This window comes from Thalassotalea sp. 273M-4, assembly GCF_041410465.1.
Lineage (GTDB): Bacteria > Pseudomonadota > Gammaproteobacteria > Enterobacterales > Alteromonadaceae > Thalassotalea_A > Thalassotalea_A aquiviva.
This window is the reverse complement of sequence record NZ_CP166961.1, coordinates 115,343-230,685: the sequence shown is the minus strand read 5'-3', so window position 1 is coordinate 230,685 and position 115,343 is coordinate 115,343. Positions and strand designations below refer to the sequence as shown.

General features: G+C 40.5%; 107 protein-coding genes (2 of these 107 running past the window's edge). 43 read left to right on the top strand and 64 right to left on the bottom strand.

What is annotated here, in order from left to right; all coding sequences use genetic code 11:
• Positions 1-742, top strand: partial view of a pyruvate kinase PykF gene (gene pykF / locus ACAY00_RS01030; protein ID WP_371376025.1) — the 3' portion only. It extends 668 nt beyond the left edge of the window; the window shows 742 of its 1,410 coding nt (coding positions 669-1,410); its start codon lies beyond the left edge, outside the window; its stop codon occupies positions 740-742.
• A gap of 135 nt (positions 743-877) precedes the next feature.
• On the opposite strand, the gene ACAY00_RS01025 is transcribed toward pykF, so the two are convergent.
• Complete coding sequence (locus ACAY00_RS01025; RefSeq protein WP_371376022.1) at positions 878-1,786, bottom strand: LysR substrate-binding domain-containing protein; 909 nt, start codon at positions 1,784-1,786, stop codon at positions 878-880.
• A 137-nt stretch (positions 1,787-1,923) separates the two neighbouring features.
• On the opposite strand from ACAY00_RS01025, the gene ACAY00_RS01020 reads away from it, so the two are divergent.
• The 3 genes from ACAY00_RS01020 to ACAY00_RS01010 are packed head-to-tail and all read left to right on the top strand — an operon-like array spanning position 1,924 to position 4,070.
• A complete protein-coding gene (locus ACAY00_RS01020; RefSeq protein WP_371376019.1) occupies positions 1,924-2,373 on the top strand; it encodes a DoxX family protein in 450 nt (149 codons plus the stop codon).
• A 24-nt stretch (positions 2,374-2,397) separates the two neighbouring features.
• Complete coding sequence (locus ACAY00_RS01015; protein ID WP_371376016.1) at positions 2,398-3,351, top strand: glutathione S-transferase family protein; 954 nt, start codon at positions 2,398-2,400, stop codon at positions 3,349-3,351.
• Between the two features lie 11 nt (positions 3,352-3,362).
• On the top strand, positions 3,363-4,070 hold the full coding sequence (locus ACAY00_RS01010; protein WP_371376012.1) for a pirin family protein: 708 nt from the start codon (positions 3,363-3,365) through the stop codon (positions 4,068-4,070).
• A 79-nt stretch (positions 4,071-4,149) separates the two neighbouring features.
• On the opposite strand, the gene ACAY00_RS01005 is transcribed toward ACAY00_RS01010, so the two are convergent.
• Positions 4,150-4,686, bottom strand: a complete 537-nt coding sequence (locus ACAY00_RS01005; protein ID WP_371376010.1) for a hypothetical protein — start codon at positions 4,684-4,686, stop codon at positions 4,150-4,152.
• Between the two features lie 126 nt (positions 4,687-4,812).
• Between ACAY00_RS01005 and ACAY00_RS01000 the strand changes: the two genes are divergently transcribed.
• From ACAY00_RS01000 to ACAY00_RS00990, 3 genes are read left to right on the top strand one after another with little or no spacing between them, the layout of a single operon-like run.
• Positions 4,813-5,262, top strand: coding sequence for a DUF3429 domain-containing protein (locus ACAY00_RS01000; protein WP_371376007.1), 450 nt, complete (start codon positions 4,813-4,815; stop codon positions 5,260-5,262).
• Positions 5,263-5,284: 22 nt separating this feature from the next.
• Positions 5,285-5,704 carry a thiol-disulfide oxidoreductase DCC family protein gene (locus ACAY00_RS00995; protein WP_371376004.1) on the top strand — a complete coding sequence of 140 codons (420 nt, stop codon included), beginning with the start codon at positions 5,285-5,287 and terminating at the stop codon, positions 5,702-5,704.
• A complete protein-coding gene (locus ACAY00_RS00990) occupies positions 5,704-6,441 on the top strand; it encodes an SDR family NAD(P)-dependent oxidoreductase (RefSeq protein ID WP_371376001.1) in 738 nt (245 codons plus the stop codon). Before ACAY00_RS00995 ends, ACAY00_RS00990 begins: the two co-directional genes overlap by 1 nt.
• Positions 6,442-6,702: 261 nt before the next feature.
• On the opposite strand, the gene ACAY00_RS00985 is transcribed toward ACAY00_RS00990, so the two are convergent.
• From ACAY00_RS00985 to ACAY00_RS00970, 4 genes are all read right to left on the bottom strand, one after another.
• Positions 6,703-6,882 carry a hypothetical protein gene (locus ACAY00_RS00985; RefSeq protein WP_371375999.1) on the bottom strand — a complete coding sequence of 60 codons (180 nt, stop codon included), beginning with the start codon at positions 6,880-6,882 and terminating at the stop codon, positions 6,703-6,705.
• Positions 6,883-7,005: 123 nt separating this feature from the next.
• Entirely contained in the window at positions 7,006-7,263 is a 258-nt protein-coding gene (locus ACAY00_RS00980) for a DUF6482 family protein (RefSeq protein ID WP_371375996.1), read from the bottom strand.
• 161 nt (positions 7,264-7,424) lie between these two features.
• Complete coding sequence (locus tag ACAY00_RS00975) at positions 7,425-7,859, bottom strand: hypothetical protein (protein ID WP_371375993.1); 435 nt, start codon at positions 7,857-7,859, stop codon at positions 7,425-7,427.
• A 14-nt stretch (positions 7,860-7,873) separates the two neighbouring features.
• The gene (locus ACAY00_RS00970) at positions 7,874-8,254 is read right to left on the bottom strand and encodes a hypothetical protein (protein ID WP_371375990.1); all 381 of its coding nucleotides are present in this window, start codon (positions 8,252-8,254) and stop codon (positions 7,874-7,876) included.
• A 345-nt stretch (positions 8,255-8,599) separates the two neighbouring features.
• Here ACAY00_RS00970 and ACAY00_RS00965 point away from each other — a divergent pair, with 345 nt between their 5' ends.
• The gene (locus ACAY00_RS00965; protein ID WP_371375988.1) at positions 8,600-9,853 is read left to right on the top strand and encodes a S1C family serine protease; all 1,254 of its coding nucleotides are present in this window, start codon (positions 8,600-8,602) and stop codon (positions 9,851-9,853) included.
• The gene (locus ACAY00_RS00960) at positions 9,844-10,815 is read left to right on the top strand and encodes an FHA domain-containing protein (protein ID WP_371375985.1); all 972 of its coding nucleotides are present in this window, start codon (positions 9,844-9,846) and stop codon (positions 10,813-10,815) included. The genes ACAY00_RS00965 and ACAY00_RS00960 overlap by 10 nt, the downstream gene beginning before the upstream one ends.
• Before the next feature lie 75 nt (positions 10,816-10,890).
• Here ACAY00_RS00960 and trpS read toward each other — a convergent pair whose 3' ends face one another.
• Both trpS and rpe read right to left on the bottom strand, forming a co-directional pair.
• The gene (trpS, locus tag ACAY00_RS00955; RefSeq protein WP_371375982.1) at positions 10,891-11,895 is read right to left on the bottom strand and encodes a tryptophan--tRNA ligase; all 1,005 of its coding nucleotides are present in this window, start codon (positions 11,893-11,895) and stop codon (positions 10,891-10,893) included.
• 46 nt (positions 11,896-11,941) lie between these two features.
• Positions 11,942-12,619 (bottom strand): ribulose-phosphate 3-epimerase, encoded by a 678-nt coding sequence (gene rpe, locus ACAY00_RS00950; RefSeq protein ID WP_371375979.1) that lies wholly within the window; start codon positions 12,617-12,619, stop codon positions 11,942-11,944.
• A 355-nt stretch (positions 12,620-12,974) separates the two neighbouring features.
• Between rpe and ACAY00_RS00945 the strand changes: the two genes are divergently transcribed.
• Complete coding sequence (locus tag ACAY00_RS00945) at positions 12,975-13,658, top strand: TorF family putative porin (protein WP_371375976.1); 684 nt, start codon at positions 12,975-12,977, stop codon at positions 13,656-13,658.
• Between the two features lie 473 nt (positions 13,659-14,131).
• The gene (locus ACAY00_RS00940) at positions 14,132-14,359 is read left to right on the top strand and encodes a DUF2970 domain-containing protein (protein WP_371375973.1); all 228 of its coding nucleotides are present in this window, start codon (positions 14,132-14,134) and stop codon (positions 14,357-14,359) included.
• On the opposite strand, the gene ACAY00_RS00935 is transcribed toward ACAY00_RS00940, so the two are convergent.
• The 8 genes from ACAY00_RS00935 to ACAY00_RS00900 form a co-directional block, all read right to left on the bottom strand.
• Entirely contained in the window at positions 14,338-15,177 is an 840-nt protein-coding gene (locus ACAY00_RS00935; protein ID WP_371375970.1) for a Dam family site-specific DNA-(adenine-N6)-methyltransferase, read from the bottom strand. The genes ACAY00_RS00940 and ACAY00_RS00935 overlap by 22 nt on opposite strands.
• Positions 15,178-15,241: 64 nt before the next feature.
• Entirely contained in the window at positions 15,242-16,306 is a 1,065-nt protein-coding gene (aroB, locus tag ACAY00_RS00930; RefSeq protein WP_371375967.1) for a 3-dehydroquinate synthase, read from the bottom strand.
• 5 nt (positions 16,307-16,311) lie between these two features.
• The gene (aroK, locus tag ACAY00_RS00925) at positions 16,312-16,830 is read right to left on the bottom strand and encodes a shikimate kinase AroK (RefSeq protein WP_371375964.1); all 519 of its coding nucleotides are present in this window, start codon (positions 16,828-16,830) and stop codon (positions 16,312-16,314) included.
• 144 nt (positions 16,831-16,974) lie between these two features.
• A complete protein-coding gene (locus tag ACAY00_RS00920) occupies positions 16,975-19,035 on the bottom strand; it encodes a type IV pilus secretin PilQ (protein WP_371375961.1) in 2,061 nt (686 codons plus the stop codon).
• Positions 19,036-19,042: 7 nt separating this feature from the next.
• Positions 19,043-19,567: a pilus assembly protein PilP gene (locus tag ACAY00_RS00915; protein WP_371375959.1), complete on the bottom strand. Its 525-nt coding sequence runs from the start codon at positions 19,565-19,567 to the stop codon at positions 19,043-19,045.
• The gene (locus tag ACAY00_RS00910) at positions 19,568-20,167 is read right to left on the bottom strand and encodes a type 4a pilus biogenesis protein PilO (RefSeq protein WP_371375957.1); all 600 of its coding nucleotides are present in this window, start codon (positions 20,165-20,167) and stop codon (positions 19,568-19,570) included.
• Positions 20,164-20,739, bottom strand: coding sequence for a PilN domain-containing protein (locus tag ACAY00_RS00905; RefSeq protein WP_371375954.1), 576 nt, complete (start codon positions 20,737-20,739; stop codon positions 20,164-20,166). The genes ACAY00_RS00910 and ACAY00_RS00905 overlap by 4 nt, the downstream gene beginning before the upstream one ends.
• Positions 20,727-21,806 carry a pilus assembly protein PilM gene (locus tag ACAY00_RS00900; protein ID WP_371375951.1) on the bottom strand — a complete coding sequence of 360 codons (1,080 nt, stop codon included), beginning with the start codon at positions 21,804-21,806 and terminating at the stop codon, positions 20,727-20,729. The genes ACAY00_RS00905 and ACAY00_RS00900 overlap by 13 nt, the downstream gene beginning before the upstream one ends.
• A 130-nt stretch (positions 21,807-21,936) precedes the next feature.
• Between ACAY00_RS00900 and ACAY00_RS00895 the strand changes: the two genes are divergently transcribed.
• On the top strand, positions 21,937-24,525 hold the full coding sequence (locus tag ACAY00_RS00895; protein ID WP_371375948.1) for a penicillin-binding protein 1A: 2,589 nt from the start codon (positions 21,937-21,939) through the stop codon (positions 24,523-24,525).
• A 47-nt stretch (positions 24,526-24,572) separates the two neighbouring features.
• On the opposite strand, the gene argH is transcribed toward ACAY00_RS00895, so the two are convergent.
• The 5 genes from argH to argC are packed head-to-tail and all read right to left on the bottom strand — an operon-like array spanning position 24,573 to position 30,431.
• On the bottom strand, positions 24,573-26,456 hold the full coding sequence (gene argH, locus ACAY00_RS00890) for an argininosuccinate lyase (RefSeq protein WP_371375945.1): 1,884 nt from the start codon (positions 26,454-26,456) through the stop codon (positions 24,573-24,575).
• 1 nt (position 26,457) lies between these two features.
• Positions 26,458-27,672: an argininosuccinate synthase gene (locus ACAY00_RS00885; RefSeq protein WP_371375942.1), complete on the bottom strand. Its 1,215-nt coding sequence runs from the start codon at positions 27,670-27,672 to the stop codon at positions 26,458-26,460.
• Between the two features lie 11 nt (positions 27,673-27,683).
• Positions 27,684-28,586 (bottom strand): ornithine carbamoyltransferase, encoded by a 903-nt coding sequence (locus tag ACAY00_RS00880; protein WP_371379480.1) that lies wholly within the window; start codon positions 28,584-28,586, stop codon positions 27,684-27,686.
• Positions 28,587-28,626: 40 nt separating this feature from the next.
• On the bottom strand, positions 28,627-29,412 hold the full coding sequence (argB, locus tag ACAY00_RS00875; protein ID WP_371375940.1) for an acetylglutamate kinase: 786 nt from the start codon (positions 29,410-29,412) through the stop codon (positions 28,627-28,629).
• Positions 29,409-30,431 carry an N-acetyl-gamma-glutamyl-phosphate reductase gene (gene argC / locus ACAY00_RS00870; protein ID WP_371375937.1) on the bottom strand — a complete coding sequence of 341 codons (1,023 nt, stop codon included), beginning with the start codon at positions 30,429-30,431 and terminating at the stop codon, positions 29,409-29,411. The genes argB and argC overlap by 4 nt, the downstream gene beginning before the upstream one ends.
• Before the next feature lie 270 nt (positions 30,432-30,701).
• On the opposite strand from argC, the gene argE reads away from it, so the two are divergent.
• The gene (gene argE / locus ACAY00_RS00865; RefSeq protein ID WP_371379478.1) at positions 30,702-31,859 is read left to right on the top strand and encodes an acetylornithine deacetylase; all 1,158 of its coding nucleotides are present in this window, start codon (positions 30,702-30,704) and stop codon (positions 31,857-31,859) included.
• Between the two features lie 45 nt (positions 31,860-31,904).
• On the opposite strand, the gene metF is transcribed toward argE, so the two are convergent.
• Both metF and metB read right to left on the bottom strand, forming a co-directional pair.
• On the bottom strand, positions 31,905-32,786 hold the full coding sequence (gene metF, locus ACAY00_RS00860; protein WP_371375934.1) for a methylenetetrahydrofolate reductase: 882 nt from the start codon (positions 32,784-32,786) through the stop codon (positions 31,905-31,907).
• Positions 32,787-32,932: 146 nt separating this feature from the next.
• On the bottom strand, positions 32,933-34,087 hold the full coding sequence (gene metB, locus ACAY00_RS00855) for a cystathionine gamma-synthase (RefSeq protein ID WP_371375932.1): 1,155 nt from the start codon (positions 34,085-34,087) through the stop codon (positions 32,933-32,935).
• 181 nt (positions 34,088-34,268) lie between these two features.
• On the opposite strand from metB, the gene metJ reads away from it, so the two are divergent.
• Positions 34,269-34,589, top strand: coding sequence for a met regulon transcriptional regulator MetJ (gene metJ / locus ACAY00_RS00850; RefSeq protein ID WP_371375930.1), 321 nt, complete (start codon positions 34,269-34,271; stop codon positions 34,587-34,589).
• 155 nt (positions 34,590-34,744) lie between these two features.
• Here metJ and ACAY00_RS00845 read toward each other — a convergent pair whose 3' ends face one another.
• The 11 genes from ACAY00_RS00845 to ACAY00_RS00795 form a co-directional block, all read right to left on the bottom strand.
• The gene (locus ACAY00_RS00845) at positions 34,745-36,043 is read right to left on the bottom strand and encodes an adenylosuccinate synthase (RefSeq protein WP_371375927.1); all 1,299 of its coding nucleotides are present in this window, start codon (positions 36,041-36,043) and stop codon (positions 34,745-34,747) included.
• Positions 36,044-36,186: 143 nt separating this feature from the next.
• Positions 36,187-36,375, bottom strand: a complete 189-nt coding sequence (locus ACAY00_RS00840) for a DUF2065 domain-containing protein (protein WP_371375924.1) — start codon at positions 36,373-36,375, stop codon at positions 36,187-36,189.
• Between the two features lie 57 nt (positions 36,376-36,432).
• Positions 36,433-37,308 carry a protease modulator HflC gene (gene hflC, locus ACAY00_RS00835; protein ID WP_371375922.1) on the bottom strand — a complete coding sequence of 292 codons (876 nt, stop codon included), beginning with the start codon at positions 37,306-37,308 and terminating at the stop codon, positions 36,433-36,435.
• Between the two features lies 1 nt (position 37,309).
• The gene (gene hflK, locus ACAY00_RS00830; RefSeq protein WP_371375919.1) at positions 37,310-38,464 is read right to left on the bottom strand and encodes an FtsH protease activity modulator HflK; all 1,155 of its coding nucleotides are present in this window, start codon (positions 38,462-38,464) and stop codon (positions 37,310-37,312) included.
• 54 nt (positions 38,465-38,518) lie between these two features.
• Positions 38,519-39,805, bottom strand: a complete 1,287-nt coding sequence (gene hflX / locus ACAY00_RS00825) for a ribosome rescue GTPase HflX (RefSeq protein ID WP_371375916.1) — start codon at positions 39,803-39,805, stop codon at positions 38,519-38,521.
• Between the two features lie 31 nt (positions 39,806-39,836).
• Entirely contained in the window at positions 39,837-40,082 is a 246-nt protein-coding gene (gene hfq, locus ACAY00_RS00820; protein ID WP_371375914.1) for an RNA chaperone Hfq, read from the bottom strand.
• 112 nt (positions 40,083-40,194) lie between these two features.
• Positions 40,195-41,142 carry a tRNA (adenosine(37)-N6)-dimethylallyltransferase MiaA gene (miaA, locus tag ACAY00_RS00815; RefSeq protein WP_371375912.1) on the bottom strand — a complete coding sequence of 316 codons (948 nt, stop codon included), beginning with the start codon at positions 41,140-41,142 and terminating at the stop codon, positions 40,195-40,197.
• On the bottom strand, positions 41,126-43,021 hold the full coding sequence (gene mutL / locus ACAY00_RS00810; protein ID WP_371375910.1) for a DNA mismatch repair endonuclease MutL: 1,896 nt from the start codon (positions 43,019-43,021) through the stop codon (positions 41,126-41,128). Before mutL ends, miaA begins: the two co-directional genes overlap by 17 nt.
• A gap of 4 nt (positions 43,022-43,025) precedes the next feature.
• A complete protein-coding gene (locus ACAY00_RS00805; protein ID WP_371375908.1) occupies positions 43,026-44,336 on the bottom strand; it encodes an N-acetylmuramoyl-L-alanine amidase in 1,311 nt (436 codons plus the stop codon).
• A gap of 19 nt (positions 44,337-44,355) precedes the next feature.
• Positions 44,356-44,829: a tRNA (adenosine(37)-N6)-threonylcarbamoyltransferase complex ATPase subunit type 1 TsaE gene (gene tsaE / locus ACAY00_RS00800; protein WP_371375905.1), complete on the bottom strand. Its 474-nt coding sequence runs from the start codon at positions 44,827-44,829 to the stop codon at positions 44,356-44,358.
• A complete protein-coding gene (locus ACAY00_RS00795; RefSeq protein WP_371375903.1) occupies positions 44,829-46,328 on the bottom strand; it encodes an NAD(P)H-hydrate dehydratase in 1,500 nt (499 codons plus the stop codon). The genes tsaE and ACAY00_RS00795 overlap by 1 nt, the downstream gene beginning before the upstream one ends.
• 105 nt (positions 46,329-46,433) lie before the next feature.
• On the opposite strand from ACAY00_RS00795, the gene queG reads away from it, so the two are divergent.
• Positions 46,434-47,582 (top strand): tRNA epoxyqueuosine(34) reductase QueG, encoded by a 1,149-nt coding sequence (gene queG / locus ACAY00_RS00790; RefSeq protein ID WP_371375901.1) that lies wholly within the window; start codon positions 46,434-46,436, stop codon positions 47,580-47,582.
• Here queG and ACAY00_RS00785 read toward each other — a convergent pair.
• Positions 47,579-49,237 carry a hypothetical protein gene (locus ACAY00_RS00785; protein WP_371375898.1) on the bottom strand — a complete coding sequence of 553 codons (1,659 nt, stop codon included), beginning with the start codon at positions 49,235-49,237 and terminating at the stop codon, positions 47,579-47,581. The genes queG and ACAY00_RS00785 overlap by 4 nt on opposite strands.
• 156 nt (positions 49,238-49,393) lie before the next feature.
• Complete coding sequence (orn, locus tag ACAY00_RS00780; protein WP_371375896.1) at positions 49,394-49,939, bottom strand: oligoribonuclease; 546 nt, start codon at positions 49,937-49,939, stop codon at positions 49,394-49,396.
• Between the two features lie 313 nt (positions 49,940-50,252).
• On the opposite strand from orn, the gene rsgA reads away from it, so the two are divergent.
• From rsgA to ACAY00_RS00765, 3 genes are read left to right on the top strand one after another with little or no spacing between them, the layout of a single operon-like run.
• A complete protein-coding gene (gene rsgA, locus ACAY00_RS00775) occupies positions 50,253-51,284 on the top strand; it encodes a small ribosomal subunit biogenesis GTPase RsgA (protein WP_371375894.1) in 1,032 nt (343 codons plus the stop codon).
• Between the two features lie 41 nt (positions 51,285-51,325).
• Positions 51,326-52,228, top strand: coding sequence for an archaetidylserine decarboxylase (asd, locus tag ACAY00_RS00770; RefSeq protein ID WP_371375891.1), 903 nt, complete (start codon positions 51,326-51,328; stop codon positions 52,226-52,228).
• A gap of 2 nt (positions 52,229-52,230) precedes the next feature.
• A complete protein-coding gene (locus ACAY00_RS00765) occupies positions 52,231-52,929 on the top strand; it encodes a glycerophosphodiester phosphodiesterase (RefSeq protein WP_371375888.1) in 699 nt (232 codons plus the stop codon).
• 113 nt (positions 52,930-53,042) lie between these two features.
• Here the strand turns inward: ACAY00_RS00765 and ACAY00_RS00760 are convergent, their stop codons facing one another.
• Genes ACAY00_RS00760 through gspC form a run of 12 tightly spaced genes read right to left on the bottom strand, consistent with a single transcriptional unit; the run spans position 53,043 to position 64,550 of the window.
• The gene (locus ACAY00_RS00760) at positions 53,043-53,792 is read right to left on the bottom strand and encodes a type II secretion system protein N (protein ID WP_371375886.1); all 750 of its coding nucleotides are present in this window, start codon (positions 53,790-53,792) and stop codon (positions 53,043-53,045) included.
• Positions 53,789-54,259 (bottom strand): type II secretion system protein GspM, encoded by a 471-nt coding sequence (gspM, locus tag ACAY00_RS00755; RefSeq protein WP_371375884.1) that lies wholly within the window; start codon positions 54,257-54,259, stop codon positions 53,789-53,791. Before gspM ends, ACAY00_RS00760 begins: the two co-directional genes overlap by 4 nt.
• Entirely contained in the window at positions 54,259-55,482 is a 1,224-nt protein-coding gene (gene gspL / locus ACAY00_RS00750; protein WP_371375881.1) for a type II secretion system protein GspL, read from the bottom strand. Before gspL ends, gspM begins: the two co-directional genes overlap by 1 nt.
• Positions 55,482-56,573 (bottom strand): type II secretion system minor pseudopilin GspK, encoded by a 1,092-nt coding sequence (gene gspK, locus ACAY00_RS00745; protein ID WP_371375878.1) that lies wholly within the window; start codon positions 56,571-56,573, stop codon positions 55,482-55,484. Before gspK ends, gspL begins: the two co-directional genes overlap by 1 nt.
• On the bottom strand, positions 56,566-57,183 hold the full coding sequence (gene gspJ / locus ACAY00_RS00740) for a type II secretion system minor pseudopilin GspJ (protein ID WP_371375876.1): 618 nt from the start codon (positions 57,181-57,183) through the stop codon (positions 56,566-56,568). Before gspJ ends, gspK begins: the two co-directional genes overlap by 8 nt.
• Positions 57,183-57,563 carry a type II secretion system minor pseudopilin GspI gene (gene gspI, locus ACAY00_RS00735; RefSeq protein ID WP_371375873.1) on the bottom strand — a complete coding sequence of 127 codons (381 nt, stop codon included), beginning with the start codon at positions 57,561-57,563 and terminating at the stop codon, positions 57,183-57,185. The genes gspJ and gspI overlap by 1 nt, the downstream gene beginning before the upstream one ends.
• Positions 57,553-58,128 carry a prepilin-type N-terminal cleavage/methylation domain-containing protein gene (locus ACAY00_RS00730; protein ID WP_371375870.1) on the bottom strand — a complete coding sequence of 192 codons (576 nt, stop codon included), beginning with the start codon at positions 58,126-58,128 and terminating at the stop codon, positions 57,553-57,555. The genes gspI and ACAY00_RS00730 overlap by 11 nt, the downstream gene beginning before the upstream one ends.
• A gap of 51 nt (positions 58,129-58,179) precedes the next feature.
• Positions 58,180-58,644 (bottom strand): type II secretion system major pseudopilin GspG, encoded by a 465-nt coding sequence (gene gspG / locus ACAY00_RS00725; protein ID WP_371375868.1) that lies wholly within the window; start codon positions 58,642-58,644, stop codon positions 58,180-58,182.
• A 9-nt stretch (positions 58,645-58,653) separates the two neighbouring features.
• Positions 58,654-59,868 carry a type II secretion system inner membrane protein GspF gene (gene gspF, locus ACAY00_RS00720; protein ID WP_371375865.1) on the bottom strand — a complete coding sequence of 405 codons (1,215 nt, stop codon included), beginning with the start codon at positions 59,866-59,868 and terminating at the stop codon, positions 58,654-58,656.
• A gap of 3 nt (positions 59,869-59,871) precedes the next feature.
• Positions 59,872-61,452, bottom strand: coding sequence for a type II secretion system ATPase GspE (gspE, locus tag ACAY00_RS00715; protein WP_371375863.1), 1,581 nt, complete (start codon positions 61,450-61,452; stop codon positions 59,872-59,874).
• Between the two features lie 6 nt (positions 61,453-61,458).
• The gene (gspD, locus tag ACAY00_RS00710) at positions 61,459-63,573 is read right to left on the bottom strand and encodes a type II secretion system secretin GspD (RefSeq protein WP_371375861.1); all 2,115 of its coding nucleotides are present in this window, start codon (positions 63,571-63,573) and stop codon (positions 61,459-61,461) included.
• A gap of 20 nt (positions 63,574-63,593) precedes the next feature.
• Positions 63,594-64,550 carry a type II secretion system protein GspC gene (gene gspC / locus ACAY00_RS00705; RefSeq protein ID WP_371375858.1) on the bottom strand — a complete coding sequence of 319 codons (957 nt, stop codon included), beginning with the start codon at positions 64,548-64,550 and terminating at the stop codon, positions 63,594-63,596.
• Positions 64,551-64,722: 172 nt separating this feature from the next.
• On the opposite strand from gspC, the gene hslR reads away from it, so the two are divergent.
• The 4 genes from hslR (at position 64,723) to ACAY00_RS00685 (ending at position 68,983) form a co-directional block, all read left to right on the top strand.
• Positions 64,723-65,136 carry a ribosome-associated heat shock protein Hsp15 gene (hslR, locus tag ACAY00_RS00700; RefSeq protein ID WP_371375854.1) on the top strand — a complete coding sequence of 138 codons (414 nt, stop codon included), beginning with the start codon at positions 64,723-64,725 and terminating at the stop codon, positions 65,134-65,136.
• Position 65,137: 1 nt separating this feature from the next.
• Positions 65,138-66,004 (top strand): Hsp33 family molecular chaperone HslO, encoded by an 867-nt coding sequence (gene hslO, locus ACAY00_RS00695; RefSeq protein ID WP_371375852.1) that lies wholly within the window; start codon positions 65,138-65,140, stop codon positions 66,002-66,004.
• A 741-nt stretch (positions 66,005-66,745) separates the two neighbouring features.
• Complete coding sequence (gene pckA / locus ACAY00_RS00690) at positions 66,746-68,371, top strand: phosphoenolpyruvate carboxykinase (ATP) (RefSeq protein ID WP_371375849.1); 1,626 nt, start codon at positions 66,746-66,748, stop codon at positions 68,369-68,371.
• A gap of 270 nt (positions 68,372-68,641) precedes the next feature.
• The gene (locus ACAY00_RS00685) at positions 68,642-68,983 is read left to right on the top strand and encodes a hypothetical protein (RefSeq protein ID WP_371375847.1); all 342 of its coding nucleotides are present in this window, start codon (positions 68,642-68,644) and stop codon (positions 68,981-68,983) included.
• A 19-nt stretch (positions 68,984-69,002) separates the two neighbouring features.
• Here ACAY00_RS00685 and envZ read toward each other — a convergent pair whose 3' ends face one another.
• Both envZ and ompR read right to left on the bottom strand, forming a co-directional pair.
• The gene (envZ, locus tag ACAY00_RS00680; protein WP_371379475.1) at positions 69,003-70,295 is read right to left on the bottom strand and encodes a two-component system sensor histidine kinase EnvZ; all 1,293 of its coding nucleotides are present in this window, start codon (positions 70,293-70,295) and stop codon (positions 69,003-69,005) included.
• Between the two features lie 8 nt (positions 70,296-70,303).
• Positions 70,304-71,029 (bottom strand): two-component system response regulator OmpR, encoded by a 726-nt coding sequence (gene ompR / locus ACAY00_RS00675; RefSeq protein WP_371375844.1) that lies wholly within the window; start codon positions 71,027-71,029, stop codon positions 70,304-70,306.
• 203 nt (positions 71,030-71,232) lie between these two features.
• Between ompR and greB the strand changes: the two genes are divergently transcribed.
• The 4 genes from greB (at position 71,233) to ACAY00_RS00655 (ending at position 76,113) form a co-directional block, all read left to right on the top strand.
• Positions 71,233-71,715, top strand: coding sequence for a transcription elongation factor GreB (greB, locus tag ACAY00_RS00670; RefSeq protein ID WP_371375841.1), 483 nt, complete (start codon positions 71,233-71,235; stop codon positions 71,713-71,715).
• A gap of 183 nt (positions 71,716-71,898) precedes the next feature.
• Positions 71,899-74,214, top strand: a complete 2,316-nt coding sequence (locus tag ACAY00_RS00665; protein WP_371375838.1) for a Tex family protein — start codon at positions 71,899-71,901, stop codon at positions 74,212-74,214.
• Between the two features lie 106 nt (positions 74,215-74,320).
• Positions 74,321-75,448: a glycerate kinase gene (locus ACAY00_RS00660; RefSeq protein ID WP_371375835.1), complete on the top strand. Its 1,128-nt coding sequence runs from the start codon at positions 74,321-74,323 to the stop codon at positions 75,446-75,448.
• 95 nt (positions 75,449-75,543) lie between these two features.
• On the top strand, positions 75,544-76,113 hold the full coding sequence (locus ACAY00_RS00655) for an NADPH-dependent FMN reductase (RefSeq protein WP_371375833.1): 570 nt from the start codon (positions 75,544-75,546) through the stop codon (positions 76,111-76,113).
• Between the two features lie 37 nt (positions 76,114-76,150).
• On the opposite strand, the gene ACAY00_RS00650 is transcribed toward ACAY00_RS00655, so the two are convergent.
• Complete coding sequence (locus ACAY00_RS00650; protein WP_371375830.1) at positions 76,151-76,636, bottom strand: Spy/CpxP family protein refolding chaperone; 486 nt, start codon at positions 76,634-76,636, stop codon at positions 76,151-76,153.
• 193 nt (positions 76,637-76,829) lie between these two features.
• On the opposite strand from ACAY00_RS00650, the gene ACAY00_RS00645 reads away from it, so the two are divergent.
• The 3 genes from ACAY00_RS00645 to ACAY00_RS00635 all read left to right on the top strand — a co-directional run bounded on the left by ACAY00_RS00645 (position 76,830) and on the right by ACAY00_RS00635 (position 80,129).
• On the top strand, positions 76,830-77,525 hold the full coding sequence (locus ACAY00_RS00645) for a response regulator (RefSeq protein WP_371375827.1): 696 nt from the start codon (positions 76,830-76,832) through the stop codon (positions 77,523-77,525).
• Positions 77,522-78,946 (top strand): ATP-binding protein, encoded by a 1,425-nt coding sequence (locus ACAY00_RS00640; RefSeq protein WP_371375824.1) that lies wholly within the window; start codon positions 77,522-77,524, stop codon positions 78,944-78,946. Before ACAY00_RS00645 ends, ACAY00_RS00640 begins: the two co-directional genes overlap by 4 nt.
• A 181-nt stretch (positions 78,947-79,127) precedes the next feature.
• Positions 79,128-80,129, top strand: a complete 1,002-nt coding sequence (locus tag ACAY00_RS00635) for an alpha/beta fold hydrolase (protein ID WP_371375820.1) — start codon at positions 79,128-79,130, stop codon at positions 80,127-80,129.
• A gap of 15 nt (positions 80,130-80,144) precedes the next feature.
• Here the strand turns inward: ACAY00_RS00635 and ACAY00_RS00630 are convergent, their stop codons facing one another.
• Positions 80,145-81,068, bottom strand: coding sequence for a cation diffusion facilitator family transporter (locus ACAY00_RS00630; protein WP_371375817.1), 924 nt, complete (start codon positions 81,066-81,068; stop codon positions 80,145-80,147).
• Positions 81,069-81,163: 95 nt separating this feature from the next.
• Between ACAY00_RS00630 and trmL the strand changes: the two genes are divergently transcribed.
• The gene (trmL, locus tag ACAY00_RS00625; protein WP_371375814.1) at positions 81,164-81,628 is read left to right on the top strand and encodes a tRNA (uridine(34)/cytosine(34)/5-carboxymethylaminomethyluridine(34)-2'-O)-methyltransferase TrmL; all 465 of its coding nucleotides are present in this window, start codon (positions 81,164-81,166) and stop codon (positions 81,626-81,628) included.
• 80 nt (positions 81,629-81,708) lie between these two features.
• On the opposite strand, the gene gpsA is transcribed toward trmL, so the two are convergent.
• From gpsA to ACAY00_RS00605, 4 genes are read right to left on the bottom strand one after another with little or no spacing between them, the layout of a single operon-like run.
• Positions 81,709-82,707 (bottom strand): NAD(P)H-dependent glycerol-3-phosphate dehydrogenase, encoded by a 999-nt coding sequence (gene gpsA, locus ACAY00_RS00620; RefSeq protein ID WP_371379472.1) that lies wholly within the window; start codon positions 82,705-82,707, stop codon positions 81,709-81,711.
• A 9-nt stretch (positions 82,708-82,716) separates the two neighbouring features.
• Positions 82,717-83,217, bottom strand: coding sequence for a protein-export chaperone SecB (secB, locus tag ACAY00_RS00615; RefSeq protein WP_371375811.1), 501 nt, complete (start codon positions 83,215-83,217; stop codon positions 82,717-82,719).
• A gap of 40 nt (positions 83,218-83,257) precedes the next feature.
• A complete protein-coding gene (grxC, locus tag ACAY00_RS00610; protein WP_371375807.1) occupies positions 83,258-83,518 on the bottom strand; it encodes a glutaredoxin 3 in 261 nt (86 codons plus the stop codon).
• Positions 83,519-83,531: 13 nt separating this feature from the next.
• Complete coding sequence (locus ACAY00_RS00605; RefSeq protein ID WP_371375804.1) at positions 83,532-83,957, bottom strand: rhodanese-like domain-containing protein; 426 nt, start codon at positions 83,955-83,957, stop codon at positions 83,532-83,534.
• A 254-nt stretch (positions 83,958-84,211) separates the two neighbouring features.
• Here ACAY00_RS00605 and gpmM point away from each other — a divergent pair, with 254 nt between their 5' ends.
• Both gpmM and ACAY00_RS00595 read left to right on the top strand, forming a co-directional pair.
• Positions 84,212-85,756, top strand: coding sequence for a 2,3-bisphosphoglycerate-independent phosphoglycerate mutase (gpmM, locus tag ACAY00_RS00600; RefSeq protein ID WP_371375801.1), 1,545 nt, complete (start codon positions 84,212-84,214; stop codon positions 85,754-85,756).
• Positions 85,749-86,924, top strand: coding sequence for a murein hydrolase activator EnvC (locus ACAY00_RS00595; protein ID WP_371375798.1), 1,176 nt, complete (start codon positions 85,749-85,751; stop codon positions 86,922-86,924). Before gpmM ends, ACAY00_RS00595 begins: the two co-directional genes overlap by 8 nt.
• A 30-nt stretch (positions 86,925-86,954) precedes the next feature.
• Here ACAY00_RS00595 and ACAY00_RS00590 read toward each other — a convergent pair whose 3' ends face one another.
• The 4 genes from ACAY00_RS00590 to ACAY00_RS00575 all read right to left on the bottom strand — a co-directional run bounded on the left by ACAY00_RS00590 (position 86,955) and on the right by ACAY00_RS00575 (position 94,461).
• Positions 86,955-87,716 (bottom strand): serine protease, encoded by a 762-nt coding sequence (locus tag ACAY00_RS00590; protein ID WP_371375795.1) that lies wholly within the window; start codon positions 87,714-87,716, stop codon positions 86,955-86,957.
• 2 nt (positions 87,717-87,718) lie between these two features.
• On the bottom strand, positions 87,719-90,475 hold the full coding sequence (prsT, locus tag ACAY00_RS00585; RefSeq protein WP_371375793.1) for an XrtA/PEP-CTERM system TPR-repeat protein PrsT: 2,757 nt from the start codon (positions 90,473-90,475) through the stop codon (positions 87,719-87,721).
• Between the two features lie 124 nt (positions 90,476-90,599).
• Entirely contained in the window at positions 90,600-93,359 is a 2,760-nt protein-coding gene (gene prsT, locus ACAY00_RS00580) for an XrtA/PEP-CTERM system TPR-repeat protein PrsT (RefSeq protein ID WP_371375790.1), read from the bottom strand.
• Between the two features lie 352 nt (positions 93,360-93,711).
• Positions 93,712-94,461, bottom strand: a complete 750-nt coding sequence (locus ACAY00_RS00575; protein ID WP_371375787.1) for a PEP-CTERM sorting domain-containing protein — start codon at positions 94,459-94,461, stop codon at positions 93,712-93,714.
• A gap of 459 nt (positions 94,462-94,920) precedes the next feature.
• Between ACAY00_RS00575 and prsT (ACAY00_RS00570) the strand changes: the two genes are divergently transcribed.
• From prsT (ACAY00_RS00570) to ACAY00_RS00540, 7 genes are all read left to right on the top strand, one after another.
• Entirely contained in the window at positions 94,921-97,692 is a 2,772-nt protein-coding gene (prsT, locus tag ACAY00_RS00570; RefSeq protein WP_371375784.1) for an XrtA/PEP-CTERM system TPR-repeat protein PrsT, read from the top strand.
• A 28-nt stretch (positions 97,693-97,720) separates the two neighbouring features.
• Positions 97,721-99,073: an exosortase gene (gene xrt, locus ACAY00_RS00565; RefSeq protein WP_371375781.1), complete on the top strand. Its 1,353-nt coding sequence runs from the start codon at positions 97,721-97,723 to the stop codon at positions 99,071-99,073.
• Positions 99,060-100,169 (top strand): GNAT family N-acetyltransferase, encoded by a 1,110-nt coding sequence (locus ACAY00_RS00560; protein WP_371375778.1) that lies wholly within the window; start codon positions 99,060-99,062, stop codon positions 100,167-100,169. The genes xrt and ACAY00_RS00560 overlap by 14 nt, the downstream gene beginning before the upstream one ends.
• A complete protein-coding gene (locus tag ACAY00_RS00555; protein ID WP_371375776.1) occupies positions 100,166-101,224 on the top strand; it encodes a glycosyltransferase family 4 protein in 1,059 nt (352 codons plus the stop codon). The genes ACAY00_RS00560 and ACAY00_RS00555 overlap by 4 nt, the downstream gene beginning before the upstream one ends.
• Positions 101,221-102,357, top strand: coding sequence for a glycosyltransferase (locus ACAY00_RS00550; protein ID WP_371375773.1), 1,137 nt, complete (start codon positions 101,221-101,223; stop codon positions 102,355-102,357). The genes ACAY00_RS00555 and ACAY00_RS00550 overlap by 4 nt, the downstream gene beginning before the upstream one ends.
• A gap of 247 nt (positions 102,358-102,604) precedes the next feature.
• Positions 102,605-103,621 carry a hypothetical protein gene (locus ACAY00_RS00545; RefSeq protein WP_371375770.1) on the top strand — a complete coding sequence of 339 codons (1,017 nt, stop codon included), beginning with the start codon at positions 102,605-102,607 and terminating at the stop codon, positions 103,619-103,621.
• 8 nt (positions 103,622-103,629) lie between these two features.
• Positions 103,630-104,625, top strand: coding sequence for a polysaccharide deacetylase family protein (locus ACAY00_RS00540; protein ID WP_371375767.1), 996 nt, complete (start codon positions 103,630-103,632; stop codon positions 104,623-104,625).
• 82 nt (positions 104,626-104,707) lie between these two features.
• Here the strand turns inward: ACAY00_RS00540 and ACAY00_RS00535 are convergent, their stop codons facing one another.
• The gene (locus ACAY00_RS00535) at positions 104,708-105,847 is read right to left on the bottom strand and encodes a glycosyltransferase family 2 protein (RefSeq protein ID WP_371375765.1); all 1,140 of its coding nucleotides are present in this window, start codon (positions 105,845-105,847) and stop codon (positions 104,708-104,710) included.
• A gap of 139 nt (positions 105,848-105,986) precedes the next feature.
• Positions 105,987-108,101: a nitrous oxide reductase family maturation protein NosD gene (locus ACAY00_RS00530; RefSeq protein ID WP_371375762.1), complete on the bottom strand. Its 2,115-nt coding sequence runs from the start codon at positions 108,099-108,101 to the stop codon at positions 105,987-105,989.
• Between the two features lie 508 nt (positions 108,102-108,609).
• Between ACAY00_RS00530 and ACAY00_RS00525 the strand changes: the two genes are divergently transcribed.
• From ACAY00_RS00525 to ACAY00_RS00510, 4 genes are all read left to right on the top strand, one after another.
• Positions 108,610-110,052, top strand: a complete 1,443-nt coding sequence (locus tag ACAY00_RS00525) for an oligosaccharide flippase family protein (protein ID WP_371375759.1) — start codon at positions 108,610-108,612, stop codon at positions 110,050-110,052.
• Between the two features lie 28 nt (positions 110,053-110,080).
• Positions 110,081-111,094, top strand: a complete 1,014-nt coding sequence (locus ACAY00_RS00520; protein WP_371375757.1) for a hypothetical protein — start codon at positions 110,081-110,083, stop codon at positions 111,092-111,094.
• On the top strand, positions 111,078-112,178 hold the full coding sequence (locus ACAY00_RS00515; RefSeq protein ID WP_371375754.1) for an acyltransferase family protein: 1,101 nt from the start codon (positions 111,078-111,080) through the stop codon (positions 112,176-112,178). The genes ACAY00_RS00520 and ACAY00_RS00515 overlap by 17 nt, the downstream gene beginning before the upstream one ends.
• 332 nt (positions 112,179-112,510) lie before the next feature.
• A complete protein-coding gene (locus ACAY00_RS00510; protein WP_371375751.1) occupies positions 112,511-113,734 on the top strand; it encodes a polysaccharide pyruvyl transferase family protein in 1,224 nt (407 codons plus the stop codon).
• A 59-nt stretch (positions 113,735-113,793) separates the two neighbouring features.
• On the opposite strand, the gene ACAY00_RS00505 is transcribed toward ACAY00_RS00510, so the two are convergent.
• Positions 113,794-114,717: a hypothetical protein gene (locus ACAY00_RS00505; RefSeq protein WP_371375748.1), complete on the bottom strand. Its 924-nt coding sequence runs from the start codon at positions 114,715-114,717 to the stop codon at positions 113,794-113,796.
• Between the two features lie 58 nt (positions 114,718-114,775).
• Positions 114,776-115,343, bottom strand: partial view of a sulfotransferase family protein gene (locus tag ACAY00_RS00500; protein ID WP_371375745.1) — the 3' portion only. It continues 380 nt past the right edge of the window; 568 of the gene's 948 nt are visible here — the last part of the coding sequence; the start codon falls outside the window, past its right edge; its stop codon occupies positions 114,776-114,778.

Below are 115,343 nucleotides of genomic sequence, written 5' to 3'. Positions count from 1 at the left end.
AGAAGGTGTTGATAACTTTGATGCTATTCTGGCGGCGTCTGATGGCATCATGGTTGCCCGTGGTGATCTAGGTGTTGAAATTGCGGTTGAAGAAGTTATTTTTGCCCAAAAGACAATGATTCAAAAATCTGTTGCTGCTCGTAAACCAGTTATCACTGCAACACAAATGCTTGATTCAATGATTAAAAACCCTCGCCCAACGCGTGCTGAAGCCGGTGACGTTACAAACGCCATCCTTGATGGTACCGATGCTGTTATGCTTTCGGGTGAATCTGCAAAAGGTAAATACCCTGCAGAAACAGTGGCTATTATGGCGCAAATCTGTGAACGTACAGACGATGCAATGAAGCAATTAGAGCGTCCAGCGTCTCCTGAATACGCCGATATTCGTGTAACGGAATCAGTATGTAAATCTGCGGTACAAGCTGCAAAAGATTTAGACGTTGACCTAATTGTTGTTACCAGCCAAGGCGGTAAAACAGTTAAGTCAGTACGTAAGTACTTCCCGAAAGCACAAATTTTAACGCTAACTCGTGATGAGAAAACAGCACAGCAATTATGTTTAACAAAAGGCGTTACAACGTCAATTGTTGAACCTTTTGAAAGCAGTGACTCTATTTTTGAGAAAGCGAAAGAAAAAGCCGTTGAAAAGGGCTTGGCCAAATCTGGTGATACCATTATCGTGGTAACTGGTGCGTTGTTTAATCAAACAAATACCATGTCAGTTCACAAAATTGACTAAGACCTAAATAAAGGCTTATAAAAACATAAAAGGCTGATTTATCAGCCTTTTTTATTGCCTTTAGCGGCTATCAATAACTTACCTAAAAAAGCCTTCACTTGCTTACTAAGTAGGCAACATTTAATGGCATTGCGATTATTTGTCATATCTAGCTTTAATTAAATCTCGTAATGCTTTTAATCCTTTACCTTGGTTTACCAGTTTCCAAGCCATATACAATGTTTGCTTGCCTTCATTGTGATTCGGCGGTGAGTCTGCCAAATTAAGCATGGTTAATTGCCCGCTATCAACTAGCGGAGCCACTCTATGAGTGGGCAAAAAGCCAACCCCTAATCCTGCCGTAATCGCCTTAATTTTATACTCTAACGTAGGCACATAAATATGCCTGCTTTGCTCTATCACCCCTGATGTTCTGGGAATCGCATTACGCGAACTATCATGTACAATAATGGTGTGATGTTGCTTTAATGTCGGCAACGAAATATTCCCGTTTATTTGCGCTAGAGGGTGCTTTGGTGACGCCATAAAGGCTTGCGATATTTCGCACATAATCTCTGTACGTACGCCCGTTTGTCTGGGAGTGGGTGCAGGGGCGCCTATGAGTAAGTCCACTTTATCTTCTAATAGTGACTCCCAACTTCCCGCCATCACTTGCTCACTAATATCAAGCTCAATGTCGTTATATTGCGCCAAAAAATCAGCTAATATTGGATAAACCTGAGCAACATCGATGATAGAGTCAACGCCAATACGAATCTTTGGCTCCCAACCTTTCGCTAAAGTTTGCGTTTTCTCACCTAATTTTTCTACTGCCAACAGAATATCTCGCCCTTCATTAAGCAGCAGTCGCCCCGCAGGGGTGAGCACAGAACGCCGCCCTTGGCGTTGAAATAAGGTCACTTGTAATTGCTCTTCGAGCTTTTGCACAATATAAGATAAAGCAGAAGGCACTTTATTTAACGCTTCGGCAGCCCCTGCAAAACTCCCGCGTTTATCAATAGCATCAAGAACCAGCAAAGCTTCTAAAGTGATAGGTAAACTCATGATTTTGTATTCCCCAATAATTATTCAATATTTTTGAACAAAATGAGCGAAAAATCCATCTTATTTAACCAAGATTACTGCCCTATACTGAGCTCAATGACTAAATCTAGTTAAAAATCTTATTTAAGGATATAAAAATGAAAAGTTCTTTAATCAAAAAAATTGTGCAATCAAATAACAGTTTAGCCCCTCTGCCATTAAGATTGGTGGCCGGCATTATCTTTATTGCTCATGGTGGACAAAAGCTGTTTGCATGGTTTGGTGGCTATGGCTTAGAGGGGACCGGACAATGGATGGCCTCTATAGGTTTAACACCGGGATATCTGATGGCGCTTTTAGCCGGTAGTGCTGAGTTTTTTGGCGGCATTTTGTTACTGGTCGGTTTGTTGACTCGCTTAAATGGCCTAGTTTTGGCGTTAACCATGGTGGTCGCTATCGTTACTGTGCACTTAGAAAATGGCCTGTTTTTAAGCAATAACGGCTATGAGTTTGGTTTAGCATTGTTGGCAATGACATTAACATTAATGATCACAGGTGGAGGAAAGTTCTCTGTCGATCAACAATTAACCAAGACATTAAATAAATAATTTTAGTTTTTAAGGAATAATACAATGGGATTAATTGTCGACGGTAAATGGGTAGATCAATGGTACGACACCGAAAAAAGTAAAGGTGAATTTGTTCGTCAAGAGAGTCGTTTTCGCCACCAAATCAGTCAAGATAAAGATAACCCGTATCAACCCGAAAAAGATCGCTATCACTTATATGTCTCTTTAGCGTGTCCTTGGGCACATCGCACTTTAATTTTTCGCACGTTAAAGAAGCTTGAGCCTTATATTTCAGTCAGTGTCGTAGAGCCTATAATGTTAGAAAATGGCTGGGAACTTGGCGAAAAGGGTGATCCGTTATATCAACTAGATTACATGTATCAACTGTACTTAAAAGCCGCTTCCGATTATCAAGGTAGGGTCACCGTACCAGTGCTATGGGATAAGAAAACGCAAACAATCGTTAATAATGAGTCAGTTGATATCATTAGAATGTTTAATAGCGCCTTTAATCACTTAACCGGAGATCAGCAAGATTTCTACCCCGATGCCCTACGTTCAAATATAGATACGGTTAATGAGCGAATTTATCATGGAGTCAATAATGGCGTATATCGTGCTGGCTTTGCGACTACACAAGATGCTTATGAACAGGCTTATAACGAGTTGTTTGATTGCCTAGAGTGGCTAGAGCACGAGTTGGCGCACAAGCGTTACTTGCTTGGCGATGTCATCACTGAAGCCGACTGGCGCTTATTTACCACTTTAGTACGTTTTGACCCGGTTTATCATGGCCATTTTAAATGTAATAAGAAAAAGATCAGTGAATACCCCAATATCAGTGGTTATTTGAGGGAGTTATACCAAGTGGATGGGATTAAGGACACAGTGGATTATGATCATATTAAAATTCATTACTATATGAGTCATATTACCATCAACCCGACTCAAATTGTGCCTCTAGGCGGGATCGAAAATTTGTCATTGCCGCATCAGCGGGACAAAAATCACCAATAATGGAGTAAAGCATGTTAACACCATATCGCTATCAAGATTTGGGCTCCGCTAATTATGGCTGGCTTAAGGCTCGGCATCATTTTAGTTTTGCCCATTATTACAACCCAGCCAGAATGGGCTTTGGCAAACTTAGAGTGGTAAACGACGATTGGGTTGAGCCAGGTAGGGGCTTTGACCCACACCCACATCAAAACATGGAAATTATTACCTACGTACGCTCTGGTGAAATTGTGCATCAAGATAATACCGGTAATAAAGGAGTGACCAAAGCAGGTGAAGTCCAGGTAATGAGTGCTGGTCATGGAATTATTCATTCTGAGTACAATTTAAGTAAAGATCCTCTAACCTTGTACCAAATTTGGATCGAAACTAAGCAAAATAATGTTAGCCCTCGATGGGAGAGTAAAACCTTTCCCAAACATGACGCAACATCAGATTTAGCTTTATTAGTCAGTGGGGATAAGCGTGATAAAGATGCTCTATTTATTTACCAAGATGCAAAGATATATGGTGGCAACATTCAACAGCAACATACCTTGAACCATAACTTAATACATCAGGGCTATTTTTTGGTATCTAAAGGTGAGGTGATTGTAAGAGATGGCAACGACTCTGTTCGTCTTACTCAAGGGGACGCCTGTGAAATTATCAACTGTCAACAGATACAAATAGAGGCCATAGCGCCTAGTGAAGTATTGATCATTGATGTGCCTGCCTAAGGTGGTATTTGCCTAAAAGTAACCCATAAAAGAAAACGGATTAAATTCACCTTTAATCCGTTTTATGGTCAGGGTCCGGTTATTTCTGTTTTTCAATCGTCTCTAAAAGCGCCATTAGAGCGGGAGCAGAAAACCCTCGGTCATAAAAGTGTAGAATTTTAGCATTGCTATCAAGCAACATAACGCGCGCGTTGTTTGGTCTTTCATTACCAGTAAACTGTTGTATGTTATCGCCCCCTTGATAAATAGTGATCACGCCTTTCCACATTTCTTTTGGGATCCCCGCTCGCATACCATTGTCAATAAACGTACTGAACATTCTCGGAAACATACCTTGCATTGTTGGGAGTTCATATACGGGCAGGCGAGTTTCGGTCATTTCAAGACCAATTAACCAACGGTCAATATCAAATTGACTGTCTTGTACATAACCAAGTAGTAACAGGGTTAGCGGATGGTCAAAGTCTTTTGGTAAGGTGTACTCTTGCTTTTCTAAACTCTCGCCCTGAACAGTTGGAAACGTTTTACCAACAAGCTGTTGGTTGGGATATTGAGTGCTACAAGCGGCCGTCAAGAAAAGACAAAAGGTTAGTGATAACAAGCGTAAATATTTCATTTTATTCTCCTTTTTGTTTAATGTACGTTGATTTAATCGATTCAGTTCAAAGATTAATTGTTGGCAACATAATCTGAAAACCATTCTTATCCGTACTGCTTTGAAACCGTTTAAAGGGGCATCACCATGCGACTCACAAGATCGGACCAAGCCCAATCCACTTTGCAGATGCAATTACTTGGATACGCCGGATTGTTGCCATTTTTACTTTGCCTTGGCCAACAAATGCATTGGTTGCCATCGTTTATTGAGCAACCAGAACACGTTTTTCGCTACTACAGCAGTACCATTTTAGCATTTCTTGCTGGCTCCCTATGGCTAAGAGCCCCTAATTCTCTCACCCCAACCATTTCCAACGTTTTCGCCCTGATTGCTTTTTCGGCTTTATTGTCGCCACTACCACTAGCCATCGTCTTTTTGGCTTTAGCATTTGTTGCTCTTTATGGATATGAGTTTTATGTTCTGGCTCAGCAAGATAAGTCAAAGCCTTGCCTAAGTTATAAGTGTATGCGCCTCGCTTTGACCCTAATCGTGGTGAGCTCTCACATGTTGCTATTTTTTAATTTAGGAGGTTAATGCGATGAATAGGGAATCTTCAATGACCATTTTTTATGATGGCAATTGCCCAATGTGTGTGTCGGAAATGACGCATTTAAAACGCTATGACAAAGACAATCAGATTAATTTAGTCGATTTAAATCAACCAAACTTTAACCGTCATCACCCAGACATAGATTATGATCAGGCCATGGCGACATTACACGCGAAATATAACGATACCATGCTGTACGGGCTTGATGTGACGTACAGGGCATGGACTTTAGTTGGTAAAAAGCACTGGGTTGCGCCATTAGGGTGCACGTTATTAAGACCATTTACCCAGCTAGGTTACAAAATTTTTGCCCGCAACCGAAAACGGATCAGCCGATTTTTTTGGCCACAGGCTGAGTGCAAAACCTGTCAAAGTCCGATCGATAAAGATGATTTAAAACGTACCGACTTCAAGAGTAACAAGTGATGGCCCATAATATTATAGTCGGTGCATCCAGCGCGATTGCACAAGCGTTGGCAGCTATCCTAATTGAAAAAACAGATGAAGACTTGGTGTTGATCAGTCGAAGTCCTAAATTACCAAAGCAATGTAAAAACGACGGTAACAGAGTAAGTTTACTCGATAGTGATTACAGTGAAAAAAGTATTGAGAAGACAGTCAATGCTCTTCCTAAAAACAGTGACTGTCGACGAGTATTTATTTTTAATGGTCAATTGCATCATAACAACATGCAGCCAGAAAAAAAATTGGAAGACTTTAACTTAGACAACTTTAATCAGGTCATTGCCTCTAACACTTTAACGCCAATGCTTTGGATAAGGTTTTTGGTAGATCACCTTAAACACCCAACACCGTGTTTACTAACCGTTCTGAGCGCCCGGGTTGGCAGTATTTCAGACAATAAGCTTGGCGGTTGGTACAGTTATCGCGCCTCAAAAGCAGCGCTGAATATGCTGTTAAAGACGGCCAGTATTGAGTATGCAAGACGCGCTAAAAACGTGCGATTTAATGTTTTTCATCCCGGCACTACCGACACGCCTTTATCAAAACCTTTCCAAAAAAACGTCCCTCACAGCAAACTATTCACCCCAGAATTTGTCGCTAAATGCTTGTTCTCCTTAACCCAAAAGCGATTAGATAATATGACACAGGATAACAAAATAGAGTTCTATGATTGGCAAAACAAGCCAATAGACTGGTAAGAACCTTAAGTTAGTGCATTTTGATTGGCTATTTGGCGAGTAAGTAGAAAAGAATTTATTGGTAATAAATTTGATCATAAGTTATGACCAAGTATGCCCACTAAGGGTGGTGGGCAATATTTAGACGATAACCCAGTGACAGCTCCCTTATGAATACCGAAATTTATATCAATAGTTAAAACGGCTGCAGCTGTTTTGCCCTTTCTTAGCTAGATCTTGGTAGCTAAGCCTTTGTAGCTATGCTTTCTTAGCTATGCTTTCTTAGCTATGCCCTTGTTCGGATTCTCTTTGTACGATTTTAGACCATAGTGCTTCAGCCTTTTCACTTAACCGCACGCTCTCATCAATATTACCTAAGAGTTCTTCATCTCGCGCTCGTTTTAAAATTTGACGATGCTGATTGTAGAGCATTTGACTGCGTTCTTGTTGTGTATTTGCCATAAAAATCACCTGTGAGTTTGAATCTAACTTGTTTAAATATAAAAGCCTTATAAGAGTATAGACCCTAGGGGCAAAATTAGAATCAAACAGCGACCAAACCCATGGAAGCCGGGGAGAAAAAGCTTAAAAATGAATTTTTTCGCTGGAGCTGCCAGTTACACCTAAACCACACATTTCATCGTAGGCTGTTTGTAGCTCTAGGGTGGCACTATAAATGTTGTGTTCGCGCAGATATTGCTTCGCTTGTGCTAAAGATTTTACCACCTTGACATCGCCGGCATCTAAACCGATAAAATTGTCCGATAAATCTTTCTCACCAACCAGATAGTGAGTAGAATCCGCAACGCCTAAAATGACTGGGGCTAAGGGGGTGGTGCTCATAACAATCTCCAACGTGTTGTGGTGAGAGACATTACGAGCAAAATCTGGCCTCAGATCAACCTGCCATAAATCATCGCTAAATATCCCCTTAAACCAGATCGGGGGATGCGCAGGTTAAAGTGTATCGTGTTGTGAAGGTCAAAACAGCGAATAAAACGCTGTTAACTATAGTTTCGTTGCTCTTCTTGAAGACCAGCTTGAGTGACATTAGAGAATAATGGCAGTTCTTGCATCAGCCAATTTATTGCTTTTTTGCGACCTAAATCCATCCCATCAAAAAATTTGGCATTTAAGTTATCATGTGAGCGTAACTGCAAAATATCATTAATGGCTTTTTTACCTTCAACATGATACGTAATGATGGCACCAGCTTTTAAGTTTTCAAGCGAGCTTATGTGTAATTTGGTTTCAAAAGTATAGGTATAATGATTGATCCGATTAATGATTAACCCAAATGGTTGGGTGAAATGTTGCTGTAAAAAGTTATCGTACTCTTGGACGATTTCCAAGGTCATAACGACGCCCTCATTGACGATGACTTCGGCAATATTGTGAGTAATGATTTCTATCGTGCCAAAGCTTAATGGATAACGCATGCTAAGCTCCTAAATTAATAAGGTGTTTTACTGAGTTCTAAAGCTAACCAATTTAGCCCGTGTTGGCGCCCTAATTCAAAGCCACTAAACCATCTCATATTAAACTTGTCTTGATTTTCAAGATGAGGTGTTGCCTCTGTTAAGGTAAAAAAATGTACCGCCGCAATGGCCACTAACGGCTCATGCTCTGCAAGTTGCATAAGGCTGCGGGTAGAGACAGATACAGGCTTTATCAGATTAATAAGTAATGCAAAAGGCGTATGAATAAACAATTCAAGTGACTCTATGAGTTCAAGCACTTGTGCTGAGCCGAAGTCATTGCCATGATCGATAACAAGCTCAACAACATCCTCTGAGATTACATTTAGTTGACCAAAAGTCAAAGTTTGTAGCATTTGCCCTCCACAGAAAAAGACATACAAATTGTCGCCAAACAGCAGAACGATAACGGGTACGTTAGGTCTGATTTCTTATTAGATAAATATGAATTTGTGACTAATGAGACATGACAGGAAAATCATCATCTACCACCTGTTGAGGTGTACCACAGATTTAACAAATAATATTTTCTTTTTAATTATATATTTATAAATTAGTAGAGTTTTAACTTTAAATCCACCAATAAATAAATGTTATTGTGAATAAAGATGCTTATACAATCACATTTAGGCTAAAGTTATCTGCTTTATCGCGCTTATTATCCATGGCACAATAGTGAAAATTATTTTATCGGAACACTAATGAAGCCGTTTCTTTTTTGTTTATTCTACTTATTCAGCTTTTTTAGCTACAGCCAACAACAAGCACAGCTTATTTTCCAACATAAGGCTCCTTCTGTTTTTCAAATTCGTCTAATCGATAAGGCGACCGCACAAAAATCGGCTATTGGCTCTGGCTTTCAAATTAGTGCCCAAGGTCATATAGCAACCAATTATCATGTTATCTCTGGCTATGCCCAACACCCTGACAAATACTTAATAGAATATGAAGATCACCAAGGTCATATTGGCGAACTAACCTTGCTATCTGTTGATGTGATTAACGATCTTGCGGTGGTGATGCTGACCAAAAATCCACAGCCAAAATTTTTTCGTCTAGCCAAAACCACACCAGAAATGGGAGAACAGGTTTTTTCTTTAGGTAACCCCCATGATTTAGGGATGATTGTGGTGCCAGGTACCTACAACGGGCTAAAAAAAGATGGCTTTAATGATCGCATTCACTTCACCGGTTCGGTCAATCCAGGCATGAGTGGTGGACCTGTGGTCAATGCTAATGGTGAAATCGTCGGTATCAATGTTGCCACCTCGGGTAATCAAATTGGTTTTTTAATTCCACATGATAAACTCGCCAGTCTTATAAGCCGGTTAGAGCAACAGGTGGATAAACCAATACAACAACAAATCACAGAACAACTTAAAGCTAATCAATCCAGGCTCTTAGGGCAACTATTGGCAAGTGAATGGCCTCAAAAAACATTTGTACAGGCTTTAATACCAGCTTCCATCGCAGACTTTATTCCTTGTTGGGGAAATTCAAATGCGGATGCTAAAGATGCTTTATTGTTTAAAGCTGTGACGACTTGTCAAATGGATGAGTACGTTTACTTATCGGATACCTTCAATACTGGTATGGTCAATATGGAGTTTTATTACTTTGAAGCAGATGAGCTTAGCAGCACCCGATTTTATCAACTTTATCAAACCCAGTTTGCTCAAGCCTCGGCTAACAACAGAGCGAGTAAAGACGACGTAACCGAGTTCGAATGTCAGCATGATATTACTCAAATTGAACAGCAGGGCATTAAAAATAAATCGATACTGTGTGTAAGAGCCTACAAAAAGTACCATGGATTATTTGACGTTATGTACATTGCCGCTTCTATTGATAAAACCAATAAGGCCATTGTAAGTCACTATACACTTGCTGGAGTTGCAGAAGACTTAGCCCAACAATTTAACCTGAAATTTATGGAGTCTTTGGCATGGAATTAATTATTGAAGAAATTAATCGTGGCAAAAAGCTCATTGGACGACATAAATTTTCTGGCCAACAAATACAGGTTGGCAGAGGTTATGACAATGACATTATATTAACCGACCCCCATGTTTGCGCTCAGCACTTAAAATTAAAGTTCTTTGACGACTGTTGGCATGTTATCGATCTTAATTCATTAAACGGGAGCTTATTTAAAGGCAATAAAAACCTGAGTGATTGGCAAAAAATAGAATCTGGTGACATCATCACTTTAGGGAAAACTCAACTAAGGTTTATTAGCCCTAAGCATCCTGTTGCCGCCAGCGTCGAATTTAGCATTGTCGAAGACATTGTTGAGTATCTGGGCCGTTGGCCTGTGGTCTTTTTTATGCTTTTGCTTTTCGCAGGCATTAGTGGGTGGCAAATCTATTTGAATGTTCCCACCAAAGAGGTTAACTATACTCAAATTTCGGTCATCGCGATTGGTATTACCCTTGGATATGCAATCTGGCCGTTATTCTGCTCACTAATGTCTCATTTAAACAAACAAGAAATACGCATTAGTCAACAACTAGGATTTTCCTTTTTGATCTTTAACCTATTTTGGTTCTTAGACTTTTTTGAACTATTTTTTGAGTTTAATCTGTCGTCGCAATGGTCTATATACTGGCTCAGCTTTTTTGCCGCCATATTTCTGACTGCTTTATTGTTTTGGTTTAACTTTTACATTGGTTTTACGCAAACGGCTAGCCGACGCCTTAAAATGTCTATTGGTTTGAGCGTATTCATCTACGCGGGGATGTACTTATATGACTTAAGTGAGCAACCTCAATATCAATTTCGCCCGTCATACAACAGCACAATCATGACACCTGGGTTTCATCTTTCTGAGCCAAGCTCAGCAGAGCAGTTTATTCAACAAAGTAATACTTTGTTTAAGCGTGTTGAAGATAAAGCGAAAGATGCTAAAGCAAATTAATCCGTTATAAAAAATAAGGCCCAAATCAATGAACATTGATTGAGGCCTTATTTTTTAAGCGTTAAGCGGTTTTAATTATGGCTTAGCCACAAAGCCAATAGCATCATAAACACGTTTAAGCACTTGGCTAGCCTGTGCAGAGGCTTTTTCGGCACCGTCACGCATGATTTTATCTAAAAATGCCTGATCGTCACGATACTGATGATATCTTTGCTGCATCGGCTCCAACATAGCAACCACAGCATCGGCAACATCACCTTTTAAATGGCCATACATTTTATCTTCGTATTCCGGTACTAAATCCTCAATCTTACGATTGGTCGCACAAGATAATAAGGTTAATAGATTAGAAACACCGGGTTTTTCAGCGGTGTCAAAGTAAATACGGGCTTGCTCATCGGAGTCAGTCATTGCACGCTTAATTTTTTTGGTGATTTTTTTCGGGTCTTCCAACAAACCAATAAAGTTACCAGGGTTGGTATCCGACTTTGACATTTTCTTAGTCGGCTCTTGTAAGCTCATTACGCGCGCGCCAAATTGTGGAATATGTGGCTCAGGCACTTTAAAGGTTTCACCATATAAATTATTAAAACGGGTCGCGATATCACGGGCCAGTTCAAGATGTTGCTTTTGATCATCGCCCACAGGCACTTTGTTGGCATGGTATAACAAGATATCTGCTGCCATAAGCACAGGATAGGTGAATAATCCTGAGTTCATGTTGGCTTCTGACTTTTGTGACTTATCTTTATATTGGGTCATACGATTAAGCTCACCCATTTGAGTATAACAATTTAATACCCAACTTAATTGTGCATGTTCAGGCACTTGAGACTGAATAAAGATAGTACTTTGTTCTGGGTCGACACCACAGGCAAGATATAAAGCAAGACCATCTAGGGTTGCTTTGCGAAGAGCAGCGGCATCAGGTCGTACAGTAATGGCGTGCAAATCGGCCAACATGTAAAAACACTGATGATCATCTTGCATATTAACCCATTGCTGAACCGCACCTAAATAGTTTCCAATAGTTAAATCACCCGAAGGTTGGCACCCACTTAATACAATAGGTTTACTCATTTTTTTTCCTTAGATATAAGCTCTTTGAGCTTGATAAAATATATGATTAGCCGACGGACACTTTACGAAGTTCTGTCCGCATTTGCTCTATAACTTGTTGATAGTCTGGTTGTGCAAAAATAGCAGAACCTGCGACAAACATATCGGCACCCGCGGCTGCTATTTCGGCGATATTATCTACTTTGACACCACCGTCGACTTCTAAGCGAATATTCCGCCCACTGGCCATTATTTTTTCTTTCACCAAACGCAGTTTGTCTAACGTTGAAGGTATAAATGACTGACCACCGAAGCCTGGGTTAACCGACATTAATAAAATCACATCAAGTTTATCCATCACAAAGTCTAGAACGTGCAATGGCGTAGCAGGATTCAATACCAGTCCGGCTTGACAACCATGATCTTTAATCAACTGTAATGTGCGATCGATATGATCACTGGCTTCGGGATGAAAAGTGATGATGTTTGCACCCGCTTTAGCGAACGCGGGGATCAAATTATCAACCGGTTTCACCATTAAATGCACATCGATTGGTGCCGTTATTCCGTAATTTCTTAGTGACTGACAAACCATAGGGCCAAAGGTCAAATTAGGCACAAAGTGATTATCCATTACATCAAAATGAATGACATCTGCACCGGAGTCTAGGACTTTGGCAACATCCTCCCCTAAACGGGCAAAATCGGCTGACAAAATTGACGGAGCAATAAGAAATGACGACATAAAATCCACCTTTCAAAAGTTTAGCGATACTTTACCTAATGATAGGGGTAAGTTGAAGTAACAAACGGTAAATTTTTTGCTTTTTAACATTTCCTCGCCAAGTAGAGCAACATTCGATACCCATGTTTTGTTGCACAAAAAAAGAACATCCCGCACCTTTTTTGCGCAAATGTAAAAAAAAAGAAAACAACCACGCCAATCAGAAAAAATAAATAATCAATAATAACAACAACTTATACAAATAAACGAGTAAAATTCAAACTTGGGCACTGTCCTTGCTAACGTTAAAGAAACAGTGGAAATTCACTTTTTCCGAATAAATATTAATTTCGACAACAGCAATACAGGGAATATTATGAAAAAGACAGTCTCAACCTCAATCTTGCTTTCAAGCCTTTCTTTAGCCGCGATGGTACCTTCTACCGCCATGGCAGTAGAAGGTTTAAGTGCTAACGTAGGCGCGACCAGTAATTACTTATGGCGTGGTGTTTCTCAAACGGATGATGGTGCTGCAATCTCAGGTGGCATTGATTATGAGGATGCTTCTGGCTTTTATGCGGGTACCTGGGCATCAAACATCGATTTTGGTGACGATGCAAGCTATGAGCTGGATTTATACCTTGGCTATGCATGGGAAGTAGGTGATTTTACTTATGATGTCGGTTATATCTACTACGCCTACCCTGACTCAGCCGAAGTTGATAGCAGTAATGAATACGATTTTGGCGAAATCTACGGTAGCATTGGCTACGGTGCCTTCTCGTTATCGGCTTTTTATGGGGTTAACAATGATGATGGTGCAGGCTTTGCCGATAAGAGTTTGTATCTTTCAGGGGATGCAGAATTTGAAATTGCTCCAGATTTAACCTTGGGCTTACACTTAGGGAGTTACAACTTTGATGATGACAGCTCTGAAGATTATATCGATTTCGCTGCCAGCCTATCAAAAGATGGCTTTACCTTTACAGTTGCCGATACCGACTTAAGTCATGATGATCTAAAAGTAGTCGTTTCTTACTCGGTCGACTTTGATCTTTAATTTACATAACGGGTTTATCATTAAAGATTTTAACTATCTCGTTTAGGTTTGAGACTTTTGCCAAGACAGGGCGGTTTTGGCAAACTCTCGTAAACAGCTCATGCGCATAAGGCAGATGGATTTCCCTTAACGGTAAAGGATTATGGTCGCGCATAAGCCTCCTCTATAGAGCTTTCACGTTGGTGGTGAGCACAGATATTCACGTACTTGGCAAATCGCCCATTTCTTATCCTGATTCTTATTATTATTCTAAAAGCTCAAGCAAACCCTGTTTATCAGCGCCCTAAATCCATGTTACTGATGTTATAAAGATACGCCTTGGCTTATGGCTTCAAACCGATAGGACATAACTGATGATTAAGGCTGATTATTTGCTATTAGTTTATTTTGCTCTGATTTGCTTGGCATTTCTTGGATTTGCTAACCTGTCGATCCTTGTTATTATCAACATACTGTATTAATGGATTTTATTTATGACAGACACACAGAAAAAAGGGGATCAAGAGGAGGTTAAAAACTTGCCTCTGACCAACGTGATCAAAAGCGTTGCGGCGGCCTTTATTGGTGTTCAAAGTGATGCCAATCGCAAAGCCGACTTTGCGCAAGGAAAGTTTTCACACTTTGTTATTGTGGCGTTGCTTGGGCTGGCCTTATTTATTACCAGCCTCGTGTTGATAGTCTATGCGGTGTTACCTGATTGAGGGCGGTAAAGCGCCAGTAGTTCCGCCACTTTATTTCGCCCAGAACCTTTTTGGCTAATGGTTCGAGCGACTTTAATAGATTTTAGAGTATCTGCGTGTTCGTAGATTTTGCGAGTCCAAATCGTGTCATGATTAGAAATAAGTACGGTGACATCTTTCTCTTGCGTAACCTCTTCCGCCGCATTGGCTAAATCGGCCTGCTCATCTAGACCAAATCCGTTACCAGCATAGCTAACAAAGCTTGCGGTTTTGCTTAATGGCACATAAGGTGGGTCGCAATAAATGACATCACCATCTTGCGCTCTGGCAAAGGTGTCTCGGTAGTTTTCACAAACAAACTCTGTTTTCTTTGCCTTTTGGGCAAAAAAGTTAAGCTCTTTTTCTGGAAAATAAGGTCGCTTGTATTTACCAAACGGGACATTGTAGCCACCTTTAGAATTGTACCTACACAAGCCATTATAGCCATGGCGATTCATATACAAAAACAGCAGAGAACGTTGATAAGTGTCTTGCGTTTGATTAAACACCGCTCGAAACTCATAGTAAGCGTCAGCCTGGTTATATTCTGGGGTAAATAACGCCTTAGCGTCTTCAATGAACTGGTCTGGCGTAGTTTGCAACACCTTGTATAGATTAATTAAATCCTGATTTATATCATTGAGCAAATAATGGGGGTAATCGCTATTAAGGAAAATTGAACCGGCACCAGCAAAAGGCTCAATTAGGCGCCCACCTTTAGGTAACATGTTGCCAATAACTTCGCTAAGGGTGTACTTGCCGCCGGCCCATTTTAAAAAAGCACGTTGCTTATTGATCATTTACTTATTCTTATACAACTGAGGAAAATATAGCCACTGCGACAGACGCAGGCAGATGATTAGCTTAAATGACTTGCTGTAATTGCTCAATGGTTATGTTATCAAAAATTTGGCTTGTACCTATTTTTGTTGGCACAATGAGGCGGATCTTACCATTAATATTCTTTTTATCTCGACTCATATGTTTAATAAAGTCGTCAACGGTCATCGATTCAGGCGGTAGCGTCGGCAAATCAAAAAACTGCAGTAAATCGATTACCCGGTTAAGCTCTTGCGCTGATAAATAACCTAATACTTTTGCCAATTTTGTCGCTTGAACCATCCCTGTAGCTACAGCTTCACCATGTAGCCAAACCCCATAGCCCATTTCCGCTTCAATAGCGTGTCCAAAGGTATGTCCTAGGTTAAGTAAGGCGCGCTCGCCCGATTCACGCTCGTCCGCTGCCACGATGTCGGCTTTTTGCTGGCAACAATGCTGGATCATCTGATTTAATGTATCGCTGTCTTTGGCTTTAATCAGCGCTTTATGTTGCTCCAGCCAACAAAAGAATTCTTCATCACCCAAAATACCATACTTAATTACTTCACTAATGCCGGCATTGAACTCTCTACTTGGTAGGGTCGACAAGCTGTTGGTGTCAATAAATACCGCTTTGGGCTGATAGAAAGCGCCTATCATATTCTTACCTAAAGGGTGATTTACCGCTGTTTTTCCACCAACCGAAGAGTCAACTTGGGACAGTAAGGTCGTAGGGATTTGAATAAAGTCAATGCCGCGTTGATAACAGGCGGCAACAAAACCGGTGATATCACCAATCACACCACCACCAAGGGCAATAAGGGTCGAATCCCGGCCATGTTTGTTAGCCAGCATATGGGCGATGATGCGTTCAAAGTTGGCGAGATTCTTTTCGCTTTCGCCATCTTCTAAGATGAATACATCAAGGTGAAAATCCGTCAGTACAGATTTAATCGATTCTAAATAAAGGGGCGCAACCACGGTATTGGTTACGATACATACTCGTTTGGATTTTATATGTTGGCAAAGCTGACTTGTTTGAGAAAATAAGCCAGCTTCGATATAGATTGGATAGCTTCGTTCGGCTAGGGAGACAACGAGTGAATGCATGCCAGTTAAAAATCTAGACGATCGACAATTTTGCTCGCGACAACTTTTGCGCTCTGATCGTCGGTTTGAACAATCACATCGGCAATTTCTTCGTATAATGGATTACGCTCTACCGCCAGATTTTCAAGAACAACACGTGGGTCTTCTTTAGTTTGTAATAATGGACGACGACGGTCACGTTGAGTTCTAGCTACTTGCTTATCGATGGTCGTTTCAAGATAGACAACGATACCACGAGCAGATAGACGATTACGAATATGTTCACTGATCACTGAACCACCACCGGTCGCTAATACAATACCTTGCATTTGAGTCAGATCTTCAATGACAGTTTCTTCTCTCTTACGGAAACCTTCTTCGCCTTCTAAATCAAAAACCCATGCAATGTCGGCACCTGTACGACGTTCGATTTCCTGATCTGAATCGAAAAACTCAAGATGCAATTTCTCAGCTAATTCTCGACCAATTGTGCTTTTACCCGCGCCCATTGGGCCCACAAGGAAAATATTACGTTTTTCTGCCATGAGATTTCTTTTTTACTCGTAAAAATTGATAAGTTAACGAAATGAGGAGACTCCTCGAAAAAATTAAGGGCGCAATTATCGCAATTCTTTGAGTCAAATTGCAAGCATCACGCCCTAAAATAACAAAAATTGGACGAATTTTGTTTAAAAATTCTCGATTACAATTCTAGGAGTAACAAAAATCAATAATTCTTTCTTCTCGTTAAATTCATTACTGGTGCTAAATAACCAGCCAAGATAAGGAATATCGCCCAAAATAGGCACCTTAGATACGGCATTAATCACTTGTTGCTGATAAATACCTCCTAGTACGATGGTTTCACCATTATTAACCAACACTTGGGTGCCAATTTCTTGAGTATCAATGGCGGTGGCCAGACCGGTCCCTGTTGAAACGGTATCACCACGGGTATCTTGAGTTATTACAAGATCTAAAATGATTCGATTATCTGGGGTGATTTGAGGTGTTACCCGCAATCCCAGTACCGCCTTTTTAAAGGTTACCGATGTTGCCCCACTAGATGCAGCTTGGACAAATGGAATTTCAGTACCTTGCTCGATATAGGCTTCTTTTTGATTAGACGTGGTAATACGAGGGCTTGCGATAATTTCCCCCTTATTTTCCTGCTCCATCGCAGAAAGCTCTAAATCAAGGATAGTCCCATCTGCTAACCTAGCAACCTGAAAAGCTATCATACCAGCGGCATCCGCAACCGGTAAATTGACATTTAGGCGATCATTAATTGGTGGCAAAATACCATTATTGGTTAGCTCAGCCCCTTCAATACTGCCGGAAACGGCTGAATCACCTCCGTTGCGAGATGCGCCCCAACGGATGCCCAAATCTTGGCTGATATTATCTTTTACCGTAACCATGCGAGATTCAATGACCACTTGACGAATTGGCACATCAAGCACCGAAATCATTCGCTTAATGTCTTCAATTGATTTTGCCGTATCACGAATTAATAATGTATTGGTGCGTTCATCAACGGTAACACTACCACGCTCTGATAATAAACTGGTGCCTTCATTTTTCAGTAAATTTGAAAATTCTGAGGCTTTGGCATAGTTGATCTGAACGTACTCTGCATACAGCGGCGCTAATTCTGAAACTTGTTGCTTAGCTTGTAACTCTTTCGCTTCTCGAGCGACCAATTCGTCGTTCGGCGCAATCATAAGGATATTACCATCCATGCGTTTACCTAAGCCCTTAACCTTCAAGATAATATCAAGTGCTTGATCCCATGGAACGCCATCTAGGCGTAAGGTAATATTACCGCTTACGGTATCGCTGGTTACTAAGTTGAAACCGTTATAATCCGCAATAATCTGCAGTACCGTACGAATTTCAATATCTTGGAAGTTCAGTGAAATCGGTTTTCCACTGAAGTTTTCACCATCTTCTAAATACGTACGCTCTTCTTCTTTCTCTTTAATCGAAAGCGAGAAAATATTATCGATTTGATCATGTTCATAACTAAACTGTTTACTGGTGGTAATCTCAATGCGGGCATTATTGCCTTCTTTAAAGGTTTCAATGCTCGATACTATGGTACCAAAATCGGTTACATCCAATTTATATAATAAGTCGTCAAAAATCTCAGTGTTATGAAATTCAACTTGGATTTTGCCAAGTTTGTCTCTGACATCCACAGCCGATTTACTGTCATCAAGAAACACCAAAACTTGTCCAGCTTCGGCTTCCCCTTTACGAAAATCAATGGCTTGAATATTGTTGATAAAATCGGTCTCTAAATCGGCATTAGGATCGACTTTCTCAAATACCGATAGACTACTTAAAAGCACCACAAACTTACCTTCAACAATATCGGCTTGATAAATTTTTAGCTGATCTAAGTAAATGGTGGCTTTAACCTTGCCTTCAACTTGCTGAACGCTAATGTTTTGCACGCCGGCATGATTAATCTCGGTATTGGCCAAGGCTGAATCAAATTCCGTTGAATTAAACTCTATTTCAACTCTTGCAGGCTCAGTAAAGGTCTTAATCTTTGGTTTTTGCAACAACGGTTGTTCAAAGCCAAAGGTAAATTCAATTTCATCTGCCAATAAGGTGTTGTAGTAAATATCGTTGAGTTTGCCCTGAGCATAACTGCTAAAAGAAAACACCGTTAAGGTAACCGCAGTTACCAACGTTAGAAGTGTTCTTTTGATTATTCTATTTATTATATTTCTCAAAAACATAACTCCTTTACCCCTCCAAACCAGACTCAACCATTGAGATAGTCGTTTCTCTCTCAACCCAACAGCCAGATCCGTCAGGGATAAGTTCAACAATAATAATTTCTTCTTGGCCTACATTGGTAATTCGACCATTGTACAGACCTAAAAAGCTACCTATTGAGACTCTATGTAATGTCGAGTCTGATGCTTCAATCAGCGCCCAAGTAATGCCTTCTTCACCTATCGTCCCATTCATGCTCAACCCCTCTAGGGCGAACTTTTCTAGTGGTTGTTTACGTCGACGAGGATCTGGGTGCAAGCAATCAGACATCTGTTGCATTTTTTCTTGAATTGCTTCTGGTTTGGGCGGCACAAATGGGCTACGTAAAGCAAAAGCAGAATACTCAAAATGATTAAACACCGTTAACGGTGGGATCTCTTTGATACGATTGGGCGTAGACGCCTTCACTTTATCAATATGTGCTTGCAAGTCCGAAACATTGTCAAAGCAGCCTGTAAGAAGCAAGGTCAAGATCCATACTAAATAACGCATCTATTTGCCCTCCTTATACTTATAGGTTTTGGCCTGTAACTTTAAGGTCATGTCATTATCTTTGGCCTTACCGCTACTGGTTATGGTAAAGTCATGTAAGGTTACAATGCGGGGTAAGCCCGATATTTTTGACGAAAATTCACCAAAATCATGATAAGAACCAGTAACTTGCATTTCAATAGGTAATTCGACATAAATTTCAAGCTCGACTTCCGGTTGCCAGTCTAATTCTTGAAATTCTAAACGTGAGGTGGTGCCAACATAAGTAATATCATCTAACAAACCCGGTGTTTCATTACTCTCTGGTAAGCGTTTAACTTGTTTGGCAAAAAGCTCCTCGGCTTCTTCCATTTGCTCAATAAACAACTCTAGGTTGGCTGACTTAAAATACTTCTTTTGATATTCCGATTTTAATTTAGACTCTTTAGCGATCTCTCGTTCAAGTTCGCTAATTTTATCACTGACCAAAATGTAATAAACCGCGTAAGAAACAAAGCAGACCATAACAACCGCCAACAACACTTTAGCGGCTTTTGGCCACTGGGCGATGTTGTTGAGTTCTAAATCATCAAATTGGGAAAGATCGATGTTCATATTCATCGGCGTCTACCTTTCATTTCTTCATCGCCTAACAGACCTTGAATTCTAAGCTTCATATTGAAATCACTTAATAGCTTCGAATTTGTCCCTTTATTTGAAATAGACTGCAATTCCGCATCTGCAAGTAGGTTAGAGCTTTGTATTTCACGGATCATATTGGCCAAGTGGTTATTAGACTCACTTTTACCAATAAGTAACAGGGTATTCCCCCGTTTTTCCATTTTCGTAAGATAGACACCCGCGGGCACGATTCGAACAATTTCATCTAAAATTTGAGTGACCACGTTACGACTTTTTTGTAATTGATCGATCAAGGTCATCCGCTGAATAAGATCTTCTTTTTTCTGTTCCAGCGTTTTTATTTCTTCAATGCGCGAATCCAATACTTTAATTTCATTCATTAAAAACTGGTTTCTTGCTTTTTGACCATCAATTTGTCGTTGATACACTTGGCTAATTAAAAACACCACTAAAAAACTTACCAACGCTAAGAATGTCAAAATTGACATAAACTGTTGGTGTCTTTGTCGTTGTGCTTCTTCTCGCCAAGGCAATAAATTTATATGTGGCATGGGGTAAAACTCCTCAACGCCAAACCTGAAGCAACCATTAACTGTGGCGCAAAACGCTGCAACAGTTGTTCATTTACTTTTTCACCTAAGCTCATTGCGTTAAATGGATTGGCCACTATGGTATGCACGCCAAGCTCGGCTGATAACAGTTCTTGAATATTATCTAAGGCCGCAGTACCACCAGAAAGCACAATATAATCGAGCTTTTCTTTACCTGAATAGGTTAGATACATTTGAATGGCGCGACGAATTTGCTGAATTAATGTGGTCTGAAACGGTGCTAAAACTTCAAAGGTATAACTGGAAGGTAATCCACCAGTAATTTTTTGCGACTCGGCTTCTTCATAACTTTTGTTGTAATAAGATACGATAGAGCGGGTGTATTGCTCGCTACCAAATAATTGATCTCGAGTGTAAATGTTATTAACCCCATCTTTAACCGTAAACAAGGTCATATTGGCACCAATATCGATGAAGGCGACCACTTTATCTTTTGCATCATCGGGTAACATTGGCATGCAAAGCTCTGATGCGCGTGATAATGCGTAGGCTTCAACATCAACGACTTTGGTGTCAAAGCCACCCGCTTCCAAAGCGGCGACGCGGGCTTCAACGGTTTCCGTTCGCACTGCACTTAATAAAACGTTCACTTTACTTGGATCAGACTCGTTTACGTCGAGCTTTTCAAAGTCTAGGCTAACTTCATCTAGGGGATATGGGATCAGGCTGTCGGCTTCGATTTCTATCTGACTGGCTAACTCATCATCGTTTAGAGTCACATCCATATAGATTATTTTGGTGATAACGGTCGAGCCAGAAACGGCCACAGAAGCGTTTTGCACATTCGAAAGAATTTTCTTACGGAGCTTACGGATAACGGCACCAATGGCTTCGATATCTTGTACTTTGCGATCAACAACAGCACCTTTAGGCATAGGCTCTATAGCGAATGCATCGAGTTGGTAACCTTCATTATTTTCACTAATGAGAACCGCTTTGACAGAGTAAGACCCTATATCGATTCCGACCATCAAAGAGGTATTCTTTTTCCAGAATCTTGTTAGCATAACTTCCTGTGGATATTTTTGTTTATTTTTGTTCTTAAATCATAATATAGCGAAAAAAAAATTTATTACACTAATTATATCGATATACTAGAGATAATAGTTCATTTTTTACTAATGTGGTACCAAATTAGTGCATATTTTCAAGCGTTTAGTTCAGTTGGTCATTTTTGGTTGCGTAATTGTAACTCTGGTTTTAGCCGGTTTTTATTTTTATATGCGCCCAGATTTACCCAGTGTTGCGGTATTAAAAGATGTGAAATACGCAACGCCAATGCAAATTTTTAGTCGTGACGGCAAATTAATTTCTCAATTTGGCGAGAAGCGTCGTATTCCGATAAAACTTGAAGATATGCCCAAACAATTAATCGAAGCTTTTTTAGCCACTGAAGACAATCGGTTTTATGATCATTTTGGGGTTGATCCTATCGGGATGTCGCGAGCCGTCATCGGACAGCTTATGGGCACGCCTAAAGGTGGTGCAAGTACTATTACCATGCAAACCGCCCGCAACTTCTTTTTGACCCGAGAGCAAACATACACTCGCAAGCTACGTGAAATTTTTATTTCCTTGCATATGGAGAGCTTATTAACAAAAGATGAAATTCTTGAGCTCTATTTAAATAAAATCGAACTAAGCCACCGTGCTTTTGGGGTGGGCGCTGCCGCTCAAGTTTATTACGGTAAGGAGCTTAATGAACTTACCCTAGCTGAAATTGCCGTTATCGCAGGCTTACCCAAAGCGCCAACAACCTATAATCCGATCAGCTCACCTGAGCGCGCCAAGTTTAGGCGCACAACCGTATTACAACGTATGTTAGTGAGTGGTTACATCAGTGAAGAAGAGTATGAACAAGCCAATAACGAGCCCATAAAAACCAAGCGACATGGCGTAGAAATCGAACTTAACGCTCCTTATGTTGCTGAAATGGCGCATCAAGACGTGGTCAAAATGTTTGGTAAAGAACGGGCTTATAATGAAGGCTTACGCATTTACACTACCGTGCAAACCGATTTACAAAACGCGGCAAAAGATGCCGTAATTAAGAATCTTTATGCCTATGATGAACGCCATGGCTATCGAGGTCCGATCTATAGAGCCTGGTTAAGCGACGAAGATAAAACGTTTTTATTAGACCTTAAACAACGACTATTATCAGCGCAAGATTATCAACAACTTGAGGCGACACTCTCTAGTCTACCTACCGAGGCTTTATGGCCACAAGATTATCCTAGCGCACTAGCAGAGGTTAACGTTTATAACGATTTGGTCCCAGCTTTAGTGATTGCTATTGATGAACAGTCAGCCATTTTATATACCAAAGACAATCCACAGCTCACCTTAAACTGGGATGGAATGAAGTGGGCGAGAGCGTATATTGACGACTCTCGCCAAGCAAATCCGCCCAAACAAGCCAAAGAAATTATTTTACCTGGTGATGTTATTTATATTCGTAAAAATGACATCAATGAGTGGCAGTTAAGTCAATTACCTGAAGTATCAGGTGCTTTAATCGCCATTTCTCCAGATACTGGCGAGATCTTAGCAACGGTAGGTGGTTATAGCTTTAAGCAAAGTCAATTTAACCGCGTGACCCAAGCAAATCGTCAAGTGGGTTCAAATATTAAACCATTTGTCTATTCTGCGGCTCTAGATAATGGTTATACCTTAGCCTCTATGGTCAATGATGCGCCAATCAATAAATGGGATCGACGCTCTGGAGTGACTTGGCGTCCTAAAAATTCACCCGAAATTTATGAAGGTCCATTGAGTGTCAGAAAGGGGCTGGCGAAATCTAAGAACGTTATTTCGGTGCGCTTACTGCGTGGCGTTGGCATCCATAAACTGGTTGATCACTTAAGCAAATTCGGTTTTGAACGCAGCGCATTAACTAAAACCGAATCGTTAGCATTAGGCTCGGCTTCTATTACTCCTGAAAAAATCGTTGCTGGATTTTCTGTTTTTGCCAATGGGGGCTACCTTGTTGAACCCTATATTATCGAGCGTGTGGAAAATACGGATGGTGAAATCTTATACCAAGCGAATCCTGACATCGCTTGTTACTCATGTGAAGTTGAACAAGAGCAATATGAAAAAAGCTTACTGACCTTAGATGATATTGACGTCGAAAGAGTAACTCAACCGGTTGCTCCTAGAGTAATTTCTCGACAAAATGCATTTTTGGTCACAGAGGCAATGCGCAGCGCCATTTTTGATGGCGGTGGCAACTGGTCTCGAGGCACCGGATGGAATGGTACCGGTTGGCGTGCACGCTCATTAAAACGTCAAGATATCGCCGGTAAAACGGGCACCACAAACGAGTCAAAAGACGCTTGGTTTTCAGGCTTCAGTCGTCGGGTAGCCGCAACGTCTTGGATTGGCTTTGACAACCCGAGCCGGAATCTGGGCCGGACTCGAGTAAACTCTAATTTAGGTCCTAGTCAAACCGCTGGCGGTGAAGCTGGAGCAAACGCGGCACAACCCGCATGGATAACCTTTATGGAAACCGCGCTACAGCAATACCCCTTTGAGCCTTTTGAACAACCTGAAAATATTATTAGCATTCGTGTCGATAAAAAGACAGGTAAACGAACCAATAGAACCGACTCGAGCTCGATGTTTGAATATTTTATTCAAGGAACCGAACCGAGAAAATGGGTTGACCAGCAAAATGTCGAAGAAATCTTAGAACAACAGCAAGTAGATGAAGAGTTATTTTAAGCTCAATCGTAGCCAGACCTGCAGTTATTCAGGTCTGGTTATTTGCCCTATAAGTACAGCACCTCTATTTTTTTAGCTTCGGCGACTTCGTGGTAATCATGTAATTGAAATTCCAATGCCTCTTCATCACAACACGTTTGTTTGGGGCATAGGTCGCAATCTTTCATTACTTTTTCTGGCAGTGCTTGCTTGTCACTCTTAGCAAAATCCAATTTTAAGAAAAAATCTGGTTTTCTGGTGAGTACAAAGACTTTCAATAAAGATAACTCTTTCGCTCTCGCTAACAAAAATTCACAGAGTTTTTTTCCATAGCCCTTGCCTTGATGATTGGTTGAAACCCCTAAGGAGCGAATTTCAGCCAAGCCGGTGCTGTAAATATAGAGCGCGGCACACGCACAGACCTGCCCATTCACTTCAATAACCGCAAAATCGCGAATACTTTTGATCAAGTCTTCTTCACTGCGAGGCAGGTTCTCTTCTTTCGCTGACCAGTAATTGACTAATTTAACAATGCCTCGTAAATCGGTTAAACGCGCATCGCGAACAACAAAATCTGCCGAGCCAAAATGCTGCCGACTTTGCGCAATGACCTTTTCTATGGGCTCAATGCCGGTACCTCCTAACATATTGCGCTTATCGACGAGGTATTCTAAATCCAGCACTTTAAAAACATCGTCTTCAATTAATTCTGAAAATTGCTTTAATTCATTTAGCTGCAAGTTTTCTAATGGCTCCCCTTGATTAATGGCATACAAAACAGCGGTGCCGGTAATTTCATGCGCGGTACGAAATGGTACGCCTTTACCAACCAAATAATCGGCCAGTTCGGTGGCATTAGCATAGCCCTCTCGAGCGGCTTTTTGACATTCCGCGCTGTTAAGTTCAATCGAACTTATCACCTCCACCGACATCACCAAACAATTTGTCCACTGCTCAAGCGCATCAAACAATCCTTGTTTATCTTCTTGCATGTCTTTGTTGTAGGCTAAAGGCAAACCTTTTAAAGTCACCAACAAACTTTGTAGGGCGCCATACACTCGCCCGCATTTACCTCGTATAAGCTCTAAGGCATCAGGATTTTTTTTCTGTGGCATCAAAGAGCTTCCACTGGTGACATGATCACCTAAGGTAATAAAGTGTGCTTCTCCTGAATTGAAGAAAATTAAATCTTCACTAAAGCGAGATAAATGCATCATGCCTGTGCTCGCGGCAAATAATAAATCGAGCACAAAATCCCGATCTGACACCGCATCAAGGCTGTTTAAGCATGGCCCTTGAAAGCCCAGCGACGTTGCTAACTCAATGCGGTCTATATCGAAGGTTGTTCCTGCTAGAGCCCCCGAGCCTAAAGGGCATTGATCCATACGATGATAGGCATCTTGTAGGCGCGAAATATCACGTTTAAACATTTCGACATAGGCCAAACACCAGTGCGCAAAACGGATCGGTTGCGCTCGTTGTAAGTGAGTATAACCAGGTAAAATATGCTGCTTGTTGTTATCTGCAAGGTTAATCAACTGGCTAATACATAATTTTAATTGCTGTTGTAACTGCTCTACTTGATCTTTAGCCCACAAGCGCAGATCGGTGGCCACTTGATCGTTTCGACTACGACCTGTATGCAGCTTTCTCGCCACATCACCCAGCACTTCGGTCAATTCCAATTCTACCCAGCTGTGAATATCCTCGGCGCTACTTTGGCTAATTTCGAGCTCTCCGTTGCTGACTTTATTGCGTAAATCACGAAGCCCTTGCTCAAGTTGTTGTTGCTCTTCTAAGGTTACTACCCCAGCTTTTTGAATGGCTTTTGACCAGCCAATGGAACCTAAAATATCGTGCTCAACTAAGACATGATCAAAGGATAAGGAATCATTAAATGACTTGAATATATCACTACTGCTTGCCGTAAATCGGCCTCCCCATAACGCCATCTTATTCCTCCTGCTGTTTTAGTGCTTTAATTCGACTCGATAAGCTAAACAAGCGTATAAAACCCTCTGCATGTTTTTGGTCATACACCTCATCGGCGCCAAAAGTGGCAAATTCTTCTGAATAAAGACTGTTTGGAGAGCGTCGTTGAGTCACCACCGCTTGCCCTTTATACAACTTAACAACAACGTCACCGGTAACCGCCTTGGCCAAGCTATTGGTCGCCGCCATTTGCGCTTCAGCTAACGGCGTAAACCAACGCCCATCATAAATGACATGCGAAAAGTCAATGGCCAGAGTTTCTCTAAATTTCAAAGCCTCTTTATCTAAAATAAGCGACTCCAGGCCCTTATACGCGGCCATTAATACGGTGCCACCAGGGGTTTCGTAACAGCCTCTGGACTTCATTCCAACAAGTCGGTTTTCAACTATATCTATGCGGCCAACCCCATGCTTGGCTGCCTGTTGATTCAGATACACTAAGGCGTGATAAGGGCTGAGTCTGTTGCCATCAACAGCTACCAATTCGCCTTGTTCAAAAGACAGTAGCAAAGACTCGGGCAAGTCGGGTGCATCAAGCGGATCGACCGTCATGGTCCAAACCTCTTTCGACGGTTCACACCATGGATCTTCAAGCTCTCCTCCCTCATGAGAGATATGCCATGCATTGGCGTCACGCGAATAAATTTTGGTTAAGGACGCCGAGCAGGGAATGTCGCGTTGTTTAAGGTAAGCCAGTAAATCTTCTCGTGACACCATATCCCATTCACGCCAAGGGGCAATGACCTGCAATTGTGGTGCTAAAGCAGCAAAGCAAGCTTCAAATCGTACTTGATCATTGCCTTTACCGGTGCAACCATGACAAAGCGCGTCGGCACCAACTTTGAGTGCTACTTCAACATGTGCTTTGGCGATAACGGGCCGCGCCATTGAGGTACCCAATAGGTATTGTCCTTCATAAACGGCCCCTGTTTTTAAGATCGGAAAAATGTAGTCTTTGACAAATTCTTCTTTTAAGTCGACGACATGGCATTCACTTGCGCCCGACTTTAATGCTTTTTCTTCAATTCCTTGCAGTTCTTCTTCGCCTTGACCGACATCTGCACAAAAAGCTATGACTTCACAACCATCATAATTTTCTTTTAACCATGGAATTATCGCCGATGTATCTAGACCACCAGAATAGGCGAGTACCACTTTATTAATTGTTTTTTTCATCTTGTTATCCACTATTTTAATAAGGTTAGTAACACGGCATTTTGCGCCCACATTCTGTTTTCAGCCTGAATCATAGCCAGCGACTGTGGTGAGTCAAAAACCGCTTGGCTGATTTCTTGCTCCATATGCGCTGGCTGACAATGCATCACCTTTGCGGCTTTGGTTTTAGCCATAAGATTTTCATTTACTTGAAAAGGCAAAAACTTCGCTAAGGTTTGATCCGACTTACTATCTCCCATCGACACCCAAGTATCGGTATAAATCACATCTTGCTCACCAATTTCATCAATGTTGCTAGAAATCGTTAAACGACACTGGTGTTGCTCAGCAAGCTGTTTAGCTTGAACAATCGAACGAGTATCGGGTTGATGCCCTTCAGGACAGATAACACTGACATTAACTCCAAGTATCGCCCCCATAAACATCAAGGAATTAGACACATTATTGGCGTCACCAACATAGGCAAAATTAAGCCCTGATAACGAGCCAAACTGCTCGGTCAAGGTCATATAATCCGCTAGCGCCTGACAAGGGTGATAAAGGTCGCTTAACGCATTAATCACTGGTATTGACCCATGTTCGGCCATTTCATCAAGAACACTTTGTTTGTATACCCGAGCAACTATCGCATCACACCAACAGGCTAGATTTTGAGCCAAATCTTTTATTCTTTCACGTTCACCTAAGTGACCATTTTGTTGTCCCAAATACAGACTGTGACCGCCAAGCTTTTGAATACCTACATCAAAACTGATGTGAGTTCTTAGCGAAGGCTTCTCAAACAGCATCACCACGGATTTACCACTGAGTGCATGGTTAAATTGCTCTGGGCTTTGTTTAATTTTGATCCCAAGTTCAATCAAATCCAACAAGGTCTTTTGTGAACAATGGTGATCGGCTAAAAAATGTTTTATCGACATAAAGTGCGTTTCCATAACTTAAATAACAGGCTGATTACAATGTAATTTGTTCTGGAACAATGCGGGTACCAGGTAACCTGCCTTGCTGTAATAACAGCAGATCTTCAGGCGTTTTCCAGCTGGCCACCGCGATACTTCGTCGCAGTAAGTTGGCAGCGTGAAAGGCTGCCCGAACTTTTGCCACCATACCGCCATTTATCACACCTTGAGCAATAAGCTCCTGAGCTTGGGGATGAGAAAGAGAAGAAAGAACCTTGCTATCGCCGTCTTTCACCCCGGCCACATCGGTTAATAAAATCAGCTGCGCTTGCAATAAATCGGCAATAGCAACAGCGGCATCATCGGCATTAACATTAACCAAAGTACCATCAGCCAGTTGGCCGATGGAGGCGATGAAAATCAAGTCCACAACCCCAAGTAGTTGATTAAGAACATTGACTTGATTAGGCTGAGGGATACCAACTTGCCCAAATTGGGGCTTGTCAGGTAGGCAAGAAACCATATTTCCGTCATGCAAAGACAAACCAAGGCTAGTAATACCCAAGGCATTAGCACTAGCCACCATGTTTTTGTTCACTGCACCGGCCAACGCTCCAGCAATAATTGGCATATGCTCAGGTTTAGTGACTCTAATGCCATCTATTTTTTCACTGGTAAGGTTAGCGGCATCGAGGTGTTTATCCACCACCCAACCGCCTCCATGAATGATCACCAAAGGCTGTTTTTTTACGATCTGTTTTATGGTCTGTAAAAAAAACCTTAAATCGTCAGGCTGGTTTAAAATGCTCCCGCCAACTTTTATGACAATGGGTTGGCTCATCCTTGCACCTCAATTAAAGTTTGGTTATCTGAAAAACCACAGGCCGAGTTAAAGCATTGCAATGCTTGTGAAGCTGCGCCTTTTAACAGATTATCGATGGCACAACTGACCACAATGACGCCAATATCTGCTTGGTAATGAAAATAAAGATGGGCATAGGGTGTTCCAACAACATCATCAACTTTGGGCCAGTGCTTGACTAATCGCACACAAGGTGTATTTGCATATGCTTGACTGAATGCCTGCTGAACTTGCTCTTGGCTTACACCTTGTTTTAATTGCATGGTCAAGGTGCAGAGCAAACCACGCTTAAACGGCGCTAAATGAGGATTGAACACCACATCATAACCACACTCTTGACTGATTTCTGGCTGATGACGATGCTGTAAAATATTGTACGCCGTTAAACTGACTTCATTAAAGCTGGTACTAAGACTGGCTTTTCTTCCTGCACCGCTGACCCCGCTAATACCGTTCACCACTATCATACTGTTTGCTTTAAGCAAATGAGCAGAACTGAGTGGTTTAATCGACAGTAAGCTGGCTGTTGGGTAACAGCCCGGCACAGCAATTAAGTCGGTTGTTGTTAAGTCTTGTTCTAGCCACTCAACCAAACCATAAACCGCTTTTGGTAAAAGGTTGGGTGATTGATGTTCAAACTGATAGTGCTGCGGATATTGAGCAGCGTGTTTAAGCCGAAAAGCACCTGAAAGGTCAAACACTTTCACCCCGAACTGTAAAAATTTATCTGCCCATAGGTGGGAAAACTCGTGTGGAGTAGCAAAGAATACGGCATCGAGTTCTGTCACGATTTGACTAAAGCAAGGTTTCGAAAAAGCGTGTAAACGATGGTTTTCCAATGCATGCAATTTAGGGTAAAGCTCTGACAATTCTTTACCGATATCTTGGCTTTGCTCTGAGACAAATAACGTAAGTTCACTGACATGTTGATGTGAATGCAGTAAAGATGCTAACTCAGCCCCGGCATAACCACTTGCTCCAATAATTGCAACTTTCAAGATTTCCCCTATCGCCCTTGCTTTTCAGTTAATTATTCACTTTATTTAAACTAGTATTGACCATTTAATGCATAAGTCCAATTTGCAATTTTATTCACTTTAAAGCTTATCACCATGACTAAAATTCTTTCAAAAATAGACAATTAATAAATAAAAACTAAAAGCATCATCGAAGTAAATGGTTTAACAACGTTCTAAATTCCGATAAACTTAAAATAACAATTAACAACTATTCATGCAATAAAAAAGAATAATTATACAAAAGGCTTAATTTTGACTTTACCAAATTTTTCTACCGCCTTACGCGAATTAATTAAACGCCCCTCTATCAGCGCCAGCTGTTCAAGTTGGGATCAGAGCAATAAAGAAGTTATTTATTTATTGGCTTCTTGGTTCGAGCAACTTGGCTTTTCTATCACCATCTCGCCAGTACCTTGCAGCCAGAACAAATATAATATGTTGGCCAAATTAGGTGATGGCGATGGGGGCTTATTATTCGCAGGTCACAGTGATACCGTGCCTTTTGATCAGGAACAATGGCAACAAGATCCTTTTAAAGTGGTGAGTCAAGACAATAAATTCTATGGCTTAGGTACCTGTGATATGAAGGGATTCTTTGCCTTTCTGTTGCAAGTTTGTCAACAATTGACGACAGCATCATTGCAAAAGCCCTTATATATTTTGGCTACCGCAGACGAAGAGACCACCATGGCCGGTGCTCGTTTTTTTATTGAACAAAAATTAGCCAAACCCGATGTGGCGATTATTGGCGAGCCTACGAACTTACGTCCTGTGATCATGCATAAAGGGCATATGTCACACCGGATCAAGGTAACGGGAAAATCAGGTCACTCAAGTCGCCCTGACAGTGGCATCAACGCCATTGAAGTGATGGTCGAAATCATCAATAAATTGCAAAAGTTTAAACAACACCTTAAACAGAATTTTAGTAATCAAGCCTTTACGGTGCCTGAACCCACGGTTAACTTAGGGGCCATTAAAGGCGGCGATAGTGCCAATCGGATTTGTGGTCATTGCTATCTTGATATTGATTTACGGGCAATACCTGGAATAAAAGATGAAGAATTACTGGCTTGGTTAAGCGATTGCTTTAAACCTATTGCTGATAAATACCCTGGTCGGATAACGTTAACGGAGCTACATGCAAGTTCACCAGCTTTTGCCGAGTCTGAGCATAGCGAACTTGTACACACGGCGCAGCAGTTAAGTGGTCATTGCTGTCAGGCGGTAAATTATGCCACGGAAGCGCCTTATATTCAGCAATTGGGCTGTCAGACCATAGTACTTGGCCCAGGTTCTATTGAGCAAGCACATCAACCGGATGAATTTTTAAGTTTCGAGCAAATAAAACCGACCGAAACGTTACTGCTTAAATTTATTCAGCATTATTGTTTGAATCGCAAATAACATAGGGACGAATGTATAAGGTACGCTAAATGGCTTGCAATACTCTTAAGGTCGAATACCCAAAGTGTGGCATATAGCATAGGTTAATTCACTGCGGTTTAAGGTATAAAAGTGAAAGTTTTTGATCCCCTCACTCTTTAAAATCTTTACCTGCTCCATTGCAATATTTGCCCCAACTAAATTTCGAGTTGCAGGATCGTTATCTAAACCTTCGTACATTTTGCCCATCCATCCAGGCACATGAACATTGGTGAGTTTGGCAAATCGTTGTAAGGTGGCAAAATTTGATACGGGTAAAATACCAGGTACAATTTCAACTTCAATGCCAACCGCAACACAACGATCACGAAACCTTAGATACGCATCCATGTCAAAGAAAAATTGGCTGATCGCTCGGTTAGCACCGGCTTCGACTTTGCGTTTTAAATTGACCAAATCAAATTGTGCATTCGGCGCTTCAGGATGGGTTTCGGGGTATGCGGCAACCGAAATATCAAAGTCGTTAACCTCTTTTAGCAAACTGACCAAATCATTCGCGTACATTTCTGGTTTTTTAGTGGATTGCGGTAAATCACCTCGTAATGCCACAATATGACGAACCCCACTATTCCAATAGTCTTTAGCAATTGCAATTAACTCTTCACGACTTGCATCAATACAAGTAAGGTGCGGGGCCGCCAATAAACTGGTTTCTTTTTGAATGCGCTTGATCACGCCATGGGTTCTATCTCGGGTACCACTACCAGCACCATAGGTGACAGAAACAAAACTTGGTTTTAATGGGGCCAAGCGTTCAATCGAGCGCCATAATGTGGTTTCCATTTCAGCGGAATTTGGCGGAAAAAACTCAAACGATACCTGCAAATCTTTATCGATATCACTTAAAGTACGGTTAAGATTGTCAAGACTTCGGGCATTTGCATTCATTTTTATTCCTACCTACTGCTTCATGTTTACTAACAACTGATATTATTTGGTGGTTTTTGCCATTCGCATACCCGACTCACATTGCTAAGCCCGGATGTTGTTAAAAAATAAAGGATTCTTATCAATCAAAGTCTAAGCCTATAAAATTACAAGGTTAAATTTAAGGCATAATCTAAGTCGTTGATAATATCTTGAATATCTTCAAGCCCCACAGACACTCGGATCAGGGATTGTGAAATACCCGCGGCTTCTTGCGCGGTTAATTCCATTCCCGCATGCGTCATCGTTGCTGGGTGACAAATCAGACTTTCAACCCCACCTAAAGACTGTGCTAAAGTAAACAGGCTGGTATTTTCCAATACGGTTTTAGCGCCATTAACACCGCCATCCACCTCAAAACTCAACATCGAGCCATAACCCATTTGTTGCTGTTTAGCTAATGAATGACCTGGATGGGTGCTTAAGCCAGGGTAATACACTCTTTTTATAGCTGGATGTGCAATTAAAAATTTAACTAAGGCGTCGGCATTGGCCTGGTGCTCTCTCATGCGAATCGGCAGAGTTTTAATGCCTCTTAAGGTCAGGTAACTGTCAAATGCACTACCTGTGATGCCTATGCAGTTTGCCCACCAAGCAAGCTCTTCGCCTAAAGAGTGATCGTTAGTGACAACGGCACCACCAACAATATCACTGTGGCCATTGATAAATTTCGTTGTGGAGTGGATCACAATATCTGCGCCGAGCGCGAGTGGTTGCTGCAATAACGGGGTAAGAAAGGTATTATCAACGGCGATCAACGTACCTGCTTGTTTGGCTTGGTTAGCCAAGGTTTTAATATCCACAATACGCAGAAGTGGGTTACTCGGTGTTTCTATGAGCAACAACTTGGGTTTACATGCAAGAGCATGTTCGACGGCTTTGGGGTCATTTTGGTCAATAACGAGAAGCTTGAATAAGCCCCTTTTCTCAAGATGAGTGAATAATCGATAACTACCACCATAACAATCATGAGGGATAACGAGGGTATCTTGACTACTGAGTAATTGGGTGATCAGGTGAATGGCCGACAGGCCTGTGCTAGTAATAATGCCAAAACAACCGCCTTCGAGCTCGGCTATTACATCAGCAAGGATTGAACGGGTTGGGTTAGCGGTTCGAGAATAATCGTATTCGCCTTTTTGCTTGAAGCCTTTTAGGGCATAGGTAGATGATAAATGCAACGCCGGCACAACAGCACCATGATGCTTGTCGGTATTAATACCAGCTTGAACCGCTTTTGTTGCATTATGCTTGGTTACCATATTGCCCATTCCATAACGAATTAATTAAATAGATGTTTAGACGTCTATAAATCTATCTGGTTAATTTATATCCGTCAAGAAATTTTAGCCATCTATACATCTTTGCTTTTAGATGTTGACTCAAAGTGAAGAACCAGTACAATTTAAACCAAGATTTAATTCAGATGTTGAAGGAATGTCCATGGCAGAATGGAATGGTGACTACATTAACCCTTATGCAGTCCACGGTAAAAAAAGTGAGCAAGTGAAAAAGATCACAGTTTCAATTCCACTGCGAGTATTAAAAGTTCTTACTGATGAAAGAACTCGACGTCAAATCAATAACTTACGACACGCAACCAATAGTGAACTCCTTTGCGAAGCTTTCTTGCATGCGTTTACGGGTCAACCGTTACCAAGTGATGAAGATCTGATGAAAGATAACGAACATACGTTACCCAAAAGTGTTCGAGATATTCTAGAGGAAAAAGGGATCACCGACTTTTCCGATTTTGAGGATTAGACGCAAAGTTAACATTGTCGCAGAAAGTTCGTCAGAACTTCATGCAGATTAAAATGTTCGCGATAAAAAATTTACTAAGACGATAAAAAAAGCCGGGATAACCCGGCTTTTTATTTCGCTAAATTGACATTGGCAATCTAGCACTGACCAATCCATTACTCGTCAAATGGATTCACCAAAATCATCGTTTCATTACGATCTGGACCGGTTGAAATAATGTCAATCGGTACACCTGTAATTTCTTCTAGGCGCTTAATGTACGCAATCGCATTTGCTGGCAATTGATCAATGCTGGTCGCGCCAACAGTCGACTCATCCCAACCTGGTACGGTTTCATATACCGGAGTAATGTTTTCGTAACCTTCTGCAGCCATCGGTGGTACCGTAATGATGTCACCAGACTCAGTTTTATAACCTGTACAGATTTTAAGTTCTTTAAGACCATCTAACACGTCAAGCTTGGTTAAACAAAAGCCTGAAACCGAGTTCACTTGAACGGCTCTGTGCATTGCAACGGCATCAAACCAGCCACAACGACGTTCACGACCGGTTGTCGCACCAAATTCATGACCTACAGTACCTAAATGTTGACCAATCTCATCATTTAGTTCAGTAGGGAATGGGCCTGAACCTACACGTGTGGTGTACGCTTTAGTGATACCTAAAACATAATCAAGGTTTAGAGGACCAAATCCACAGCCTGTTGCAACACCGCCAACAGTGGTGTTTGATGACGTTACATATGGGTAGGTACCGTGATCAATATCAAGTAATGTACCTTGAGCACCTTCAAACATGATAGATTCGCCGGCTTTACGGGCTTGATCAAGCATTTCACTTACGTCCGCCGTCATTGCGCGGATAATATCGGCGATTTCTAATACTTCTTTTAATACCGTATCAAAGTCTAGCGCTTCGGCTTTGTAGTAATGGGTTAAAACAAAGTTATGGTATTCCATAATTTCTTTTAACTTATCGGCAAACGTTTCCGTGTTTAATAAATCGCTTACACGTAAACCACGACGAGCAACTTTATCTTCGTAGGCCGGACCGATACCACGACCCGTAGTACCGATTGCTTTTTTACCGCGCGCAGCTTCACGTGCGTTATCTAAAGCTACATGGTAAGGCATGATAAGAGGACATGCATCACTAATTAGTAAGCGCTCACGTACTGGAACATTACGCTCTTCCAACATGGTGATTTCTTTCATTAATGCTTTTGGACACAGCACAACACCGTTACCAATTAAACATTTAACATTTTCACGAAGAACACCTGAAGGGATAAGATGTAATACGGTTTTCTCACCGTCAATTACCAAAGTGTGACCTGCATTGTGACCACCTTGATAACGCACAACATACTTGGCCTTATCAGTTAATAAGTCAACAACCTTACCTTTACCTTCGTCACCCCATTGGGTGCCAAGAACTACAACGTTTTTGCCCATAATAATTTTGTATATTTCGAAAGAAAATTAGGCGGGGATTCTAGCAAATACCACGTTATAGATCACTAGTTTTATGCGTTTTTTGTTCACAAAATGCAACGTTTTGGTTGCATTTATCGATGAACAAATACGGGCCGAACCATTTATTGGATGAAAATCAGTAAGATAATGCCCAAACCTAACAATAAGGCGCCCATTTGCCTAATGGTCGTCGACTGTTCTTGAGCGATTTTTAGCATAAACTTGCGCCAACGATTGGGAAAGAAAAACGGGCCTATTCCTTCAAAAATAAGCATTAAGGCAAGTGCGCTGATAAGTACTGAAAAGGTCATATTGATATATTTTTAGTTGCATAAAAAAACCCCGGTTAAACCGGGGTTTTAAAACCATTACTTGGTTGCTTTAAGGTATTCAAAAAACTCGCTATCGGGTTTAATCACCATAACGTCGTTTTTACTAGAAAAACTCTTTTCGTATGCTTCTAAACTACGAACAAAGCTGAAGAACTCTTGGTTCTTGTTGAAAGCCGCGGCATATACATTAGCAGCTAACGCATCACCTTGACCACGAATGTCAAACGCTTGCTTTTCAGCATCGGCTAACATTACCGTGACTTTAGCATCCACCGTTGCTTGGATTACATCGGCTTTTTCGCGACCTTTAGAGCGATGTTCAGCGGCTACAGCCTTACGATCTGCTCTCATACGCTCGTAAATTGAGTTACTCACCTCTTCCGGTAAGTTGATGCGCTTAACACGTACATCCAAGACCTCAATACCTAAGTCCGCTTTACTTGATGCCGTACTTAATAATGACTCTTCCATTAGAGAGTCACGATCGCCAGAGACAATCTCTTTGATTGTACGACGACCGAATTCTGTACGCAGACCATTGTTTACTTTTTGCTTTAACAAGGCCTTAGCATTGTCGATGTTACCGCCAGCGGTACGAACATAGAATGTTGAGAAATCAACGATTCGCCACTTCACATACGAATCGACTAAAAGGTCTTTTTTCTCAGCCGTTACAAATCGGTCTGCGGCATCATCGAGGGTCTGAATACGCGCGTCAATCTTGTGCACTCGTTGAATAACAGGGATCTTAAAGTGCAAGCCTGGTTCGTGGACCACCATTTCTCCATCGCTGTCTCGAACAATTTTAGAGAATTGGAAAACAATACCACGTTCACCTTCGTTAATAACAAAGACACTTGAAACGGTCAGTACCGATAATAGCACTAGGATAATGATTGAAAAATTTCTCATCTTAGTTATCTCCTCGGCTAAAACGGTCATTACGGCTCGATGATGAATTTACCGTTGAGTTCTTATTTTGAATCTGTGGTTTTTGCTGCATATCATTATACGTGCGGTTAAGCTGCTGCGGTAATGATGGTTGTTGTTGCATGATTTTATCCAGTGGCAAATAAATCATGTTATTACCACCGTCAACATCTACCAGTACTTTTGACGTGTTGCTGTATACCTTTTCCATTGTTGTCAGGTACAAACGCTTACGTGTTACTTCTGGCGCTGCCGTGTACTCAGGTAATAGCTTTTCAAACTTAGCGACTTGACCTTCTGCAGCAAGTACCACTTGCTGTTTGTACGCCAATGCTTCTTGTTCAATAGCTTTGGCTTTACCACGTGCGCGCGGTTCAACCGACAGAGCATAAGCCTCGGCCTCTAGAACGAAACGCTCTTCATCTTCTCGCGCTGCGATAGCATCATCGAAGGCATCTTTTACCTGTTCTGGTGGACGCGCGTCTTTAAAGTTTAAATCGGAAATTAAAATACCTAAGTTGTACGGTTCCAGGATTTTTTCTAATTCGGCCCACACCGCTTGACGAACTTGCTCACGACCTGAGGTTAGAACTTCATCCATTTTTGAGTTACCAACAACATAGCGAATGGCACTGTCAAAGGCATGTTCAAGACTGGCGTCAGCGTCTGTCACGCTAAATAAATAATTTCGCGCATTGATGATACGATATTGCACCTGCATCTCAACACTGACAACATTCTCATCGGCTGTCAGCATAAAGCCTCGAGAAGGTAGATTACGCGTTGTTTGCACATCAACTGGGATAACTTTTTCAATAAAAGTTGGTTGCCAATGAATGCCAGGTTCTACTTCACCGTTAAATTCACCGAACTGTAGCACCACACCACGCTCAGCTTCTTTAATGGTGTAAAAACCACTCACACCCCATGCCAAAAGTGCTATTACCACAATCAAGCCTATACCGAAACCACTAAAGCCACCTGAGCCTTTGCGATTACTTGGTTTGTTACCAAAAATACCGCCAAACTTATTACCTAAGTCTTTTAGTAACTCGTCAAGATCTGGTGGTCCTTGATCTCGGCCACCTTTATTTTTCCAGGGATCATTATCATTATTCCCCGGTTCATTCCAAGCCATTGCGCTCTCCGTTTGATTACAATTTAATTGTTATAAAATAATATTATCAGTGAGTTAGTTCAGGATAAAGTTTTCGATTGCGGTTTTATCGCTTTTTAGCAACTTATTCCAATCCCGCAAGGGTAATTGTAAGTCAATTATACAATTTCCCTGTTCATCGAAACGCTCATTATGAATACAGTTTAACTCATATAAAGCACCGCGTAACTTTCCAGCTGTCGGTGGTAGCTTTAAACTATGTTTAACCACATCAGTAGACAACAATTCACTTAAAGCTTGATTCAGTAAATCCAAGCCAGTATTGGCTCGAGCCGATAACCACACCCGTATCGGTTTGCCTGTTTCATCTCGGTCAATTCTCGGGGCAACATCATCAAGGGCATCGATTTTATTGCAGACCAATAATTGTGGTACCTCATGCGCCCCTATTTCTTCCAACACCACATCAACTTGCGCAATATTGTCTGCCCGTCGTTCATCGGCAATGTCGACAACATGCAATTGTAAATCGGCTTCACGGGTCTCGGTGAGCGTAGCCTTGAAAGCCGCCACCAAATCGTGAGGTAGATGTCGGATAAAACCTACTGTATCGGCTAAGATGATGCGCCCGACGTCTTGAATGTGCAATTTGCGTAAAGTCGGATCCAAGGTCGCAAACAACTGATCGGCTGCGTACACATCAGCATCGGTAATTTGATTAAACAATGTAGACTTTCCGGCATTGGTATATCCAACCAAAGAAACCGTCGGGATCTCCGCTCGCTCTCGGGCACGGCGTCCTTGGTGACGCTGTTTTTCCACCTTTTCTAAGCGCATTCTTATGTTGTGCATACGTTCGCGCAACAATCGGCGATCAGTTTCAAGTTGGGTTTCACCAGGTCCACGCAAGCCGATACCACCTTTTTGCCTTTCAAGGTGAGTCCAGCCACGGATCAACCGGGTACTAATGTGCTTCAGTTGTGCGAGTTCAACCTGCAGTTTACCTTCGTGAGTTCTTGCCCGTTGAGCAAAAATATCCAGGATCAAGGTTGTTCTGTCGATAACGCGACATTCACACAATGCTTCTAAATTTTTTTCTTGCGAGGGTGAGAGGATGTGATTTACCAAGATCACATTCGCCTGATGCAAATTTACTGCGTCACGAATTTCTTCAGCTTTACCGCTGCCAACAAAATATTTGGGGTGAGGGGTATCACGTTTACCTGTGACAACGGTTAAAGAATTAACGCCAGCAGAAGACACTAACATCTCAAATTCATTAAGGTCTTCACGGGCGTTTTCTTGTGGAAAATCTATGTGAACGAGTACTGCTTGCTCACCTGCTTGACGCCTATCAAACAAGTGAACAACTCCAATTCATTTTCATTAAAACTTATTCCATCGGTTGATTAAATTCAGCCGGAGTAGAGGTATTTACGGCACGAGACGGTACGACGGTTGAAATCGCATGCTTGTACACCATTTGGCTTACTGTATTTTTAAGTAAGATCACAAATTGATCGAAAGATTCAACTTGCCCCTGTAACTTGATCCCATTAACCAGATAAATTGCAACTGGAATACGATCACGACGCAAAGCGTTTAAGAATGGGTCTTGTAAAGATTGCCCTTTTGCCATGGTTAGGCCCCTTATTGTTATTTTAATCAAATTTAGACAGTAGCTTCGTAGGTATCAAGCAAAAACTTCTTTAAAAAATATATAGTTACACAACGAGCATAGTAAGTATACACTATGATTTTAAGTTTGCTATAGAAGTTAACACCTGTTCTAAATTTGATTGATTATTGGTGGTTAGCCAAGTTAAATTGTCCCAACTTCTTAACCAAGTAAGTTGTCTTTTTGCGAGCTGTCTAGTGGCACAAATACCCCGAAATACCATTTCATCATAGTCAATATCGCCTTCAAGATACTGCCACATTTGACGATAGCCAACGCATCTAATAGAAGGTAAATCGATATTTAAATCAGGACGTTTTTTTAAATTTTCGACTTCAGCCTGGAACCCCTGCTCTAGCATCATATGAAAACGCTGTTCAATGCGTTTATGTAATTCTGCTCTCTCAGAAGTCATTATAGCAAATTGTAAAATATCGCCAGCAAGGTTATCACCTTTTATTTTGGTCAGCTCTGTTAAAGTCTTATTTGTTATGCGATAAACTTCTAAAGCACGCGATAATCTTTGTGGATCATTCACGTTTATTCTGGCCGCTGACACCGGATCGATTTCGCTTAATTGCTGATGCAAGTGGTCCCAACCATAGTCCTGCGCTTCTTTTGCAATCTGTTCGCGAATAAATGTATCCGCTGGTGGTAATGGCGATATCCCTTCAATTAAGCTTTTAAAGTACATCATCGTACCGCCAACCAAAACAGGTATACGTCCATTGGCTCGAATGCTTGCTATCTCTTTTTTCGCATCGCGACAAAAGTCTGACACCGAATAGCTTTGCGCGGGATCGATAATATCTATTAACCGATGAGGATACTTAGCTAACTCAGCTTTCGTTGGTTTGGCACTGCCAATATCAAAGCCCTTGTAGATAAGGGCCGAATCAACACTAATAATATCGCATGGCAAAGAGTCAACCAATTGCATTGCCAAGTCAGTTTTACCAGAGGCTGTTGGCCCCATGATACAAATAACGGGTGGTAGCGATGTTTTATTGGCTGAGTTCATGTAAGTGCTTTTTTAACTGATTAATATGCTTAGTAAGGTCAACCTCGACCGAATTCAAGGGTATGAGTTGATAAAGATCGACATTTTGTAAGGCCTGAGCATTAACCAACATTTGCTTTGCAAAAATAAAGTCAATATTTTCAGGCAATAACATACAAGCAAAGGCGTTACTTAAGTCAACTTTGTTTTGCTCTATTTGTTGCTGCAATATATCTAACAAAGCGATAAAGCTTTGCTGAATGTCTTGCTCTCTAAGTTTAGCTGGGTATTGCCTAATTATGCAGGCGGCGGATTTTAACTCTAGGATAACCCCAGCATCAACAAAGATGTGCTGATGATTACCAATAAATTGCTGCTGTTCCAACGTTAATGCAACCCTTACTGGCAACAATAGTGGTTGCGAGACAATGCCTTGGGTTAACGCTAACTGCATTTGATTAACCAGGATTTGTTTGCAAATGGGGGTTAAATCTAGGCAAATTAGCTTTTGCTCAAAAGAGGCTAACGCACAATTTTGCTCCAGCATAGTGAATAATTGCAACTGATCTAAGCGAAAGCTATCTGAAGCTAGGGCGCCGGTTTTGTTAGCTTCTTCTTTCATCAAAGCAGGCGTTTGAGGTTCTATTAAAGGCTCATGGTTGCCAACTGGGGTGATCAATTGCTGATAATTTTCAACCGATGCTTTACTTGGTGTCGAAGAAGCATAATGCGCTCTAGCACTATTGACTCTGGCTCCTGAGCGACTTGAAGGGTGTGGCGCGGGCGACGTTTTTAGGGGCTGTACATAATCTCTATTCGAATCCGCATGTGCTAAAGCGCTCGTTTGTTGATAAGCATTATAGCTTTCGCTTGATTGATGAGCACCCGATAAATGCGTTTCAGGTGATTGCTCTAGAGTTTGCTCAATGGCGGCACAAATAAAGTCATGCACCAAACGCGACTGATGAAATCTCACTTCATGTTTCGCCGGGTGCACATTAACATCAACATCTTTGTGATCAAGATTAAAAAATAACACAAACGCTGGATAACCATCGCTGCCTAACCTATCGCCATAAGCTTGGCGAATCGCATGGTTAATTAATTTATCCCGCATCATTCGGCCGTTGACATAGCTGTAACTTAAATCATTTTGACTGCGAATAAATTCAGGCTGAGCTATCCAGCCCCAAAGATGAAAATTATCGTGGTCAAACTCCAACGCGATGGCGTTGTCCATAAATGCTTGGCCACAAATAGCGGCAATACGTTTTTCAATCTGTTTTTGATTGTTGGCCGCGCGATATTGACGAATGACTTTGCCGTTATGGGTTAAGGTAAGAGATAAATCGAGCTTAGATAACGCGATTCGGCGCACCACTTCATCAATATGACTGAACTCCGTTTTTTCGGTGCGTAAGAACTTTCTGCGCGCAGGAGTATTAAAGAATAAATCTTCAACATTAATGCTAGTACCTTTAGGGTGAGCGGCCGGCTTAACTTCAACTTGCATTTCTCGACCTAAGGCAATGGCTTGCCAAGCACTTTCTTGTTCTTCGGTTTTCGAGGTGAGAGTTAATCGGGCAACCGAACTAATCGAGGCGAGCGCCTCACCGCGAAAGCCAAGACTTTGGATCGCCTCTAGGTCATCTAAGCTTTTAATTTTACTCGTAGCGTGCCGACTTAAAGCCAATGTCAGTTGATCTTTGGCAATACCACAACCGTCATCCGTCACTTTAATCCGCTTAGCACCACCTTTATCAATTTCAATGGTAATACTTGTTGCGCCAGCATCGATGCTGTTTTCAACCAACTCCTTAACAACAGATGCGGGCCGTTCTACCACTTCGCCAGCGGCAATTTGGTTTGCCAACCGAGCTGGTAATATTTGTATTGACATAAGGTTAATTAACTCGAGGAATGGTCAGGGTTTGACCGATATGCACGGTATCTGATTTGAGATTGTTCGCCAGTTTCAATTGCTTAATCGATACTTTATAACGTTGTGCGAGTACAGATAAAGACTCACCGCTTTTAATTCGATGCTGCCTTGGTTTCAGCTTGGCCAAATATGAGCCTTCAGGAGGATAATTCATAAAGTATTGTTTCATACCTGAAAACATAGCTTTGGCTAATTTTTGTTGATGATTTGATGACATCAAATTTTTAAAGTCATAAGGGTTTGAAATAAAGCCTGTTTCCACCAAGATTGATGGTATATCAGATGATTTTAGCACCGCAAGCGAACGATTAACTGGGGTAGTTTTATGCATTCGTGTCACTTTTTTCATTTCATTAATGACAATTCGGGCCATTTTGTCACTGATTTCCAACGACTTATCTTTGGTTAAATCGGCTAATGTTACCGCTAGGTTGTCATCGTTAGTTTTTTTAATCCAATCGCCACCACCGCCGAGTAATTCGGAGTTTTTCTCTCGGTTAGCCAACCAGCGAGATAGTTCTGAGTCGGCACGAGCATTGGTCACCACCCAAACAGAGCCGCCTCTTGGCTTTGACGAAGTAAAAGCATCGGCATGGATAGACACTAAAAAGTCTACTTGTTTTTGACGAGCTATTTCAGTGCGGCGATTTAAGTTCACGTAATAATCGCCATCACGGATCATCTCGGCGCGAAACCCAGGTTCTTTATCGATGAGCTTTTTCAGTTTTCGGGCAATCGATAAAGTGATTTTTTTCTCATAAACACCGGATTTTGAAATAGAACCTGGATCTTCACCACCATGACCGGCATCAATACCTATAATGACATCTCGACTGGTGTCTTTAGGTTGATGCTCTGCGACCGTTGTTTTGCGATTATTATCAAACAAATCAACCACCAAACGACTGCCATAAGGCCCAGTTGGAGACAGCGGAAAGACATTCTCTTTGTAATTGGCGTTTAATTCCAACACGATTCGAGTGGTTGATTTATTTTTATGTCTACTGGTGCGAATGAGTTTAATTCGGGGATCATCCTTTGCTAGCCCTTTTAAAGACACCAATTTTTTGGTGTGCTGAAAATCAATGACTAAGCGGCGGGGGTTGCTCAATTCAAAGTAACTGTATTGTGGCTTTTCACTAAGATCAAACACTACCCGAGTGTTATCTGGAGCGGGCCAAATACGAACACCTTCAATGGCATTACCTGCGAGAGCCCAAAAACTTAGGGCATATAATAATCCAAAAATACTAATTCGCGTCATAACTGACATAATAAGCGTACTACTTCTTTTAATGCTCTATTAAGTTGAGGATAGCTTCACCTGTATCGGTTTTAGCGCTAAACGTCACAATACGTTGTTCGTTATCATACTGTAAATTAATAATAAGATCTTCTTTGGGTAAAATACCAGCACCTTTTTCAGGCCATTCGATAAAACAACATGATTTTTGTAAGAAATAATCTCTGATGCCCATGAATTCCAATTCTTCAGGATCTGCTAATCGATATAAATCAAAGTGATAAACTTGATATGGTGGCAAATCATAAGGCTCTACTAAGGTATAGGTTGGGCTTTTTACCTTGCCTTGATGTCCCATGCCTTGGACAAAGCCGCGTGTTAAGGTCGTTTTCCCAGCGCCTAAATCACCATATAAAAAGACCACCAGAGACGATAAATTTAAACCTTTAGCGATGCTCGCTAATTGTTGCCCAGCACTGACGGTTGCCGCTTCATCGGCTAATACTATTGATACTGTTTTCATTAAAATTGATTCACCAAAGTTCTAATATAAGGCATGATATCACTGGCTAACAGGCCTTTTTCGCCCTGTTTAACCGCTCGATCGGCAGCTTGCCCATGCAAATTAACCGCCAAACATGCGGCATCGTACAAAGATGTAGATTGTAAACTGATACTGGCTAGGATGCCAGAAAGGACATCCCCCATGCCGGCCACAGCCATACCTGGATTGCCGCTGATATTCGCTCGAACGTGTTGACCATTACTAATGAGCGTACCGGCGCCTTTTAATACGCATACCCCGCCATATTTTTGCACAATGTTTGCTATGGCTTGATAGCGATCCGCTTCAATGTCTTCAATCGAACATTTTAGCAAATACGCAGCTTCACCAGGGTGTGGCGTCAATACCCAGTTGTTTCGATACAGCTGTGTTTTAGATAAGTAATATAAGCCATCGGCATCAATGACCATGGTTTTATTAAGCGCGATGGCCTGTTCAAAAGCTTTTTCTGACCACTGGCTGCGACCAAGTCCAGGGCCTAGCAGCACCACATCGGATTTAGCACGGTTAATACTCGTCCCTAAATTTTGCTCATCTGTGCTAGTTATAAGATCCACATAGACAATTTCGGGTAATGCAGGGGCTATCATCGCGCGACAACTAGGATGACAACAAAGAGCCACCAAACCAGCGCCAGAGCGCAAGGCTGCAAAAGAAGACAGCATGGCCGCGCCAGGATATGCTGGCGCACCTGAGACCACCAACACACACCCATTTCGGCCTTTGTGTCCACACACATCGCGCGATGTTAATGCCGAAAAATCTGCTTTCGCGTTGAGCCTAAATGGGCTCTTAAGTTGCGAAGATAAGCCCTTACCAAGCCCCAAATCATCAAAATAAAGCGCTCCGGTGTATGCTTTTGCTCTCCCCGTCACCAACCCTTTTTTTATGCCGACAAACGTCACGGTCGCATGTGCCAAAACAACCTCCCCTAACGCTTGTCCGGTATCGCCATTTAAACCAGAAGGCAAATCAATACTCAGTACTTTGGCATCCGCACGATTTATAGCTGCAATATAGGGGATATATTCATCTCGCACGGGACCGGTTATACCAGTACCTAGTAAGCCATCAACAATGACATCGTAATCGTTCCAATTTGGCGTGGTCGTATTTACCTTACCGCCACTTTGTAAATAATCCTGATAAGCTCTTTGGGCATCGCCCGCAAGAAGCTTAGGGTCACACACACTGTGCACAGCAACGCTATAATTTCGCGCAAGGCGAGCTAGGACATAGCCATCGCCACCATTATTTCCCTTACCGGTTACAATTAATAATGATGTGTTTTGAGGCCAATAGGTTTGCAAAAATTGCCATAATGCATTCGCTGCGCGCTCCATCAATTGATAAGAGTTTAAGCCGAAAGATGCCGCGATATGCAACTCATTGTCGGCAATATCTTTACAACTGTACAACGCTTGTTGTGTGTCAGCGGTTAACTTTTTTGCTATCATATTGCACCCGTGCCGGTTTAAAACTTATGTTTCGAGCTGTGACATAATTAAGCATAGAATCGACTGCGCAAAATTGAAAAGTTTAAGATTATCAGGAACAAACTTATGGCCTCGACCGAAAAAGTCGATTTAAAAGCATTGAAAGCCTCGATTGTGCAATGGGCGCAAGAATTAGGCTTTAGTGATATTGGTGTCAGTGATGTTGACTTAAGTCAGCATCAACAAGCCTTAGAGCGCTGGTTGAAAAATCAATATCATGGCAACATGGACTATATGAACCGTAATATAGAGATGCGGGTACAACCAGATGCGTTACTACCGGGTACCTTAAGAGTTATCTCGGTGCGAATGGATTATTTGCCAACCAATGCCAAGTTTGCCCAGCTCCTAAAGCAACCTGATCATGCTTACATTTCACGTTATGCGCTTGGTCGCGATTACCATAAACTAATGCGTAATCGTTTAAAGCAACTGGGCGAAAAAATAAAACAGCATTGTCACCAACTCAACTTCCGACCTTTTGTTGATTCTGCGCCAATTTTGGAACGGCCATTAGCCGAAAAAGCCGGTTTAGGTTGGGTCGGAAAACACAGTCTATTACTCAATAAGCAAGCTGGGTCATGGTTTTTTCTCGGCGAACTCCTTGTTGACATCGAACTGCCTATAGACCAGCAAACCCCAAATCACTGTGGTGATTGTGTTGCTTGCATGAAAATTTGCCCAACCAATGCCATTGTTGAACCCTATGTTGTCGATGCTAGACGTTGTATTTCTTATTTAACCATTGAACTGCGAGAATCGATTCCACTAGAGCTGAGAAATTTAATCGGCAATCGCATTTATGGCTGTGATGATTGCCAGTTAATTTGCCCATGGAATCGGTTTGCCAAATTAAGTGTTGAAGCAGATTTTCAGGCCCGTAATGCATTTGACGAGCCCCCTTTGCTTGCCTTGTTTGCATGGACCGAAGACGAATTTTTAAAGCGTACGCAAGGTTCGCCTATAAGGCGTATTGGCTATGCTTGCTGGCAACGTAACATTGCGACAGCAATGGGTAATGCGCCATTTAATGCTGATATTGTCAAAGCGCTGATGCAACAACATGGCAAGGTGAATGATATGGTTGATGAACATATTGATTGGGCTCTAGAGCAACAACGACTAAAGCAACAGCAAAGTATGAACAATCAAAACGAGCGCTTGACGGCAAGATTAATAAGATCAATCGAGAAAGGGTTGAGCCGTGACGCTTAAATTTCTTCGACAAATAAATTTAACTGTTCAATAATGCTGCCCATTTCACCGACCCTGCTTTCTACCTCGTCATAGTGCTCTTGTTCGAGTTGTTCAGCAAGCTTTTCACAACAATGAGAGAGCTTATTTGAAGACAGAATTTTCGCGGTTTTTAATATCGAACGGTTCAATTCCTGGGCTTTGGCGTAATTTTTACTCGCAAGCGCTTCTTTTAGCTTTTTGTGATTGGTTTGGTTGCGATTGATGTAATCATCAAGCATGAATACCGCCATCTCAGCCGAGCCATGGTATTCATTAAACTTTTCTAAATCGATTAGAGAACCAACATCTGTGGTCATTTCTGTGGTGCCAAACTCTTGTTTTTTCTTCGCCACAGCTTCGTCGATGGACTGATTAAAGTCATTAACATCGGGCACTTCCAAGTTAATGATGTCTTCAAGTTGTTCTTTGTTTGTTCTGGTTCTTGCTAACAAGGCCATCGCTTCTTGATCTTGCTCGTGTTGTAGCTTAATTTCTTCAACCCCTATGCTGTAACTTGCATTCACTAAAACCAATAACCGCCAAGCTAAGAATAAGCTCGAACTCATTAGTAACACTATAAACACATAACCAACGGGTACCATGGTGGACTCTTTCACTTTAATATTTATTAGAGGCAGTTCTAACTGAAACTCTGGTAAGTGAAAGAAGTTGGGCTGTTCAATTAACGATGCGGTTCGTTTTAAGAATAATTGATAGTTTTTAAGCTCTTGAACCACCTTTTCCATGGTTTCAATTTCAATATTCCACTTCGAGAATAACTGACCTGAGCCCATAAACTGATTAGAGATATTTAAAATGTCTTTATTAATATCGGCCAACACTGGATTGTTAATGTCCCTTGCTAACTGGCCATTAATGTTTTTCGTTAATGACGCAATCTGACTGGAAATAGCATTAAGCTGAGTTGGGGTTGTTCTGTGCGATAAGGCGGTTAGTTGCTTCTGTATTTTCAATAATTCTTGATAAATGTATTGATACAACTGCAAAGTATTAATATCACTGACCACGGTATTAATTTCAGAGGTGGCTAGTCGAGTTGGTTTGGCCATAATTTCTAATGACGAAGAATTCAAGCTAATTTGCGCTTGGTTTCTATATTTTTCAACGTCTGAAATGATGTCCGCTAAAGTGGCGTAATTGGCGTTATATTGGCCAATCCTTGACTGACGTGTAAGCAATAAGTCATCGACTAAGACGACAAAGTTTTTATAACCTTGAGCATACTCTTGCGCGGTTTTTGCAATTTGATCCGCGGTGTTGTCGCGAATATTGTCATTGACCATAAGGACATGGTTGCGACTTAAATCAACAATTTCGAGCCAAGCTTGTTTTACGTTTGCTAATGGCTGTGCCACTTCTTGTTGGGTAATGTATATGTGTTGAGTGACAATCTGATTTTCAAGCTCTGCCACGCTTTTCATCAGTTGGGCATTATTTTTAATAAAAGGGATCTGTTGGAGATGCAAAAATTCGGCTTTTTTCGCTTGTTGGCTGTATAACCACATCGAGGTACCGAGTAATAGAACCATAGTGCCTAAGAGCAAGCCAACATATAAGGATGCTCTTAAGATGATTCTTTTTGGCGCCACTGTATTAAAAAGTGAATTTAGCATTACCATGGTTCCTGTTATTTTTATTTTGTATCGGTATGATTTTTAACCATATAGTTATACATTAATACACTTTTTCGAATAAGATAAAGTTTTTTGTAAAATAAAAGTAAAAAAGCCGGCAATTGCCGGCTTTTTTTCTGAAAACTTATCTACCTATTAAATTTTGAACACATGCTGACGATAGACTTTTAGCTCATTAATTGATTCTTTAATATCATCAAGGGCAAGGTGAGCACCGGTTTTTTCAACTTTCGTCAGAACCTCAGGTTGCCAACGTCTTACCAATTCTTTAATCGTGCTAACATCAAGGTTACGATAATGAAAGTGTTGTTCTAACTCGGGCATGTAGCGGTTGATAAAACGACGATCTTGACCAATGGTATTACCACACATCGGTGATACGCCTTTAGGTACCCATTGCGTTAGAAATGCCAGCGTTTGCTGTTCTGCTTGTTCGATGGTTACTGTAGATTGTTGACAACGTTGTGTTAAGCCACTTTTTCCATGTTGTTTAATGCACCATTCATTCATATTCTCAAGCACAGTATCAGATTGATGTATCGCCAATACAGGGCCTTGAGCCAAAATATTTAGTTGGCTATCGGTCACTATGGATGCGATTTCCAAAATAACATCCTGTTCAGGTTCGAGGCCGGTCATTTCGAGATCGAGCCAAATCAGATTTTGTGGATCTTGTAACATTTACTTCAACCTTATATTCGATTAAGTCTTAATATTTCTCAGTTACGGCCTTGATAGCATGCGGATAAAAAAGCCTATGCTCAATGCTAATGTAAATTTTTGCCATTAAAAACAGCAGTAACGCTTTAAACACTTCTATGAACGCGCCAAAACCGAGCTTTTTTCACGCTTAGGAGCCGATATAAACCGTGCTGAAATTCGCATCTTAATAAGAAATGAGTATATAATACGGTATTCTTCAAAGCTTTAATATCAATAGATATAAATACAAGCCCTTGCTTGTATTAGCATAGTCAACAACTGAACTTGAGCCGTGGCCAAAACAAAGAAACTGACCAAAGGTCAAAATAGGCGGATTAAAAAAAATCTCGCGAATAAGCTGAAATCGAATGACCAGGTCAATTGGCAAGATGATCAATTAGGGCCTCAGCAACAAGGGGTCATTATCAGTCGATTTGGCCAACATGCCGATGTGCAAACCGATGACGGTGAGATTTTTCGCTGTAATATTCGCCGAACCATCAAAAGTTTGGTCTGTGGAGATCTGGTTGTTTGGCGTCAAGGCAAAGAAACTCAACACAGTGTTAGTGGTGTTATTGAAGCCGTACACGAGCGCCATTCGGTTTTAAGTCGACCCGATGTATACGATGGGGTTAAACCTATTGCGGCCAATATCGATCAAATTTTTATTGTCTCTTCGGTCGTGCCTGCGTTTAATCCCGACATTATAGATCGCTATCTTGTTGCCACTGAACTCACCGGTATTAAACCGATTATTATCCTTAATAAAACCGATTTGCTTGACCCACAAAACCGTGATCTCATTGAACAGCGCTTAGCGATCATCAAGGACATTGGTTACGAAGTCATTCATGCCAGTAGCAAACTCGAGTCGGGGATTGAGCCCATTCGCCAACGATTAAAAGATAAAACCTCAATTTTTGTGGGTCAATCAGGGGTCGGCAAGTCCACTTTGGTCAATACTCTGATGCCCGAATTGAACCTTCTAACACAAGAAGTATCTGAAAACTCAGGTTTAGGTCAACACACCACCACCGTTGCCCGCCTATATCATTTTCCCACTGGTGGTCGCTTAATTGACTCGCCAGGGATACGAGAATTTGGTTTATGGCACTTAAGTCCTGAGCAAGTTGATCGAGGCTTTATCGAATTTCAACCTTATTTTGGTGGCTGTAAGTTTCGCGACTGCAAGCACCTTAACGATCCCGGCTGTGCACTTAAACAAGCGGTTTTAGATGGTCATATCAACCCATTGCGTTTTGAAAGCTATCAACGCATTATTGCCAGCTTGGGAGATAACAAGTTAACCTCTCGTTTTAATTAAATGTTTTTTACGTTTAACATATACATATAAAGGAAGTTCTAGTGTCACTAGATAATATGAAAATAGCTCTACAATACGCCATGCCTAAACATGGTTTGTCTCGCCTTGTTGGCTTATTTGCAAAATCAAAAGCCGGCTGGTTGACTCACTTTGCTATTAAACGATTTATCAAAGCATACGGCATTGATATGAGTGAAGCGAAATGGCAAAACCCAGAAGATTTTGCCACTTTTAATGACTTTTTCACCCGCGAACTGAAAGACGGCGCCCGTGAAATCAATCCAGATCCAATGGAAATTTGTTTCCCTGTTGATGGTACCATCAGTCAACAAGGTGATATCGAAGACGACCGCGTTATTCAAGCCAAAGGCTTTAACTATTCTTTGACCACGTTACTTGGTGGCAATGAAGAAACCGCAGCGCCCTTTCAACAAGGTAAGTTTTCAACCATCTATTTAGCCCCTAAAGACTATCATCGTATTCATATGCCAATGGATGGTACGTTAAGAGAAATGATTTTTGTACCAGGCGATTTATTTTCTGTTAACCCGTTAACAGCCAACAATGTGCCTAACTTGTTTTCTCGCAATGAGCGTGTTGTGGCTATCTTTGATACCGAAATAGGCCCTATGGCCATGGTTCTTGTTGGGGCGACCATTGTTGCCAGTATTGAGACCGTTTGGGCTGGCACTATTGCCCCGTCTAAAGGCAAACAGATCCAACGTTGGCAGTACCCAAGCGACGGTGAGCATGCGATTCATTTGAAAAAAGGCGAAGAGATGGGGCGCTTTAAGTTAGGTTCAACGACCGTGTGTTGTTTCCCTAAAGATACCATTGAGTTTACTGAAGGCGATGACAACGGCACTGTGACACGCCTTGGCAAACCGTATGCGCAACGTATCGATAAAGCACAAGCCAAAGCAGAAACACCTGCAGAGAACTAATTGTGCGCATTTTTGCCCATCGCGGAGCCAGTGGTTACGAGCCAGAGAATACGCTCTTAGCCATTAAAAAAGCTTTGCACATGAAGGTGGACGCCATTGAAATTGATGTTCACCTTTGTGATGGGCAACTCGTGCTTATTCATGACCATTGGGTTGATAAAACCACCAACGGTCATGGCCGAGTAAGTCAAATGAGTTTTACTCAGTTACGTTTACTCGACGCCGGTAAAAACTGCCAAATTCCGACCCTAAATGAAGCGCTCGAACTGATTGCTGGTCAATGCTCTGTCAATATCGAATTAAAGTCCGCAGGAACCGTTGAATTAACCCTGCAAGCGATGCAGCATGCGATCAACCATTACGGCTTTAGCCAACAACAATTTATCGTTTCCTCATTTGATCATCACCTAATAAAACACCTAAAGCAACTTGCCCCTAGTTACCAAATTGGTGCCTTAACCGCCAGCTGTCCGATTGATTATGCCGCTTTTGCCAGCGCACTTAATGCCTACAGTGTGCATGTCGATTTTGATGTGATAAGCCAAGCATTTGTCGAAGATGCTCACCAGCGTGGACTAAAAGTGTATGTCTATACCTGCGATCGGCAGGAAGATCTTATCCATTTAGCCAAGCTTAAGGTAGATGGTGTATTTGCAAATTATCCTGATCAAGCCAAAGCCATTTTACTCGCCGCCAAATAACCTCGAGCCAACACGATAGCCAATAGCCCCTTGCTCTTATCAATCGCAATTCAACCATCATAAAGTAAAAATGAAAAGGGATTGCTGTTGCAATCCCTATGAGTGAAACGTGATTAAATTTTCAAACGATAACGACCACGATTATCGGGTCGCCCAATAAAGCTGAGTAATGGTCGTACTTCGGCCGGAAACTTAGCCCCCGGAGTTAAATACCCTTGGCCGCTAATTTTATCCATTGCCACCCGTGCGTTAAATTCTAGGCCAAGGTTATTATTGATATCTATGGTAACCAGCAATTCGCCTTGTTCGCAGGTTAAATCAGCCTTTAATGGGCCCAATTCAACGCTTTCATCCATTGCACTAACGCGTGCTTGCGGCCAACTTAATTGCCCTGCAAGGTGTGAACAAATCGGTTGACCAACAACAAACTTATCGATGTTTAACTGTAAGTCGCCATCAGCTTGCAACTCAAATGGCACCGGATAATAAGACAAGGCGGTGTTTGCCGCTACCGATACGTTCGCATCGCTAACGGTTAAATCAGAGCTTAACCCTCTTAATGTTAGGCTGCCGTTTGGTTGGCTCTTACTGCGATTACCAAAGTCAATGTCAACACTTGGGTTAAAGGTTAATAAAGACAATAAATTCACCGTCCAGCGTACATTCTTCAGTTCTACCTGTTCAACCCAAATACTTTCTGCCCGGCCATGCCAAAGGCTGCCTTTGGGGTTCACCACGGCCACCTGTTTTGGTAGTTCTACAAATCCTAATATATTTTTAATCGGTGCCAGAGCAATAACAAACCCCAAATAGGCAACGACAAATATAACCACTATTAGAGTGAGTTTCTTACCTGAAATCATCCTTTAGATACCTGTAATCGTCTTACTTTAACCGTACCAGCAACCGATGCTGGTGCAATATCGATGGCCTCAACGTGCAAACCTTCACGGGTTGTTAAGCTATCAAGCCACGTGATCAAGTTATCAAAAGGCACCTCATCTATCCACACTTGCAAATCATCCCCTTGTGGTTGCATTCTGGCTAAGGTGATATTTTGACTTCGAGCTGTACGGTTTACAATGCTCGATAAACTTCCCGTTGAAGTTACCCCGCCTTGTTGTTTTAAGGCCTGGTAGCGTTGTAGGTTTGTTGCCATCCATGCGGCCAGTTTTTGTTGCCTCTCAACCCGCTCTTTACTTCTTTCGACACTATCATTTAATGGTTGCCAAATAACGGTGACGAATAAAAAAATCGTAACCACTAGCGCCATGATGGCCACCAAAGATTTCTCTCGTTGATTTAATGCCTGCCATTTTTCTTTTAGCATTATGATTTTCCTTTGATGTTAAATGAACCCACAACTTGATCGCCTTGATTACTTTGGGCTCCCGCATCAACGTCTAAGTCAGCTTTGATAAGTTCCGCTTTAAACGCTTCAAAACTTTGATAGTTTTTTCCTCGAACATTGAGTCTAAGCTCATTGCGTTTAGCATCAAAACGTAATGAGTCCGGTTTCAAACTGGGGACGGCAATAAAAGCTGGCCTTATCCGGTCAATCATCACCAGCAAATCGGTATCACTACTACCACCACCAAGCTCGGAAATTTTATTCGATAACTGGCGTTTTACGGTATTTAATCGAACCCGTTTGGTGTCGGGAAAAACCTCTTTGTAATTTTGCTCAATTTGCGCTGAGAGTGCATCATATTCGGCTTCTAGTTGCCAAATTTCAACACCTTTAAGAAGTAAATTAAGCACCAGCGCAAGCATCGCTATCGAGGCGACTGCCAACCAATTCTTACGCAGTGGTGATGTCTTTTCTTTTATTTGAAACGCCCCCTGCAATAAATTAAATGATTGCTTAGCAGCCCCCCTTGCCAATAACAACATGGGTAACTCAGGCTCTTCTAACGTAAACTCGATGTTGTCAATATCGCCTGAAAACTCACTGTATAGGTGAATTTGGCATGGTGTTTTATTCTCCTGACAGGCTTTTTGTAAGACCACCGGCGCAAAATTGCTATCTATTACCGCACCATCCCAAACCGATTTTGCCAGTAGCCATTGGCCATCAATTTCAATCGCCGTCCAAGCACCATCAATCACCGGCATAGCTAAAACATCGGGTAGCATTTGTTTAATTGCAATATTGGCCTTGGCGAACCAGCCCAACCACGTGTGCATTTGGTGCTCTTGAACATAAGCTAAAAAGCAATTGGCATCCCCCTGATAGCCTTTTGGCTTGTTGCTAAAAGCAAAATACAACTCTTCAACATCTTGGGCGATATTGTCTTCAATCATAAAAGGTGCGGCGCTTTTAATCGCCCGGTCTGATTTGCCAGGAACAGGTAGTGCGGTTACATGTACATCAGCGCCATTGACCAGTACAACAACGTCTCGATTGTAGGCTTTTTCGGTTAATTCACCAAGCTCAAAGCAAGAGCTTAAGCGACCGCTAGCAATTTCATCCTCATTGCCAGGTTGTTCAATAAGCCATTGAATAGGCCCTTGTTCCTGACTTGAAATACGGATATAGAGGGTTTCTTTCATTAATCTGCTCCAATACTGCGATTGATGACGCTGATGCTTTGATCGGTATTAATTTTCATCACTGAACTCATACTGAAAAAACTGTTGTTAAATGATGTTGTTGTTTTCAGCTTAAAGTACTCACTGTCGACCACAAACTGCTGACGAAATTGATTAAAATCTTTAATCTCTTTAACTTGCGTAAGACTATAAAAATCCTCGATTTTTTCAAATCCGCTGTCGCCGCGTTCAGACAGTATATCTTGCGCCTGTGATTTGTCTATACCACCTAATAAAGCCTGCAATAAGATGGGCTTTTCTGGGTCGATGGTATTGATGTTTATTTTGTGTATATCCGAATTAGGGAGCACACAAACATAGTCTTTTAATGCGTTTATCACAGCTGGGGTAAAATGCTCAATGACGCGTAATTCGCCCACACTGGCCAATTTACTGTTGGCTGCCAGATAGGGGTGTAATTTGGCGGCATAGTCGTTATCTTCAGCCCCACCCGAACCAGAAATAATACTGTCACCGTCAAGCCAGTCATATAATGAATCCGCCATGGACTCGGCTTCAAAACTGGTGATGCCTTCGACCTCAAGTAAAATGATAAGCTCTTTTAAGGCCATTTTAGGGAGGTTTTTTTCACCACTTTGTTCGTTATTAGTTTGGCTGCTTTCATCGCCCGTATCGCTAGCCTTGTCGTCTGCATTGGTCTGGCTGTTACCACTGCCCGTTGAATACGATTCGGCTTTGGTTTGTTCTGATTGCACCAAAGCGTTTAAGTTAAGACAAGATTGTAAGTCGGATATTTCGCCACTGATCTCACCAAGGTCAACTGGAAAGCTACTTTGCCCTGACGCCCAAATTTGCCCTAAGTGCGTCACATTCTTGTCGCTGCTATCTTGAAAAGAAAGGGTTAATACTGTTTTCGCAAACGCTTCAGCCCCCATCGCATACCAATAGGCTTGCTGGTTTGAGTTTATGTTTTCGACCCGTTGCAATTGCAACAATAAGGCAGAATTCATTTTGGTCGCAAAAACAACCGCCAGTGCAACCACAAGCAACACAGTAATTAACGCTACCCCTTTTTGCGCGGCTCTAATCATTGTTTTCGGTACTCGACATTGTGCTAGGCAACAAAAATTGGCGACGAATCAAGCCGTACTCTTCCAACTCTATTTCCACTGCGATTGCTTCGGGTAAATCACTGGTAGGCAAATTTTCTTGCCACTTGTTGGCATAATAATATTCAAAAGCCAAGCTTTTGACCCCATTGAGCAAGGGCCGAACTTTTGGCTCTTCGCCAACAACCGGATCGGCAAAGACATAATGGATTCTGTTAAGCGTCTGTTCTTCTAGTTGATATCCAAGCGCTTGTACATCACTACGGGGTAATAATAAGGCAGGATTGCGCCAACCCGTTCGAACGAAACCAATGCCCTGTTCAACACTGGCAAAACTGGTTTCTGAACTGTAAATAAAGTTCTTAAGTGGTGCTTCACCTTCTAGGCGTATGGTGCGACGAGTCATTTGCAAAAAGTCTCTTTCCATCACCAAAAACGCTCGTTGTAGCTGATTTATTTGACTGGTTTTTATTTTATTGGCGTCGCTGCTTTCTATAATGTTGGTCAGCATAGCCGTGCTTGCCAGTGAGATAATGGCAAATAGGGCAACCGCTATTAATACTTCCAGTAAGGTAAAGCCTTTATTTCTCATTAGCTTTTAGCCTTTGGATTACTGACATAAGTGACTAACGAGGTTATCTCGTGTTTATCTTTTTCATCAAATCGCACTTCAATGGTGATTGCCCGTAGGTTTTTATCCTCGGTTTCTTTGACAATTTTATGGAAAAACCATTCTCGATTTGCCATTTCAACCCGCCCAGAAGCTTTCTTTGGTGGCCAAGTTTGATCTAAAGTAGCATCGACCAACTTATTCGCCGCTATCCACTGAGCAATACTCACATCTTCGATATGATTGGTTCCCATAAGAGTTGAATTGACCGACTTAGTTAACGCCATGCCTGCTAGGGCAAAAATAGCCAAAGCCAGCATGACTTCCAATAAAGTGAAGCCTTTCATTTGTCTAGCGTTCATGGTCAAACCAAGGTCCTTTTATTACCAAGGGTATAGAATACTCCCCCGTAACATCAAAATTCATCGGTAAATCGGTGCCATCATCATAGGTGAAGGTTAAGGTAAACGGGGTTATTTCCCCCGCGGACAAAATATAGACTTGTGGATAAATGAATTCTTCTTCGTCTTTAAACGATTCTTCGGTTTCGATTTCTTCAAACAATGATTGATCAAGCGAGAGCTCGTCTTCCAGCGCGAGTTCATCCAAACTCAGCTTAATGCTAAAGGGCGGTTCAAATTGAACTTGTTGAAAGAATTTATGTTCAGAAATGGGTACCCAGCGTACTCCATCAAAGCCTAAGAACTGGTAGCTATTGTCTTTGACATAAAGCCCTAACTCTAGGTTATTTAGCAGAGCATATTCGCTGGCAAGAACAAATACGGAGGAAAATTTCTGGCTATGTTGCTCAAGTTCATCTTCGATATCGACTCCTCGGATCCCAGGGATCAGGGCAGTCACCATAAAGCCGATGATCACCAATACCAACAATACCTCAAGCAGGGTAAACCCCTTAATACTTCGCACCGAATTATTCCTTTAAAGGCGACAACTGCTTCAATAGCATCTAGTGAAACATTAAGAATCGCTTTGTTTTTTACCAGAGCGCCACTCTTCTAGGTTCCAGTTACCAATATCATCATCGGTACCTGGTTCACCATCGGCGCCAGCACTAAAAATATCAAATTTACCCATTTCACCAGGACTGAGAAGAATGTATTCATTACCCCATGGGTCTTCGGGTAGTCGGTTAATATAACCACCATCAAGAAAGCGCCTTGGTAGGGGTTCAATATCGGTTTCTTCTACCAGGGCTTCTAGACCTTGATCGGTCGTTGGGAATTGATAATTGTCGGTTTTATAACGAATCATCGCCCCTTCTAAGGCCGAGACATCAGAGATGGCTTTTTGAATATTGGCTTTGTCTAGGTTACCAATTAAATTAGGAACGACCATACTGCCCAAAATACCTAAGATAACAATAACGACCATGACTTCTAACAAGGTAAAACCCTTGGATGCCTTAAATTGTTTACGATTCATATTTAATTCCTATATTAATGTATTTAACTGCAGTATTGGCTGAATAATTGCCATTACTATAAATAGTACCACACCCGCCATCGATACCATGAGAGCCGGTTCAAAGACTTTTAATGAGATACTAACGATGGCTTCAAATTCACGATCCTGATTATCCGCCGCTCGTTCTAACATTTGTTCTAACTCGCCACTTTTTTCACCACTGGCAATCATGTGTAACATCATTGGGGGAAATAACTTGGTTTGTTTCAATGACGACTGCAAACTGGTACCTTCGCGCACTTTGTCGGCGGCTTCTTTTACCCGAGCTTTTATATGCTCGTTGGTGAGTACCTCTCCGGCAATCTTCATGCTCTCTAATAATGGCACGGCACTGGCTGTACAAATGCTTAACGTTCGCGCAAACCGAGCGGTATTGATGCCACGAGCGACTTTGCCAATGATCGGTAAAAATAAAGTTTTGGCATGAACTTGCAAACGAAAGCCTGGTTTTTTCATCATTTGCTTAAACGCCACAATGGCCAAAACAATTAATAATACAATCCACAAAGCGTAAGATTGTAAAAATTCACTGACCGCGATTAAAAACGTTGTGGTCGCCGGAAGTTGCTGGTTCATGTGTTCAAACTGACCAACAATTTCAGGCACAACGGCCACCAACAAAACAATAATAACGCTAACCGCAATCACGGTCATAATAATGGGGTAAACTAATGCTTGAATAAGCTGGGAACGCATATGTTGACGTTGCTCGGTATAGTCTGCCAAGCGATTTAACACATTATCTAAGTGACCTGACTTTTCACCCGCAGCCACCATCGCTCGATATAAGTTTTCAAAAATGGCCGGAAATTCTGCCATCGACTCGGCTAAAGTGAAACCTTCCGTTACTTTAGAGCGCACCGACATGATGATACTTTTTAGTTTATCTTTTTCACACTGCTCGGCCACAGCCAGTAGCGCCTCTTCTAACGGTAAGCCCGACTCCACCAACGTAGCTAATTGACGGGTAATTAACGCCAGCTCCGTTGTCGATATGCGTTTACCACCAAAGCGAGATCCTGTGGACTGTTCTTTGGCTTTGTTTAAACTGGCAGTCACTTCAATGGGGATCAAGCCCTGTTCACGGAGCAAACTACGAACTTGACGAGCGGTATCCCCTTCAATAACACCTTTTTTGGTTTTGCCTTTGGCGTCAACGGCCTGATAATCAAATGCTGCCATCGATTAACCTTCCCGGGTTACGCGTAATACTTCTTCTAAAGTTGTTAGACCGGCCAACACTTTATTAAAACCATCGGTACGAATACTTGAAGTTTTACTGCGCACGTACTTTTCAATCGCTTGCTCACCTTTGCCGGTATGGATCATCTCACGAATATCGTCATTGACAACCAATAACTCATGGATCCCCGTGCGGCCACGATAACCGGTAAAGTTACATTCGGAACAACCAATGGAGCGATAAATTAATGCATTACCATCGCTTATACCAAGCAACTGCATTTCTTCTTCACTGGGGTGATGCGCCTCTTTACAAACTGGACATAAGGTACGAACCAAGCGCTGTGCTAATACGCCAAGCAAACTCGATGACAATAAGAAAGGTTCAATCCCCATCTCTTCTAAACGGGTGATCGCACCAGCAGCGGTATTGGTATGCAGAGTTGATAATACCAAGTGACCGGTCAAACTTGCTTGTACCGCAATTTGCGCGGTTTCAATATCACGGATCTCACCGACCATCACCACGTCGGGATCTTGACGTAATATGGCTCTTAAACCTCGGGCAAAAGTCATATCGACTTTGGTGTTCACCTGCGTTTGGCCGATGCCTTCAATGGCAAATTCAATCGGGTCTTCAACCGTTAAAATATTGCGCTTATTCGAATCAATTTGCGTTAAGCCTGCATATAAGGTGGTACTCTTACCCGAGCCCGTTGGTCCGGTCACCAAAATAATCCCATGTGGTTTGCTGATCACATCGGTAAATGATTCTCTTGCTGCGTCAGTCATCCCTAAGTCTTGTAAATTCAAACGAGCAGCATTTTTATCTAATAAACGTAAAACCACACGCTCGCCATGACTTGATGGCATGGTTGAGACTCGAACATCTACCGCTCGACCACCAATTCGAAGTGAAATACGACCATCTTGTGGGATCCGTTTTTCGGCGATATCAAGTTTTGCCATAACCTTGATTCGCGATACCAACATTGAAGCCAATTTACGATTAGGCTTTAACACTTCACGCAAGACACCATCGACTCGAAATCGAATTTTAAGCACTTTTTCAAAGGTTTCAATGTGAATATCGGAAGCATTTTCTTTAATGGCTTCACTTAACATCGCATTGATCAATTTAATGATTGGTGCATCATCTTCATTTTCAAGTAAATCTTCTGCTTCGGTGATTTCATCGGCTAAGGAATACAAATTGGCCTCATTGCCAATATCTTCCATCATTTGTTTGGCTTCCGATGAATCCCGTTGATAGGCTTCGGTCAGCAAGCGCTCAAAGGTTTCTTGAGAATGCGTAACAATGTCAAAACCTCGGCCGGTAAAGCGTCGAACTTCTAAAATGGCATCGACGCTCGCGGCATCCGTACAATGCAACACAATGTTTTGATTTTCATCTTGAATCAGCAAGACATTATGCCGATTAGCAAAACCAAACGGCAAAGAGCGAAAACCCTCAACATTGATTGCTTGTTCAGGCAATGGCGACTGCATATCAGAAGTAGATAATTCGATCTCGCTGTTGTTATCAACAGCGTCTGTAGGTAACGAAGCCGAGTTATTCATCATCCTACCCTACTGTTGACCTGTCGGTGGCAGCTCAGATGTGCCTGTTGCACCGTCTTGGTCTTTATTTTCCATGTAACTTTCAAATGTTGGCGGTAGCTCTAAGTTACCCCCCCACTCTGGCAGTAACGGCAATTTAGCATCGTCCATTAACGATAGACCTTCTTCTTGCTTACGTAACTCATCGGCTCGAATGTAATTGTATTTTTCACGTGAAATTGAATTGAGTAATTCACCATCACGAATAATAGACGGTTTAATAAACACCATTAAGTTACGTTTACGGGTGTTACTCCCGGTGGAACGAAACAGAGCACCAAGTACAGGAATATCGCCTAATAAAGGTATTTTCTGCGTACTTTCTTGCACATCTTCGTCAATCAATCCGCCTAAAATAATGGTAGAGCCATGATCGGCCATCACCACGGTTTTGATTTCACGCTTATTGATCGCCACATCAACGCCGGTTGCACCACTGACACTCGATACTTCTTGCTCAATGGTTAATTGCACTCCACTGCCTTCGTTTACCTGCGGGGTAACTTTTAGTTTAATCCCCACTTCTTTACGATCAACGGTTTGAAAAGGGTTCGAGTTATTACTGCCGGTGGCCGAGCCTGTAATAATCGGTATTTCTTGGCCCACAATAAAGTAAGCTTCTTCATTATCTAAGGTGGTGATACTTGGCGTCGCCAAGATATTTGAATTGGTGTCAGAGCTAACGGCTTGCACAATGGCGCCCCAGTTGTCATTGACGACACCAAACATCATTCCATTAACACTACCTAGCAATTGCGCCAAGATGGAAAAATCACCGTCGGTATCTGGGTTTTTGGTGGTCACTGGATTACCGTTACCATCAAGGGTTGTTACCGTGGTACCGGTCTCCCCTTCGGCGGCTTCAAGTCCTGCGGCCACCCCACTAATTGGCACAACACCATTGGTATATTGGGTAAAGCCACCTTCTTCGTGGTACCACTGCACTCCTAGCTGAGCGCCGTCACTTTCAAATACTTCAACAATAATGGCTTCAACATGAACCTGGGCACGACGAACATCCAATTGGCGAATAACGGACTCTAAAGAACGTAACATGTCGGGTTCTGCGGTAATAACCAAAGCATTGGTATCTTCATGGGCTTCAATGCTGACGTTACGCTTTGATGAACTGTTCCTTGCTTGCGCTACAGAAGTAGAACTAGAAGGGTTAGAATTTTGCTGCATGCTATCGCTTACCTTTTGCATAACCGTGACCAAATCACTGGCTTTTGCATATTTAAGGTAATAAACACGGGTATTGCCTGAGCTCTCTAATTCACTGTCTAAGCGATTAATCAAGCGCACAATGCGATCACGAGCTTGGCCTTCACCACTGATGATCACAGAGTTGGTGCGATCGTCGGCGACAATTTTAGGGATAAGAAAAGCAGGGGTATCGGATTTACCGCTGGCTGGCTTATTGATGTTTTCAATAATACGTACCATTTCACTTGCTGATGCGTGTTCTAGCTTAACAATTTGTACATCTTGATCGCCAGCGCGATCAACGCGAGTAATAATGTTAACCAAACGATTAACAACCGATGCGGTGCCGGTTAACATGATCACATTCGACGGCTCATAATGCACCACATTACCGCCCCCCGCTTGGTCACTCAATTGTCGTAACAACGGGGATAATTCTCGTACGGAAACATTCTTAACTTCAACAACTCGCGTTACCATTTCATCTCCAATGGCGGAGTCATCATCAGCAACAACCGGTATTGATGAGCTTTTCGCGTCCTTGTCTGGAATAACCTTAATGATATTATTTTCCATCTTAACGACAGCGTAACCATAAACTTCAAGTACATTGAGGAAGAATTGATAATACTGTCGTTCGGTCAATAAGTCGTAACTGCGAACGTTAATCTTGCCTCGAACTTTAGGATCGATAATGATGGTCTTTTGCAGGTTTTTACCGACGATATTAATGAATTCGGTAATATCTGTGCCTTTGAAATTAGGTGAGTATTGCGCATCAGATTGGGCTACAACTGAAACACTAAAACACATCCCTAAAATAACAGTGATGTTAACTAACCATCTTTTTATTGCTGTTGCGCGAAAGTGAAGGCGCATGAAACTCTCCAAAATATTCATTATTTTAATCTTAGTGATACACTGTGTTGTTCGCCGTTACGGTCGACAAGTAAATCGACCTGTTCAGCTTTTCTTAATTCCATTAATGCCTGCTGGGCTTGGCGCATATCACTGAGATCGCGACCATTAATTTGCAATGCAACATCGCCTGATTTAAGTCCAACTTCATTAAAAAATTCAGGATCTCGATTTGGCATTAATCGATAACCCACGACTTTCCCTTCTTTTCTCTGGGGTGAAATTCTTATGTAATCTGTTAATTTAGCAGGATTTTGCAAAATATCTGCTCGTATATTAGCGACCTTTTCTCTTAAGTTTTGTAGCTTAGGACCGGTATTTTCGAGTTCCTGCTGACGGCTAAAACGAGATTTAAGCTGAGATCCCTTAACACCATTAGAGGGCTTATTATCAGTAACCTCAGGTACGTCTTGGGTGTATTCAAATCCATCTAACATCAAGGTTTCCATGCGACCAGAACTGCTGATGATAACCCGATCTGAATACACTTTTTTTAATACCGCTCGGGTACCCGCGATTTTATCATCAATACCATAGGTTTCTTGTTTACCTTGCGATTCGATAATCGCAGCAGCGACCTTATCATCATTTGATGCAACTAAACCGGTTAAGGTTAAGCGTAATTTAGTTTGCGGCGCAGATGTCACTTTTGGGGTAACTTTAGGCGCAATAACTTTTGCGTTGAATTCACCGAATAAGTGTAATTTTTTTACTTCCTCGAGTTGAATACTATCTCGTTTACTAACCAAAGATTGATTAGATGATACCTCGATCATAGGAGGGGTGGCAGAATGAGAAGAAAACATCGACCAAGTCAGGGTCGCTAGCATGTAAGCGATGTACACAAGAATTCCAACGAATAGGGTTTGGGTTAAGCGCTGTTGAAAAGCCCCCCCTGCTAAAAACTGAAATCTCGCTGAAACTGAAGTAAAATCCATACTGTTTTTTTAACTAGTTATAATAAGTATATCCCTCTGATGATACTTGAGCGAAAGGATAGCAACAAGACCTAGTGCATATTTTTAATTCAATTTTGTCGATTCTGTAACCCAAACTGGTAAAAAACAAGCGGTTATGTTAATTTCGCGCTCAAAGAGGCTCTTAAAAATTATGACAAAACGAAACCATAAAAGTTCTGAGTCCAACGATGCTGTTCGTATTGATAAATGGCTTTGGGCAGCACGTTTTTATAAGACCCGCGCTATCGCAAAACAAATGATAGAAGGCGGTAAAGTGTTTTATAATGGACAAAGAACGAAATCTAGCAAGATTGTTGCATTGGGCGATAAAATTCGAGTTCGCCAAGGCTTTGATGACAAAGAAGTTATCATTATCGCTTTAGCCGATAGACGCAAAGATGCAACATTCGCACAAACGTTATATCAGGAAACTGAAAGCAGTATTAAGACCCGGGAAGATAATACTCAGGCCAGACGACAAGGCATATTATTGAGTCCGGCCAGTGATACCAAACCCGATAAAAAACAACGCCGTCAAATCCGACAGTTTAAAGAAAGGACATAATGTGGCTACTCCATCAGATATATTGAATCGCTACCTTTTTGAAGATTTACACGTACGAGGTGAGCTTGTACAACTGGATGAAAGTTTTAAAGAAATCATTGAAAATCATCAATACCCAGACCCCATAAAAGCATTATTGGGAGAGTTGATGGCAGCAACGTGTTTATTGACCGCGATGCTAAAGTTTGAAGGTGAAATCTCAGTACAATTGCAAGGCGACAAAGCGGTAAAATACGCGGTGATTAATGGTAATCATAAGCAACAAATGCGCGGTATTGCAAGCTTACAGCAGCATATCACGGGTAGCTCTATTTCAGATCTTTTTGGCAAAGGCACCATGGTGATCACCATCACCCCTGAACAAGGTGAAAGATACCAAGGCGTTGTTGCACTAGAGGGCGAGACCTTAAGTGAATGCCTAGAACATTACTTCGCAACATCAGAGCAATTAGAAACTAAAATTTGGCTATTCGCCGATGCTGAAAAACGCGTCGCGGGTGGCAGTTTATTACAAATTATTCCCGATTCTGACGACAAGCAAAAACAACTTGATGATTTTCAACATATCAGCCAACTCACCGCGACGATAAAAGCAAAAGAGCTATATGAACTCGACGCGCAAGAATTGCTTTATCGATTATACCATCAGGAAAAGGTGCGACTGTTTGATCCACAATCCGTGTCCTTTGTCTGTGGTTGTTCTGAAGATAAATGCTTGTCGGCTATTGCAAATATGGGCAGTGATGCGATTGTTGAGCATTTACAACAACATCAGCATATCAATATTACCTGTGAATTTTGCCATACCAATTACCAATTTGATAAAGAAAAATTAGCGCCTTTGATTGAGCCCAAAGCTCAACATTAATGACCTTCTTGCTCACCACTAAATTCACCCTAGTAGTCTAGCTTATCTCAGGTGAATTTAGTGGCTAGAGGGCATTAGTGTAATGTCGGCTCAGACTTTGACTCATCTTTCTTAGTTACCATTGCGTCCACCTAAAACCAAACGCATTCAAGTTTTGCCCAACATCCAGCATAGAGTGTTACCCCAGATTCACTAAACCTGATCTCTTTCTTTTGCCAAGCGTCTTTATGCTCATAAAACTTAGCGCAGATAACGTCCTTCTAATAAATCCATAAAGCGCTAATTTTAAGGGCTTTTATGTTGCTTTATTGAATTGATAAAGGGGTTAACTATACTCTGCAGTCAATGCATTTACTCAGCTCTATATTATCGCTAAGTAAATCTACCCTTAGGTGATTGGCATTAGATGAATATCTCCTTGATGATTAAATAGAATGAGCACAAGTAGAATGACAAACATTGACGCGATAGATCATTAGGTAGAACAAAACAATGAAAGTTAGGCTGAAAATTTAGATCAAAATCAACCGTTAACAGACACATTATTTTTCCCAACATCTCGCTATGTCCTTAAATAGCTAGTTCGCTCTCACAACACTCATTTAGTAACCGCAAATGAAAGTTTCCAAAAAAACTTTCATAAAATCGTGCAAATCACTTTCAATTGAAATTTATATTAGCTACCATTCGACTCACAACAAGAGATTCTAGAATTATTACTCTAATACCTAGGAGCAGGTCATGACGACAACGCCAAAAAACATTGATTTAACACGTTACGGGATCAAAACATCGCAAGAAATCATTCACAACCCACCTTATGATGTTCTTTTTAAAGAAGAAACTAAAGAAAACCTAACAGACTATGAACGTGGAAAAATAACCAATACCGGAGCTGTCGCTGTCGATACGGGTATATTTACTGGGCGTTCACCAAAAGACAAATACATTGTCAAAGACTCGTTAACCAAAGACACCGTGTGGTGGTCTGATCAAGGTAAGAATGATAACAAACCGATGTCGAGTGAAACTTGGCAACAATTAAAAGATCTGGTTACAGGCCAGCTTTCAGAAAAGCGTTTGTTTGTGGTGGATACTTTTTGTGGCGCGAATGACGACACACGACTAAAAGTTCGCTTTATTACCGAAGTCGCATGGCAAGCCCATTTTGTGAAAAATATGTTTATTCGCCCAACCGACGAAGAATTAGTCGATTACGAACCCGATTTTGTGGTGATGAATGGCGCCAAGGTCACTAATCCAAATTGGCAGGAACAAGGGTTAAACTCGGAAAACTTTGTCGCCTTTAATTTAACCGAACGAATTCAACTCATTGGCGGTACTTGGTACGGTGGTGAAATGAAAAAAGGCATGTTCTCGGTGATGAATTATCTATTACCACTTAAAGGAATTGCCTCAATGCATTGCAGTGCGAATGTCGGTGAAGACGGGCATACGGCAATATTTTTTGGTTTATCTGGAACGGGTAAAACAACCCTTTCTACCGATCCCAAACGGCAATTAATTGGTGACGATGAACATGGCTGGGATGATAATGGTGTCTTCAATTTTGAAGGCGGTTGCTATGCTAAAACAATCAACCTGAGCCAAGAGAGTGAACCAGACATATATAATGCGATTCGCCAGGATGCTTTGCTAGAGAATGTGGTGGTTGATGATGAGGGCAACATTGATTTTGCCGACAGTAAAAAAACTGAGAATACCCGGGTTTCTTATCCGATTTACCACATTGATAACATCGTTAAACCAATATCAAGGGCAGGCCATGCCAATAAAGTTATCTTTTTGACCGCCGATGCATTTGGTGTGTTACCCCCTGTTGCAACATTAACTCCTGAGCAAACTGAGTATTATTTCTTGTCTGGATATACCTCAAAGCTCGCAGGTACAGAGCGTGGTATAACGGAGCCGACGCCAACGTTTTCCAGCTGTTTTGGCGCCGCATTTTTAACCTTGCATCCTACCCAATACGCCAAAGTACTGTTGGCAAGAATGCAAGCCAGTAACGCCAAAGCATATTTGGTGAATACAGGTTGGAACGGTAGCAATAAACGCATATCAATAAGTGATACCCGTGCCATCATCGATGCTATTTTAGATGATTCAATTGACCGTGCGGATACGACCACCTTACCGATATTCAATTTACAAATTCCACATTCATTGGCGCATGTAAATCCAGCAATATTGGACCCTCGAAGCACTTATCCAAACGCTGATATTTGGGAGCAAAAGGCCGAAAGTTTAGCCGGCAAATTTATTGATAATTTCAATAAATTTACCGACACTGAGGCAGGTAAAAAGTTGTCTTACTTTGGGCCAAAGCTTGATGTGGTAACGGCATAATCACCAGATTAACCTGCGCCATGCACAGAGGTTAACCCCTGTTATTACGATAAACCCACTTTATTGTGGGTTTTTGTTTTTTAACACCACGGTTTTTAAGCAAAAAATTTGACGATATAAGGTTTTTTGACTAATTTTGATTTAGTTGTTTCTTTTTCATACTCATGAATTTAAGACAGTTTCTCTTGCTGTGTACTCTAAATTCAAAGTTAACTTTGATTTTTAATTTTTCCTTGCACCAAGGATTGGTGATAGTAACGATAAGCCCCTATGACCATATTAGACCAAGATATTCCACTGCGAGAAAATCTATTTTATACCTTGCAAAAGCACACAATCTTTTGGCTGTTATTAATCTTAACGGCAATTTTTGATTACCTTTCTACCATTCATTTTATGACCGAAGGGAGCATTCACACCGAAGGCAATGGCGTGGTACGCTTTTTAGCGCTAGAAGTTGGTATGTATGTTGGTGTGTTTATAGGTAAATTGTTGCAATTAGGTTCGGCCTTGTTGTTTTGTGCTTTATCTCGAAACCTATCTAAAAAAGTAATTCTGGCGCTGGTTTTAGCCAATAATATTGCTGTTTATTTAAATACTCAGGTATTTTAGGTACTCGTCGGGATTTATATTAGGCTAAGGGTAATTCGACCTTCGCCACTAATCCCCCTGACGGCCTATTTTCAAGACTTACTTTTCCACCATGACCATCGACAATGCGTTTGACGATGGCCAGCCCTAAGCCACTGCCTTGAGTACCTCTGGCAATATCTCCTTGAGTAAAAGGTTGAAATAGCCTGTCAATATGTTGCGCCTCAATACCTGGCCCCTTATCACTGATCATAAAGTACGCTTTTTTGTCGGCTTTATTGATGCCTGATACAACCTCAATATCTTGTTCAGAGTATTTTAGGGCATTTTGAATCAAATTTGCGATAACTCGCTTCATGGCGGCATAGACCATAGGTATCTTAATTTCCCCGGTTAACTCGGCGTTGATATGAATGTTAGGTATCGACTCTTGTTTCACGACCTCAGATAAAAGCGCATTTAAATCCGCGACTTCAGATTTATCCATCATTTCATGACGAATATAATCAATAAACTGATCGATGATCGCATTCATATCATCGATGTCCTTCTCAATACCCTCTTTTAAGTAGCCTTCATCTTCGCTCATCATTTCACTGGCCAACCGAATGCGCGTAAGGGGGGTTCTTAAATCATGAGAAATACCCGCCATTAATAAACTTCGGTCCGCTTCTAGTTGTTTAATACCCGAGGACATTCGATTAAATGCACGAGTCACAGCTTTCACTTCTGTTGAACCATGCTCGGCTAAAGGGTCTGGAAATTGACCACGCCCAACATCATGAGCGGCTCTTTCAAGCGCCTTTAACGGACGATTAAGTTGTCGGACAAATAGCCAACCACCCGCGACGCTCAGGCCGCCAATAAGGACTAAATAAAAGATGAGAGGCGAAAAGTTTGATTCTTCGAAACCGGTTAGAGGAATTTTCACCCACAGATTTGGTGCCTGTGGAGGTCTGATCCAGAACAAATACTCTTCACCCTGAAATATTCTCACTTCGGCTTCACCGTCAAGCAGTTCAGACATTTGTTTCGATAAATAAGGAAAATGACTGGCGTCAGCTAAGCCAAGCCTTAAAGCATCGCGCTCACGGTAGACACCAATACCGGTTTCTTGATGAAAGGCTTTCGCCAATTTGGGGCTAAAAGAGTCATTACCGGCATCAATAAACACCACTTTGACCTGCTTTGCCAACAGCTGATTTATTTGCTGCAGGCTGGGCTGGATCACATATACTGCCACCGATAAATAGGAAACAACCTGATTGATTAACAGTAAAAAGCCAATAAGCAATACCGTTTGGCCAAATGCACTCTTAGGTAATAACTTCATCACACAAGTTAGCTAGCAGCACTACCATCGGGTACAAATACATACCCCAAACCCCAAACCGTTTGAATATAGCGCGGGTTAGCTGGGTCTTGTTCAAGCATCCGTCTTAGGCGCGACACTTGCACATCAATACTGCGCTCTAGTGCAGAATAATCACGACCACGAGCCAAATTCATCAGCTTATCACGTGATAGAGGCTCTCGAGGGTGGGTTATTAAGGCTTTTAATACCGCGAATTCACCCGAGGTAAGCGGAATAGATTGTTCACCGTTGCGCATTTCTCGCGTTGCTAAGTTTAAGCTAAACTTGCCAAACTCATAAACTTCTTCTTCTAAAGAAGGTGCTCCTGGCGCTTCTTGTGTTTTACGTCTAAGCACCGCTTTTACTCGCGCCAATAATTCTCTAGGGTTGAATGGTTTGGGCATGTAGTCATCGGCCCCAAGTTCAAGCCCAATAATGCGGTCGACTTCATCGCCTTTGGCCGTCAACATAATGATGGGAATTTCATTTTCTGCGTGTCGTAAACGTCGACAAATAGACAAGCCATCTTCACCTGGTAACATTAAGTCTAAAACCAATAAGTGAAAATTCTCTCGCTCAAGTAAGCGATCCATTTGCTCCGAGTTTGCGGCGCTTCGCACCACAAAGCCTTGCTCAACCAAATAGCGTTCCAATAAGGCACGCAAACGCATGTCATCATCGACAACCAGAATTTTTGGTGTTTCCTGTCCCATAATCCCATCTTCTTTCTTTTTTAATAGTTAGCACTATAAGCTAATACGGTTAGTTTTCAAAAATTTATATGTAAATTTTTTAGCACCACTTTGTTACAAGTTGTTGCAAGGACGCTTTGATGGTTTATTTGTCTGATTTCGAATTCAGTTTCTGCGAGCGATAGACTAATATACTTAGCTTGCATAACAGGAAAGAGAAAGATATGCGTACACAAATCATTACCCGTGAGGGATATAATAAATTAAAGCAAGAACTTGATGAGTTGTGGCGTGTAGAACGCCCTGAAATCACGAAAAAAGTTGCTTGGGCAGCCAGCCTTGGTGATCGTTCCGAAAATGCCGATTATCAATACAACAAAAAAAAGCTCAGAGAAATTGACAGAAGAGTTCGGTACTTAACAAAGTCTTTAGAAAACTTACGAATTGTCGATTATTCACCAGTACAAGAAGGTAAAGTGTTCTTTGGTGCATGGGTTGAAGTAGAAAGTGAAGCAGGCCAGGTTTTGCGCTTTCGAATTGTTGGTTACGATGAAATTTTTGGCCGTAAAGATTACATCTCCATCGACTCGCCGATGGCCAGAGCTTTACTTAAAAAGCAAGTTGATGATGAAGCCGTTGTACTTAGCCCTGAAGGCGAAAAAGTTTGGTACATAAACAGCATCAGTTATCAGCAAGAAAATCAATAAACCTTTGTTTATGCATCTCGGTATGCGTTAAAATAGCCCGTAAAGTTCAGGCTTACATAGTAACAACAAACAACACCTTACAGTTTGTTAGGACATGGCCAGAATACCATATATTTCATCGTGCAGCCTGAGTTGTTGCACGCAAACGAAGGGCATCGGAAGTTCTTTCAGGATCCAATATACATGTTTAATATTTCACAACAGATCGCTCAAGAATTAAACGTAAAATCTGTTCAAATTGATGCTGCTATCTCTCTTTTAGATGAAGGGGCAACCGTTCCTTTTATTGCTCGTTATCGAAAAGAAGCAACTCAAGGACTGGACGATAATCATCTACGTCATCTTGAACAACGATTACAGTACTTACGAGAATTGCATGCTCGCAAAGCGTTGGTATTAAAAAATATCAGCGCCCAAGATGCGTTAACCCCGGCGTTAAAAAGCCAAATAGAGCAAATAGATAATAAAACCGAACTAGAGGATTTGTATTTACCCTATCGCCCTAAGCGTCGCACCAAAGGACAAATAGCAATTGAAGCGGGACTTGAACCGCTAGCCAACAGTTTATACGACAACTGGCATTTAGATCCTGAGCAAGAAGCAAGTAAATACTTAAACGACAGTATCACCGATACGAAAGCGGCACTCGATGGCGCTGCCTTTATTTTGATGGAACGTTTTGCCCAAAACGCACCTCTATTGCAAAAACTGCGCAAGTATATGCAGCAAAATGCTCATTTAACCAGCCAAGTCATTGCCACAAAAGCAGCTCAAGGTAACAAATTCAAAGATTATTTTGATTACTCTGAAGCTTACAAGCAGGTGCCTTCGCATCGTGCTTTAGCACTGTTTCGTGGTCGTAATGAAGGCATTTTACAGCTCAGTTTAAATCCTGATCCAAGCCAAGATAAACAAAGTGAATCAAGCTGTGAGCAAATGATCCGCGATCACTTTGGCTTGCGCTTAACTCAGCAACCTGTGGCAACATGGCTTAATCGCGTCGTTAAATTAACATGGCGAGTCAAGTTGGCGTTAAGCCTAGAAACCGAATTACTCGGCAGTTTACGTGAGCAAGCCGAAACAGAAGCTATTAACGTCTTTGCCAATAATCTTAAAGATTTACTGATGGCGGCTCCGGCAGGACCGAAAGTCACCCTGGGCATTGATCCTGGGATTCGAACCGGTTGTAAAATTGCCATTGTGGATGCAACGTCAAAGCTCTTATACACCACCACTATTTACCCCCATGAACCGCAAAATCATTGGGAAAAGTCGAAGCGCACCCTTAGCAATTTAATCAACCAATATAAAGTTGAATTAATTGCCATTGGCAATGGGACCGGCTCTCGCGAAACGGATAAAATGGTGGGAGAAGCATTCGCGACCTTATCGAATACTAAACCGCGTAAGATCATTGTTTCAGAAGCTGGTGCGAGTATTTATTCTGCATCCGAATTTGCCGCCAAAGAGTTCCCAGAGTTGGATGTGTCTTTGCGTGGTGCGGTTTCGATAGCCCGTCGCTTACAAGATCCATTGGCAGAATTAGTAAAAATTGAAGCCAAAGCCATTGGGGTTGGTCAATATCAGCACGATGTTAGCCAAAGCAAACTAAGCTTAGCGCTTGATGCGGTGATTGAAGATTGTGTGAATGCGGTCGGCGTTGACTTAAACAGTGCTTCGGTGCCATTGTTGCAACGCGTCTCTGGTTTAACAAAAACGATGGCGCAAAATATCGTGCAATATCGCGATCAAAACGGCGCATTCAATGCGCGTAGCCAGTTAATGGATATTCCTCGTTTGGGCGCGAAAGCTTTTGAACAAGCAGCGGGTTTTTTACGAATCAGAGACGGTCAAAATCCACTAGACTATACCGGTGTACACCCAGAAAGTTACCCTGTTGTTAAAGATATCCTTGCCCAAAACCATCTTTCTCTGGCGGACTTAATAGGCCAAGCCGATGTGATTAAAACCTTAGATCCATCCGCTTATATTCGTGATCAATTTGGTTTACCAACCATTAAAGATATTTTGGCCGAATTAGAAAAACCTGGTCGTGATCCTCGCCCAGAATTTAAAACCGCAACCTATCGAGAAGGGGTCAATAGCGTGGCCGACTTAGAGCAAAATATGATCCTTGAGGGGGTTGTATCTAACGTCACTAATTTTGGCGCCTTTGTTGATATTGGTGTGCATCAAGACGGATTGGTTCATATCTCATCATTGACAGACAAGTTTGTCAGCAATCCACACGACATTGTTAAAGCGGGTGACATTGTAAAGGTGAAAGTATTGGACGTTGAGCAAAATAGAAATCGCATTACTTTAACCATGCGTCTTGATGAAAAACCCTCATCGGGTTCCAAACCTGCAGGTAAACAGCCAAGCAAACCGCACTCTTCAAATAAGAGCTCAAAAAACCAGAGCAAGGGTAAATCAAAACCGGCCAATAGCTTAATGGGTAATGCCTTTGCTGAAGCTTTTGCCAAAGCAAAGAAATAGCAGACCATAGTTCACATTGGTCAAACGGCTCACAGAGCCGTTTTTTTTGGCCTAAAATTTGTATACATTAGTGGTTCGTCCACAACCTTTTACTTGGATAGTTGCCATGAAAATCGTAATTGCGCCCGATTCTTTTAAAGAAAGCTTAACCGCAATGCAAGTTGCAGAAGCCATAGAGCGAGGGTTTAAACAGGTGTTTAGTGATGCCTCGTTTTATAAAGTACCGATGGCTGATGGTGGCGAAGGCACTGTCCAAGCAATGATTGATGCAACCGATGGCGAAAAAGTATTTGTTGAAGTGCATGACCCATTGCACCAAAAAGTGACAGCCTTTTATGGTTTATTAGGCGATAAACAAACCGCGGTTATCGAAATAGCAGAAGCGTCTGGTTTACATTTAGTCCCTAATGAGCAACGAAATCCATTAATCACCTGCAGCTTTGGTAGCGGGGAATTAATTAACCACGCCCTTGCACAAGGGGTTAAACACATCATTATTGGTCTTGGTGGAAGTGCGACCAATGATGGTGGCGCAGGCATGCTAAAAGCTCTTGGGATCAAGCTATACGATAACAAGGGCCAAATATTACCTCCAGGTGGTGAGGCCCTTAAAAACCTCGCGAGCATTGACACCACAGCAATCAATCCAAAACTAAAGCAGGTAAAGATTTCTGTCGCCTGCGATGTCAACAATCCCCTTTGTGGTCACCTTGGTGCAAGTTATATTTTTGCACCACAAAAAGGCGCCAGCAGCAAAGATGTGGAATTACTTGATCAAGCGTTATTGCATTATGGTAATAAGCTCAAACAACATTGCCAACAAGATATCTTAAATATCCCTGGCGCAGGTGCCGCTGGAGGTATGGGAGCTGGATTAATTGCGCTGTTAGATGCCAAATTGATGTCAGGGATAAAGCTTGTCAGCCAAACTTTAAAGCTTGCCCAAACCATCAAAGAAGCGGATTTAGTGATCACCGGTGAAGGTCGAATTGATCAGCAAACCGTGTATGGTAAAACACCCATAGGCGTTGCTCAGATAGCGCAACAACATCAATGTCCGGTTATTGCTTTTTGTGGCAGTTTAGGCAAAGGGCACAGCGTGGTTCATCAACACGGCATTGATGCCGTGTTTCCGATTATTCCTGCCCCGATGAGTTTATCAGAGGCGTTAAACCAAGGTGTTGAAAACATCACAACGACCGCCAGAAACGTGGCAGCCGTGTTAGCACTATAAAGCTGTCAGACTTTTGAGTTTTAGAAAATTTATCTAGAAAATTTATAAAATTACGCCTATGGTAAGTTCTAGTGTGTGATTTTTGACAACCTAATATGACTAAAATTCTTGCGTTTTCAGGTAGCAGCCGCAAAGGCTCGCTGAATCAACAAATGGTGAGTATTGCGGCGCGCGGGGCGCAAGCCAAAGGCGCTGATGTTACGGTGATTAACTTAGCAGACTTTGATATGCCTATTTTTTGCCAAGATTTCGAATTGGAATATGGGATGCCAGAAAAAGCTCAAGACTTTAAAGAATTGTTGCTAAACCACAATGGTATGTTGATCGCCTCACCAGAATATAATGGTTCATACAGTGCGTTATTAAAAAATGCATTAGATTGGGCTTCTCGTGCCAACAGTGCCGATGAAGTCCCCTTAAGCGCCTTTAAAGGTAAGTTCGCGATGATTATGTCAACCACGCCAAACCCTCTTGGTGGTATCCAAGGATTGGCTAATTTACGTATCTTACTCACTCATCTTGGGGTCACAGTATGCCCAGATCAAGTTGCCATTGGCCAAGAATACTCAGCTTTTGTTCAAGGCAAATTGGTTGATGAATTTAAGCATAAACAAGTACTCGCCCTAGGCGAAAGTCTACACCAGTTATTAACCAAGCTGGTGTAGCTCCTTTAAAGCAATGATTTACCATCTAAAAATTGCTTTACTCGTCACCATTTCGTTCGCTTCTCGCTTTATGCTGACCTCTATGCTTGTGCATTTTGCGCGAGCGCTTGGCCATCGTTTGTTTTAGTTGTTGTTTTTGTTCGTCATTTAAGACATTAAATATTTGATTCATTGATTGTGCTTTCAACAAACCAATCTTATCTTTCTGTTCACTTGCGAGTTGCTGTAAACGCACAAATTCTTGACTATCAAAACTTTCACTCATCATTAAAGCCGAAAATTGTTCACGCTTAACCGGCATGCTTTTTTTGAGTGCCATAAGTTGTGATTGTGTTTGTACTTTAATCTCTTTTATCTGTACTTTTTGCGCATCACTTAAGTTCATTTTTTTGATGATGGCATGAAAACCGCCATCTTGGGAATAACCACGATGGGGCTTAGGATCTTTGGCCATAGCATTCATCGATAAACCTAAGCTCACAATACTAAACAATAAAATAATTCGTTTGCTTATACCTGTCATATCAAGTCACCTTTAATATAATTAAGTTAATTTTTACTTGGAGCAATTTCGCCTCAAGCGCTTAATCACCATCTTAGCCTTTGTTTTGTAAAGATGTGCAAGCTCAACGTAAAGATTAAGTAAAGATAATGACGTACATTTATTTCCTGTTTATTATCTAGTTATTGAATGATTTAAACGAGTTTCACACACTATGAAACCACACATCCTCGTTATTGATGATGACCAAGAATTGACAGAGTTACTCAATGAATTTCTCTGCTCTGAGGGCTTTTTGGTGAGCCTTTGTCACGATGGTGTTAGTGGCCTTAATCATGCTCGTAAAGCAAAGTATGATTTGATTTTACTTGATGTCATGATGCCCGGGCTGACAGGATTTGAATTATTAACCGCGTTAGGAGGGCATCATCATACCCCGATATTAATGTTAACCGCCAAAGGTGACGATTATGATAGAGTGCTAGGACTTGAGCTTGGTGCTGACGATTATTTAGCCAAACCATACAACCCCAAAGAATTATTAGCACGTATCCATGCGATTTTAAGAAGAATAGATATTCTTAAGCGGCAACAGAAACAACACACGTTAAAGCTTAATCACATTCAGTTAGATCCCGCTACTAGAGAAGTATTACATCAGCAAAAAAGTATTGCTTTAACCGGCACTGAGTTTGAGATTTTACAATTGCTAATGGAACACAGTGATAGCATTGTTAGTAAGCAAACCATCTCTAAAAAAATCTTAAATCGCAACCTTATGGCGTACGATCGCAGCATTGATATGCACATGTCTAATATTCGCAAAAAATTGCATATACACGAAGGTGACGAAAAAATTAAAACCATACGTGGCGTTGGCTATGTATTTGTCTCAGGGCATGCTCAATGATAAACATTAAACACATTATCAACTCGATTACCGTTAAGATGTTCTTAGGCTTTTGGTTAATTGCAATTGCAGCCATTTTGATCACAAGATGGGTGTCGTTTCAATACATGGAATTTAACCATATAGCGCCTATTTCAACCTTTGAGCAGAAAAAAATTGCGCCTATTATCGCAAAGGTGCAAACGACCTTACATCGGCATCGTTTTAAGCCCATTAAAAGTCTGCTAAAAAATAAAAAGGTATTCCCCAAACAAATATGGCTACAATCAATTCAAGATAATACCTTGTATACCAATAGCCAAAATACCCGTAAATCACGGGTAAAGTACATTGAAGGACTTAAGCTTGAAGAGCCGGTAAGTATTCACTTACCGGATTATCATGTTTTAGGGCCTTATCAAGTATCTCATAACGGTATGGACTATCGTCTATACCTTGGCAGACCGATTAGCCGGCATGATTTTGGCGCGCTACTCAATCAAATTCCAGCGTGGTTAAAAATCGTAACCACCTTACTCGTTACAGGTACCTTGTGTTGGGCATTATCGTTGGCGCTACTAAGACCCATTAAACGATTGACACAAGCCAGTCAGGCCTTTGGCGCAGGCGATTTTTCAATCCGTGTGCCTGAATTTAAAACCCGTCATGATGAAGTGGGTCAACTTGGACAAGCATTTAACGATATGGCTGAACATATTCAACAATCAATGAATGCCCAGCAACGTTTACTCGGCGACATTTCTCATGAGTTACGCGCACCGTTAACTCGTTTGCAATTAGCCTTAAGTTTGGCCGAAAAAATCGAACATAATAGTCCTGAGCTCGACAAATACTTGACCCGTTTTGATATTGAAATCAACCGCCTAAATGTCATGATAGAGCAAGCATTACAACTGTCCAAATTAGAGAATCAATTAACAGCTCTAAATTTTAGTCATATCGATGTGATTGCCATATTGGTTGATATCATCAACGACGCTCGCTTTAGTGCTCAAAGTAAAGAAATCGATATTGATCTGCAATTGCCTGATCAACAAGCTGATGGACTTTTTATGATGGCTGATCAAACACTACTTTGCAGTGCGATTGAAAACATTATTTCCAATGCTATACGTTACAGCCCAAAGCAGGGGATGATCACAGTAAAACTAGCGATTAAACATAAGCACCTGATATTAAGCATTAGTGATCAGGGACCAGGGGTTGATAAGAGCCAGCTTAGCCAAATTTTTAAACCTTTTTATCGTACCCAACAAGCGAGGGATAGGCTCAGTGGCGGAACCGGTCTTGGGCTTGCCATTGCCAAACACGCAATAGAAAGTCATGGTGGACAGGTTCGCGCTAAATTAGTGAACCCTATGCAAGAAGATGCACCTGGCTTAAACATTATCATCACCTTACCTTTAGAGCCAAAAACTTAGTTATTTCACCTATTTATCGGCTATCCATTCAATTTGTTCTAAGGTTATAATACATTCAAGCCAATGCCAAAAGCCCTTAGTCATGGTACATACTTTGACTTGTGCGCTTTTGCTATAACAACATGTTGATATTATGCGACAAATTTTAATTTTTCTAATTCTGATAGGCTGTAGCTGTTTTATGACCAAAGCACATGAATTTTCTCTTGAGGAGACCTTGTTAGAACGCTATCAAAGCGAAATTGCCAACGTTTGGAAACAAGGTGAGTTTCGTTACTTTAACAGCTTTGATGGGCTGCATATCCATTATGCCTTGTTTGATTTAAAACCGGCTGCCCCTTGGATAGTGATGTCACCGGGACGGGTAGAAAGTTATATTAAGTACAAAGAGCTCACCTATGACCTCATTAATCAGGGCTATAATGTCGCCATTATTGATCATCGTGGTCAGGGCCTATCTGATCGAATGCTCGATGACCCTCACAAAGGCTATGTCCAACATTTTGATGATTACGCCAAAGACTTACAACAGTTTATAACCACCATTGTGCAGCCAAAAGCCAAAAACAACCTGTTTTTGTTAGCCCACTCTATGGGCAGTGCAATTGCTTTGCGCCACGAACAATTATTTGGCCAACAGTTTCAGGCCATCGCCTTAACATCGCCAATGATCGCCATTAAACCTGGGAGTATTCCACCCTGGTTAGCCAAGCCCTATATTTACCTATATAACTTTTTCGATGGTTGGTTTAACGAGCAGTCCTCATACCTTAAAGGCTATGGTCCATATAAAGCTAAGCCATTTAAAGATAATGACTTAATGCAGTCGAGTATGCGTTATCAACTGTTTCGACAAGAGTACCAAGACAATCCCAAGGTGCAACTCGGTGGAACGACCTACCGCTGGCTACAACAGGCGTTTAAAACCGAGTCGAAAATATTTCAACAACTTGGTAAGTTAGCGACTCCAGTACTTATTTTGCAAGCTCAAAATGATACGGTGGTGAGAAACGATAAACAAAACGAATTCTGTCAAAAGCTGGCAAAGCTAAACAAAGACGGTTGTTATAACAAGCAACCTATGGTCATTGAAAACGGTTTGCATGAGTTGTTATTTGAAACAGACAAAATCCGCAATACCACATTAAATGCGATCATAAATTGGTTTAAAACCAAGTCTTAAGTCGTCATCACACCGTCATCGTTGGCGGTGTTCAGTCACTAATGATATTGGGTCTTGATGAATAAACACTTCAGTATCTGAAAATGTTGCCAACAACATTTGTTCTACTTGATCTGAAATTTGATGGGCTTCAAATAATGACAAGTCATCATCTAACTCAAGGTGAAATTGAATAAACCGGGTTGGGCCAGCCTGTCTGGTGCGTAATTGATGAAAACCATGCACTTGTGGGTGTTTGGCAATTATATCCTCAATGACTTTTCGGTCTTGCTCACTCAACTCTCGATCCATTAAATCTTGCAGGCTTTTGATCACTATTTTTATTGCCCCAACAAACAAGAACACCCCAACAATGACGGTATAAAGTCCATCAGCTTGGGGCCACTGATATTGATTTAACAGCAGGGCGATAATGACCCCTAAATTGAGCAATAAGTCGGACTGATAATGCAAACTGTCGGCGGTTATGGCAACCGAGTCGGTTTTAGCGATTACCTTTTTCTGCAAAAGAACCAGCGCCAAGGTAAGCACAATCGCCAAGAGGCTAACGCCAATAGCGACATTAGTATGCGTCACTTCAACCGGGTCGTAAATACGATTAGCACCATGAAATAACAATAAAATAGCCGAGCCTAAGACAAACGAAGACTGCATTAAGGCGGCTAAATTTTCGGCTTTACCATGTCCAAATTTATGCTTTTCATCGGCAGGTGCTAATGAAAATCTTATCATAATAAAGCTTAATAAAGAGGCAAATACATCCAGTAGCGAGTCGGTAGTAGAAGCTAGCATGGCACCAGATCCCGATACCCACCAGGCATAAAGCTTGGACAATAACAACACCAAAGCAACGGCCACAGCGCTTTTACTTGCCAAAGTGACTAAGTCTGCGTAGGTATATTGGCCTGCTAATTTTGTCTCGTTTGTCTTATTTTTCATTAAACATATCCATATCGAAGCAAGATGTTTGCTAACTGCCAGTTTATGAGTAGACTATAGCCATTGTATAGCAAATTCATTGATTTTTAACCCAAATGCTAGATATCGTACTTTTTGAACCAGAAATTCCGCCAAATACGGGCAATATCATTAGATTATGTGCCAATAGTGGTTATCGCTTGCACCTCATTGAACCTTTAGGTTTTGATATTGAAGATAAACGCTTGCGCCGGGCTGGCCTGGATTACCATGAATTTGCCAATATTAAGCGCCATAAAAATTTTGACGAGTTTATTAAAGCAGAACAGCCTGCCCGTATTTTTGCTTCCACCACCAAAGCAACACGTTTTCATGCCGATGTGACCTTTGAGATTGGCGACTATATTATTTTTGGTTCAGAAACCCGTGGCTTGCCCGACTCCGTAAGAGATCAAATCCCTGATCAGCATAAAATCAGGATCCCGATGCTAGGAGGTTCAAGAAGTATGAACCTAAGCAACTCGGTCGCGGTTATCGTTTATGAAACTTGGCGCCAATTAGGGTTTAATGGCGCAATTTAAACAAATTTCAGCAGCCATCTAAAACAAAAAATCCTTACCACTGGGTAAGGATTTTTTAGTTTTACGGATGTATTTTTAAGCTATTCAGATTTTTGAGTTCGGCTCAATAAATTAACCGCCGCTTCTTGCGCGGGCATACCCTTGTATAAAACCTGATAAATTTGTTCAACGATAGGCATCTCTACACCTTCCCGTTGCGCCAACATATGCACTTCTTTGGTATTACGATAACCTTCAACCACTTGACCGATGCTATCGATCGCATCCTCAACAGATTTACCATGACCTAATGCCAAGCCAAATCGGCGGTTACGAGATTGGTTATCGGTACAGGTAAGTACCAGATCACCCAAACCGGCCATGCCCATAAAGGTAGCAGGTTCTGCCCCTAAAGCAGCACCCAAACGCGTCATTTCAGCCAAACCTCGGGTAATAAGTGCAGTACGGGCATTCGCACCAAAGCCAATACCATCGGCAATACCAGCACCAATGGCGATCACATTTTTTACTGCGCCACCAAGTTGAACACCAATGAAATCATTATTGGTATAAACCCGAAAAGACTTTTCACAATGCAACATTGACGACAGGAGTTTGGCAAAATCATTGTCCGTCGATGACAAAGAAATAGCGGTCGGCAACCCTGCAGCCATTTCTTTTGCAAAGGTCGGTCCAGACAATACCGCCAGACTTACACCTTCACCCAATACGTCGATGGCAACTTCATGCAATAAATGCCCTTCTTTTGGATCAAGGCCTTTGGTTGCCCATGCAATTTTATGCTCAGGTGTTAACAATGGCTTGATTTTTTCAAGTAAGTCCACAAAAGCATGGCTTGGCACCACAATTAAAATGTTATGGCTGGCGTGAATGGCTTTGGTTAAATCTGCGGTTAACTCTAATGCTGGCGGGAAGGTGAAACCAGGTAAGTACTTTTCGTTACTGCGCGACTCTTGCATGGTTGCCACATCGGATTCGCTGCGTCCCCACAATAGAGTCTTGTGGCCATTTCTGGCTAAACAAAAAGCCAGAGCAGTGCCATAAGACCCTGCCCCAATTACACTGATATCAGCTTGCATAGCCATCAATTATGCGTCTGTTGTTTCTTGTGCCGCTTTTGCTTCAGCGGCACGCTTTTGCACGTAAGAAGCAAATAACGCGTCAAAGTTTACTGGCGCTAGGTTTAGTTGTGGGAAAGTACCACGAGAAACTAAGCTGCTCACAACTTCACGTGCGTATGGAAATAATGTATTCGGACAGAACGAACCTAAAGTATGTGCTAATTGTGCTTCTGGCATATTACCAATAGTGAAAATACCTGCTTGTTGTACTTCACATAAAAATGCAATTTCTTCACCAAGCTTTGCTGTCACGGTTAACGCCAAAACAACCTCAAATGTGTCATCAGCTAATTTGTTAGAACGTGTATCTAAGTCTAATTTAACTTCTGGTTGCCACTCTTTTTGAAATACCGCAGGGCTTGCTGGGGTTTCAAATGATACGTCTTTGGTGTAGATACGTTGGATAGCAAATGCTGGTTGTTGTGCGTTATCAGCGCCATTTGCTGCTGGGTTGTTTTGTTCTGTCATAATATACTTCCTAATATGTTTTTACAGGCAAGCGCCCGGTTTAATTATTGGTTAACAGCTTGTCGAGTTCGCCTTTATATTCCAACGCCATTAAATCGTCACAACCACCAATACTTTGGTTATTAATAAAGATTTGTGGCACTGTCATTCCACCGTTACTACGTTCAATCATTTCAGCCCGTTTTTCAGGGTACTGATCTATGCTTATTTCGTTATATGCAACGCCTTTTTGTTGCAGTAAAGACAATGCTCTAAAACAAAATCCGCAGGTACTGCGAGTGTATATGGTAACTTCTGCCATTATTGTGCCTTGTTTATTTTGCAACAGGTAAATTTGCTGATTGCCATGCGCTAAAACCACCTTTAAGGTAAGTCACGCGGTCAAATCCAGCTTTGCTGATTTTTTGTGCTGCAGAAACGGCGCTCATACCGGCAGCACATACAACAATAATGGGTTTGGTTTTATATTTTTCAAGAGTCGTCAAATCATTGTTATTAACTTTTTCTGTCGCTAAATGAACAGACCCCAAAATATGACCGGCTTTAAATTCAGCATCTTTACGGATATCAACCACAACACCATCTTCGCGGTTCATCAATAAAGTAAGTTCCTGAGTGTTAATTTCTTTGACCGGAGATAATTTACTCTTGATGGTAATAACAATCAACATTGTGACGATTGCCAACCAAGCCATACTAAGTACAGGATTATTGCTTAAAAAGGTGATGAATTGATCCATATATCCAGTTTCTCTTGTTACAAATTACAATTGCATTAAAAAATAAAGACCACAAGTATACAGTCTGAATGCACTAAATCCACTACTAATAGGCGAAAATGCTAAGGTATATCAAATAAAAAGTCTCAGCTAGCGGTTATAATAATTATTTATCTGGGAAAACGGGTATATTTAACGTTAAAATAACTGGCTAAATTATACCAGTTGTACCCTTTTTAAATTCATAAACATTACTTTTAAAGCAAGGCATTACCATGAGCAACAAAAAACCAATGGTTTTAATTATCCTAGATGGATGGGGATATCGAGAAAACAGCGAGTCCAACGCTATCTTTCATGCCAACACCCCTGTGTTGGATAAACTTATGAATGAATACCCTAACATGCTAATTGAAACGTCTGGCATGGCTGTTGGTCTACCTGATGGACAAATGGGCAATTCCGAAGTTGGCCACGTAAACCTTGGTGCTGGTCGTATTGTTTATCAAGACTTTACTCGCATCACCAAATCGATAGCTGACGGCGAATTTTGTAACAATGAAGTACTAGCTTCTGCAGTAGACAAAGCTGTTAGTAAAGATAAAGCAGTGCATATCTTTGGTTTGATGTCACCAGGTGGTGTTCACAGCCACGAAGACCACATTTTTGCGGCTTTGAAAATGGCAAAAGAGCGTGGCGCCAGCAAAGTTTATTTGCACGCTTTCCTAGATGGTCGTGACACTCCACCTCGCAGTGCCGAAAACTCATTACAAAAAGCCGAAGACTTATTTGCCGAGCTTGGCAATGGTCGTGTCGCATCAATCATTGGTCGTTACTATGCGATGGACCGTGATCAACGTTGGGAACGTGTTGAACAAGCATACAATCTAATCGTATCTGGTGAAGGTCAATTCACCGCCACCAACTCTGTTGACGCTTTAAAAGCAGCTTACGAGCGCGATGAAAACGACGAGTTTGTTAAAGCGACGGCCATCTTAGATGCCAACGGCGATAGCGTACAAGTAGAAGACGGCGATGCGTTAATTTTTATGAATTTCCGTGCCGATCGCGCGCGTCAATTTAGCCGTTGCTTCACAGAAGCTGACTTTGCCGATTTTGACCGCAAGCGTGTACCTGCCATTGCTGACTTTGTGATGCTTACGGAATACGCTGCAGACATAAAAGCTCCTGTCGCCTTCCCAACGGTTGAGCTAAACAATGTGTTAGGTGAATGGTTAGAGAAACACAATAAAACTCAGCTGCGTATTTCTGAAACCGAAAAATACGCCCACGTGACCTTCTTCTTTAGTGGTGGTCGAGAGAACGAATTTAACGGCGAAACACGCGTATTGGTTCCTTCACCACAAGTTGCAACCTACGATATGCAACCAGAAATGAATTCTGAACTACTGACCGATAAGTTGGTTGCGGCCATAGAAAGCGGTGAGCACGACTTAATTGTTTGTAACTACCCCAATGGTGATATGGTTGGCCACACGGGCGTATTTGACGCGGCAGTGAAAGCTTGTGAAGCCGTTGATAAGTCTATGGGCCGTGTTGTTGAAGCATTGCAAAAAGTAGGCGGTGAATGTCTTATCACAGCCGACCACGGTAATGCTGAAATGATGGTAAATACTGAAACAGGTCAAGCACATACCGCTCACACATGTGAACCAGTACCATTGATTTATGTTGGCCGAAATGCGAAAGTAAGTGAAACAGGTGCACTTTCTGATATCGCACCAACGCTTTTACATTTAATGGCGATGGACCAGCCGGAAGAAATGACCGGGACTCCATTGATGAAGGTTAGTGACTAAGTCCAATATTCAACACATAACGTTGTCTGCCAAATTGATGAAAGCCGGATGGCTTTCATCAATTTTTTTGTCGTTTTTTGTCCTCAACGGTGGTTTCAATTTAGCGTGGGCAAGCCAACAGACCAAACAGGAGTTGGATCAAGTAAAACGGCAGATCAAAAACCAACAGCAACAAATTCAATTAACCGAAAAACAACGTCAAGAAATTAATGCCCAATTAAGAATTGATGAGCTTGCTATTGCAGACTCTGCAGCAAAGCTAAACCAAGCTCAACAACAGCGAAAGCATACTCAGCAACGCTTAACCGAGTTAAACTTACAACAAAAAAAACTGCAAAAAGAAAAAGCAAAACAAGAAGAGGTATTAGCGGATCAGCTTCGAAGTGCCTACTCTACCGGTCAACATGACTATTTAAAAATGTTGCTAAATCAACAACAACCAAGTGAAGTTCAACGCACGCTCACCTACTATAAATATCTCAATGAAGCTCGTGTAAATAGTATTGAAGCGTTTGAGAAAATACTCACCGAACTTGCCGAAGTAGAAGCACAACAAAGAGAGCAAGCGCAAAAGCTTGTAGCGATTGAAGAAACTTTAATCCAAGAGCAAAAAGCATTAGAGCAAAATAAACAAGCTCGAAAAGCGACCCTTGCCAAACTCAATTCTAAGCTATTATCTGATCAACAAAAGCTCACCCTGCTAGAACAAGAAGAGCAATCTTTAGTCGCTACCTTAGCGCGTATTCAGGCGCAAATAAAAAAAGATCTTCAATTTAAAGGCCTGAGTAAGCTTAAAAATAAACTAAAATGGCCCGTAAAAGGCAAAATATTAAACAAATATAACAGTAAAAAACAGGGGTATCTGCGCTGGAAAGGGGTTTTACTGGATGCCAAATTAGGAACCAATGTCAACGCCATTCATAACGGTACCGTCCTTTTTTCTGATTGGCTTAAAGGCTATGGTTTGGTTACCGTACTTGATCATGGTGATGGCTATATGAGTCTGTACGGACACAATCAAACTTTACTGAAAAAAGTTGGTGATAGAGTCGAAATTGGGGAACCGATTGCTTTAGCAGGACAATCGGGCGGTCAATCAAAAGTCGGGGTGTATTTTGAAATACGTCATAAAGGCAAGCCGGTTAACCCTCAAACTTGGTGTCGTTAAAAGTAACATTTACCGGTTCGTCAAGCCGGCTTATTGAGCATATATATCGATATTATTGGTCTTGATTAATTGGTGCAAAAACTTCACTGGTATGGCGTAAGTAATGCCACTTGGATCTGTTATAGCCGATTCTTTTGTCCGCTTTATAAACACTTTATTAATTATCGCCACGACCTTTCCCGTTTTTATCGGATACACAGGGCTACCGCTATTCCCAGGATAAGCGGTACCATCAAGTTGATAAACCATATAAGGGTTTTTCAATAATTTGATCGCCGCGGGCGTTAGTTGCGCGGAGGTGCTTGACGGGATCACTACCGGCGAAATGCTGGCAATGTAGCCTTGATGAGTTGCAGGATAAAGCCCTAAAACCGCACCGATGGGAAAGCCTGTAAAGGCAATGGAAGTACCCTCGTCAATCAAGCTATCGCCGGCCAGTTTTAATGCCGGTAAAGGCGGGCCATTATGCTTTAAAATAGCCAAGTCATGGACATTCGATACCGCAATCAGTTCGACTTCATAAATCTTTGCTTGTTTACCTGTACCGGTAAAAACCACCCTTTTTTGAGTACCTTCAATATTTTGTAACTTTGGCACTACATGTTGATTAGTAACAATATATTGTCCATTACCAATAATAAACCCGGTCCCATTTAACACATTTTGAGGTCGCCCATCGGGCGTGTAAACTCCGATACCAACAATAGAGGGTTTAACCTTTTTTATGGTTTTAGGAAAATCGGCGTAAGCAGAAAAGCCAATGACAAAACATAATATTAAAAAAAATCGCATGATTAGGACCCTGATAAAATGATTTTAATTTTCTCGATTAACTTCTGTTTTTTATCACTATCATCTTGATTACTGAGTATTTCTCTTGATAGATCGAGTTTGTCCGTCAACATGAGCGCTTCAGCGTAATGCAGTGATACATCAGGATTGTTAGGGTTTTGTTGATATGCTCTTGCCAGTAAGGACTCGGCTTTAGGGTATTTACCTAGCCGCATATTCGCCACCCCCAAAGTATCAAGGATCATCGGGTTATCGTCGGCCAATTGGTACGCTCGTTCCGCATTTCTTAGACCTTGTTCAAAGTTTTCTAGGTTAATCTGCGACCAAGCCAAATTATTTAAATAAACATAGTTACTTGGTTCCTTATCCACCAGTTTTTGAAATGCTCGGACAGAATGTTCTGGCTCTTTGTCTATGGTGACTTCCCCTAATAAATTAAGCAATTCAGGTATATCACCATATTCGTCTAACGCACTAAGTAGTACCGCTTTACTCTTTTGCCATTGGTCTGTTATTCGAAGCATTTGGGCGTATTTATATGCATTCGAAGGATTCGGTTTAAGCTCAAATAAACGTTGTGCGTATTGGGTCGCCATTAACGGGTCATTTTGCAACTTACTGCGCAAAAACTTAACCGCAATCAATAAAGATTCGGTCACGTTATCAGGATTTATCCTATCGAGTTTTAAGCTGGCTTCAGCCATCTTATTTAAATGCAAAAGATAGGTGATTTCATAGAGTTTAAGATCATGTTCTGTCTTAAATGTCTTTATCACCTGTAAAATATGCTGATGAGCGACTTTAAACTTACGTTGCGCTTCAAAAATCAGTAATAATAATAAATGTGATTCTAACTTCCCAGGATTAAGCGCAAGTAAACGTTGGGCATATTGCTCCGCTTCGGTAAAATGGCTTTGTCCAAATAGCATTTTTGTCGTTAATAACAAATATTCTTCATTATTTTTATGTTGATATAGATTGTCTACTAAGGTTTTAATTGCTTCTTGGTGTTGCTCATTTTGCGCTAATACCGACACATAAGTTAATAACACATTAATATCACTAGGGTGATTTTGCATACTTTGTTTTAGCACATGAAGCACTTCAGATTTTTCTGGATGATGGGCGAAAATCTGGAGCAAGTTATTCAGTGCCCCTTGATGGGTAGGGTATGATGCCAAAATTTGCTGACTAAGCCGATAAGACTTTTCAATATCTTGCTCAGCAAGATGAACCAAAGCCAAATTGTAGCGAGCACTGGTACTGTCTTGATTAAGCTTTAAGGCTTGCTCAAACCAACGTTTTGCTTGCTGCCAGTTTTCAAGTTGCAAGTACGCTAGACCTACGGCCAGATAACCTCCTTCTTGCTCTGGTTTTTCCGTTACCCAAGCATTAGCAAACTCTAAAGCTTGGGTAAGTTTATTTTGTTCAAAATAACGAAACAAAATGGATACTCTGGCTTGGTCAAAATCCGGATCTATTTTTATCGCTTTGTGCAAATCATCTAGCCCAGAATCGTCGTTTAGCGATAGCTTAATAACCCCTCGTTGCCCCAATCCTTGCGGTGATTCGAGATCAAATTGATCCAATTTTTCGGCATATCTTTTGGCCGTAAACTGATCGCCAGATTCTAGTAGGTGCGCACTGGCACTGGTGAGTAGATTAAAATCAAAGGTATTTGATAAATTAATATTATCTATTTGTTGTGCTGCTTGGTAGCCAAAACCCAGTTGAAATTTTAAAAATAACAATATCTTAAAAACAAAATGATCTTTACCTATACGATTTTCTATTTTCGATAAATACATGTAAGCAGGTTCAATATTACCGAGTTGGTACTGACTTAAACCTGCTACCAAATTAGCTTTATACGACTCGGGAGCCGAGGTCAGAGAGGCGACAGCGTACTCAATTGCCGGTTTGTAATTACCACGTCGAAATTCCAGCTCGGCTTTTAATTCGTTAACCAAATAAGAGTGAGGCGATTTACGCAACAGAGTATCTAAATGCTCTGTTGCTAGGTCAAAGCTTTGCGATTGGATTAGTTGCGAAATACGCTGTGCTTGTACAATAAAATGATAGGGTTGAAATTCAATGTAATGAGTGTAATGTGATAAAGCGATGTCGTGTTGCTTTGCGACCACGTACAAATTTGCCAATAGTAAGGCAGCTTCATGAAACTCTGAATCTTGTTGCAATAAATTTGATGCCAATTCAATCGCTTGATCGGTTTGACCACTAAAGCCAGCGACATAAGCTTTTGCTAATGAATAATAAAATTCCCCTTCCTGTGACGAAAAGTCTAAGGCCTTGTATAAGCTATCAAAGCCGGCTCTAAAATATCCGTATAGCATCAACTCTATTCCACGCATGGTATACAGTTGAACTAATAAGCCGGTGTCTGCCGGACTGCTACCATCAATGTATTCAAATACAGGCAGAAAACGTCCAGAGCGTAAATCGGAGCGAAGTATATAGGCGGTCACCTCATTTTTAGCGTAGTCAAACTCCAACAAGCGCTTAAATTCTTTTAAAGCGCCATCAAAATCCCCAACATTAAAGTGTGACACCCCAAGAAGATAGCGGGCTTCTAACTGCATAGGGCTCTTGTTGATAAGATTTTTTAATAAAACTCGAGCCTCGGTGTAATCGCCCTGCACCATAATGTCTTTTGCTTGTTGTAAAGCATCGTCGTCACTGGGCTTTGGTGAACAAGAAAGTAAAGCCATTAGAGCGATAAAAACAATCTGGCGCTGCATATTATTTCCTTTGTTATTATGTTTTCTGTAGATCAAAAAGGCATAAACAAAAGTATAGAACACATTTGTCAATGCCTCTTCTGTGACTTAGAGAACGGGAAAAAGAGCCGTTTTGAAAAATTATTTAGACACCTTCAGCGGCTTCTATTAATCCTAACAACTTTTTCTTCTCTTCGCTTTCTTTCTGCTTTTCAAGCACTTGTTGTGACTTAGACAGTTTTTTTTGATAAATAAGGATTTCCGCATAATGTAGTGATATATCGGAATTTTCTGGCACTAATTGATAGGCACTTTCTAGCAGCTCCTCAGCTTCGCGATAATCACCCATTTTCATTTTAGCCACGCCTAACGTGTCCATTACAAAAGGATTATTTTGCGCTAATTGATATGCTTTCTCAGCTGCCTTAATGCCAAGAGAATAGTCTTTTGCGATAATGGCAGACCAGGCTAAATTGTTATGATAAATGTAATTATTGGGCTCTCTATCTACGAGCGCTTGATAAATTTTTACCGATGAGTCCGGTTCTGATTTAACATTGACTTCTGCTAATAAGTTTAATAAACCCACCGATTCACCATACTGCTCGATGGCGTCATCTATGACTGACCGACATAGCGCTAACTCTTTTGTTTCCCTGAGCATTTGGGCATATTGAAAAGCATTTGCCGCGTTAGGTTGTCGCTCATAAAGTTGCTCCGCTAAGTTTCTTGCTTTTTGGTAATCCCCCAAACTTTTGCTCTGCAATAACAACACCCCCAAGAGCAGTGGCTCACTCACTTGACTGCGATCTATTTTGTTAAGGTGTAACTCCGCTTGTCTAAACTCTTCCATTAATAATAAGTAACTTACTTGATAAAGCTTAAAATCATTTAAATGTGGAAATTGCTCTATTGTTTTGCTTACTTGTTGGTACGCTTTATCGTATTTTTCTTGGCTTTCAAGGGCTATTAGCAAAGTTAAGTGTGTATTGAGGTTTTCAGGAGCAAGTTCATATAGTCTCGTCGCGTACAGTTCTGCTTTGCTATATTGTTTATCGCGAAAATACATTTGGGCGAGCAACAGCAAAAAGCGGTCATTGTTTTGATACTTTTCCACTTGCCTTTCCAGCTCACTTAGAGCCTTTCGCCTTTGCTGATCTTGCTCCAATACAAAAGCATGGAGCATCAATAAGTTAACGTCTTCTAAGTTCTGGCTATAAAGCTTCTCGGTAAGATCTATAACAGGCTGTTTATCGGCTAAAGCAGGATAAATATCCAGCAATGCTCTTTGAGCACCTTGATGAGTTGGCGAGTCCATTAATATTTGTTGGTTTAAAGTTAATGCCTGTTCAAAACGCTGATTGGCGATATCTATCATCATTAAGTTGTATCGAGCGCCATTACTTCTAGGATTTAAACTTAATGCTTTGTTAAAAGAGTCTTGTGCCTGTGCCATTTGCTCAAGCCGTAATTGTACTAACCCCAGCGCGAGATACCCACCTTCATGGTAAGGCTTTTCTGCAATCCAATCATTTGCATAAGCTAAAGCTTGATTTAATTCTTGTTGCTCTATATGACGAAAAAGAATCGCAACTCTGGCCTGCTCAAAATCGGGATCTAAGGTGATCGCATTCTTTAAGTCTTCCAATCCCGATTCATCTTCAAGAGATAGCTTTATGACCCCTCGTTGACTTAATTCTCGAGCAGAGTTCACATCTAATTGCTCAAGTTTCTCAACGTACTCTAATGCCTTTTGCAAGTTACCCGATTGGATTAAATGGACGCTGGCATTGGTCAATAAGTTAAAATCTTCAGGTGTTTCGGGCCGAATATTATCAACTCCCTTAATAGCTTCATCACCATACCCCAGCTTAAACTTTAATGATAACAGCACTTTATAAGCAAAGTGCTCAGAGTTTAGGCGAGACTCAATATTGGTTAAATGATAATAGGCCATCTCAGCATTGCCCATTTTGAATTGACTTAAACCTGCCAGTAAGTTGGCTTTAAACGATTGGGGGACAACACTTATCGCAACATTAGCGTACTCGTTAGCCAATTTATAGTTTTGTTGCCTAAACTCTAGTTCACTTTTTAATTCGTTAATCAGAAACGACTTCGGCGTTTTTATTAATAACCGAGCCAATAGATCTTCAGCTTGTTGATAGTCGGTTAATTTAATTAAGTGAGAAATATAGTGCGCTTGAACGATAAAATGAGAGGGATGTTTGCTGATATAAGATTGGTAGCTATTTTTGGCCGCATCATCTTGCTGTGCCAACACCTGCATATTTGCATTAAGTAATAATGCTTCATCAAACAATGAATCTTGCGCTAACAGTTCCTCACTTTTAGTAAGGGCCTGTGTTATTTGGCCACTCATCCCTGCCATAAATGTTTTAGCTAATGAGTGATAAAAAGTGCCTTGTTGAGAGCTTAGCTTAATTGCTTGATTTAATGAGTCAACGCCGGTTGGGAAGTCGCCAAATAACATGAGCTCGATACCTTTAATAGCGTGCAATTCAACCATCAAGCTGTCGGCAGGAGTGTCATTAGAACTATCAATATAGCTAGAAATAGAGTTGAATTGGCCAAGCTTCAAATCGGTTCTAAGTAAATACGGAGCAACATCATTTTTCCAATAGCCTAACTCGATGGCGCGTAGAAATTCTTTTTTGGCGCCTTGAAAATCACCGGTGTGGTAGTTGGCCTGTCCTAACAAATATCTCCCCGTCAATTGCTCAGGTTCGTTGCGTAAAGAGTTTTTTAAAATAATTTGCACATTTTTATAGTCTTTAGCGGCCAATGCTTCTCTAGCCATTGATAAAGACTCATCTGTTGTTGGCTCCGGCGTACAGGCAACAAGCAGGCACAGTATAGGCAACAGTACACAGTACTTCATCATCAATCCTTTTTATTTCAAATGGTTAAATACTCAGTATAGGCTAAAAAAAACGAAATCAATTTATATAGCTAAATGAGTTACTTGCTGAGATTTTAAAGGACAAAAAGAAATCAATATGCCGTTAAAAATTAACTCTGATGGACGACTCGTACTTCAATGGTATTACTTATCATAAAGCACGGATGATTATTGGCTCATTACGGCAAACAAAATAAAAAACCTTAATTACTTGAATGCAATTAAGGTTTTAACAAAAGACTACGCTGAGGGTTAATTCGTAGCACTTAAATTTGGAACACTTTCCTTGAGATCGTAAATGTCACAAACTATTTCGTTTGAATTAAAGCGTTAATTAAATAAGTTTCTTTCTACGTAATGCTAAACCTAAGATAGACAACCCGAATAACGCAATAGTTTCAGGCTCTGGTACGGTTCGTGCAAACGCTACTCGAAGGTCAACATCTTGTTCACTAGTAACCTCAATCACTAAAGATGTAATCGCTGAAAAATCAATCGTAGTGAAACTCGCAAACGGTACATAAGTTGTGCCAGGAACCGTTGCTGCTGGCGGAATAGTTTTTGTTTCTGTGTTATTACTAGAATCGGTTAAGGTAAATTCACCCGTAAAGTTCCCATCTCGTGATAAAACGTCAACAGCAAATGCGCCACCTAAATCTGGAGTTAAATCAACTAGGAGTGGTGTAGCAACTGTACCATCCCAAGTAAGAACAACTTTAGACTCAATCCCTGAATCATTGCTCAGCGAAAGAGAAGATGACGTTTTGGTGAAATTTGGACCGCTTGTGACGGATACTGATTCAGGTCCTTGAACATCACCGGTAATGCTTAAAATTGTGATATCAACTTCTCTTTCGCCACCTAAAATAGAATACGGATTATTAGGAGAAGTGTAACCATTGTCTACGTAGTCACAAGAGACAGTATTAAAACCACCCATACCATCAGAGCTTCCGCTAACAGTTGCCGTACAACTATCTGCCGGGTCTGGCAAAGCGAAATCATCAATTAAGGTTCCTGAAATTGCACTAAAACTTAACCCTAATGGGAGTAGCGCATAAATTAAAGATTTTTTGTTAAACATATTCGACCTCGTTAAGTTTTTAATTAGAACTTGGATGAACGTCACCCTGTGTTCATTTCCTTGCATCGAATATAAGCAACCCTAATGCCAACAATAAAAAAATCAATAAATACATATGGATAAGGCAAAATAAAGGCTACTAAAATTTGCTTTACAAACTAGGTGTAAAAATTACTGACAGCTTAAAAGTTTGCTTTACTAACGCTTATATGTTGTTAAAAAGCTTATTGGGGCGTTAATGCTAACTATTTTTCTTAGTTGCTTAATCGCAACACCTATCCATCAATGTTTCAACTGCTACGACTTAAATTTCACTATACATGGTGCGTCAATTTAAAATCTTAGTAACTGAAAAGATTATAAAAATCATTAGTAACACAACATCAACGGTTATTTTTTGTTCTATACTTGCGAAAAGGTGCCCATTCGTGGTCAAACAATAATAAAGGATCTCGTAACATGTCTTATCAATCCCTTTGCCATGCTATAAAAAAAGCAATGCTTATTGTCGTCATTTTCTTTATCACAGCGTGTAACCAAAAAACAACTGATGAATTACTGGCGGAAGCACAAGAGCTAATGCAACAACAAAACCATAAGCAAGCGGTTGTGGTGCTTAAAAATGTTGTGAGACAGAAAACCACCGATGGCCATGCACGATTCTTATTAGCTCAAAGTTACCTGTTTATCGCCGATTATGAGTCAGCAGAAAAAGAGTTAAAAAGGGCCATTGAACTTGAGTACGATATTAATGAGATTATCCCGTTGTTAATTCGAGTAAGGTGGCTACTAGCTAACCCTATGAGTCTTAATGATATCAGCCAATACACTTTATCGCATGAGTCCTTATTAAAAGCGAGAACCCTAATTGCCATCTATAACGTCACATTAGGGGAGCTCGTTGAGTCATTAAGCATCATGCAACAAAACATTACTCAGTCACAAAGTGTTGGCTTTTATTCTAATGTATCGAAAGCTTGGGTTGCAGGCATCGATGGTCAAAGTGCTGCAGCCATTGAACTGTTATCCGAACTCATCGAGCGTGATAGTCCCTACATGGATGCCTTGCTCGTAAGAGCCATGCTCTACACCCTAGAAAAAAACTATACGGCGGCGATAGATGACTATCAAAAATACCTAAATCATTTTGGTTTGAGTTATTTTGTTCAACTTAACTATATTGCAGTATTGATTGCATCGGGTGATTTAAATCAAGCTGACGAATATGTAGATAAACTTCTTGCTATTGCCCCCAAAGATCCTTTCATAAATGAATATAAAGCCGAATTAAAATTTAGAGCGAAAGATTATAAAGGCGCGATTGAATATATAGCGATTACCTTATCGCAAGCTCAACAATCTTATAAAGCCAATTACATATCTGGTGTGAGTAATTTTCAATTGGCAAATTGGGAATTAGCCTACAATAACTTAAATAAAGTTGAACAGTACTTACCCCCCCAATCGGCTGCCAAGTCGATGCTAGTAAACCTTAAAATTAAACTCGGTTACGTCAATGAGAACATCGAAGCCTTAAATTTAGGGACAGATTTTGACGTTGATGATTTTAATACGTTAGCGAGTGCGAGCTGGTCATTGCTCGAGCAAGACAATATCGATATGGCGAATTTACTGCTCAATGAAATGAATAATATTTCACTGTCAAATTCCGAGGACTTGATTAAACGAGGGATGATCAAAAATGCTGTTGTTCCTGCAAGTGGCCTAGACGATTTAGAGCGTGCTATGCAATTGGCACCTGAAAAAGATCAAGCCCGATTATTACTTATTTATGAAAAGATAAAAGTTGGTAAAGTGAAGGAGGCCTTAGCCGATATTGATGGTTGGCTAGAAGGTGCACCGAATAATATAAATGCCATGCTTGCTAAGGGGATTGCTTATATAAGCGAAGAGAAATATCAATTAGCTACGCCAATTTTTAATCAAGTTTTAATCCAACAACCAAATCATCTTGGGGCCATACATCAGTTAGCGTTTGTTAGCTTAAAACAACAAGACTATGCGAAAGCAGAGGATTATTTAGCAAAAATATTAAGTCTTAACCCTAATCATAACAGCGCTCTTAGCCTACTCGTTATTTTTGGTATTTATAATACAGAACAAGAAAAAGTACTGAGTTTTACCGACAACTTAATCAAGAGCAATCCCAATAATACCAGAATGGCTATTGCTATAGCGCAAATATATGAGGCTTTGAATTTGCGTGACGCGGCGATACAGTTGCTTGATTCCGTAAAGGAATACGCTCAAGACTCTGCCGGTTACTTTTATCTAAAAGGACTATTAAATTTTCGAAATAGACATTATTTAGAAGCCAAAAGTGATTTTGAAAACCTGCTTAGATTAAAACCTAATAGTCTCGATGCGCACAAAAATTTGATTTTATCCTATGAAAAACTGGGGCATTTAAATTTAGCAATAGAACAGTTAGACACGGCGATAAAGCTAAATCCCAAAAGCGATTTCCTTAAGATTATGAAAGGCCGTATTTTAGTAACCACTCGAAAGCCTGAAGATATTCAACAAGCCAAAAACATTATTGAACAACTGGAAGCTCAGCAACATCAATCAGGATATTTTTCAGAGCTTATTTACCTTTACTATAGAATAACGGGTGAAGATCAAAAAGCTATAACACAAGGTCAACAGCTCTATCAAGACAACCCTAATAACGAAACCATCATTTTATATGTGCAAGCATTACATCAAGCAGGCAAAACAGGTGAAGCGCTTGAAATACTTGCAAAAGAAATTCCAGAAGAAAATATGGACCCGAGATTACAACAAGTTAGGGCTCAATTTTATTTATCAACCAAACCAGAAAAAGCCATTTCATATTACCTGAAACAGGTAAATAAAAATCCGGAAAACTTTCAAGCATTAAACAACTTATCCTGGGCTTACACGCAAACGGGTAATACTGAGCAAGCAATATTGCACGGCTTAAAGGCCATTAAATTGGTCCCCAACAACCCAAGTATTTTAGATACTTTAGCCCTCGCTTACATGGAAGCTAAAGATTATGTTTCAGCCGAAAAACACATCCAAAAAGCGCATGAAATGGCGCCAAATCATGCCCCATTTTCCATCCGTTATGCGCAAGTATTGATTGAGTTAGATAAGCTTGAACAATCAAGAGCTGTTCTCGCTAAACTTAAAAACAGCCCTGAAAAGCAAAAATTACAAACACTGATTAATAGCAAGACTTAATCATTAAAAATTAGAGCTGGCGAGCATTATGACTAAAAATACTTACCCACTAATGGCTATATTAAGCATCTTTTTATTGCTATTACTATTTAATCTGCCCATTGCGAATAACATTTGGCGTTACAGCTTTGATGATGGCACCTACTCACATGCTTATTTGATCCCCTTCATTTGTGCGTATTTATTTTATCACTCTAGGTCGAGTTTACGCTTTAGAGAGAATATCGCCTTGGGTTGGGGTGCCTTATTTATTATCTGCTGCTTATTGCTGTTTATAACGACCAATATGCAATTAAGTTTGGGGTATTGGCTAGCCTTGCTACTGGTCTTCACGTCGGCCTTATTATTTTTATTTAACTTTGATTGGCGCATCGTTTTTTCGGCCGGTTATCTGGTGTTTTTATTGCCTGTTTGGGGCTTAATATCGCCCCCATTACAAGACTTATCGGTCATTTGTGTTAGCTTTTTTCTCAACCTTTTACATATACCTATTTATGTAGAGCAACAGTTTATTACCATTCCTGCTGGGGTATTTGAAATTGCTGAAGGCTGCAGTGGCCTGCGTTATATCATCGTCTCTTTAGCCATATCTAGCCTTTACAGTTTTTTATACTTGGACAAATTAAAACACGCGATTTTATTCATTGGCGCAGCGATTATTGGTGCCTTAATCACCAACTGGATAAGGATCACGGTGATTATTTTGATCGGTGAATATACCAATATGACCAGTGATTTAATTGAAGATCACAACTCATTAGGTTGGTTTATTTTTATACCATTCATGTTGTTGCTGTTTTGGTACGGTAACTCTTTTGAACAAGTACCCGATGAAAACAACAACACGGGGACTTCACTTAGTGATCGACATGGCGCTAACTTTACCTTAACAAGCATCATTGTTGGCCTCTTTGCCTTAAGCTCTTCTAGTTTATGGGCACTAAATTTTAACCAAACCAGCAAAACAACTGTAAGTCAGTCTTCAGGGCATCAATTACAGCCACAGGTTTATTTTTATTCCGATGTTAAAACCGTTGAGCAAACCGCTGATAACCAACAGCGCATCGAGCAGGTATACCAATTTAATTGCGCCGATTTATCCTGCAAACCCTCTTTTTATTTAAATTCACCAATTCCTGCAAACTGGCAGATTTTAGAGCAAAGGCAGGTTGATGATGTTCTTATAAGTAAGATAATAAACGGCTCTGAGATTGTACATATTAAGTCTTTTTATCAAACAGACGGCCTACGATTTGCCACCTCTTCTGCGGTGAAAAAATTTCGCCTTATGAATCCATTAATTAGCCGAAAAGATATCTCTTTTCATTGGTCCGTAGCATACCCAGATAATTTATTGGGATTACAATATGACGGTAAATAGTCAGCTAATTTGGCAACACTTAACAACGCTTGATGAATTAGACAAACTAAGAGATTCATGGCAACAACTTAACCAACAAAGCCGTCATGGTAGTCTCTTTACCTCTTACCCTTGGCTACGAAACTGGATAGCGCAATTTTGGCAACCCAACTGGCAACTTGCAATTTTGGTGGCACATACGGAGCAAACGCTTTGTGTGTTTACTCCGTTTTATATTCAAAATAACCGTCACTTTGCTTTTAAAACACTGCATCTATTAGGGCAAGGTGAAGATGAATGCATGGAAGTTTGCTCTGAATATGGCGACATTTTGTGTTTACCCGGCTTTGAACAACCGGCCATTTCTTACATCAATACTTGGCTCCAAAGTTTAAACATAGATTTGATCACGTTTGATGCAATCAAACCAAATGCCCTGATTAACTCTTTACCCATATTAAAAACACAGGGGCAAAAAAAAAGTCCGATAAAAAAATCCTATCGTTACCTGATTAATACCCAAAAGTGGTCTATAAATGAATTAAGTAAAAGTACAAAGTACAAATACAAAAGAAATATAAACAAATTAAATCAAGGTGATAACTCATTTTTTTGGCTGCGCAACGAAGACTGTGAGCCATATTGGCAAGCGCTTAATCGCTTGCATACAAAGCGTTGGCGTAGCGTCAGCAAATCAGGGGCTTTTGGCCAAATTCCGTTCAATCAGTTTCACCTTACGTTAATGGCAAAAACAAACATCAATGTCTCTATGAGTGTGCTTGAAGTAAACCAAAATCCTATTGCGATTAACTACTATCTGCAAGATAACGAGGTGCTGTATTTTTATCAATCGGGTTGGGATAAGACGTTATATGGTCATCTTTCACCAGGTTTTTTATTGCATATTTGGAGTATAAAAAACTGCGATGCTGAAATTTATGACTTTATGATGGCTTTTGAAAAGAACAGTTACAAAAAGCTCTATGGCTGTGAACGCCATGATCTTTTACATATAAACAAAGTGTTAAAGCCCAAAAAACACTTTTTCTATTCTTGGTTTAATAAATTAAAAAAATTTATCAACAAGGAAGACAATAGATTGGTGCAACAAAAATGACAGGCTTACGTATTTTTCATATTGTTAGTAGTTTAAATATAGGTGGGGCAGAGAAGTTTGTGCAAAACTTAAGTCTTGCCCAGCAAAAAAGCCAGCATCAAGCTCAGGTCATTAGCTTTGGTAAAAGCAATGACCACTTGCAAGCCCAAATCGAGTCAAATCACATCACGGTGCATAATTTAACAGGCGGTTTATTCTCTCGCCTGCGCCAATTACTAAATCTAATTAAAGATGCTGATATTCTTCACATTCATTCACCATCGGTGATTCGAGCATTGCTACCTATTTTTTTCTTACTTAAAAAACATCATGTTATATACACCATCCATGGCGAAGTGGATCCTCCACAAAACTTGCTGAAGCTTTCTCATCAACTCGCACGTTGTTATTTAAATTTTACTTTGGCGGTTTCCCCTTTGGCCAAACAAAGTGTCAATAAAAGGTATGGTTGGAACAGCCAATGTATTGAGGTGATTAAAAATGGTGTCACCATAAAGCCCATAACCGATAAGCCACGACAAGAAAAAATCATTCTTGGTGTTGTTGGTCGCTTGATTGAACTAAAAAATGTTGAGTTGCTGTTTCAAGCAATGGCGCAGGCAAAACAGCAACAGGCCTTTAAAATTAAAATCATTGGTGATGGTCCGTTACTAAGTGAGTTAAAAAATAGTGCCCAAAAACTTGCTCATACCCCCGTTGAATTTACCGGTAATATCAAAGATGAGGAAAGCATTTACCATGGCTTAGATTTACTGGTGGTGTGTTCAAAAACAGAAGGCTTACCAATGTCGATCTTAGAATCTATGGCCCGCGCCATTCCAGTGATATCGACAAAAGTGGGGGCTATCCCCAACGTCATCAATAACCACCAAAATGGTTGGCTTTATGACAGCCTTAACGCCATTCAATTAACCGAAATTCTAGACCAAATCACTGCCAATCCAGAACTGATCACACAATATGGGGTGAATGCTCAGCAATATGTCCAGCGCCATTATTCCATCGCACAAGTGGCACAAGATTATAATGATTACTATAAAAGGTGCTTTATATGAAGCGCGTTACCTTATTTACCAGCTTGTATCCAAATCCGGTAAATCCGTATCTTGGTACGTTTAATTTTCAGCAATACAGCTTATTAGCCAAACAGGTAGAACTTAATATTGTGGTCCCCATTCCTTGGCTTATGTGGGTAAAAAACCTTGGCAAATTTCGCCAATTAACCACACCATCTCATATTACCTACTTTCCTTTTTTCCATATCCCGAAAGTACTGCAAAGCTTTAACAGCTTTTTCTTATTTTTCTCGGTGCTGTTATCAATAAAGCCCGCCAGGGTATTAGCCAAGTCCGATATGGTCATTGCCAGCTTTGCCCTACCAGATGGAGTATGTTGTGCTTTGTTAAAAAAATTATTTGGTTTTAAATTGCTGATCCAATGTTTAGGTACAGACGTCAATTATCATAGTGAAAAAGCATTTAACAAAACATTATTGCGCTGGGCATTTAAACAGGCCGATGGGGTTTTTACCGTGAGTAAAAACTTACAAACTAAAGTGACCAATATCTTACCAGGGGTTCGAGTTAAAACCATTTATAACGGGGTTAATTTTGATAAGTTTCAGCTTAAAGAGGCTCGCCCTAAAACACCCAGAACAATATTATTTATTGGTAATTTAATCCCTACTAAAGGGGTGTTTGAACTTATCGATGCTGCCAATATTCTGCTCAAATCGAACCCTTCGCTAAGGTTTCAATTTATTGGTAATGGACCCGAATTCAATAACTTAAAAAAGCAAGCTGCTGAATTGAATATCAGCTCTTATATTGATTTTTTAGGCCATCAAAACCATGACAAAATAGTAAGTTTTATTCAATTAGCCGATGTCTTGATTTTACCGAGTCACCGTGAAGGCGTACCCAACGTTATTGTGGAAGCCATAGCCTGCGGCACTCCGGTTGTGGCGACTAAAGTTGGGGGTATTCCTGAAGTGGTAAACGATAAAAACGGCATTCTTATTGACACTTCTGCCCCCAATCATATTGTTGAAGGTGTAAAGCTTTGCCTACAAAAAGACTGGTTACCAGCGCAAGTTAGAAACAGCATCAGCAACCTGACTTGGGAGCAAAACATCGCCAAGCTAACCCGCTTTATGACCCATTGTGAGCATAAGGCGGTGGCTAAATGAAGCTAGATATAATGACAAAACAACAAACAGTATTTGAGACCAACATGCCTCGGTATAAAAATGTGGTTGAAAAGCATGACAGCAATAACCTTAAGGAACAAAAATAATGTTTTATCTATTTATCCTTTTCGTGTTGATCTTCGTTGTTTTCATAGCCCTTCTTAAGCGAAAAAATATAGACATTTGGTTATTACCTTATCTTATTGATTTATGTAAAAGGCCTAATAAACCCGAGTTAACTCATGTAATGTTCTGTTTTGTTGACCACTTTGAACCTCGCTGGAAAACGTCTGATATTAATGTCGAACGTTCTCGTGTCGATAGGTGGTGTGAAGACTATCCTAAAATGGCGATAAAACACCTCGACTCAGACGGTTATCACCCAAAACATTGCTTTTTTTACCCCCAAGAAGAATACCGCTATGAGCACTTAGCAAAGCTTTCAAACTTGTGTCATCAAGGCTTTGGCGAAATAGAAATACACTTACATCATGAAAATGATACAAAAGAAAACTTTTGTCAGACAATGACCGATTTTGCCAATACCTTACATCAACAGCACGGAGCCCTTCCACGCCATCCTGTTACCGGCCAAATCATGTATGCCTTTATTCATGGTAATTGGGCTTTGGACAACTCATTACCCAATGGTGAAATGTGTGGCATTAATAATGAATTGGCACTGCTTCGAGACACGGGCTGTTATGTTGACTTAACATTACCTTCGACACCGAGTAAAGCGCAAACCAAAAAGGTCAATTCAATTTACTATGCCACCGGCAAGGATGGACATTGCAAGTCTCACGATGATGGTGTCGATGTTGAAGTAGGTACCCCTTCATCTGGTGATTTAATGATTCTACAAGGACCGATAGGCATAAATTTAAAGTGGCGAACAGCCTATGGAGTCCCACATATCGAGAATGCTGATATTCGCACTTCGTGCCCTCCAATTAAAGAGCGCATAGACCAATGGGTCAACTCTCATATTCATGTAAAAGGTAAAGAAGACTGGATATTTATCAAAGTTCATACCCATGGTGCTCAAGAACACGATATGGACACCTTGCTAGGGCAAGCAAGAGATGAAATGCATCAATATTTAGGCTCGAAATATAATGATGGCAAAAACTATTTATTACATTATGTCTCGGCACGAGAGATGTACAACATAGTAAAAGCGGCTGAAGCAGGAAAAAATGGCAACCCGAATGAATATCGAGATTTCATTTTGCCAAGACCTAGTTTTGAGAACAAGGTTTAAACATTACTATGAAAAGTTTATTAAAACGGATTTTCAAAAAAATCGTGGTGACAGCGAACCTCAGTAATTTTCTATGGCGGTATCTACCCAACGGGGTCTATGTTTTTAACTATCATCGAATAGGTGATAAATATCAGTGTGAATTCGATCGCAATGTGTTTTCCTGTAGTGCTGAAGCTTTTGAACAGCAAATTATTGAAATTAAATCTACCTTTACCGTGGTTAATCAACTGCAACTAATCGAGATGCTAGCTAATAATAACTTAGATGACGATAAGTATGCCTTAATCACCATAGATGATGGTTATATTGATTGTATTGAAACCATACTGCCGATTTTAAAAAAACATCATGTACATGCTAGCTTTTTTATTACTACCGATTTAATCAGTAATAACACCATACCATGGTGGGATGAAATTTCTTTTATCTTAAGAAACTCAGTCGGTCATCAATATAAAATCCCTCTTATAGATCAAACCTATGACTTAGAAGAAGAAAATATCGACTGGCAAATAAAGCACATCATTACCCAAGCTAAATCGCACAAAGAACTGCTTATTCATCAAGTATTGGCGGATTTAAGACAGACCTTTCCGCAGGCTTGCCAAAAGTTAGCAAAATCACAAGGGAATCTTTTTATGAATTGGGCTGATGTTATGACCTTAATTGACAGTGGTATGGAAATTGGTTCTCACACCATAAGCCATCGTATTTTGTCGCAATTAAGCCCTGATGAACAAACGGTTGAACTAGAGAAGTCTAAACACCTCATAGAACTGGAAACCCAAAAAGAAATCAATGCCATTGTTTATCCTGTAGGGGTGAAAGACAGCTATACGCCAGAAACCCAAGCTATTGCGCAAAAAGCGGGTTACATCCTCGGCTTTAACAATATACCGGGGTTGAATAGAAAAGCCATTAATCATTTTGATCTCAACCGCTTTAGTATTGATGATGAGAGAGTGAAAGAGATGAAACTAAAGGTATTGTTTAATCTTTAAAGCTTGCTCGATTAGGTTCTCTAGCATTCACTCGCATCGCAATTATGAAAGTAACCTTGTGGCAAGCATCCACGGCTTTGTTTCACCAAAGATAAGTCTTGTCTGATTTTAGATATTCCAATAAACCTAACACCGCAAACCAATTCAAAGATACAAATGCAAGAGCGACTCGAAACACCGATACATTATGTAATCGTGGCGTCAGTTTTCCAATAATAGCAAAGGCATAAAAGCTACATTGGATAATTAGGGTTATTTTAAAAAAGCCATGTTGTTCGACAATCAACATATTAGATAACAACGCCAATAACATAAAATAAGGTGATAATAGGCGAAATAATTTATGTGAAATAAACTGAAAAAATATAGGGTTTTTAAACGGATTTAAAATATTTTTATTTAACGCCAGCAATTGAAAATTACCGGCTAAAGTACGTTTTTTTCGGTTCTTCTCCCGCTCAGGATCATTAGATGGTACATCAACAGCAATAGCATCTTGTTGAAATAAAACTCTTTTACCCTGCATGACCACATTCATTGGGATCAAGACATCATCTAAGATAGTCCCTGATGGTATGCTTGTATAGAGAGACTTTTTCATTGCATATAAAGCCCCAGTCACACCAACCGTTGAATTGATATTAGACTCGTTTTGGCGCACAAACTTTTCATAGCGCCAATAAGCATCAATCCCTTTCGAGTAACTGTTTTCGCCTTCTTGGGTAAACGTTAGCTCTCCGCTTACGGCTCCAACGTCGGGACTTTGCAGGGTGCTAATCAATGATGCTATCGCATTAGAAGCGATCATTTGCCTAACATCACACATGATTAAATAATCGGTTTTAGCATGTGCAACGGCATCATTAAGACAAGCCGCTTTCCCCCTCCGTTGTTTAAAAGCAAGGCAATTTACATTGCGATAACCACAGCTATTAATAAGATCAACAGTGTTGTCGTTTGAACCATCAGAGGCAACAATGATGGATAATTTTTCAGAAGGGTAGTCACTCGAAAATATGTTGTTGAGTTTGGCTAAGATTTTATCGCTTTCATTATAAACCACCATGATGACAGTGATTTTAGGTAGCTCACCTTTGGGCTTTGACTTCGCGGAGATTTTTGACTGTGAAGTTTTAAATCTGGCAAGTAAGAATACCGTAATTGGGTATAACACAAAGGTGTAAATAATCATTAAAGAGCTAAAAACAAAAACAACAGCCATTCCTATTACAACACCTTATAAAATTTAATTTACAGCACAATAAAAATTATAGAATTCAATTTGTTAGCTAGCAAATAAAGTCCGTCATTTAAATAAAATAGAAGCTGATAGTAAATAACAACCCACAACTATAGAAGAGTTACTGTATGGCCCCGACGGTTATGGGTGGTTTTCTTTTTTGACCATGAAAATCATGCTCTATTCCTTCAATCAAAAGGCCTTCAATACCAATTACTTGCGAATTTACTTGGTAATTAATACGGTTGATAAAATTATCCAATGATGTTTTTCTCAATAAGGCACTGTTGCCGTCCTGCTTCGACCTACCTTGCCAATTCGCAAAATTAATAACCGACTCTCCCCCATCAAAGGTAAAACGATCTGATAACACATTATTATTACTGTAAAACCCTTCTAAAGATGCATTATCAATAGTGATGGCGCCTCGATATGAGTGCTGGTTTAAACAAATATTGTTAATAAATTGATTAAATATGCTGCCATTTTTAAATAAAGCACACCAACGGCCATTACTGGGCATAATAACCGTGTTATGAATAATTTTGTTATATTTGGAACTCTCGCCACCATCAATTTTAAACAAGGCGATGCCATTACCTCGATTGTTATCGAGTATGTTGTTAAACACTAAGGAATACTGAACGCCGTCCAAATTAATACCTGAACCACCTCGTGTACCATTATCAATAATTTTATTATTATAAATCTTGGCGTTTTTAATGATGCCCTCTTTACCCATATGCCGATCACCATTTAAATGAATTCCTGAAGCATAGTTGCCAAATACATGATTATTAGATACTTGAATATTTTGCGAAGTATTAGATATATAAATCCCATGCTCTTTCTGAGAGTTTGACGCGACATTTCTATGAACAATTAAATCATCACAAAAGCCGGTAAATATCCCCCAAACTTTACTCTCATTTACTTCATTCTCTTCAATTAAAACATTTTTACAATTTAATGCGCTTATTCCAGCTCTGTTGGCATATTTAATTTTGAAGCCCCGAACCACAATATGGTTGGCTGAGATCTCAATACCGTCTCTATTACTGTTAAACCAACCATCGATAATGCTACCATTACCATTAAAAGTGATAGGCTTGTCAGCCATGCCGTTGCGTTTTACAATAAAGGGCGCGTATGAACCAGACAGTATATTAATCACATCACCTGGTTCTGCTAAATTGGCGGCATGTTGTATCGTTCTCCAGGGTGAAGAAAAAGAGCCATCATTAGCATCCCGACCATTTGGTGAAACATAAAAGCCATTGATATAGTTAGCTTTATTGTTTAAAACAAGTGGTTTAGACACTGTCTTATGAGACTGTTTAGAAATAATCCCATTAAGGTTATTTGGATCAGCCAAGCCTGAATTTTCGGCAATTTGATAGCTAGATACATCGACAAATTCAAACTGATTTTTGTTTAACGTTGCCAACTCTTTTAAATCTTGATTACGCCAGTTTTCATCTGGTATACCGGTAATAAATAAGTCACCGCCATTATCAGCTAAAATCATTCCATAGGTTTGTAATGCTTTAACAATAGGCTTAACTTGATCAGAAAAGTTATCAGGATCCACTGTAGACTTAAGTCTCAGCCTTGCTCCCATTGGGGGATATTTATTTCCTTTATATCTTGAAGCAAAATGCCTAGCTGGCCAAACATAATGGCGCCCAGTTTTTGTTAACGTAAAACGCAAAGCATGATTAATTTCACCACTTGCAACTTCTGAATACTTTACTAGTCCAGGGTAAATGGGCAAACCTGCGGCATCGGCTGATGTCCACCCTTTAGGTCTTAAGGTATTGGAAGATAGGTCAAAAATGGCACCAGAGCCTCCAGTCCATTTACCATCAGTTCGCCTTCTGGCATTAAAGATTTCATAAAGAGTACAGGTATCTGTATTTAACGCGATGATATGACGATCGCCTTTAGATTTTGCCCCCCCTTCTATTTGAACAAAATTAGGGATTGGATAGAGCTGATGATCACTCTCATTATGATATTTAAATAAGACTTTTTTTAACGGTGTTGAGTTATCAACATAGTTGACAGGGATCCCTATTTTCGCAGACTTATATAAGCCTGCGCCAAAATCAGGATGTAAATTAGCGTTCTCGGGAATTGAATCTAACCATGTTTGAGATTGTTGATGTTCAGGTGCATTAATAACTTTAGTATTCCAGATATTATCATCAGGCAACACCGTGCACTCTTTAGCCATAGCAGAATAACAATGACAAAAGACTATCAGCAGGATTAGGAATCTGAACATACGAATATTTTTCTCTTTTTATACTTTAAAGTTTTATTTAACTATAGTCTTTATTTTTTACACCTTCGAATACTCATTAACGTAATTTTATTTATCTATAAATTAGTTTTACCAAATATTTCTATTCAAATACCGACCAGCACCTTAACGATAACAAGGCATTAAAAGCAAAACATCGGACAAAAATAAAACTTAAAAATCATATATATAATAAAAAATACAGTAATTAAAACTTGGTCAAATTGATATTTTAAACAATACTCAAAAGTGAAGGTTGGATAACAATTAATTTCATTACATATTTCAATTGGCATCAATACCCTTTGAAGTAAAGTTTCACCCATTCTTTATAACAACCATCTACATATATCGCCATAGGCTAAAATTTAAGTGATAAAAATAACATATTGATATAAGTACAATTTTATTTTACTTATCATCAATCAACGGATTAAAGATGTCTGAGTCAGTAAATTTAAAGCATCAAGTCTTGCACTCATTGAAATGGGTTACAGCATGTAAAATTACAAGTCAGGTTTACTCTTGGCTGATAACTTTTTGGGTGATCCGTTTATTGATGCCTGAAGATTATGGCATCGTTGTCATGGCAGATATATTTTTTAGCTTTTTACTTCTAACTGCCGGTTCCTTTTTTGGGCCTATTATCATTCAAAAGCAAACGATCGAAAGAGAGGAAATGAGAAAGCTGTTTGGAATGATAGTCTGTGTTTATTCGGGGTTATTCTTATTACAATTTTTTCTCGCTTCAAGTATTGCTCGATATTTCAATTCTGAGCAAGTCGGCTTTGTTCTTAAAGCAACAGCTATATGCTTTTTATTCAACATGTTTATGTTGATTCCTTCAGCACTGTTAAATAAGAAGATGGCCTTTAAAGCCATCTCTTTAATTACCGCCTTTGCGAATATAACTTCAGCGTCACTCACCTTGTTTCTTGCATACCAAGGCTATGGATTCTGGTCTATCATCATTGGTCAAATAATAGGTGCGGGGTTAAAAGCTTTTTTAGTCAATGTTATTAACCCGTATTGGGTGATGCCAAGTTTTAACTGGTCAGGAACCAAAGATTTGTTAAAGTTTGGAGGACTGATAGGTATTCACGCCCTACTCATACATGCGTTTTCTTATCTAGATATTACTATTGCCGGTCGAGTTTTAAGTGCTGCTGAGATCGGTTTTTTTGCAATCGCAACTCAGCTTGCACTGATGCCTCTCAAAAAGCTACTCCCTTTAATTCGTAAAGTTGCTTTTCCGGCATTTTCTAAAATTCAACAGCAGCCCAAACTTATCGCTAATTACATACTCAAAGCTCAAAAGATAAGTTTGTTAATCACTTTTCCAGTATTCTGGGGAATTTCTGTAACCTGTGATTATATTATTCCTATTTTTCTCGGCGAAAAATGGATTCCAGCTATTTTACCGACCACTCTGCTTCTGTTAATTATGCCGTTAAGATTTAGCGAAGAACTATTCTTTCCTGCATTCCGTGGAATGGGTAAAGTAGAACACCTAATTAAGAACATCAGTTTGTTAATATTAGCCATGTTTATTGGACTCATTATAGGTATTCAATTTGGTGTTATTGGAATTATTGGTGTTTGGATTACCGTTTATCCATTAATGTATCTGATTTTATTATTGCGTAATGCGCATCAGCTCTCCCGTAACATTATTGATTTTTTACGTCCTTTTAAGGAGCCATTTTTTGCATCATTAGCAATGTATATATTAGTTTCTGGCGTGAAGTTGCAGCTCCCTGAGATCACCTTGCTCAATCTATGCATCTTAATTTTTGTTGGGACATTAACATATATTTTCACTGTTCATGTCTTCAATAAAACCATAGTTAATGAATTTAAAGCCATCATAAAACAAAGTTAAAACATCATAAACAATAGAGATATTCAATATGTTAACTAATAGGTTCTTACAGATAGATGAGTTTTGCCAACACCTTGTCAACATGGCAACAAAGAGAGTTCCTTTTAGCTTCATTCGTTTAGGTGATGGTGAAGGTGCCATGCTTGATTTTTCTGAAAAATCAACCATGGCAGATGTTGACTACTTAAGGGAACACTTTGGACCAGATTGTACGATTGAGCAAACCTATTCTATTCAAAAAATATTAAAACAAACTATAAATAATGCTGATCTTATTGGAGTTAGGGATGACATTTTAGGAGTTACATTTAATCCTGATGCTTATCACAGTACAGAGCGGTTTATGCAAGCCTTCAAGCAGGCTTTTAATCTTCGTCAAGTTGAAAAATCATTGCCATACAAGGATGCGAAAAGAATATCAATGCTTCACAAGCAACTGACAATATGGCCATCAAACAAGTTACAAAATATTTGTAGTCAGTTTATAGGTTGGGATTTTTTTAGTTCAGGAGCCTTGCCTTATATTTTACAAAATCAACAATCTGTAGGAATCATCAGTTCAAGAAAGGAGATTGGCCATGTAATGCAAGAAGCATTATCGGCTGATATAGTTCATTACCAAATACCTGACAAATTTGAACGACAAAGCCAAAATGCTAAGCGCCACTACCCTACTGCATACTATGAACTAAGCACTAAAATTGACGTAAAGTACCCCGGCATGGTGTTTATTGTTGGCGCAGGCATTGTAGGTAAAGGTTATTGCCAGACAATTAAGGAAAGAGGCGGTATTGCTCTTGACTTAGGAGGGGTTGTTGATGCGTGGGTAGGTAAATTAACTCGACCGAAACCGTTAATGGAGAAATATGATTTAAAAAAACAATATCGATTAAAGTTTAAGAAAAAATTTATTCCTATTATTGAAAATAACATTGCTATCCCTGAGCAATTTATCATGAGCAAGGAGAACATTGAAAAATTAAGTCAAAAATGGCAACAAAGACAATGCAACCCAAAGGGTATCCATGCTATTTCAAATTAAATCTCTTGACGGTTTAAGAGGGATTGCAGCTCTCATTGTACTACTTAGTCATACGAGTAATGTCGATTTTTTTCTTTTACCTTACTTTGATTTTTCTGGCACAGGAAAATCTGGTGTTTATTTGTTTTTTATACTCAGCTCATTTTTACTGACCTATCCTATGCTCAAATATCATCAGGATATTTTTAGTCATGATGCTATGGTTCGTTATTGGCGACGCCGATTTTTTCGTATATGTCCGCTGTATTTCTTGTATTTATTAGCAGGGTTGTCATCATCCCTAGTGTTAAATCACTTTTTTGGTCCGAAAGAGTGGGCAATCCCTTTTCAGTTAACAATAAGCGAGTTTTTTCAACATATACTACTTTTAGCAGGAAAAGGTGTAACTTGGAGTATTGCTGTTGAATTTAAGTATTATTTTTTTCTTCCCTTTGTAGCTTGGTTTTCGGCTAAGTTACTAAATAAGGGGGTAGTCGCTGCCATTGTTGTCTTGTTTGCTCTTATTTTAGCGTTACTTTGGTCATTTCCAGAAGTATCATTTAAAAACAAACCCACCGATTTAGCTCAGTACTTCCCAGTATTTTTGTTTGGTACTATTTTAGCTTGTTTACAAGCATTTATTGATAGATGCTCTAATGTTAAAATTATCCCTAAATATTTATTTTCACTGCTGTGCTACCTAAGTATATTGGCTTTTATTCTGACCATCCCGTCAATATATTCTATATTGGTTGAGCCAGTCTCTCCGAATTACTTTTCTAGAGAAAGAGTATTGTATTGTGTTATATGGAGTGTTTTACTTATTTCATTGATCAACTCGAAAACTCTAATCTGTCGCTTTCTTAGTCACAATTATCTCAGATATTTAGGTAAAATCAGTTTCAGCGTATACTTGATACACCCAGTCGTTATCGACCTTATAAGGCACTTTAACATCCACACCCCTGTCAATGCATGGGTTGTGTTATTCCTTACTTTGCTAATATCTAGTTTGACTTTTACCTTTATCGAGAAACCATTTATTCAATTTGCCAGCAAAGATAAGGTTCTAAAACCGAAACAGGCTAATTCTTCCTTTGGTTAACAGATACTTTTTCAAAATGCTTATCGAGGAAACTGGTCAAATGCTTCAATAGAGTTATATTTGAGCTGCACATTTAATCAAAATGAATTTAGCTACCTAAATTAAAAGTTAGGATGGATTAGATTAAAAACCTTTAAAAATAGCACATTAAATATGTTTAAACATATTGTTTGGTTTTCAAAATAGGCTATTTTATAAAATATACGATTTATCTTGGGCTAGAGATTTATACTCAGAAAGATACCTTTGAGTATTGGTTGAGCTTCCACAAATAGCTATTGCGCTTAGATCTAACAATGCAATGCAAAATATAGAAAATCTATAGGATTAAAATGAAAAATAAAATTGTCTTGTATGGTGCTTTCGATAGGTATAACTATGGGGATAATCTAATGCCAATATTATTGAAAATGTATTTAGAAAAATACCAACCAAGTTTACTCGAAAGTTATGAATTAGTTTACAGTTCTATTAGCGACTCAGATTTATCTCAATATGGGTGTCTACCTTCTCAGAACATATCGAGTGTGATTAAAAAATTAACTTCTGATGATGTAATCATCGTTGTTGGAGGTGCTGTACTGTGCACCTCTAACTTGACTCTTTATTTTCATATGCCAAAACCCAAGCGACTAAGTCGTATTTTTTCGCTCTTTAGTAATAGTAGTAGGTCAGTGATTCGTAAATCTTTTAAAGCGTTTGTCGACTTAGTATATAAAAGCCCTTGGGACTACCCATATTTACCTGAGCCACTACATTTACCCGAAAAGGTTTCCGTGAGGTACAATACCGTAGGAGGTGGGTTTTCCACTGTTCCTATGCTAGAGCAGGTCGCTATTAAAGCAAGGCTTGAGAAAGCAACATATATATCCGCTAGAGATACCAAAACATTAAACAATCTTTACAGTCTTTCAACTACAATCCCTTCTGTTGAGCTTTACCCTGACTCTGCTTTTCTCATGTCAGACTTGTGTTCTGACGAGTTTCTAAATCAAAATGTTAGTTCTAATGTGAAACACTTTGTTGATTCATCCTATCTAATTTTCCAAGCCGCGCCAAAAAAACTTGGGGACTCAATAGAAAATTTAGCGATAAAGCTAAGTGAAGCTTATAACAGGACTAATAAGCGCATTTTATTACTCCCCATTGGCTACGCTGCTGGTCATGATGATTACGAATTACTCCTAAAGTTGCATAAATTAATCCCCAATATATCTGACATTAAATATAATCTAAATATATGGGAAATAATGTATTTAATAAAGCACTCAGAATGTTACATTGGTACGAGTTTGCATGGTGTTATAACCGCGATGTCTTTTGGAATTCCACACTTTGGGATAAACCCCAAAGTAGGTAAATTAGATTCATTTCTAAAGGATTGGAGTTTTTTCCCTTTCAATAGGTGCTATTCGGTTCAAGACATTACCTCTCTAACCTCTTTTTTGCTTTGTTATGATTCTCAGTTGAAAGAAAATTCTGAAAAGTTAAAAAAGCTTGTTCAAGCGAATAACAAAAAGCTTTTCTCATTTAACACATATCAGACTTTAGATTAACTTACCTCATAAGGCCTAAATGCGATTCATTAAGTCAAAACCTGAAAGTTCTGGCCACACTAAGCAATGAATTTTAAGGCTAATACCTTTGCTGCATTGGCGGTAGTCAATTCTTTAACTTTTTCATACTGTCTATCTCGAATACTCTCTCTTAGGGTCCTTTTAGCTATCAAGTCTAGAACAAGTCGCTCTAAAGAGATTTTATCTTTATATACCAAACCTTTATATTGATAAGCACCAGGATTGTTATCACAAATTAAACATCCGCCTGACATCAGTAAATCAATATATTTATGACTCACCGTGGCCTCTCTTTTCATATCTTGATGATGGTCAATAAGACAAACTTTTGAATTAGCAGCCAATGACGGAATATCTTGATAAGGAATGACATCTCCCTGCCAATATTTCAATGCGGCCTTATTTCCTTGATAGTTTTGCCAATCATGACCAAAAATCTTAAAGTCTAATTGATGTTTTTCGACAATTTCTAAAATATCTTCCACAATGGGACGCACCCTTATGTTACCAACAAACGAAATATCACAATCATATTCTTTTCGATATTCAACATTAGGCGTTAATGAAGAGAAAGGAGGCAGTATATCTATCCCTGTATATCGTGGAATATAGTTAAAATTTAACTTTAGCATTCGACGTATTTTTCGATACCAAAGAAACTTTTTCATGGTTGGGCTGGCGACAAAAATATGATTAAACCCTTCAAAGCTGTTAACTGCATAAGAATGAGAGTAAACCAGCGCGATGTTATTACTGTTGTGATTAAACGTATTGACATCTGGATATGCGTTCAATAAAGCACCACCAAAAAAGTAAATACGGTTTTTCGCATTTTTTTCATAAACGTAGCCAAGTCGTTGTAATTCCTGCTTCAAATTATTATATACACGCCAATCATACCAATTTTCGTTTCGATGAGGAGAAGCGATACAAAAACCTACTTTTTTATTGATTTTTGCCATAACTTATTTCCTCCAATTTGGACTAAAATAATTATCATCAATACTGTGATTTCAACATTCATTTCTGTTGTGTGGCCAACAACTTGCGAATACCTTCTTCAACTTTCTTAAAAGGGCGAAACAATTTCCAGTAAAAGCTATTGTAGGCTTGTTCAAATAACTGTCTATAATGAGATTCTGATTCTTGAATCTGAATCAAGTGTTCTAATAACACAGGGTTGAGTTGTTCAATGTACTGTTTATAATCGACTTTCAATTGTTCAAGTTGAGGCGCATCAAATTGTAATAGTGCCAGATACACCTTTTGGCTGAGACAATAAAGAAAGTCGCCTTCCTCTAGGCTAAATTCCGTGTTATTGGTTTTTAACCGTTTATCAATAAAACTTTGAGACGTTTGTGATTGAAAAGGCAAATCAAATTCTTTTTTTAAGGTATTTAGTATAATTTCTGGTTGGTTTACTACTTCACTAAAGCTGAATATTAGGCGGTTTTCTGGCTGGCTATATTCTATCGCCATAAAATTATAGTTAAGCCAAAGCATCAAACTTTTATCCCGACTAAAACCATCTCTTTTTCGTAATGATTCAGCAACCTCTAAAGGGTTTCTTACAATGAGTACATAGATT

What these genes read in the sequence shown, in the direction of transcription:
- ACAY00_RS00515 (WP_371375754.1), top strand. Translation starts at nt 111,078, where the DNA reads ATGCTATTTCAAATTAAATCTCTTGACGGTTTAAGAGGGATTGCAGCT.
- ACAY00_RS00540 (WP_371375767.1), top strand. Translation starts at nt 103,630, where the DNA reads ATGAAAAGTTTATTAAAACGGATTTTCAAAAAAATCGTGGTGACAGCG.
- rpe (WP_371375979.1), bottom strand. Translation starts at nt 12,619, where the DNA reads ATGTCGTCATTTCTTATTGCTCCGTCAATTTTGTCAGCCGATTTTGCC.
- ACAY00_RS00910 (WP_371375957.1), bottom strand. Translation starts at nt 20,167, where the DNA reads ATGAATATGAACATCGATCTTTCCCAATTTGATGATTTAGAACTCAAC.
- ACAY00_RS00575 (WP_371375787.1), bottom strand. Translation starts at nt 94,461, where the DNA reads ATGTTTAACAAAAAATCTTTAATTTATGCGCTACTCCCATTAGGGTTA.
- ACAY00_RS00980 (WP_371375996.1), bottom strand. Translation starts at nt 7,263, where the DNA reads ATGAGCACCACCCCCTTAGCCCCAGTCATTTTAGGCGTTGCGGATTCT.
- ACAY00_RS00605 (WP_371375804.1), bottom strand. Translation starts at nt 83,957, where the DNA reads ATGGATCAATTCATCACCTTTTTAAGCAATAATCCTGTACTTAGTATG.
- secB (WP_371375811.1), bottom strand. Translation starts at nt 83,217, where the DNA reads ATGACAGAACAAAACAACCCAGCAGCAAATGGCGCTGATAACGCACAA.
- ACAY00_RS00660 (WP_371375835.1), top strand. Translation starts at nt 74,321, where the DNA reads ATGAAAATCGTAATTGCGCCCGATTCTTTTAAAGAAAGCTTAACCGCA.
- gspM (WP_371375884.1), bottom strand. Translation starts at nt 54,259, where the DNA reads ATGCTAAAAGAAAAATGGCAGGCATTAAATCAACGAGAGAAATCTTTG.
- prsT (WP_371375784.1), top strand. Translation starts at nt 94,921, where the DNA reads ATGTCTTATCAATCCCTTTGCCATGCTATAAAAAAAGCAATGCTTATT.
- ACAY00_RS00630 (WP_371375817.1), bottom strand. Translation starts at nt 81,068, where the DNA reads ATGAAAAATAAGACAAACGAGACAAAATTAGCAGGCCAATATACCTAC.
- hfq (WP_371375914.1), bottom strand. Translation starts at nt 40,082, where the DNA reads ATGGCAAAAGGGCAATCTTTACAAGACCCATTCTTAAACGCTTTGCGT.
- pckA (WP_371375849.1), top strand. Translation starts at nt 66,746, where the DNA reads ATGACGACAACGCCAAAAAACATTGATTTAACACGTTACGGGATCAAA.
- ACAY00_RS00560 (WP_371375778.1), top strand. Translation starts at nt 99,060, where the DNA reads ATGACGGTAAATAGTCAGCTAATTTGGCAACACTTAACAACGCTTGAT.
- ACAY00_RS00545 (WP_371375770.1), top strand. Translation starts at nt 102,605, where the DNA reads ATGTTCTGTTTTGTTGACCACTTTGAACCTCGCTGGAAAACGTCTGAT.
- gspK (WP_371375878.1), bottom strand. Translation starts at nt 56,573, where the DNA reads ATGATTAGAGCCGCGCAAAAAGGGGTAGCGTTAATTACTGTGTTGCTT.
- ACAY00_RS00920 (WP_371375961.1), bottom strand. Translation starts at nt 19,035, where the DNA reads ATGTTTTTGAGAAATATAATAAATAGAATAATCAAAAGAACACTTCTA.
- mutL (WP_371375910.1), bottom strand. Translation starts at nt 43,021, where the DNA reads ATGTCAATACAAATATTACCAGCTCGGTTGGCAAACCAAATTGCCGCT.
- ACAY00_RS00995 (WP_371376004.1), top strand. Translation starts at nt 5,285, where the DNA reads ATGACCATTTTTTATGATGGCAATTGCCCAATGTGTGTGTCGGAAATG.
- ACAY00_RS00990 (WP_371376001.1), top strand. Translation starts at nt 5,704, where the DNA reads ATGGCCCATAATATTATAGTCGGTGCATCCAGCGCGATTGCACAAGCG.
- gspL (WP_371375881.1), bottom strand. Translation starts at nt 55,482, where the DNA reads ATGAAAGAAACCCTCTATATCCGTATTTCAAGTCAGGAACAAGGGCCT.
- ACAY00_RS00915 (WP_371375959.1), bottom strand. Translation starts at nt 19,567, where the DNA reads ATGCGTTATTTAGTATGGATCTTGACCTTGCTTCTTACAGGCTGCTTT.
- ACAY00_RS00970 (WP_371375990.1), bottom strand. Translation starts at nt 8,254, where the DNA reads ATGCTACAAACTTTGACTTTTGGTCAACTAAATGTAATCTCAGAGGAT.
- metF (WP_371375934.1), bottom strand. Translation starts at nt 32,786, where the DNA reads ATGAATGCAAATGCCCGAAGTCTTGACAATCTTAACCGTACTTTAAGT.
- ACAY00_RS00945 (WP_371375976.1), top strand. Translation starts at nt 12,975, where the DNA reads ATGAAAAAGACAGTCTCAACCTCAATCTTGCTTTCAAGCCTTTCTTTA.
- ACAY00_RS00840 (WP_371375924.1), bottom strand. Translation starts at nt 36,375, where the DNA reads ATGACCTTTTCAGTACTTATCAGCGCACTTGCCTTAATGCTTATTTTT.
- tsaE (WP_371375905.1), bottom strand. Translation starts at nt 44,829, where the DNA reads ATGAAAACAGTATCAATAGTATTAGCCGATGAAGCGGCAACCGTCAGT.
- ACAY00_RS00760 (WP_371375886.1), bottom strand. Translation starts at nt 53,792, where the DNA reads ATGATTTCAGGTAAGAAACTCACTCTAATAGTGGTTATATTTGTCGTT.
- ACAY00_RS00650 (WP_371375830.1), bottom strand. Translation starts at nt 76,636, where the DNA reads ATGACAGGTATAAGCAAACGAATTATTTTATTGTTTAGTATTGTGAGC.
- aroK (WP_371375964.1), bottom strand. Translation starts at nt 16,830, where the DNA reads ATGGCAGAAAAACGTAATATTTTCCTTGTGGGCCCAATGGGCGCGGGT.
- orn (WP_371375896.1), bottom strand. Translation starts at nt 49,939, where the DNA reads ATGTTACAAGATCCACAAAATCTGATTTGGCTCGATCTCGAAATGACC.
- trpS (WP_371375982.1), bottom strand. Translation starts at nt 11,895, where the DNA reads ATGAGTAAACCTATTGTATTAAGTGGGTGCCAACCTTCGGGTGATTTA.
- ACAY00_RS00640 (WP_371375824.1), top strand. Translation starts at nt 77,522, where the DNA reads ATGATAAACATTAAACACATTATCAACTCGATTACCGTTAAGATGTTC.
- ACAY00_RS00985 (WP_371375999.1), bottom strand. Translation starts at nt 6,882, where the DNA reads ATGGCAAATACACAACAAGAACGCAGTCAAATGCTCTACAATCAGCAT.
- ACAY00_RS01005 (WP_371376010.1), bottom strand. Translation starts at nt 4,686, where the DNA reads ATGAAATATTTACGCTTGTTATCACTAACCTTTTGTCTTTTCTTGACG.
- ACAY00_RS00885 (WP_371375942.1), bottom strand. Translation starts at nt 27,672, where the DNA reads ATGAAAAAAACAATTAATAAAGTGGTACTCGCCTATTCTGGTGGTCTA.
- gspF (WP_371375865.1), bottom strand. Translation starts at nt 59,868, where the DNA reads ATGGCAGCATTTGATTATCAGGCCGTTGACGCCAAAGGCAAAACCAAA.
- hslR (WP_371375854.1), top strand. Translation starts at nt 64,723, where the DNA reads ATGACAAAACGAAACCATAAAAGTTCTGAGTCCAACGATGCTGTTCGT.
- ACAY00_RS00960 (WP_371375985.1), top strand. Translation starts at nt 9,844, where the DNA reads ATGGAATTAATTATTGAAGAAATTAATCGTGGCAAAAAGCTCATTGGA.
- ACAY00_RS00905 (WP_371375954.1), bottom strand. Translation starts at nt 20,739, where the DNA reads ATGCCACATATAAATTTATTGCCTTGGCGAGAAGAAGCACAACGACAA.
- queG (WP_371375901.1), top strand. Translation starts at nt 46,434, where the DNA reads ATGGCCTCGACCGAAAAAGTCGATTTAAAAGCATTGAAAGCCTCGATT.
- gpsA (WP_371379472.1), bottom strand. Translation starts at nt 82,707, where the DNA reads ATGCAAGCTGATATCAGTGTAATTGGGGCAGGGTCTTATGGCACTGCT.
- ACAY00_RS00975 (WP_371375993.1), bottom strand. Translation starts at nt 7,859, where the DNA reads ATGCGTTATCCATTAAGCTTTGGCACGATAGAAATCATTACTCACAAT.
- ACAY00_RS00645 (WP_371375827.1), top strand. Translation starts at nt 76,830, where the DNA reads ATGAAACCACACATCCTCGTTATTGATGATGACCAAGAATTGACAGAG.
- ACAY00_RS01015 (WP_371376016.1), top strand. Translation starts at nt 2,398, where the DNA reads ATGGGATTAATTGTCGACGGTAAATGGGTAGATCAATGGTACGACACC.
- ACAY00_RS01000 (WP_371376007.1), top strand. Translation starts at nt 4,813, where the DNA reads ATGCGACTCACAAGATCGGACCAAGCCCAATCCACTTTGCAGATGCAA.
- ACAY00_RS00965 (WP_371375988.1), top strand. Translation starts at nt 8,600, where the DNA reads ATGAAGCCGTTTCTTTTTTGTTTATTCTACTTATTCAGCTTTTTTAGC.
- ACAY00_RS00505 (WP_371375748.1), bottom strand. Translation starts at nt 114,717, where the DNA reads ATGGCAAAAATCAATAAAAAAGTAGGTTTTTGTATCGCTTCTCCTCAT.
- ACAY00_RS00635 (WP_371375820.1), top strand. Translation starts at nt 79,128, where the DNA reads ATGACCAAAGCACATGAATTTTCTCTTGAGGAGACCTTGTTAGAACGC.
- ACAY00_RS00795 (WP_371375903.1), bottom strand. Translation starts at nt 46,328, where the DNA reads ATGATAGCAAAAAAGTTAACCGCTGACACACAACAAGCGTTGTACAGT.
- greB (WP_371375841.1), top strand. Translation starts at nt 71,233, where the DNA reads ATGCGTACACAAATCATTACCCGTGAGGGATATAATAAATTAAAGCAA.
- ACAY00_RS00935 (WP_371375970.1), bottom strand. Translation starts at nt 15,177, where the DNA reads ATGATCAATAAGCAACGTGCTTTTTTAAAATGGGCCGGCGGCAAGTAC.
- ACAY00_RS00590 (WP_371375795.1), bottom strand. Translation starts at nt 87,716, where the DNA reads ATGCGATTTTTTTTAATATTATGTTTTGTCATTGGCTTTTCTGCTTAC.
- hflK (WP_371375919.1), bottom strand. Translation starts at nt 38,464, where the DNA reads ATGGCTTGGAATGAACCGGGGAATAATGATAATGATCCCTGGAAAAAT.
- hflC (WP_371375922.1), bottom strand. Translation starts at nt 37,308, where the DNA reads ATGAGAAATTTTTCAATCATTATCCTAGTGCTATTATCGGTACTGACC.
- ACAY00_RS00845 (WP_371375927.1), bottom strand. Translation starts at nt 36,043, where the DNA reads ATGGGCAAAAACGTTGTAGTTCTTGGCACCCAATGGGGTGACGAAGGT.
- metJ (WP_371375930.1), top strand. Translation starts at nt 34,269, where the DNA reads ATGGCAGAATGGAATGGTGACTACATTAACCCTTATGCAGTCCACGGT.
- ACAY00_RS00550 (WP_371375773.1), top strand. Translation starts at nt 101,221, where the DNA reads ATGAAGCGCGTTACCTTATTTACCAGCTTGTATCCAAATCCGGTAAAT.
- ACAY00_RS00665 (WP_371375838.1), top strand. Translation starts at nt 71,899, where the DNA reads ATGTTTAATATTTCACAACAGATCGCTCAAGAATTAAACGTAAAATCT.
- gspG (WP_371375868.1), bottom strand. Translation starts at nt 58,644, where the DNA reads ATGAATCGTAAACAATTTAAGGCATCCAAGGGTTTTACCTTGTTAGAA.
- gspI (WP_371375873.1), bottom strand. Translation starts at nt 57,563, where the DNA reads ATGAACGCTAGACAAATGAAAGGCTTCACTTTATTGGAAGTCATGCTG.
- ACAY00_RS00805 (WP_371375908.1), bottom strand. Translation starts at nt 44,336, where the DNA reads ATGTCAGTTATGACGCGAATTAGTATTTTTGGATTATTATATGCCCTA.
- ACAY00_RS00655 (WP_371375833.1), top strand. Translation starts at nt 75,544, where the DNA reads ATGACTAAAATTCTTGCGTTTTCAGGTAGCAGCCGCAAAGGCTCGCTG.
- gpmM (WP_371375801.1), top strand. Translation starts at nt 84,212, where the DNA reads ATGAGCAACAAAAAACCAATGGTTTTAATTATCCTAGATGGATGGGGA.
- ACAY00_RS00785 (WP_371375898.1), bottom strand. Translation starts at nt 49,237, where the DNA reads ATGCTAAATTCACTTTTTAATACAGTGGCGCCAAAAAGAATCATCTTA.
- metB (WP_371375932.1), bottom strand. Translation starts at nt 34,087, where the DNA reads ATGGTAACCAAGCATAATGCAACAAAAGCGGTTCAAGCTGGTATTAAT.
- ACAY00_RS00510 (WP_371375751.1), top strand. Translation starts at nt 112,511, where the DNA reads ATGAAAAATAAAATTGTCTTGTATGGTGCTTTCGATAGGTATAACTAT.
- gspD (WP_371375861.1), bottom strand. Translation starts at nt 63,573, where the DNA reads ATGCGCCTTCACTTTCGCGCAACAGCAATAAAAAGATGGTTAGTTAAC.
- ACAY00_RS00520 (WP_371375757.1), top strand. Translation starts at nt 110,081, where the DNA reads ATGTTAACTAATAGGTTCTTACAGATAGATGAGTTTTGCCAACACCTT.
- ompR (WP_371375844.1), bottom strand. Translation starts at nt 71,029, where the DNA reads ATGGGACAGGAAACACCAAAAATTCTGGTTGTCGATGATGACATGCGT.
- xrt (WP_371375781.1), top strand. Translation starts at nt 97,721, where the DNA reads ATGACTAAAAATACTTACCCACTAATGGCTATATTAAGCATCTTTTTA.
- ACAY00_RS00525 (WP_371375759.1), top strand. Translation starts at nt 108,610, where the DNA reads ATGTCTGAGTCAGTAAATTTAAAGCATCAAGTCTTGCACTCATTGAAA.
- argH (WP_371375945.1), bottom strand. Translation starts at nt 26,456, where the DNA reads ATGGCGTTATGGGGAGGCCGATTTACGGCAAGCAGTAGTGATATATTC.
- ACAY00_RS00555 (WP_371375776.1), top strand. Translation starts at nt 100,166, where the DNA reads ATGACAGGCTTACGTATTTTTCATATTGTTAGTAGTTTAAATATAGGT.
- gspJ (WP_371375876.1), bottom strand. Translation starts at nt 57,183, where the DNA reads ATGAGAAATAAAGGCTTTACCTTACTGGAAGTATTAATAGCGGTTGCC.
- envZ (WP_371379475.1), bottom strand. Translation starts at nt 70,295, where the DNA reads ATGAAGTTATTACCTAAGAGTGCATTTGGCCAAACGGTATTGCTTATT.
- miaA (WP_371375912.1), bottom strand. Translation starts at nt 41,142, where the DNA reads ATGAACTCAGCCAATAAAACATCGCTACCACCCGTTATTTGTATCATG.
- prsT (WP_371375790.1), bottom strand. Translation starts at nt 93,359, where the DNA reads ATGATGAAGTACTGTGTACTGTTGCCTATACTGTGCCTGCTTGTTGCC.
- aroB (WP_371375967.1), bottom strand. Translation starts at nt 16,306, where the DNA reads ATGCATTCACTCGTTGTCTCCCTAGCCGAACGAAGCTATCCAATCTAT.
- ACAY00_RS00685 (WP_371375847.1), top strand. Translation starts at nt 68,642, where the DNA reads ATGACCATATTAGACCAAGATATTCCACTGCGAGAAAATCTATTTTAT.
- ACAY00_RS01020 (WP_371376019.1), top strand. Translation starts at nt 1,924, where the DNA reads ATGAAAAGTTCTTTAATCAAAAAAATTGTGCAATCAAATAACAGTTTA.
- gspE (WP_371375863.1), bottom strand. Translation starts at nt 61,452, where the DNA reads ATGATGAATAACTCGGCTTCGTTACCTACAGACGCTGTTGATAACAAC.
- argB (WP_371375940.1), bottom strand. Translation starts at nt 29,412, where the DNA reads ATGAGCCAACCCATTGTCATAAAAGTTGGCGGGAGCATTTTAAACCAG.
- ACAY00_RS01025 (WP_371376022.1), bottom strand. Translation starts at nt 1,786, where the DNA reads ATGAGTTTACCTATCACTTTAGAAGCTTTGCTGGTTCTTGATGCTATT.
- trmL (WP_371375814.1), top strand. Translation starts at nt 81,164, where the DNA reads ATGCTAGATATCGTACTTTTTGAACCAGAAATTCCGCCAAATACGGGC.
- ACAY00_RS00900 (WP_371375951.1), bottom strand. Translation starts at nt 21,806, where the DNA reads ATGCTAACAAGATTCTGGAAAAAGAATACCTCTTTGATGGTCGGAATC.
- prsT (WP_371375793.1), bottom strand. Translation starts at nt 90,475, where the DNA reads ATGCAGCGCCAGATTGTTTTTATCGCTCTAATGGCTTTACTTTCTTGT.
- gspC (WP_371375858.1), bottom strand. Translation starts at nt 64,550, where the DNA reads ATGGATTTTACTTCAGTTTCAGCGAGATTTCAGTTTTTAGCAGGGGGG.
- ACAY00_RS00940 (WP_371375973.1), top strand. Translation starts at nt 14,132, where the DNA reads ATGACAGACACACAGAAAAAAGGGGATCAAGAGGAGGTTAAAAACTTG.
- ACAY00_RS00535 (WP_371375765.1), bottom strand. Translation starts at nt 105,847, where the DNA reads ATGGCTGTTGTTTTTGTTTTTAGCTCTTTAATGATTATTTACACCTTT.
- ACAY00_RS00530 (WP_371375762.1), bottom strand. Translation starts at nt 108,101, where the DNA reads ATGGCTAAAGAGTGCACGGTGTTGCCTGATGATAATATCTGGAATACT.
- grxC (WP_371375807.1), bottom strand. Translation starts at nt 83,518, where the DNA reads ATGGCAGAAGTTACCATATACACTCGCAGTACCTGCGGATTTTGTTTT.
- ACAY00_RS01010 (WP_371376012.1), top strand. Translation starts at nt 3,363, where the DNA reads ATGTTAACACCATATCGCTATCAAGATTTGGGCTCCGCTAATTATGGC.